Source organism: Thalassospira sp. MCCC 1A02898 (assembly GCF_001618185.1).
Classification (GTDB): Bacteria; Pseudomonadota; Alphaproteobacteria; order Rhodospirillales; family Thalassospiraceae; genus Thalassospira; species Thalassospira tepidiphila.
This window is the reverse complement of record NZ_LPXK01000001.1, coordinates 689,895-804,090: the sequence shown is the minus strand read 5'-3', so window position 1 is coordinate 804,090 and position 114,196 is coordinate 689,895. Positions and strand designations below refer to the sequence as shown.

Sequence of the window (114,196 nt, the reverse complement as noted above, 5' to 3'; positions counted from 1 at the left end):
AGCGGTAGCAACGCCGCAATTGGTGTATCAGGCGTGGCACGTGGTTCCGTGACAGACATGATTTCCATCGCCCGGACAGGCGCTTCACGCTTGCGATCAACCAGACGCGACATCGCCGATAACAACCCACGATCCAGACGCAATGCATCCTCTCGTGCGCGGCGGATCAGATGAATTTGAAAGATCACACCAATGAACTGGCCGTCCGCGCCAATCACTGGCAGGGAGGTAAAGCCATGCTTGCGAAAAAGGTCGGCCACCTCGCCAAGGGGTGTTTCCGCCTCAACAGTCACAAGATCGCGCGACATGATATCGCGTGCGGTCATTGGCCCGGCACGGTGGGATGCCGCCTGTAATTCGGCCGCGCCAATCAACCGCGCCAGGTCTTCAATACCAAGGTTAAGCGACTGGCTATATTGCTGAAGGATCGCGTTTAGCTCATCCTCATCAAGGCCAAGCCGTTCGATTGGTGCACGATCTGCTGTCCGATGCAAACCTTTGTCATCGAAATGGCGGAATGGATATGTGCGCCCGGTCAAGCGGGCATAGGCAATTGCAACCAGAACCAGAATGGCTGTCACAACAGCAACCGGCGTCACGGCGAAGCGAAAGCCGAGATCGGCGACCATATCCGGGTTCAGGGCGGCGACCATCGCAACCGCACCACCAGGCGGATGAACCGCCCGTGCGACAATCATCGCAGAAATACCCAGTCCAACCGCCAACGCAACGCGAAGCACAGGGTCATCAACCATCAGGCACACAGCCACCCCGGCAAGTGCGGCAACACTATTGCCAACAATCGCGGACCATGGTTGCGCAAGCGGACTGTTGGGTACTGCGAACAACAAGACGGATGTCGCACCGAATGGCGCAATCAGATAAAGACCTGCGCCTTGCAACTCGGGTAGTGACAGCAAAAAACCCGCCAGCCCCAGTCCAATCAGGGCCCCGCCGCCGGCGCGCGTGGCCTCAATCGGTGTGCCAAACGGCATCGCCGGATAAAGCCCTTTAAGACTTCTGTTTTTCATAAGAACGTTTCACTGCCCGGCTCGGGGTTACACACACTGAACCGATTTTAATTTTTATAAATTGCGAACAGTTCTCGTACTTACAATCCGACATTGCGTCAACTGCCGGACCACTCCAAGTGGTCGACCCAGACATGAAAAAAGGGAGGGCAAAGCACCCTCCCTTTCGAACCTCAAGCATGCCCTATCAGTCCCAGCGTTTCGCCGCACGCAGGATCGCATCCGTGCCGATCTGATAGTGATCATAAAGCGCGATGCTGTCCCCGCACTGGCCAAAGGCATTCACACCCAGCGGCGCAACCGCGTGACCGCGTACACCACCCAGCCATGCAAGGGCGGCCGGATGACCATCAACCACCGTGACAAGGCGGGCATCCGATGCCAGTGGTTTCAACAGGTTTTCGACATGGGCCATTTTACCATCCGCCTTGCCTTCAAGGCGGGCACGTTCAAGATCCTGCCATTCGTTATACAGGCGATCGGTCGACGTCACGGCAAGCAGGCCAAGCCCCGGATGATCTTCAGACAGCTTTTCCCACGCCGCAATTGCTTCGGGTGCCATGGCACCGCAATAGGCAATCGCCATCTTGCAATCGTCGCCCGGCTGACGCAACCAATAGCCACCCGAAATAATTTCGGTCTTTTCTGATTCTGACAGGTCACGTTCCGGCTGTGACAGCGGTTTGGTCGACAAACGCAGGTAAATCGACCCACCAGCCGGGTCCTGCATATGTTCAAACGACCAGCCCATGATCGCGGCCAGTTCATCGCCAAAGCTTGGCTCAAAACTGGTCAGGCCCGGCTGCCCCATACCGATCATTGGCGTGCTGATCGACTGGTGCGCCCCGCCTTCCGGGGCCAGCGTGATGCCGCTTGGTGTTGCCACCACCATGAAACGTGCATCCTGATAGCAGGCGTAATTCAACGCATCGAGACCGCGCGCAATGAACGGATCATAAAGCGTTCCAATCGGGAACAGGCGCTGCCCAAACAGGCTGTGCGACAGTCCAAGGGCAGCAAGGTTGAGGAACAGGTTGTTTTCGGCAATGCCAAGCTCGACATGCTGTCCGCTTGGTGATCTGATCCATTTCTGGGCCGAGGGGACCTTGCGTTCCTTGAACTCATCAGCCAGCTCTTCGCGGCCAAACAGACCGCGCTGGTTCACAAACCCGCCAAGGTTGGTCGAGACCGTCACATCGGGCGATGTGGTCACGATCCGGTCCGACAGGTCGCTGTCCTTCATCTTGGCCAGTTCATTCAAAATCTTGCCAAAAACTTCCTGCGTGCTGGACGTTTCGGCACGTGCATAGGGCATTTCGGGGATGGTGATGTGTTTTGCCGACTTGTTGCGCGGGGCATCATCGTTAAACGGTGCCCTGGCGATGTAGTCGCGAAGCGCATCGGCACTGATATCAAGGCCAGCCGCGACATCCCATTCCTGCCCGTCGGCGATCTTGTTTTGCAGCTTGAAGGCATCCATTTGCGGCACGTTCATCAGGCCCGCATGGTTGTCCTTGTGCCCCTGAAGCGGCGTGCCATAACCCTTGACGGTATAGGCAATAAACACGGTCGGCTTGTCATTGGGTACAGACTCAAAGGCGCTTAGAACCGCTTCCATGCAGTGGCCACCCAGATTGGTCATCAGGTCATGAAGCTGATCATCGTCATAGTCGCCCAGCAGGCTTGCCAGTGCATTGTCACCTTCCATGTCCGAGGTGATCTGTTTGCGCCATGCCGCCCCACCCTGGAAGGTAAGGGCCGAATAGATGTCGTTGGGAACGTCATTCAGCCACTTCTTAAGCGATTTCCCGCCCGGTTTGGCAAAGGCATCATGCAGCTTGCGACCATATTTGATGGTAATGACGTTCCAGCCGACCGCGCGGAAGAACCGGCCAATCACGCGGAACAGGTGGGCATCAATCATGCCATCAAGGCTTTGGCGGTTATAATCGATCACCCACCAGACATTGCGAATGTCATGCTTCCAGGTATCAAGCAGCGCCTCATAGATGTTGCCTTCATCAAGTTCGGCATCCCCGACAAGGGCGACCATGCGACCGGGCGTTTCATCCTTGGGCAGCATGTCCTTGTAGCGCAGGTAATCTTGCGTAAGGGCGGCAAAGTTCGTCACCGCCGCACCAAGGCCGACGGAGCCGGTCGAGAAATCGACCTGATCACCATCCTTGGTCCGTGACGGATAGGATTGCGCCCCACCGAACGAGCGGAATGCTTCGAGCTTTTCCTTGGTTTGACGACCAAACAGGTAATTGATCGCATGAAATACCGGGCTTGCGTGCGGTTTGACCGCAACCCGATCCTGCGGGCGCAGAACATTGAAATAAAGGGCTGTCATCAGGGTCGTCATCGACGCACAACTGGCCTGATGGCCGCCAACCTTGATGCCGTCGCGCTTCGGGCGCAGATGGTTGGCATTATGGATTGTCCAGCTTGACAGCCAGCGCACTTTCTTTTCAAGCAGACCAAGCATCTCAAGGTCCTTGGCATTGATATCGGCCGTGCTGCTTGCTTCGATGATTTCACCGATTTCCGGTGCGCTTTCCTGTACTGACATTTCCTGATTGCTTTCTTTTTTATCCGATATTGCGGGTTTCATGCGATGTCGTCGGGCGTCTCAATAATTCGGCACCACAATGCCGATTTTTAGGGGCACGTCGCGGAAATCAAGATGGCGGTCCGGCAATTCACACAAGATTCGGCAATTTCACTGAAATGTTGGAATCAGCTGCGACGATCACAGGGAAACTCTCGAATTTCCGTTCCAGCAAAAAATCCGAAAAATCACTGCCGCGCCCCTATTCCCGTGCGAGTCGATCAAACCCGGAAGACCGCCAAATTCGATCAGCGCCGGGTGGAAGACTGCGGCCTGGGTGCAACCCCGGCTCAAACTCTTTGCACAGAAATATCTTATACTGATATATAGATACCGCCTCTCCTAAAGTTCGCTTCCGGTGACGTCGAAATTGCCAAACTTTCTCTCGTTAAGATCTCTTTCCCTGACCAAAGTTATTCTATTCCGATGACAGTCCGGATCGGAGCAATTCGAGGCGTATTATCCTCTGTGGCCAACCGGTTCACAGCCATCAAAGATGTTGCCCGACAATTTCTTTGCCTGATGATCTTCACTGCGTGCCTGTTTAGTAACATCCCCGCCCATGCGCAGTCGGCATCCTCCAATGATCCACGCGTCGTGCGCATCCCGATGGATACGCCATCGGAATTTTGCCGCGGCGAGATCACCTGGGAAGCACACCGGGAATATCACATCGATCTGTTGCGATTGGCCCTGAGACTGAGCGGGCACAAAGCTACCCTTGTGCCGGTATGCATGGATTACCCGACAGAAGACCGGCGCATTCCCATGCTCGAAGCTGCCGACCAGTTCGACACGGTTTTCTTTGGCACCAATGCAGAGCGCGAAGAAAGGCTGCTTGCGGTCTATATCCCAATTTATCTTGGCACCACCGGCTTGCGGCTCTTCATGCTGCATAAAGACCTCAAAGAACCGTTCAGTCAGATTGAGACGATTGACGACCTCAGGAAACTTTCCATGGGTCAGGGACTTGGATGGCCAGACAATGAGATTTTGATCGATAACGGCTTTGACGTCGTTAGCGGACGTTACAGAACGCTTCATCGTATGCTCGACGCAAGGCGATTTGATCTTTATCCACGTGCCTATTGGCAGATTGCCGGCGAATGGAACTGGATGAAGTGGGAAGCACCCGGCATCGAAATTGCGGAAAAAACAGCGCTTTATTACCCGCAACCGATCTATTTCTTTGTCAGCCCCAAAAATCCGGAACTGCACGACATCATCGAAACCGGTCTTAAGCGCGCCTTTTCAAACGGCATGATGCTGGATCTTTTGAAAACCCATCGCGATACCGCACCGTCATTCTCACAGATTAATCTGCATAACCTGAAAGTCATGCGGATCGAGAATAAACACCTGTCAGACCGATCGCGCGAGGCAATGGCTCAATACAGTCTGTTTGACTAGTGACGGGTGAAAACAACAGACCGGGATAGCACTCGTCCATCCCGATCCGCAGTTGATTTGCCGTTACTCGGCGGCAATCGCCATCTGATCACCATCCAGCGCATTCGACAGATCGGCCAGAATGTCATCGATGCTTTCAAGCCCGGCCGACAGGCGGATCAGACCATCGGTGATCTGATACTCGGCACGTTCTTCGGCGGTGTAGGTCGAGTGGGTCATCGATGCCGGATGCTGGATCAGGGTTTCGGCATCGCCAAGGCTGACCGCACGCGTAATCATGTTAAGGCCGTTCATCAGTTTACGGCCTTCCTCGATCCCGCCCTTAAGCTCGAACGCGATCATGCCGCCAAACCGGTCCATCTGTTTTTTGGCCAGTTTATGATGCGGGTCGCTTTCAAGCCCCGGATAGAAGACCTTCTCGACCTTCGGGTGCTTGTCCAGGAAATCGGCGATTTTTTCGGCGTTGTCGCAATGGCGTTCCATGCGAAGCTCAAGCGTTTTAAGGCCACGCATCACAAGGTTGGCATCCTGCGCGGAAAGCACCGCACCGGTCATATCCTTAAGCCCCACCAAGCGCACCTGCGTCATGTCTTCAAGTGTTCCGATCACGGCACCGGCCATCAGATCGCCATGGCCACCCAGATATTTGGTCGCGGAATGCACAACGATATCAGCACCGAGTTCAATCGGGCGCTGCAGATACGGCGTGCAATAGGTGTTGTCGACAACGACCTTGGCACCATGCTTGTGCGCGATGTCGGAAATCGCTTCGATATCGACCAAACGCATGTTCGGGTTGGCCGGCGTTTCGAAATAGACAATCTTGGTCTTGTCCGAGATCGCCTTTTCCAGCTCTGCCGGATCGGTCAGATCGACGTGGGTGTGTTTGATGCCGAATTTTTCCAGACCGTGGCGGAAATAGGCAAACGTGCAGCCATATAACGTGCGATCAACAATGATCTCGTCGCCCGGCGCGATAAAGGTCCAGAAGACGGATGTAATCGCGCCCATACCCGATGCGGTCGCAACGGCGGCTTCACCGCCCTCAAGCACCGCAAGGCGCTTTTCGAGAAGATCCAGTGTCGGGTTGGCAATACGGGAATAGATAAAGCCCTGCTCGTCGCCAGCAAAGAACCGCCCGCCCTGCTCGGCTGTTTCGAACGCAAAGGTCGAAGACATGTAAACCGGCTGGTTCAGCGCGCCATTGTGGCTTTGCGGATCGTAACCGTGATGGATCGCACGGGTAGCAAAGCCGGTTTTGCCAGAATTGTGCTTGGATGCGTTGTGTTTGTTATGGGCAGACATCGGAAGGCTCCTCGAAATGCGTTTATTCTGCACCGTCAGCCGCAATCACCATGCCAGACTTAAAAATCGCTTGTTTTCAAAGGCTTACGGAAATCGGTTCTCTTTTGTGTGTAAATATTAGTTTACACACAGACGCTTATCATTACAGAAAAGCGCAAAGACGCTGGATTTCAGTCGCTTAAGACTGTACATTTATCGATACAATGTAAACTTATCGGTACGGATATGCGGTTCGAAATTCGCGGTGAAAACAGGCTCGGCATTACGCGCGACGTCATCAACGTCCTGACCGATCAGGGCCTGGACATCCGCACATTCGAAGTCACCACCCATCATATCTATGCCGATATCCCGGCCATTCGCCCGGAACGCTTCCCGGCACTGGCGAGCGCATTGAAGAAAATCCCCGGCATTTTCGACATTGCCGAAATCGACCGCCTGCCAACCGAACGCCGCCGCGCACAGTTGCATGCAACGCTTGCCGCCCTTGGTGATCCGGTGATCGCGGTTGATGCCAATGGTTTGATTGCACAGGCCAATCCGGCGGCACAGGCAATTTCAGCCACCCCTGAAAAACCTCTGCGTGATCAGGATATATCCAGCATACTTGGCGAACCATCTATTGAAGATTTGCGCCAAGGTGGTTTTCGCCTGCCGGAACGCGAAGTGGTTTTGGGTGGCCAGACCTATCTTTTGCAGGTCGAACCGATCGGTCATGTTGATGATGGATCGGACGCCAGCGATGATGCGCCCTGGGGCGGGGTGATGGTCTTTCACCGACCGGCACGGCTGGGCCGCGTCATCACCGCCCTTCAGGATCGCAGCCACACCGGATTTGACGACATTATCGGCACCAGCCGGGCCATGCTGCGAGTCAAATCACAGGCTGAACGGCTTGCGGCCATCGATGCCCCGATCCTGATCCTTGGCGAAACCGGCACCGGCAAGGAACTGTTTGCCCGCGCCTGCCACCGTGCAAGTGCGCGCGCTGATCAACCGTTTCTGGCTCTTAATTGCGCTGCCATGCCCGAGGGCCTCGCTGAAAGCGAACTGTTTGGGTATGCCGCCGGTGCCTTTACCAGTGCACGGCGCGGCGGCAAGCCGGGGCTTCTGGAACTGGCCGATGGCGGCACCTTGTTTCTCGATGAAATTGGCGAACTGACCCCCTATCTACAAGCCAAACTTTTGCGCGTGCTCCAGGATGGCCGGTTCCGGCGCGTCGGCGGGACGGACGAAATCACCGTCGATGTCCGGGTTATCAGCGCCACCAACCGCGACCTCGAGGCGATGTCCCATGACGGCACGTTTCGCGAAGATCTTTATTTCCGCCTCAATGTTCTGGGCATCACCCTGCCGCCCTTGCGCGACCGGGTCGAAGACATTGCCGATCTTGCCGCCGTTTTCATCGACCGTACCGCCCAGCAGACCGAACGAACACCACCGCGCCTTGCCCGCGATGGGCTTGAATGGCTTTGCCGTCACGACTGGCCGGGCAATGTGCGCGAACTTGAAAACACCCTGTTTCGCGCCGTCGCACTGCTTGATGGCAATGTCCTTGGCGCACGTGATCTGGCAGATGCCGCCACCGGCACGGCCACGACACCCGAACGAGAAACCCGACAGGCTCACGGCGCGCCGGACAGCGGCGAGGCTTCCCCGACGTCCAACACAGAGCAATCCGATCTGATCGCAAACGCCTTGGCACAAAGTGATTTCAATAGCGGCATGGAATTGCTTGAACGGGAAATGCTGTCCCGCCTCTATCCGGATTATCCAAGTTCGCGCAAGCTCGCCAAACGGCTTGGCGTTTCGCATACCTCGATCGCCAACAAGCTGCGCAAATACGGAATTGGCACCTAAAAAGCCATCTGCCCGACAACAGCATTTCTTGCCACTTACATTGCACTGCGGCATGATCTTCCTAAATCAAAGGGCAGAAAGCCCATTTCACAGGGAGAAGACAAAATGCTGACAGGTAAACGCGCACTCGTCACCGGTTCGACCAGCGGGATCGGCCTTGCCATGGCCAAGGCCCTTGCAGGCGCTGGCGCTGATGTGATGCTCAATGGCTTTGGCGACGCCGATGAAATCGAGGCGACCCGCAAAGCTCTTGAAACCGAACACGGCGTCACCGCGCACTATAACGGTGCCGACCTGTCCAAACCCGATCAGATCGAAGCGATGATGAAAGACGCGGAAGCCAAATTTGGCGGCGTGGACATCCTGATCAACAATGCCGGCATTCAATACACCGCCAATGTCGAAGATTTCCCGCCGGAAAAGTGGGATGCGGTGATTGCGATCAACCTGTCATCGGTCTTCCACACCACCCGCCTTGCAGTGCCCTATATGCGCAAGAAAAACTGGGGCCGCATCATCAATACGGCATCGGCCCATGGCCTTGTCGCCTCGGTCCAGAAGGCCGCCTATGTTGCCGCCAAACATGGCGTGATCGGATTGACCAAGGTGACAGCCCTTGAAACGGCTGAAACCGGCATCACGGCCAATGCGATCTGCCCGGGCTGGGTGCGCACCGAACTGGTCGAACGCCAGATCGAGGCACGTGCCAAGGAAAACAATATCTCGGTTGAAGAATCCGCAACCCGACTTGTCTCGGACAAACACCCGTCCAAACAGTTCGTAAGCCCCGAACAGATCGGCCAGACCGCCCTGTTCCTGTGCTCCGACGCGGCATCACAGATGACTGGCACGCACCTTTCGGTTGATGGCGGCTGGACCGCGCAGTAACATCAAGCGCATCCCAAAACACTAAAGCCCCGCTGGCACAGGCTGCGGGGCTTTTTGTTTGCGCCGGATGATCTCGACCTAGCTCAGGTCACAATCACACGCCGGACGTTTGGCATTGGCGATGCAATCAGACTTCTTCGAATAGCCCTGCGTCGACGCACCAACAATCTCGCCATTCTTGGCCGTACGCCGCCAACGCCAGCCATCCTTTGCTTCATAGACTTCCCAAAGATCGCCGTTCGACCCTGTGCATTGTGACATTTCTCACCTCATCAAATCCTGAAAACTTTTGCGGCCTTATATGACGCACTTGATCAGCATTTGTGATTGAGAAAGACCAGATATTTAGGCCTCGGTAGAAGCCCTTCTACTCATAGGCTTCTATGATCATTTTAATCAGCTTTTCGATTTCATTGATGTCTTTATCAAAGGGAACACTGCCACATGTGGTCCCGTTGACACTTACCGGCGATAAGCTTTGTTGACCGGTTGGCTTCTGCTCATAGACGGCAAACTGATTGATCAGGTTGGTCTTGGGTGTTTTAAGTGGGTAGTTTGGCGGTCCATATTTTCCGTAGTTGCGATTATCCACCCAGTTATGAAACGCAAGCCCAATATCGGGAATGTATTTCCGGTGATCTGCCACCAGCACATCATCGACAAAATACTGCACAGACTTGCTTGTCCATTCGATACTGTACTGATGCCAATCGTAGATGCTGTATTTTTCAGGGTTAAGTGGAGTCAGGCAAAAGTCCAAGCTCGAACCTCCACGCACAGTCATCATCCAAACGTTATTGTCAAATCCGGAGCTGGGTGGTTTTTTCTCTGTGGTGACCTCCATGAACCATGCGAATTGCATCACCAATGGATTCATCGTGGTATTCCAATAGCCCCAACCTCTGCTGCCACCATCCGTGCCATCTGCACGAACATTTGCAACAATCCGGCTTGAGACCACATCATTCGCCAGATAAATGTTGTTGAATCCGATGTCGCGATACCATTTCCAAAGAGCCTCTTTATCTGCGATCAACGCTAGATAGTTGTGCGCGATATTGGTTTTGGTTGTTGTGTTCCACGAGTCCTCGGCAAAAGGCCCCTGCTTCGCTACACCTTCAACCGGGCGGTAAGGATAGGGCAGATCACAATATTTCTTGATATTGGCATGCATTTCGGCCGGCTGAATAAACGTTATCGACTGCAAAAGCGGATTTACTGGATCAAGCAATCGATCATATGGCTGCTTATCTGGATGCCCTGGCCCTTGTCGCGCACATGAATTGTTATACATCTCCGCATTGATATAGGGCGGTTTTGTATTACCGGATTGCACGTACACGGGCGCGGTTAGCTTGACGCAAGGCGCATCAGCAAAACACCCTTTCTTGTCAGGACCTGCATTCCCGGGCGTGTCGATGTAATTGAAAACATGGGTTCCTGTCGCATCCTCACGCCAGAACCAAGTATTGAACTTCGCATTAAAAGGCTTTGCGGCGGGGTAACTGTAATCGTCTTCGTACACCGTTTGCCATGTCTGGCACCCCGTCATGGCAAAAAGAGAAAACAATATTCCCGAAACGACAACACAACGACGATTTATCATGGAAATTCCCCCTGACACAGCTTCCACAGAATACGAAATTCAACCGGTCTTGCGTCAAGGATTGCACCTTTTGAGATAAATACAATGCAAAACACTATCGTATTTGGTTTATTTTTATCGGTCGCACCCTACCCCAAATACCTTCCCAAATGCTCCACCAGCATGCGGATCTTGGGGCTCAGATGCCGGTTGGTTGGGTAGATTGCCCAGATGCCTTCATCGGATGGCTGGTATTTGGTAAGCACCGGAACGAGATCGCCACTGGCAATCCACGGATCGACGTAATAGTCGGGCAATTGCACGATGCCGATGCCTTTGCGCGCTGCATCCAGAAGCGCTTGCCCGCTATTGGCATGGATAGAGCCATGAATGCGCACGGTGCGTTCGCGACCGTCCTCTTCAAAACGCCAGTAATCGAGTGTTCCGACCAGACAATTATGGTGATGCAGTTCCGAAAGCGAATAGGGCTCACCACGTTTGGCGATGTAGCTGGGTGCGGCACAGGCATAAAGGCGGCGCGTTGAAAGCTGCTGGGTCATCAAGCTGCCGGTCGTTCCTTCCAACCGACCCAGACGGATGGCCATGTCGTAGCCTTCCAGTACCAGATCAAGCTTCTGGTTGGTAAAGCGGCATTGCACTTCAAGATCGGGATAGCGGGTGACGAAATCATTGACCAGCGGGGCGATCACGGTTTCGCCGTACGTCGTCGGCGCGGTGAGTTTCAGCTTGCCGCGCGGCACTTCTGTCAGGTTACCAATCGCGCGCTCTGCCTCATCCAGCCCGTCGAGCAATTGTCGGCAATGCTGATAGTAAATCTGCCCGGCCTCGGTCACACTGACCTTGCGCGTGGTACGGTAAAACAATTGCGTGCCGAGCTTTTCTTCAAGTGCTGTGACCTGTCGGCTGACCTGGGCGACGGAAATGCCAAGCTGCCTGGCGGCATGGGTGAAATTCTGCCGCTCGGCCACGGCGATAAATTCGCTGATCCCGTCCCAGGCATTCATGCCCCGACCCCGCCTCGATTGTTACACATACGTAAAAGTGAATTACCAAAATAGCGGATTATCACATCAAGGGAAATAAATAGACTGTTGGCATCCACATCAAACCACCGGAGTAGCGTCATGAGCGCCGAGACCATTACCTGTAAAGCCGCCATCGCCTGGGAAGCAGGCAAACCGCTGTCGATCGAAGAAGTTCAGGTCGCCCCGCCAAAAGCCGGCGAAGTGCGCGTCAAGATCGTTGCAAGCGGCGTTTGCCACACCGATGCCTTCACCCTGTCGGGCGACGATCCCGAGGGCATCTTCCCGGCGATCCTTGGCCATGAGGGCGGCGGCATCGTTGAGTCCATCGGCGAAGGTGTGACCAGCGTTTCGGTTGGCGATCACGTGATCCCGCTTTACACCCCGGAATGCGGCGAGTGCAAATTCTGCAAATCGGGCAAAACCAACCTGTGCCAGAAAATCCGCGAAACCCAGGGCAAGGGCCTGATGCCGGACGGCACCACACGTTTCTCGCAGAATGGCAAGCCGATCTATCACTATATGGGTTGCTCGACCTTCTCGGAATACACTGTATTGCCGGAAATCTCGCTGGCAAAAATCAACAAAACCGCCCCGCTTGAAGAAGTTTGCCTGCTGGGTTGCGGGGTCACCACCGGCATGGGGGCCACGGTTAACGCGGCCAAGGTGCAAAAGGGTGACTCTGTGGCCGTCTTTGGCCTTGGCGGCATCGGTCTTTCGGCCATCATCGGCGCGCAGATGGCCGGTGCCGGTCGCATCGTTGCCATCGATCTCAACGAAAAGAAATTCGATCTCGCCAAGAAGCTGGGCGCGACCGATTGCATCAACCCGAAAAAGTATGACAAGCCGATCCAGGAAGTCATTGTCGAGCTGACCGACGGTGGTGTTGACTGGTCGTTCGAGTGCATCGGCAATGTCAATGTCATGCGTTCCGCCCTTGAGTGCTGCCACAAGGGCTGGGGTGAGTCGGTCATCATCGGTGTTGCCGGTGCCGGTCAGGAAATCTCTACCCGTCCGTTCCAGCTGGTCACCGGTCGCGTCTGGCGCGGCACGGCGTTTGGAGGCGTTAAAGGCCGCTCGCAGCTGCCCGATTATGTTGAACGTTACCTTGCCGGTGAGTTCAAGCTTTCGGACTTCATCACCCACACCATGAAGCTCGAAGACATCAACGAAGCGTTCGATCTGATGCATGAAGGCGAAAGCATCCGTTCGGTTATCCATTACTGATCGAAATATAAACGTTTGAATAATTGCGCCACTGCCGGAAACCATCCGGCGGTGGCTGATCAGAAGGAGGCCCCGATATGGGTATCGAGAATTCTTCAAGCAACAAGGTCTTTGGTGGCTGGCAAAAGCAATATACCCACCCGTCAACCACCCTTGGCTGCGACATGCGTTTTGCTATCTTTCTGCCGCCACAGGCCAGCAATGGCACCAAGGTCCCGGTCATGTACTGGCTGTCGGGCCTGACTTGCACGGATGAAAACTTCATGCAGAAGGCCGGTGCATTTCGCATTGCCGCCGAGCTGGGCATCGCCATCGTCGCCCCGGACACCAGCCCGCGCGGCGATCATGTGCCCGATGACGAGAACGAGGCGTATGATTTCGGCAAGGGTGCGGGCTTTTACGTCAATGCCACGCAGGAACCGTGGGCGCGCAATTATCGCATGTATGATTACGTGACCAAGGAACTGCCAGCCCTCATCAAGGATCACTTCCCGGTCAATGATGATGCGGTGATTTCCGGTCATTCCATGGGCGGTCATGGGGCGCTGATGATTGCACTGCGCAATCCGGGCACGTTTAAATCCGTCACCGCCTTCGCACCGATTTCCAACCCGATCAATTGTCCGTGGGGCCAGAAGGCGCTTGGCAATTATCTCGGTGATGACAAATCAGCCTGGAAAGACTGGGACAGTTCGGAACTGATGAAGGCCGCAAGTGCGCCCGATGCTCAGACCCCGGCCCTTGTCGATCAGGGCGGTGCAGATGGCTTTTTGGCAGAGCAGCTTAAGCCCGAAGTGCTTGAAGCCGCGGCCAAGACATCAAACTACCCGGTCACCATCCGCATTCAGGATGGCTATGACCACAGCTACTATTTCATCTCGACCTTTATCGAAGATCATATCCGCTTCCACGCCAAGCATCTTGGACTGAGCTGATTGCACCAACGATCTTCGACTTCCCCGGCACGCCACCCACTGACTTCCCCCCCTCTGGCGTGTCGGGGCTTTTCTTTTCGGGGAAATCTGAAAACCCAGCGATGAAGCCTAGTCAAAGCTGCGCGCATCTATCGCGTCGGCGACATCATCGGCCATTTTGAGCGTGCGGATGATAAGTGGCACCACCATCGCAACGATGGATCGATCAAGGCCGCGTGCGCGCTGGGCATCGCGGATTTCAGATGCCACGGTGGAGATCACCGGGATAAAGCGCAGCACCATCGAAATCGCCAGACTGACCTTTTCCGGGTTTACGCCAATCGGGCGCAAGGGCTGCATGGCGCGTTCCAGCGATGCCAGAAGATCCGATGTTTTGGTGGTCAGGGTCACAAGCGATGCGAACATCACGATTGCCGCAATCCGGGTGACGACCAGCAACCCCGCCTGCCAGTCATTCAGCCAAAGCTGAACGGCAAAAAAGATCACCAGCAGCCAAAGAATCGACTTGATCTGCGCCCACATAATGCGCGGACCAAAGCCGGATGCGGGATACAACAACAAAACAGTCGCCAGAACAAACGCCACCACCGACCAATCGGGGATCAGGAACACGCCCGTACCAAGGGCGACCATGGCAAGGATCTTGGCCCCGGCCGCGGCCCGGTGCAGGGCAGATTGCCCATGGATATAAAGCCCCGCGATCACGCCATCATCTCCCGATATTTTGGAAGAACCTCAGAGGGCGGGCCATCAAGCACCACACGGCCATCCTCGAACGCCAGAACCCGGTCGTAATCGGCAATCAGGTCAAGATCATGCGAAACCGTAATCACCGTTTGATCCAGCTCGGCAATCGCGCGCTGCACCCGGTTGCGATTGCGCAGGTCCAAAAGCGTGGTTGGCTCATCAAACACGATATAGCGCGGTTCCATCACCAGCACGCCCGAGATGGCCAGCAATTGCTTTTGCCCGCCGCTTAGCAAATGACTGGGATGGGTTTTGAAATCCTGAAGGTCATAGCGCGAAAGCACGTCATCAATCCGGCGGTTGACCTCTTCCTTGGAAAGTTTCAAAGGCTTCAGGCCAAAGGCAATGTCTTCCTCGACCACCGGATAGACGATCTGATTGTCCGGGTTCTGAAACACAAACCCGACATGACGTCTAAGCTTTCGGCCATCCTTCGCCGCATCAAAATCATCGACCACAACCCGCCCCGATGTCGCGGTTTGCAGGCCATTCAGCAACCGGACAAAGGTGCTTTTGCCCGACCCGTTCGCGCCGACAATCCCGATCCGCTTTTCGCCAAGCGTCAGGTCAATATCAGCAAGCGCACGTCGCTGTTCAAACTGCACAGAGACATTTTCAATTCGGATCATGGAAGGACGTCCGGCGTTATCAGGGAAATTGGTACGGGCTTAAAAACAGGCTCAAAACGGGCGCAAGTACATCACTTGCGCCCATAAGACGTTAGCCCGCCTTGGAAATCAAGGGATAGGCGCGCCGGACTGCAAGGCACGCCGCGGTCGCAATCGCAACCTTGATGGCATCCCCGATCAGGAACGGAGCCGCCCCGACGGTTGCCTGCCAATAGCTGATCTCGGCCACGACGGCGACCCAGGCATTACCAATGGCATACAGGACGACAATCCCGCCAAAGGCGATGGACAGTGCGGCATTGAAAATATTCAGACGGTTCCAGAACTTCTCGATCAGAAGCCCGATGACAAAGGCCGAAATGGCCCAGCCAAACATGAACCCGCCGGTTACCCCGATCATCACGCCAAAGCCACCGCGCCCACCGGACAAAAGCGGCAAGCCAACAGCAACCAGAACAAGGAACAGAACAATCGAAAGCCCACCACGACGGGCACCCAAAATGGCCCCGGCCAACATCGGACCAAGTGACTGTGCTGTGACCGGCACACCGGTGACTGGAAGGGTGATTGGCGGAAACAGCCCAAGAACGGCGGTCAGGGCTGCAAACAGGGCGACATAGACAATATCTTTGGTCTTCATGTAACGGTTTCCCATTCCCGTTATAAGACAGCCCCACAATCAACCCCTTGCGCAGGACTGCCTTTCGTTAACCGGTCCGCCCGACCGGCTCAACGCGATATGGGATAACCGCAAATATCATCGACGCCAAGCAAAATGATATCGGCAATTCGGCTATATTGTAGAAGTACTATCTAAAGAACGCACAATATCAAACGCTTCAATCACTTCTTCTGCTCAAAGAGCAAAACTCAAACAAACAACCTTATCGCGACTTACTGACATCCATCAGCAATCCATGATAGACAAATAAGTATCAACTTAGATGTATGCCTTATGGGAGCGCGTGAAGTTGGATACAGTTCAAATTGGTAACGAACTTGAGAAGCCAATTTATGACTTTTTGCGAAATCAGCAAAAAGCTGGTGAATACCTAATTGGAACTATCCCACCCGACCGTTGCACCGTTCGATGGAAGCCCAAATACTATTCCAAAGAACGCGGGGGAGACATCGAATTCGATGTCTCAATTGAAGTCAGGCGAGAGGAAAACTTAGATCCGCAAAGTACGATAATTTTTGAGTGCAAGAACTACAGCGGCGGCGTTCCTGCAGATAAAATTAGAGAGTTTTCGGATAAATTGTCCGAGATTGGCAGACACGACACAAAAGGCTTCATTGTCATAACCTCTAGACTACAGAGCGGCGCGGAGAAGATAGCGCGCAACCGGAAACTCGGCATCATTAAATATGATCCGAATGGGCTCGAGTATCTTGCTGAACGTCGTTTTAAAGACAGCCTAAAATCCAAGCATGCAAAAGCTGCACTATTTGGCTCAACCAATCGTGTTCGATCACTCAAATTTGCAGCAACTTATTCCGGAAAGTACTTTGACAACTGCCGACACTTACTCACCGAAGCCGTGGGCGAAAAGCTCGACAAATCCGAAATTCAAATACTATCAAAAGCTCAATTTCCATTCTTGAGCACCGATGACATAGAGAGCTCAACGAACAAGCTTTTGTCGTTAGTTAATTACCATGACGGCCCGGTAGATTTAGCTCAAATATGCGCAGAACTCTCAATTGACCTGGTTCAGCTCACTGAAGCTAATGTCAATCAAGATGAAGACGAACTTCTCGGGAGAGCAGATTTCCCCAATAAGCAAATTGTAATTTATGCGCACGGAAACCGCCAACGTGAACGCTTCACTTTAGCTCACGAAATTGGCCATTTTTACTTAAACCACGACAAATTTCTCAGGTCCGAAACAACTGTCCACCAAGACCTAGTGGTAGATGAGCAGGAAACAACAGGAAGCTTGATTAACCGTATGGAGCATCAAGCAAACATGTTTGCCTCGCAATTACTCCTGCCTAAAATCAATTTAGCCAATAAAATACGCAAACTTAGAACCGAACTTGATATTCGAGATAGAGGACACGGTTACATCTTCGTCGATAACCAGCCCCAAAACTTGTCCAACTATTACCTGCTACTAGAAAGAACGTCACAGTTCTTCGACACCTCGAGCCAAGCCATAGAGATCAGACTGAAAAATCTAGGCTTCGTCACCGACAACCGAAAGCAGCCTGAGAACTTCACTGCAAAATTTAAACTGCCTTGGCCAAACTGAGCATCAAAGCTCACCATCTTCGACAAAGGTTTTAAGCCGCATCAGGGCAGATTCCCAGCGTCCCGCCACCTGATCAAGATAGGCGCGCGCCTCGGCCAGTTGTTCCGGGCAAAAGGCATACTGGCTTTCGCGCCCGACCCGATGGTTCTGCACAAGCCCTGCCGCCTCAAGCACGCGCAGATGCTTGGTCACGGCCTGCCGGGTCATATCGGCATCATCAGACAACACCGAGATCGAGCGCGGCTTGCCATCGGCCAGACGATCAAAGATGGCCAACCGTGTGGGATCACCCAAAGCGGCAAACATGACGGAAAAATCCTTGTCATGTTTGCCATTGTCCGAATTATTTTCAGCTTTCGACATGTTTCTTGATGTTTTCAAGCTGGAAGCCCCAGCCGTTTGTATTGGCCCGCAACGCATCAGCAATGCGATGGGGTGGTAGATTATCAAATCCGGTTTCGCGCACCTTTACCGATGTCGTGCCGGACGTTTCTTCAAGCCAGAATTCGACAAGGGTTTCCGGTTCCCCACTGTAATCGACTTCGGGGTCAACCGCATAGGGGTGCCATGTATACGCGAAGTAGGCTGGTTCCTCCATCGCCTTGATCGTTGAATTCCACGGCACATGGGTGAAACCATCAATGGTGAACATGCCCTTGGAAACTTCACCAACCGCAAACGGGCCTTCGATATTGATCCCGAACCAGATGCCGAATTCCTTTGAATCGGTCAGGGCCTTCCACACGCGGGAACGGGACGCTTTGATTTCAATCGACTTCTCAATGGTATTTGACATAACGCAACCTCCTGGTTGCATTTAATCTGCCAGAAGATCTTCAATTATGCAACTAAAAAGTTGCGTATTTGATTTTGAGCCTCAAAACACAAACGCCCGGCTGTTGCCAGCCGGGCGGTGCGTGCTCCCGTCATCCTTGGGTCAGTGCCGCTCTCAGTGTAGCGGGCAAAGCCCGTGCAGCTATCCTTATATCCCCATATCAGGATGCTGCGGATTGGCGGAGCCCCCCTGTCTCGATGATAAAGTTTTTCACGTCTTCAAGGCCATCCATCGCCTTGAGATTGGTGAACAGGAACGGACGATCTCCACGCATTTTCTTGGCATCGCGATCCATCACGCCCAGATCAGCCCCCACCAGCGGTGCCAGATCGGTCTTGTTGATCACCAGAAGGTCAGAACGGGTAATGCCCGGGCCACCCTTGCGCGGGATTTTATCGCCTGCCGAAACGTCGATGACGTAAATCGTTATGTCGGCCAGCTCTGGCGAGAAGGTGGCCGACAGGTTGTCGCCGCCCGATTCAATAAAGATCGCCTCAAGCCCGGCATGCTTGGCGGCCATATCTTCGACAGCCGCCAGATTGATCGAGGCATCTTCGCGAATGGCCGTATGCGGGCAGCCACCGGTTTCTACACCGGCAATGCGGTCAGCCGCCAGCGCGCCCGAACGGGTCATGAATTCGGCGTCTTCGCGGGTGTAGATATCGTTTGTGATGGCAGCGATGTTGAACTCGTCGCGCATCGCCTTGCACAGGCGTTCCAAAAGGGCGGTCTTGCCCGAACCAACCGGGCCACCAATTCCGATACGAAGGGGAGAGCTCATGATCTAAATAGCCTCGTATATTGGGTTTCGTGTTTCATCGACGTCCAGTCGACCATCGGTGCCGCGGCACCAAGATCGGAAAGTTCAGCCTGCATGGCGTGATCAACAGCAACCGATACTGCACCATCAAGCGACGACAGTGATCTGACACCATCGGTCTGCCCCAGCGGCACCAGACGCACCGCACTGGACACAAGATTTGCCGCCATCGCATGCAAATAAGCTGTCAGCGCATCACGCAGCGGCACATCGGATTGGGCTGCGGCAATGCCCACCGCCACCGGATAGGATGGCAAGCGATCATCTTCACGCATGGCATCGGCCCAACGAGTGATCATCCCATCACCCCAGACCTTTTGCATGGTCGAGACAAAGGCACGGCCCTGCGCTGTTGCCTCCAACGCCATCTCGGACGTGCCACGCCAACAATCGGCCTCGACCCCGATGTCAAACAGGGCCGCTTCATCACCGGCACGCGCCGCCCGCCATGCGGCACAAAACAACACCGCATCAATCCGCCCGGCCCCGAATTCCAGAACCCCTTCAACCCAGTTGATCAGGCTATCAGCCGACGTCACCCTGCCATCTTCGACGGCATATTCCACGCCATGCGAATAGGTATAGGCGCCAACCGGGAATGAGGGGCTTAGCCACGTCATCAACCGCATCAGGCCGGCCGGGTTAAGGGTCAGATCATCCGTGGTCATGGGAATGCCCGTGGTGACGGCTGTGCTTGTGATCATGTTCATGATCGTCATGGTCGAAATGATCGTTGCCATGGCTGTGACCATGCGCGCCGCCAAGCCCGTGATAGGCGCCATTCAGCGGATCAAACGGTGCGATTTCGTTTTCCACCACACCGCCAAGGCCCGTGATCATGTCGCGCATCACATGGTCATCAATGATGCGCAGACGCCCGTCATTCAAAACCTGAACCGGAGTGTGACGGTTGCCGATATGCCAAGCCAGCTTGGCGGTCGCAATCGGACCGGCCGCCGTGATCGTCAGAACCGGCTCCTCGGCCGCGCGGACGACAATCACCCCGCCATCGACAAGGCGTAACCGATCACCATCCGCCAGACGCACCGCATGCGGCAGGTCAAGCAGGAACGGCTCTCCCGCATCATCATGCAAACGAATGCGGCGGCGATGCCGGTCGGAAAAGGCCAGGGTCACCGTGCCGCGCACTTCGGACGTGTCGGCACGATCAACCGGAATATGTTCAATGGCGTGACGCATGGAGTTCGCTACCACCGATCAGAACAGGAAGTAACGCTGTGCCATTGGCACAACATCAACCGGCTGACAGGTCAGAAGTTCGCCATCTGCGGTCACCTGATAGGTTTCCGGATCAACTTCCATTGCCGGCAACGCATCGTTCAGCTTCATGTCCTTCTTGCCGATATTACGCGTGTTCGACACCGCCAGAAGTTCCTTCGACAGGCCGAATTCGGCGGCAATACCCGCATCAATGCCGGCCTGCGAGACAAACGAGAAGCTCGATTTCGCAAGCGCATTGCCATACGCACCAAACATCGGACGGTAATGGACCGGCTGCGGGGTCGGGATCGATGCGTTCGGATCGCCCATGGCAGCAGCGGCAATCATGCCGGCCTTGATCACCATGTCGGGCTTGGTGCCAAAGAACATCGGTTTCCAAACCACAAGGTCGGCAATCTTGCCAACTTCGATGGAACCGACATGCGCGCCAATCCCCTGCGCAATCGCCGGGTTGATGGTGTATTTCGCAACGTAGCGCTTGGCACGGAAGTTATCATTTCCCTTGCCTGAATCCTCGGGCAATGCACCGCGCTGCTTTTTCATCTTGTCGGCCGTCTGCCATGTGCGCGTGATGACTTCACCAACACGCCCCATCGCCTGACTGTCTGACGAGATGATCGAAAACGCGCCGAGATCATGCAGGATATCCTCGGCCGCGATGGTTTCACGGCGGATACGGCTTTCGGCAAAGGCGACATCTTCGGGGATCTTCGGATCAAGGTGATGGCAGACCATCAGCATGTCCAGATGCTCGTCAATCGTATTGACCGTAAACGGACGGGTCGGATTGGTCGAACTCGGCAATACGTTGGCTTCGCCGCACAGCTTGATGATGTCTGGCGCATGGCCACCACCGGCACCTTCGGTGTGGAAGGTGTGAATGGTTCGGCCCTTGAATGATGCACGGGTGTGCTCGACAAAGCCGCTTTCATTCAATGTATCGGTATGGATCATGACCTGCACATCAAGGTCGTCGGCAACGGACAGGCAGGTATCAATCGCAGCCGGGGTGGTGCCCCAGTCTTCATGAAGCTTCAGGCCGCACGCGCCTGCCTTGACCTGTTCGATCAGCGATCCGGGCAGGGTCGCGTTACCCTTGCCAAAGAAACCGATATTCATCGGAATGCCGTCGGCCGCCTGCAGCATCCGGGCAATATGCCACGGGCCTGGCGTACAGGTGGTGGCATTCGTGCCCGCCGCCGGGCCGGTACCGCCACCCAGCATGCTGGTCACACCGGAATAAAGCGCGTCTTCAACCTGCTGCGGGCAGATCCAGTGAATATGTGCATCAATACCGCCAGCGGTGATGATGTTGCCTTCACCGGCAATAATCTCGGTGCCCGGACCGATGATGATATCGACACCGGGCTGCACATCCGGGTTGCCGGCCTTGCCGATCCCGGCAATACGGCCATCACGAATGCCTATATCTGCCTTGATGATGCCGGTGTAATCAAGGATCAGCGCATTGGTGACCACGGTATCGACCGCACCATCAGCACGCGTTGCCTGTGACTGGCCCATGCCATCACGGATCACCTTGCCACCGCCGAATTTGACTTCCTCGCCAAGGGTGGTGAAGTCTTTTTCGACCTCGATGATCAGGTCGGTATCGGCCAGTCGCACCTTGTCACCGACGGTCGGGCCAAACATGGCCGCATAGGACGGACGATCAATTTCATAAGCCATTTATTCCATCCCCCCGCTTAAAGCTTGCCGTTGATTTTGGCGTTAAAGCCATAGACCGTGCCGGTTCCGGCATATTTCACCAGATTGACTTCACGCGACTGGCCCGGCTCGAAACGAACAGCGGTTCCGGCCGGGATATCAAGGCGGAAGCCACGGGCAGCTTCACGGTCAAAATCAAGGCCCGGATTGGTTTCATAGAAATGATAGTGCGACCCCACCTGCACCGGACGGTCCCCGGTATTCGCAACGGTGATGGTTTTGGTTTCGCGCCCCTCGTTCAGGATGAGGCTGCCTTCCTTGGTAATGATTTCACCTGGAATCATAACGCGCTCCTCTTTCCTTAACGGATTGGTTCGTGAACGGTCACAAGCTTCGTCCCGTCGGGGAAGGTCGCTTCGACCTGAATTTCGTGGATCATTTCGGCAATACCATCCATCACCTGATCGCGCGTGATCACGGTCGCCCCGTCGCGCATCAGATCGGCAACAGATTTGCCATCGCGCGCGCCTTCAACGACATAGTCGGTGATGATCGCGATCGCTTCGGGGTAATTAAGCTTCACCCCTCGTGCAAGGCGATTGCGCGCCACCATGGCGGCAACCGAAACCAGCAGTTTGTCCTTTTCGCGTGGCGTCAGATTCATGCCTGCCTACTCCTTGGCTTCATTTATTAAATCTCCCACAAACGCGGCAAGCGTGCGGGAAGCCCCCTTGTTTGATGGCGGAATGTTTTCCACCACGCGCCATACACCCGGCGCAATTTCATCGGATCGCGCGCCATGAAACGGGCAATCACAATTCCCTTCATCGCGGTCGCGGCACACAACACATCGCGCGGCTCAAGCCCCTCAGATGCCTGCGCCAGACAATCCCGCGCGGCTTCAAGCTGTTCTTCCGCGCCATGCCCGACCAGAATGGCCGTCGCATTGGCCCGCGCACCATCAAAGGCCGCTTCGTGATCAAGCATGCGCAACACATCGCCTTCGAGATGCAGCGCATCGCGCCAGATTGGCCGACCATCAATCGAAACATCCCACGCATCGCGCGCGAGCCCCGTGGTAAACACCTCGCCCCGGGCAAGACGGCCAAACACCATCATCTCGCCGGCCATGACCATGCCGCTTCCCGATGCACGCACGGTGGTTTTGCGTTTCAGCCGGGCCTGATCAAACAGGATGCTTTCATGGGGCAACCACTCAAGCCAGCCACCATCGGCGACATCCAGATCAACCGACATCTCGCAATCCGGTCCGACCGACCGGTAAATCTTTTCTGCCGCCTGCGCGGTAAACAGGGCGGATGCGCCCGCCTCCACCTTGCCGGCAAAGGCCAGCTTATCGCCGCCAACCATGCCGCCCGATGTGGTCACCAAAACAGCCGTCGACAAATCCCCCGCAACCGGGCGCGGGAACAGGATTTTCATCGGGTCACGGTAATAAAGATGATCAAGGGCTGCATGCCCGCCCTGATGTGCTGCACCTGTGCCCTGACGAAACGTCACCTCAGCCCGGCCATCGGTAATGATGCGCGCGGGCGTTACTGGCGTTTCCATCTCCGCATTCGGAATTGCGGATGTTGTCGGTTCAAGTTTGCGAAGCTGCACAAAGTCACCTGATTAATGCGGCCCACTGACGGGACCTTAATACCAAGGGTCCTCACAGCAAGATGCGGGCCAACCGCCAACACCCTGCCGATACAAGGAGTTTGGCGGCATTTGGCCCGATTGGCGGCACACCGTTTGCGCAAAATTTTGGCAAATGCCGATCAAACAGTCAGATAGGCACGGACTTTTTCACGGTCGAGCGTCTCTTTGGCACCTGACAAAACAACCTCGCCACGCTCAAGCACGACAATCTCGTCGGCCAGTTCATGCGCGAATTCAAAGTACTGCTCGACCAGCAGGATCGCCATATCACCGCGGTCGGCCAGCTGTTTGATGACACGCTGAATGTCCTTGATGATCGATGGCTGAATGCCCTCGGTCGGTTCATCAAGCACCAGCAACCGTGGTCGGGTGACAAGTGCGCGCCCGATGGCCAACTGCTGTTGCTGCCCACCAGAAAGATCCCCACCGCGACGGCCCAGCATGTCGCGCAGCACCGGGAACAATTCGAAAATCTCGTCAGGGATATGGCGCAGGGCACGTGGCAAGGCGGCAAAGCCGGTCTCAAGATTTTCCTTCACCGTCAAAAGCGGGAAGATCTCCCGCCCCTGCGGGACAATCGCGATCCCATTGGCCGAGCGACGATATGACGGATCGCGCGAGATATCCTTGCCTTCCCATTTGATGTTGCCTTCCGTTATCGGGTGCTGGCCAACCACGGCCCGCATCAACGACGTTTTGCCAACCCCGTTACGGCCCAAAACCGCGGTTACCTTGCCGGTTTCAGCACTCAGCGACACCTTGCGCAACGCATGGGACGCGCCATAGAACAGATCAATATTGCTGACATCAAGCATGACAGTTTCCCCCTAGCGCCCCAGATAGACTTCAATGACCCGCGGGTCTTTCTGCACGTGATCAAGGCGCCCTTCGGCCAGAACCGATCCTTCGTGCAGAACAGTCACCTTGCAATCAAGGTCGCGGACGAATTCCATGTCATGCTCAACCACCACGACCGAGTATTCCTTGGAAATCGACCGTAAAAGTTTCGCCGTTTCCTCGGTCTCGGAATCGGTCATCCCGGCAACTGGCTCATCGACCAGAAGAAGTTCGGGTTCCTGCATCAAAAGCATGCCGATTTCCAGCCACTGCTTTTGCCCGTGCGAAAGATTGGCGGCCATCTCATCACGCTTGTCTTCCAGCATGATGGTGACCAGCGTCTTTTCGATCTTGATCTTTTCCGCATCACTTAGTCGATGGAACAGCGCCTGAAACACGCCGCGCCCGCCCGAACACGCCAAAAGCAGGTTGTCGAACACCGTATGGCTTTCAAACACTGTCGGCTTCTGGAACTTGCGGCCGATGCCCAGATTGGCAATCTCGGCCTCGTCCAGCTTGGTCAGATCAATCTCGCTTTTAAACAGGACATCACCGGTATCAGGTCGGGTTTTGCCGGTGATGATATCCATCATGGTTGTCTTGCCCGCCCCGTTCGGGCCGATGATGGCGCGAAGTTCGCCCGGCTCGACATAGAAGGACAGGTTGTTGAGTGCGCGGAACCCGTCAAAGGTCACCGACACGCCGTCGACATAAAGGATGGTTTCCGACCGCGCGGATTTGACCTGTTCCTCGTCCGAGGCATTCTTTTGAATGGCGGCTGCTTCGCTCATGCCTTGCCTCCTTCATTTGCGCGTCGTTTACGCCAGGTCGTGAACAATGATTGCCGATCTGCCGATCCGAATGCTGGCACCGCCCCGATCACACCTTTCGGCAGGAACAGGGTCACCGCAATGAACAACCCACCCAGGAAGAACAGCCAGAAGTCCGGCATCGCCCCGGTAAAGAAGGTCTTGGCATAGTTGACGATAAACGCGCCCAACACCGCCCCATAAAGCGTGCCACGCCCGCCAACCGCGACCCAGATGACGATTTCAATCGAAAGGGCCGGGGCAAATTCGCCCGGATTGATGATACCGACCTGTGGCACATAAAGTGCGCCAGCGATGCCCGCCATGACGGCCGAAACGGTAAAGACGAACAGCTTGTAATATTCAACCCGGTAGCCGGTGAAACGCACGCGGCTTTCGGCATCGCGAATGGCAATCAACACCTTGCCCAGACGCGACTGGGTAATGCCGCGCGCCACCGTATAGCAAATGCCAAGAAACACACAGGACGCGACAAACAAGCCTGCCCTTGTGCCATCCGATTGCAACGAATAGCCTAGCAAATCCTTGAAATCGGTCAGGCCATTATTGCCGCCAAAGCCCATATCGTTGCGGAAGAAGGCCAGCAAAAGCGCATAGGTCATGGCCTGCGTGATGATCGAAAGATACACACCCGTCACACGTGAGCGGAAGGCAAGGAAGCCAAACACAAAGGCCAGAAGCCCCGGCACAAACATCGCCATGACAATGGCGAACCAGAACATGTCAAAGCCATACCAGTACCATGGCAATTCCTGCCAGTTCAGGAAGACCATGAAGTCCGGCAGGATCGGATCACCATAAACGCCACGATCACCGATCTGACGCATCAGATACATGCCCATGGCATACCCGCCGAGCGCAAAGAACGCCCCGTGACCCAGCGACAAAATCCCGCAGAAACCCCAGATCAGGTCGACACTGAGTGCCAGCAGCGCATAGCAAAGATATTTACCCAGCAGGCTGACCATCCAGGTCGGCACATGGAAGGCGGAACTTTCGGGCAGCAAAAGGTTACTTGCCGGCACCAGAATGGCGGCCGCGATCAGGATACCCCAAAGGATCATCCCGCCGCGGTCTTTCAACAGCCAGCCAATAACCGGTGTCATTTGATACTTTTGACGATAATCGGTCATGGATCAGGCCTCCACCGCGCGACCTTTAAGGGCAAACAGCCCCTTGGGTCGTTTCTGGATAAACAGGATCAGTGCAATCAGGACAAAGATCTTGGCCAGAACCGCACCTGCCATCGGCTCAAGGAACTTGTTCACAATGCCAAGGCTAAACGCCCCCAGCACCGTGCCCCAAAGGTTCCCGACCCCGCCAAACACGACGACCATGAAACTGTCGATAATGTAAGTCTGACCAAGGTTCGGGCTGACATTTGAAATCTGGCTAAGTGCCACACCGGCGATGCCTGCAATCCCCGACCCCAGGCCAAAGGTCAGCGCATCGACATAACCGGTGCGAATACCAACCGATCCGGCCATGCGCCGGTTCTGGGTAACGGCGCGCATCTGCAAACCAAACGCGGTGTAACGCAGCACGGCGGCAATACCAGCAACCACGATGATGCTAAACAAAATGATCCACAGCCGGTTATAGGTGAGCACCAGACCGGTCGAAAATTCAATTGCGCCACTCATAAAATCAGGTGCGGTGACCTGCTGGTTGGTCGCCCCGAAAATCGTTCGGATCGCCTGCTGCAAGACAAGGCTGACACCCCACGTCGCCAGCAGCGTTTCAAGCGGCCGACCATAGAGGAAGCGGATCACGGATCGTTCGATCACAACCCCGACGGCCCCCGCGACCAGGAAGGCGGCTGGCACTGAAATCACCAATGACCATGCCGACCCGGATGGCAGAATGGACCCAAGCGCCTGCTGCACCATAAAGGTGGTATAGGCGCCGATCATGATCATTTCACCATGCGCCATATTAATCACGCCCATCACGCCAAAGGTGATGGCAAGACCAACCGCCGCCAGCAACAAAACCGATCCCAGACTGATACCGCGATAAACATCCCCGATCGTCTGCCAGGTCGACAGGCGACCCTCGACGGATTCAAGCGCATCCTCGGCGGCAGCAACCACTTCGGGCTCGTAACCTTCTGCCTCGGCACTGGCGACAAATTGCGACAGCACCGCACGGATTTGCGGCGTGGTTTCGCTGGCCAGGACATCAATCGCACTTAGGCGTTCTTCGGTAGTTTCACCGGCTGCCAGCGCCATGGTGGCCTGCGCCAGTTCCATGCGTGCCAGAAGCGTTTCATCCTCTTCGCGATCAATCGCGCGCAGAAGCAATGGCAACATCGCCGGATCACGGGCATCCATGATCTGCTCGACCGCAGCGCTTCGGATATTGAGATCCGGGCTGAACAGGTTCAGCGTCGCCAACGCATCGCGCAGCGCACCCCGCAGGCGGTTGTTGATCTTGATCTTGGAGAGTTCCTTGGAAGAACTTTCACCGACTTCTTCGCCGCTGACGATGTCGATATGGGTAAAGACTTTGCCCTTTTTGGTGGCGATGACGACATGTTCGTCGCTGTCACGGACATAAAGGTCACCATCAAGCATGGCCTTAAGGATCGGGGCGACACGTGGATCACCGTCCGCTGCCATTTCCTCGATCACCGCGACCTTCTTGGTCGCACTTTTATCATTTAACTGTTCGGCGATGTTTCGCAGTTCTTCGTCGCTAAATGCCTGTGCACTATTCGGTGTTGCGATCACAAGCAGGGCCAGACACGCGATCAAGGCACCCAGTCGAAGGGCGACGTCACGCGTTTTGGCCAATGAGAACGGAGAACGGCGCAGCACTGAAAACATGTCATTGCGCATGATCACCAAACCTTTGAATTCAATATGGAAAATTGGATAAAGAAAACGCGGACAGCCGGCAGGTGCTGATTGCGTTGAAAATGAACAGGCCGGTCGCGTTGCCACGACCGGCCCATCCGAAACCAATTAGTACATCGGTTTTTCACAGTTGCCGCAGACCCACGGATAGGTCCAGTCGGCGGTCAGCTTTGCGCTTTCCGGCAGGAAGTCCGACCATGCATCGCCAACGACGGTGCCTTCGGTTTCCCAAACGATGTCAAACTGGCCATCATCCTGCACTTCGCCGATCAGAACCGGCTTGGACAGGTGGTGGTTGGTGTTCATCACAGCGGTACCGCCGGTCAGGTTTGCAACTTCCTGGCCATACATTGCCTGACGAACCGCATCGACATCGGTGGTGCCAGCCTGCTCGACAGCCTGTTTCCACATGTTAAAACCGATATAGGTTGCTTCCATCGGATCGTTGGTTACGCGCGACTCATCACCGATGAAGGCGTGCCATTTTTCGATGAAGGCCGTGTTGGCATCGGACTCAACGGACTGGAAGTAGTTCCAGGCAGCAAGGTGACCAACCAGCGGTGCTGTATCGATACCAGCCAGTTCTTCTTCACCAACCGAGAAAGCAACAACCGGGATGTCTTCGGCTTTGATGCCCTGGTTTGCGAGTTCCTTGTAGAACGGAACGTTCGCGTCACCGTTAATGGTCGAAACCACGGCGGTTTTCTTGCCAGCAGATGCGAATGCTTTCACGTCAGCAACGATCGACTGCCAGTCAGAATGACCGAACGGGGTGTAGTTCTCCATGATGTCTTCATCGGAGATACCCTTGCCGTTCAGGTAAGAACGCAGGATCTTGTTGGTGGTACGCGGATAAACATAGTCGGTACCCAGAAGAACGATACGCTCGGCAGAGCCGCCATCTTCGCTCATCAGGTAATCAACAGCCGGAATGGCCTGCTGGTTCGGAGCTGCACCGGTATAGAACACGTTGCGCGAGCTTTCCTCACCTTCGTACTGAACCGGATAGAACAGCATGCTGTTGAGTTCTTCAAAGACCGGCAGAACCGATTTACGCGAAACCGAGGTCCAGCAACCGAAGACAACAGCAACCTGTTCCTGTTCGATCAGTTCGCGCGCTTTTTCAGCAAACAGCGGCCAGTCAGAAGCCGGGTCAACAACAACGGCTTCGACTTGTTTGCCAAGCAGACCACCGTTCTTGTTCAGGTCATCAACCAGCATCAGAACAGTGTCCTTCAGCGTGGTTTCGGAAATCGCCATCGTCCCGGAAAGAGAGTGCAGCACACCAACTTTGATGGTTTCTGCTGCTTGTGCGGCTGACATTGCCATTGCAGACACTGCCATGGCCCCGGCGCCAATGAGCGCCTGAAGCTTCTTATTCATTTATAGCCTCCACTGAGTTTTTATTGCACCGCCGTTGCACTTGCTAAAACCGTGCCAGACTCAGAGGCCATATCGAATAAAATCGCGAATCGAGGGATTCTCACGCAATAAGAAACCATTTTACAGCTATTTCGGGGAAAATATTTGCGTAAGCCGTGTTTTGAATGACTATTTTTCAATCATTGATTACATTTTGATTAATTTTTGATCATGTTGACGTCGGGGTTTTCACAGCCTATCTCGAGCGCGGAAGTTTCGCCTGCGCTGAGCTTATTGCACCACAATCTGCCCTGTGTCGGCCCGCTTCCCGCCCCGTCGGGAGACCGGCGGGGCGTTTTGATTTCTGGCTGTATTTGTCCGGGATTACTCGGCCGCCTGTAATTCACGGTCCGGCGCGATCGCGTTAATTACTATGCGGATTTGATCACGCAGCCAGATCAGGCCGACATCCTTGTCTGTCCAAACAGCCCAGTTCATCGTCACCGGCGGGAACGCCACATCAATCGGCATCGGGCAATAAGACAACCCGAATAACGGCGCATACTGGTTGGCAATGCGACACGGCACAGTGGCAATCACGGCACTGTTTCGGGCCGCTGCCAGAAGCGGCATGAAATCAGGTGCCGCCAGGACAACATCAAGTTCGATGCCCATCCCCTGAAGCGCGACGCCAACACACCCGGCGACATTCTCGGTCTGGGACAGAACCGCATGCCGCGATGCCAGATATTGCGCACGCGACATCGGCAGCGGCAAATCGACAATATCGGGATTAAAACAACAGGCGACTTCCGAGTTGAACAGAACCTCGCCGAAATGGCCTGTGTTGAGTTGGCTTTTGCAGCCAATCGCAAGATCGATCTCGCCGCCATTGATCATTCCATCAACCGTTTCAGACGTGATGGTACGGCTCAAAATCTTGATACCCGGTGCCTGCTGCTGCAAATGCTGCATCAGAACCGGCAGCAAAATCATGTCCATTTCACCGGTCACGCCCAACCGGAAAACACGCTTGGCGGTCTGCGGATCAAAAGAATCCGTCGCATGAAGGGCGTTCTGTGCCTGCGAAAGGGCGGTGCGCACCGGCCCGGCCAGCGCACGGGCTTTTGCTGTCGGCTGCATTTTCTGACCGACACGTACAAACAGATCATCGGCCAGCAACATGCGCAAGGTATTGAGATTGTGGCTCATTGCCGACTGCCCGATGCGCAGTTTCTCGGCCGCCTTGGTCACGCTCATTTCCTGCATCATGGCGTCAAACGCAATCATCAGGTTGAGGTCAAATGACCGTAAATTGAAATGATCAATATTATCCATGACTGGTATCGATTTGATTACTGACTGATCGCACTATAGCCTTTCCCCATCAGCTTACAACCCGCCGGTTCACACCGGCATGATCTGAGGGAAAAGAAAATGCTATCACGTCGTGATTTGCTCAAAAGCACGCTTGCCGCCGGTGCCATTGGCGCGATTGGCAGCACCGTCTTTGTGCCACTTGCCGCAAAGGCAAAGGCACCAATGGTTGGCACACAGGCACCGGGCTATTACCGGGTCATGGTCGGCGATGTCGAAGTCACCGCCCTTTCGGATGGTGCAGCCCAGTTCCCCATCGCCGATCTTTATGTCAACACCACGCCCGAACAGGCACGCCTGGCCCTTGCCAATGCGTTTCAGGGAACCCCAACCTATCTTTCGGTCAATGCCTATTTGCTGAATTTCGGGGATCGTCTTGTATTGCTCGATGCGGGCACCAGCGATCTGATGGGTCCGGCACTTGGCAAACTTCCGGCCAATATGATTGCCTCGGGCTACCACCCTGATCAGGTCGATGATGTTGTGATTACCCACATTCATCCCGACCATACCGGTGGCCTGACACTGGCTGGCAACAAGGTCTTTGCCAATGCCACCGTGCATGTTCCAGAGGCAGACGCCGCGTTCTGGCTCAGTGCTGAAAACAAGGCGACCGCACCCGAAGACGCCAAGGCGTTCTTTGATCAGGCGGTTGTGGCCCTGACCCCCTATATCGATAGCGGCAAGCTTGCCAAATACGCACCCGATGCCCCTGCCATCGAAGGCATGGTCAACACCACTTTCCGCCCCGGACACACGCCGGGCCACAGCGCGCTTTGGATCGAAAGCAAGGGCGAGAAGTTCGTTTACTGGGGCGACATTACCCATGGCGATGTCGTGCAGTTTGACGATCCGAATATTGCCATCGCCTTTGACGGCGACACCGACATGGCAATCAAATCACGCGAAGCGGCCTTTGCCGAAGCGGTACAGGAAAAATACCTGGTCGCCGGCTGCCACGTCGCCTTCCCGGGATTTGGTCATGTGCGCGAAGATGCCACGATGTATGACTGGGTACCGATGAACTATCGCGCTGACGTTTAGGTTGGAAGTAATCCCCCATCCCCGCCGACCTTAAAGCAATCCGTCAACGCAAAAGAGCGGTTGTACATTACGACCGCTCTTTCCTTTTGATCTCGTTCCTGTCTGCCTATTCCGGCATGCCTGCCCGAATCCACTGGCCAAGCTGCGCGCGTTCCTCGTCGGTCATTTCCGTCATATTGCCAAGTGGCATGGCCCGGCCAATAACCGCCTGTGCCAGAACACGTTGCGCATTGGCTTCGATCTGGGCCAGATTATCAAACATCACGCCTGCCGGGGCTTCGTCAAAGCCCTCATCACTCGGGTTGGCCGAATGGCAGGTCGAACAACGGGTCTGAACGATGGCCAAGGCATGGTTGGCGGTAATCACGTCTTCATCGACACGCTTGACCGCATTCGGATCATAGGATGCAAACATCGCAAGGATCGCCATCCCCACCGCAGCCGACGGAAGCTGCCATGCAATCGCCTTGCCGGTGCCGCCAGCATTGCGCGTGTTAAAAAAGTGGCGCACCAACCCACCGATGATCAGGATCAGACCGACAATCAGCCAGGACTGGTCATGGGAAAACAGCATCGAATAGTGGTTGCTGATCATCATCAGCAAGACCGGAAGCGTCAGGTAGTTGTTATGCGTTGAACGCTGTTTGGCCTGAAGACCCAGTTTCGGATCGGGCTTTTCCCCGGCCATCAGGCTGGCCACGACCTTTTTCTGGTTGGGAATGATGATGCGAAACACGTTGGCGGCCATGATCGTACCAATCATCGCACCGACATGGATAAACGCACCGCGCCCGCTGAACACATGGGTAAACAGATAACTCGCCGCCATGATCAGGATGAACAGCGCGACCGCCAGCGTATCGGTGCGTTTGCCAATCGCACTTTTGCAGATGATGTCATAGATCACCCACCCGGCAAACAGGCTGCCAAGCCCAATCAGGATCGCATCCATCTTGGTCAGCGCCAAGACGCGCGGATCAATCAGATAGCTCTCGGCACTCCAGTAATACATGGTGACCAAAAGCGCAAAGCCGGTAATCCAGGTGAAATAGGCCTCGTATTTGAACCAGTGCAGTTCGGGCGGCATGGAACTGGGGGCTACCATCCATTTGTTCACATGATAGAACCCGCCACCATGAACCATCCAGGCTTCGCCATAGACACCTTCATCCATGTCCGGACGCTTGCGCAAACTCAGGTCAAGCCAGACGAAATAGAACGAAGACCCGATCCAGGCGATGCCCGTAATCAAATGCGCCCAGCGCAGGATCAGATTGATCCAGTCCTGAAACAGAATATCCACGGTGCTTGAAACCTCCGTCTCGCCTGTGCGCGGTTTCCGGCGCGCTGGCAGCCCTGCCTTGATGATGCCCCGGGACGCATGAATGGCTCTGATGGCAGCATTTTGCCCGGGTTTAATTCAGTCGATCTGTAACACAGTCCCCCGACCGCCTCTATTATTTAGGGGTTGAGCATAATCGAAATGACTTTCAAAATAATCTTTAAAATGGCAGAGTGTGGCCGCTAATCTGCACATATAATGATTTAAAGCGCCTACCAGAAATCAAGAAACAGCCCTCAGACATCAGGAGCTTCCCGCGCCATGTCCGACTTTGAGGACATCCAGATTTTTGTCCGTGTTGCCGAACTTGGCAACCTTTCTGCTGCCGGGCGTGAATTGCGCCATTCGGCGGCTGTGGTGTCAAACCGGATTGCCCGCCTTGAAGAACGGCTTGGGGTGCGTTTGCTGAACCGCACAACGCGCCGGGTCAACCTGACGACCGAGGGGGATGTCTATTACCGTCACTGCCTGCGCATTCTTTCAGAAATGCAGGAAGCCGAGAACGCCATCGCCAATCAGAAAAACACCACCCGCGGCCCGGTCACGCTGACCTGCCCGGTGGCATTCGGCAACAAGTTTGTCGCGCCGATCATTCCGAAATTCGTTGAACAGAACCCGGATGTGCAAATCCGCCTGCATCTGTCCGATCGGTTGCTGGATCTGTTGCAAGACAAGGTCGATCTTGCCATTCGCATTGCCGAGCTTAAGGAAAGCTCGCTGATTGTCCGCAAGCTGGCCACCAACAAACGCATGCTGGTCACAAGCCCGGATTATCTCAAAAAGAACGGCGCACCCAAGGTGCCCGCCGACCTTTTGAACCACAATTGCCTGCTGCTGCGCTTCCCCGGATCGCAGCAATATCAATGGACCCTGCAAGGGCCGAATGATGAACCACCGGTCACGCTCGCCGTCGCCGGTTCGATGGATTCCGATAACAGCGAAGTCCTGACCCGCTGGTGCCTTGATGGGCATGGCATTTCGCTGAAATCGAACTGGGAAGTCGACGAATATCTGCGTGACGGACGCCTTCAACGCGTCCTGCCTGATTACCAGCCACCGTCGCATGCGGTCTATACACTCTATCCGGAAAACCGTTATCTGCCGACGCGCGTCCGCGCCTTTGTCGATTTTCTGGTGGCGGAATTTGGCGGTACACCGCCCTGGGAACGTTAAAGAAATAGAACGCTAAACAAAAACGCCCCGAACAGATGCCGGGGCGTTTTTTTAGCATTCGATTTAGGCCGGTCTAGTTTTTGGCAAGCGCCAGATACCCGCTCAGAACCGCAGCAACGTTTTGCCCAATCACATCATGGGCATAACCGCCTTCCATGGTGAACATGGTTTTAAGCCCCATTCGCCCGATCATCTGCCCGATCCGGTTGAAATCATCGGTCTGGAGTTTGAAGTCGCAAATCGGTTCGGCTTCATGGGCATCAACACCAAGGGCCACCACCAGCGCATCGGCCTGCCAGGTCAGAAGTTTCTGCATCGCCTTGGCAAAGCCAGCCCCCCAGCCCGCGAAATCACTGCCACCCGGCAGCGGGATATTCAGGTTGGCACCCTGCCCGTCATTGCGCCCGGTTTCATTGGCATAGCCCATGAAGAACGGGAACTGATGGGTTGGATCGGCATGGATTGAAATCGTCAGAACGTCGCCACGTTCATAGAAAATATCCTGCGCACCGTTGCCGTGGTGGTAGTCGATATCAAGAATGGCGACCTTTTTCGCCCCCTTGGAAATCATGTGCTGGGCTGCGATGGCGGCATTATTCAAGAAACAATATCCACCATATCGGTTGGCATGGGCATGATGCCCCGGCGGGCGGGTCAGGGCAAAGGATGCTTCGCCTTCGCTCCAGGTTGCTTCGGCTGCCGATATGACGGTCTGCGCGCCCCAATAGGCTGCCTTCCAGGTCCCTTGGGTGATCGGTGTATCAGATGAGATGGCGTACTGACCAAGGCGCGCGCTGATATGTTCGGGCTTGCCACCGGAAAAACCGCCCGTCGGCCAGACATAGGGAAAGGCGTCACCACTTTTCCCCGCCTTGGTCCATTCACTCCAGGCGTTTTCCAGAAAATCAATATAGTCCGGCTCATGGATCGCGCGGATCGGGCCGATACCGTGATCGGTCGGATCGACCAGCTGCGCCTTGATCGCGTGCGCTACGGCATCACGAATGATCGGAATACGCCGGGCATTCTCGAAACATGGCACCATGCGTCCGTGATGCATTTCGCCTGCCCCGTCATGGGCATCGTGGCGCGAATTGAAGAAAACCCGCATGGCACCGCTCTCCTGACTGAAAATCCTGACCGGGTACCATCATGACGCCCGACGCATCCTGTTGCACGCAGAAAGCGGCTATTTCTTGGCGGTATAAAGCAGCTTTTCGATGGTATCGAGGAACACACCCAACTGATTGCGCAAGCTTTCCGACTGATCGGCAAGACGGCTGGCCATGTCACGCGTGGTGTCGGCCGCCTCCCCGGTACGCCCGGCCATATCGGAGACCACGGTGATATTGTCGGTGACTTCCTGTGCGCCACTTGATGCCTGTTCGACATTGCGCGTGATGTTGGTCGAAAGGTTCGCCTGCGTTTCGACATTGCCCGAAATCGTATCCGAACGTGCCGCCAGATCATCGATCACACCTGCGATCTCGCGGATCGAGCCAACCGACTGCTCAATCGCGGTCTGAATGTCCTGAACCTTTTCCTCGATGCTTTCGGTCGCCTTGCTGGTCTGGTTGGCAAGTCCCTTGACCTCGTTGGCAACCACGGCAAAGCCTTTGCCGGCTTCACCGGCGCGCGCAGCCTCGATCGTCGCATTCAGCGCAAGCAAGTTGGTCTGAGCCGCGATGTCGCGAATAAAGCTGACCACTTCAACGATCTCGCCCGCAGCCGCTTCCAGCTGTCCGATACGACCATCAGTTTCCTGGGCAAGGCCGTTGGCGCGATTGGCAATTTCCACCGATTCACGTGCCTGTTCGGACACATTGCGGATCGCCTCGTTCAGCTCTTCGGATGCGGCCGAGAGTTCGCTGACATTGGCCGCCGTCTGGCGGGCTGCCGCGGCAACGTTGGTTGAACGTGAACTGGTTTCATGGGCGATGGAATTGGCGTCGCCGGATGCCTCGGAAAGGGCGGATGCGGCATTGGCAATGTCATCAACCGCGGCAAAGGAACCGCTTTTGAATTCACCAAGAATTTCAGCAAAGCCGGAAAGTTTCTGTTCAATCGAGGCACTGGCCGCATTAATCCGCTGGGCCGAAGAAAGGTAATCCCCGACCAGCCCGGTTTCGACAATGCGTCGGTAATAACGGTTTTCGGAAACCGCCCCCATGGATGCCGCACTTTCGCGCAGAAACGCATCATTGCGGTCAATCAGCCGGTTGATCGCAATAAACAGTTCGCGCATGTCAGGATGACTGTCGACATTGGTAATACGGGCTTCGTAATCACCATCGGCTGCGGCCAGGACCACGTCCAGTGCCTTTTTGATACCTGATTTTGAACTACCAAACAGCGACATTAGAACCTCAAACCTTGTGTTTCCGGGAACCGCTTTGCGATCCTCTAGAGACTTTGAATAAACTCGTCGTACGACATGCCCATATCAGAAAGCTTCTGTGACAAGGCCTCGGATGCGGCTTTCATGCCATCCTTGCGGTTGGGCAGGCTTTCCTCGATTTTGCGAAGCTCCGCATAGAGAGGAATGATCGTTTCGCTCAAAACCTTTGGATCGGGCACCCGGCGATTGGAATGATATCCAATCACCTTGTGATTGGCGTCAAAGGACGGCGTCACGTGGGCATAGACCCAATAATGATCCCCGTTGCTGGCCATATTCACGACATAGGCAAAAATCTCGTGACCGGATGAAATCCGGTCCCACATAAGCTTGAAAACGCTGCGCGGCATATCCGGATGTCGGATCAGCGCATGCGGCTTCCCCAAAACCTCACCTTCCGAATAATCAGAAAGGCGCAAAAACACCTCATTGGCGTAGGTAATATGCCCTTTGAGATCCGTCTTGCTGACGATCAACTCGTCCGGTTTGAAATGACGTTCCCGCCCAGAAGGCTGAATGCCTGAAGGCTTTTCACTCACCTTTAAGACCCCGATACTTTATTTTTATTTCCAAACATGCCCGCAATTTCGGGCTGCGGGCAGGATGAATTACTCGATTATCATGTGAAAATGATCGTGCGAAGCTAAATATTATTTTTCCACACGTTTCATTCTCAATACCTAACACAGTAATCTGGAATTATTATTGGATAAAGTATTATCCGATTAGTAGATATTCAACCTGCGCTTACCATTTTTCTTTCTGCGCCAATCACGGATTTCCAGTATCGGCAATCCCCGTGACATGCGCGAAACGCGACAAAATCACATTCATGAATTAAGCAACTTTGTAACGATTTCATGTATCATCGCTGCAAACGGGAACCGTCAGGGGCACACCGATGTCGAAAGATCTTCGGAATTTTCCATATCGTGTCGTTATTCACGAGAAACATTCCGCCCAAGCTGTGCTGGACTGGCTCGACATCAATGTTATGAGCAAGAACTGGACGATGGGCATTCGGAATATCGAACTCCCGCGCGGCGACCAGAATGCCCCGATTGTCGATATGGTGATCTATTTCAATCGCCGCGAAGACATGGAACGCTTCCGCGACAAGTGGGCCGGTAAAACCCGCGAACACAAGGTCAAGCTGTATGGCTGGCGCGCAGCACTCTATGCCCTGCGACACCCAAAAACCGAAATGATCGCCTATGAGAAACAAGAAGACCCGAAAAAAAATAATAAATAAGCACAAAAATTTTCGCGAACGACAAACTTCGACGCCCAACCGTTCGTTCTGAGATCATGACCCAGTAAACATTGATTTTAAAAAATCGTATAGGGCTGCAACTAAAAGACCACTAAATATAGATGCAAATACTATTCGATGAATATAAGCTCCTCTTCTCTTCCTTTTGTAATATTCTATCGGAGGCACAAGCCAACGAAGGTATTGAAAAAATTGCCGACCAAACATTAAAGAAACAATAATCAACCAAACGCTAATCAATAGCTTTATTGGAAATGAAAAAGAATCCAATAATTTCAGGTATTCATCCATTCCAAAGTATAGTGATAAAACAACTAAAAGTGGAATATATATTACATATGTAAACTGATCATACTTTCCTGCATTATGAATGTTCGAAATCCAATTATGACTAATATCAAAAAATTCTTTTAACCGAACATTCGCTGAATTTACCCAGTCCTCATCACGACCATAGATATTAATAACGCTCTTGTTTGGTGTTGGGTTTGATGGGGGAGAAGTCAGATCGACCCAAAAACTTGGCGATGAGAAATCGATATAGATATCGACGCAATTCAGTGGTCGCTTCTGCACGATACCCAGAGCATGAGACGAGTTTGATACATAGAAGTTCTCAAGGAGCTCTGGAAATTGCTTTGCTGCCACATCAGGAATGCCGATCCCGACGACGTAATTTCCGTTGTCAGCAGTGTATGAATATTGAATTTTCATCAACTCATCGATCTGAGCATAAGCGGCCTCTCTTTGCTCGCCATCCTCTAGCACACTCTCCTTCTCTAGCTCGATAGCTCGGTCATTCAATGCAGAAACAAGCGCGCATAGCTCCTCTATATCTTCAGCAGAGAACACAAGGTTTCGCGGGAAAATATCCCTTCGATACTCTGGAAAAATACTAGATCTCTCGTTAGTGACACCTACTGGCTGTTGCTGATCAACTTTGGCCACGAACCTATCTCCGTGAAAATAGTAAAGGTAAACAACTTAGCTTTGACGAACATGAACTAAATGTCTAGGCAAACGAAAAAGCCCCGCGCAAGCTAATGCACGGGGCTTCGTCATTGAACCGATCCGGATGGATCGGAAATCCGACTTATTTCGGCAGTTCGGCATCGATGCCTTTGATGTACCAGTCCATGCCAAGCAGCATGCCGTCATCAGCAACTTCGCCTTCTGCAACGCGCAGTTCGCCAGCCTGATCATAGATCGGGCCGGTGAACGGGTGGAATTCACCCGAAGCAATCTTGGCAGCGGTTTCTTCTGCCAGTGCTTTCACGTCGTCAGGCATGTTGGTGTACGGTGCCATTTCGACCATACCGGTATCAATGCCACCCCAGGTGTCTTTGGATTCCCAGGTGCCATCGGCAACGGCCTTGGCGCGGGCAACATAGTAGCTGTCCCAGTTATCAACGATCGCGGTCAGCTGTGCCTTCGGTGCGAACTTGATCATGTCAGATGCCTGACCGAAACCAAGAACGCCACGGTTTTCAGCAACCTGAAGCGGTGCCGGGCTGTCGGTGTGCTGAACCATGATGTCTGCACCCTGGTCAATCAGGGCCTTGGCAGCATCGCCTTCCTTGCCCGGATCATACCAGGTGTTGGCCCAAACGATTTTGACCTGCACGTCCGGGTTAACCGACCATGCGCCCATCATGAAGGAGTTGATACCACGGACAACTTCCGGGATCGGGAAGGAACCAACATAACCAACGATGTTCGACTTGGTCATTTTACCGGCGATCACACCAGCAACATAACGGCCTTCATAGAAACGTGCGGCATAGGTCGACAGGTTGTCGGCACGCTTGTAACCGGTTGCATGTTCGAATTTGACATTCGGGAACTGCTTGGCAACTTTTTCGGTCGGGTTCATGAAACCGAACGAGGTGGTGAAGATCAGGTTGTGGCCGGTCTGGGCCATCTGACGGATCACGCGTTCAGCATCGGCACCTTCCGGCACGCTTTCGACATAGCTGGTCGATGCGGCATCGCCGAGTTCAGCTTCGATGGCCTGACGGCCAATGTCATGACGGTAAGACCAGCCGTGGTCACCAATCGGACCGACATAGATAAAACCGGCCTTAACGTCTTCGGCCTGGGCTGCACCCATGCCGGTTGCGAGGGCACCAACAGCCGCAACGGCGGCAAGTGTGCGCTTCACGAGGCTTGCATTCATAGTTTCAGTCTCCCTGTTAGACACTCAATCAGGATTTATACGTAATTCCTGATCGCAATCAATGACGCGTTCCTGCACAAACCAAATCTCAGACAAACCGGCCAAGCCCTGCCCGGTTTGTGTGAGGTTTGGCAAGCACAGTCTTCCTCCCGTCGTCGGGCCGAAACATCATTTAACGTGTTCCGGTCCCGCGGTTAAGGCCACCGAAACCCTATTGGGCGGCCCTGAACGCCTGACCGATACAGGCCGGCGCATTCAGTCTGATTTTCGCACGGTCGCTGGAAATAATCACCAGCACGATTACGGTCGCCAGATACGGCAACATCGACATGAACTGGCTGGGCACATGAATGCCCGCACCTTGCGCATGCAACTGCATCACCGAGATCAGGCCAAACATATAGGCCCCGGCAACCAGACGTCCCGGACGCCACGTGGCAAACACCACCAGCGCCAGCGCAATCCAGCCGCGACCGGCTGTCATGTTTTCCGCCCACATCGGCGTATATGACAGCGACAGATACGCGCCACCAAGGCCCGCCATCGCCCCGCCAAACATGGTGGCCAGATAGCGGATCTTGATCACGGAATAGCCAATCGCATGCGCTGAATGATGGGAATCCCCAACGGCCTTAAGAATGAGCCCCGCACGCGATTTGGACAGGAACCAAGCAATCCCGATTACAGCCGCAATTGACAGATACACCAGAAAATCCTGCCCGAACAGGATCGGGCCGATGATCGGAATGGCACTGATGCCCGGGATCGAAAGGGCTGGCAGCGGATCAATCGCAAAGCCGACAAAGCCCGATCCGACAAGGGCTGAGAAGCCAACCCCAAAGATCGTAAGCGCAAGCCCCGTCGCCACCTGATTGGCCATCAAGGTCAGGGTCAAAAATGCAAAAATCAGCGACATCAATGTGCCCGCCACAACAGCGGCCAGAATACCAAGAGAGGCCGATCCGCTCGATGCCGTCACTGCAAAACCGGCAATCGCCCCAACCAGCATCATGCCTTCAACACCAAGGTTAAGCACACCTGATTTCTCGGTAATCAGTTCACCCGATGCCGCCAGCAAAAGCGGGGTCGAGGCGGTGATCACGGTCAGGATAAAGGGAACAATCCATTCCATTATGCGGTTCTCCCTTTTGCCGCGATGGAGCCGAAACGAATGCGGTATTTGGTCAAAACATCACTGGCCAGCAGGAAGAACAGCAAGATCCCCTGGAAAAGCCCGGTCACAGCATTGGGCAGGCCGAGTGTAATCTGCGCCAGTTCGCCCCCAAGATAAGTCAGCGCCATGATCAAACCGCCAAATAAAATGCCCACCGGATGCAAACGCCCAAGGAAGGCCACGATAATCGCGGTAAAGCCATAACCGGGCGAGATGGATGGCTGGAGCTGCCCGATGGGGCCTGACACCTCAAACAAACCGGCCAGACCGGCCAGCGCACCGCCCAGAAGAAGGGTAAACCAGACCATGCGTTTTTGACGGAACCCGACATGGCGGGCAGCCTGCGGGGCCTTGCCGACAACACGTAGCTGGAACCCGATCACCGATTTCGACAACAACAACCAACCGGCAATTACGACAAACACGGCAACGGCCGTACCAAGATGTACACGCGATCCTTCAAAGATGATCGGAAGCAAACCCGCATCCGGGAACGGACGTGATTCCGGGAAGTTGAACCCTTCCGGGTTACGCCACGGACCATGCACCAGGAAGCTTAGAAACAGCGTTGCAACATAGGTCAGCATCAGGCTGGTCAGAATTTCATTGGCATTAAAGCGCGTGCGCAACAATGCCGGGATCGCCCCCCAAAACGCCCCGCCCAGCGCGCCCAGCACAAACATGGCCGGCAGCAAAAGCACGCTTTCGCTGTCATGGAAATAAAGCGCCAGACCACCGCCGAAAATCGCCCCCATGGTCAATTGGCCTTCCGCCCCGATGTTCCAGACATTGGCCCGGAACCCCATGGCAAGACCGACCGCAATGATGACAAGCGGGGTCGCCTTCACGAACAGCTCGGAAATGCCATAGCTGTTATTGATCGGCAGAATGAAAAACGTATAAAGCGCGTCAAACGGGTTCTTGCCCATAAAGGCAAAGATGATCCCGCCGACGACAAGCGTCATAAGGATTGCCAGAACCGGCGACAGATAAACCATCGCCTGTGAATGCTGGCGACGGGGTTCAAGCCTGACCAACGCGACCTCCCTCTACTTGCGTGTTGTTCGCCGGGGTCGCGTTGCCTTCAAGATCATGAAGCCCCCCCATCAACAGACCAATTTCCTCGATGCTGACATCGGCCATCGGACGCGGTTTGGACATTTTGCCCTCCGCCATCACGACCACCGAGTCACAGATGGCATAAATCTCGTCCAGGTCCTGCGAAATCACCAGAACCGCCGTGCCCTTGGCCGCCAGATCCAGCAATGCCTGATGAATGGCACTGGCCGCCCCTGCATCCACACCCCAGGTCGGCTGGGAAATCACCAGAACACCCGGGTCCTGCAAAATCTCGCGCCCGACGATAAATTTCTGAAGGTTACCACCCGAAAGCGATCCGGCCTCTGCCCCCGAACCGGTGGTACGCACATCAAAAGTCTTGATGATGTTATCGGCAAACGACTTGGTCGGGACTTCGCGGATCAGACCGCGTGCCGAAAGCGCCATGCGCCGGAATGCCGTCAAAAACCCGTTTTCCGAAAGGCTCATGTCCGGCACGGCACCATGACCGTTGCGTTCTTCGGGAACGAACGTCGCGCCCAGTCGACGACGGCGGCGCGGGCCGAAATGGGCGACCGACTTGCCATCGATCTTGATGCTATCCGGGGCCGCTTGTTGTTCGGTTTCCCCGGCAAGGGCGCGGAACAATTCGTTCTGACCGTTCCCGGCAACCCCGGCAACACCCATGATTTCGCCACCGCGCACCTCAAGATTAATCCCCTTAAGGTCGGTACCGAACTGTTCATCACTTTCAAGCGACAGATTGGAAACCGCAAGCCGCACATCGCCAAACTCACGGGATTTACCCCGGTCCGGCGCGGTCAATTTCTGGCCGATCATCATTTCGGCCATCGACTTTGCGGTTTCTTCACGCGGGTCACAGCCGCCGACAACCTTGCCACCGCGCAGAACGGTCGCCTTCTGGCACAGGGCCTTCACTTCATGCAGCTTGTGGCTGATATAAAGGATTGCACAGCCTTCATCGGCCAAACGACGCAGCGTCTCAAACAGCTTTTCGACTTCTTGCGGCGTCAGGACCGAGGTCGGCTCGTCCAGGATCAAAAGTTTCGGGTTCTGCAACAGACAACGCACGATCTCGATGCGCTGACGCTCCCCAACCGACAGCGTGTAAACATGACGATCCGGATCAAGCGGCAGGCCATAGGTTTTTTCAACCTCAAGCACCTGCTTGCGCAGCGCATCCATATCGCGCACGTCATTCATCGCCAGCGCAATGTTTTCAAGAACCGTCATGGTTTCAAACAGCGAGAAATGCTGGAACACCAGACCAATCCCCATTTCGCGCGCATCATGCGGGCTCGCGATCGTGACAGGCTTGCCTTCCCAGATCAGCTCCCCCTCATCGGCCTGCAACACGCCATAGATGATCTTTACAAGCGTACTTTTGCCAGCACCATTTTCCCCCAACAGCGCATGGATTTCACCAGGCTCGATACGGAAACTGATATCGTCATTGGCCAGACAGCCCGGAAAGGCCTTGGTTACGCCGCGCACTTCCAATTGCGCAGGCCCACCAGCCCCCTTCACGGTATTTGTCCCGGCTTCACCGGTCGTTGACGTCACTGTTGCCACCCCCATTTAGCGATATGTCTTGCATCCAGCACGCGGTTTTACCGCATAACGCATTGCAGTCAAACGGTCTCAATATTCGATCTTGTCGGCTTTGGCATCCCAGGCGGCAAACACTTCGCGCGCTTCGGGCAAATCGACATGCACAATTGGCAATGAACGATCTTCGATCGGCTTTGCCACCTCATCATACAAAAACTGATCATCAAATCCGATGGCAGCAGCATCTTCACGGCCATTGGCGTAATAGATCTTGTCAAGGCGGGCCCAATAGATCGCAGACAGGCACATCGGGCAAGGTTCGCAACTGGTATAGATTTCACACCCAGACAGATTGAACGTGCCAAGCTTGGCACAGGCCGCGCGAATGGCGCTGACTTCGGCATGGGCTGTCGGGTCGTTCTGGGACGTCACATTGTTCCATCCTTCTGCAATCACTTCGCCATTACGAACGATGATTGCCCCGAACGGACCACCGCATCCCTCATCCATCTTTTGCCGCGACAAATCCACGGCATGGCGCATATGGCCCTTGGCGTCACACACAGCCAATCTCTCCTCTACGAAACCTCTGGTCCGGTTGCCCGAACCACCTGACAGGCCGTCATTGCGCGGCCCTTTATCATTAATATTGCCCTCAAAGAAGGCTTTAGGGTCAGGACCTACTAATTTGGTTCGAATGGTCGCTCAGATTTGTGCGGATACGCGAAGCAAAACCGCAGGAAGATATTTATCTTTCAAGGTTCCGCGACAAAGTAGTCCGTGCAAATCTGAGTGATCCGAAGGACAGAGCTTATATTTGCAAACTCCTGCGTCAAATCCCTTGAACGGGATGCCGACCCGCTTGACGGTATCTTCCTTGTATTTCACAAATATAAGCTCTGCCATTCCAATCAAATTAGTAGGTCCTGACCCTAGCCGTCGCCCAACCCGTCTGATGCGGATTTTGGCATTTGCGTCTGCGCCATCTGTGCTTCACGCACCGATAACACCTGTGCGGCAACCGATGCCGCAATCACCACCGGCTGTTTGCCGGTAATGCCTTGAATTCCAATCGGAGTGGTCAGACGACCGATTTCAACCGGGCTCAACCCCCGATCAGAAAGACGTCGGATAAAGCGTGCACGCTTGGTTTGGCTGCCGATCATGCCGACAAAACCAAGATCATCGCGTACCAAAGCCGCCCGGCAGATCTCGAAGTCAAGCGCATGGTTGTGCGTTAAGATCAAAACATGCGCCCCGGCCGGGATATCGGCGACCTCGGCTTCGGGCTTATCACTTTGACAAACCTGAACGTTTTCGCCTTCCACACCTGCCAAAAATTCATCACGCGAATCGATCAGGTGAATATCAAACGGAAGCGGCGCCAAGGCCTGCACAACCGCCTTGCCAACATGCCCGGCACCAAAAATCCGCATCGGCGTGCGCGCGTCATCAAGCCGCAAACAAAGGGTTTCCACCCCGTTTAACGTCACGATCCCGCCGCGGGCCGCACCAAAGCTGCCCGACAACATCCTGGCATGCGCCCCACTCACCCGGGCGATGTCGCTGCAATCGGTCGGTACGGTCACCCAATGGCCAGCCGCACGGATCGGTGCGGTTTCGATTTCTTGCAAAACCGTGCGCAGCGTTTCTTTCGCCACACCGCGCAACATATGAAAGCCAACCTCGACGGATCCACCGCAACATTGCCCAAGACCGGGACCCAGCGGGAACCGGGCGATCTCGGCAACGGCCATCTTGTCAGCACCCGCGTCAAAACCTTCGCGCACCCGGCGTGTGACCTGATGTTCAAGGTTGCCACCACCAATCGTGCCCGAAATTGCATCCGGGGTAATCAGCATGAAGGCGCCGACTTCCCGTGGCGTCGATCCGCGAATGGCCGCGACACTGACCAGCATCACCGGACCGGGTTCGGACAACAGCCTGATATGATCGCGCCGCGACAGGGTCATGACCTATTCCCCCGCCATCGATTGAGCTGAATGAACCTTTTCGATCATGCGCTTGGCGCAATCGGCCACGGCATGCAAAACCGCCTCGGGCGTTGCCGGGGTATCAAGGGCCGGGACAACCTTGTGGCCGGCGACCGAGGCCACCGCATCGGCAATCGCACGATGCACAGAAATCGCCAGCATCAAGGGTGGCTCACCAACCGCCTTGGAGCGGTGAATGGTTTTTTCAACGTTTCGTCCGGACGACCAAAGCTCCATACGGAAATCTTCCGGTCGATCCGAACATGCCGGGATTTTATAGGTCGACGGCGCATGGGTGCGCAGGCTGCCTTTATCATCCCACCACAGTTCCTCGGACGTCAGCCAGCCCATCCCCTGAATGAAGCCACCTTCAATCTGGCCAAGGTCAATCGCCGGGTTCAAGGACCGGCCGACATCATGAATGATATCAACCCGCGTCACCTTGTATTCGCCGGTCAAGGTATCAATCAAAACTTCGGAACACGCCATGCCATAGGCAAAGTAATAGAACGGCCGGCCCGATGCGCTTTCGCGGTCATAATGGATTTTCGGCGTGGCGTAATAGCCCGTGGCCGACAGCGACACGCGCGCCAGATAGGCCTGCTTGATCAGATCGGCAAAAGCCAGCTCTTCCTTGTCGCCGACAATGACCTTGCCCGGCACAAAGCGCACGGTACTTTCCGCTACACCATATTTCTCGGCGGCAAAGGCAATCAGGCGGTTCTTGATCGTCATCGCCGCATCACGTGCCGCCATGCCGTTCATGTCCGCCCCGCTTGAGGCCGCGGTTGCCGATGTGTTGGGGACCTTGCCGGTATTGGTCGGGGTGATCTTGATCTGATCCAGATCGATCTGGAATTCCTCGGCCACGACCTGGGCGACCTTGATAAACAGGCCCTGCCCCATTTCCGTTCCGCCATGGTTCAGATGAACCGAACCATCCTGATAAACATGGATCAGCGCACCCGCCTGATTGAGGAACGTGGTAGTAAAGGAAATCCCGAACTTCACGGGCGTAAGTGAAAGCCCCTTTTTCAAAACCGGGCTTTCGGCATTGAACGCCGTAATCTCGTTGCGGCGCTTGCGATAGTCGCTGGCTTTCAGGATATCGTCAGTCAGTTCCGAAAGGACATTGTCTTCAACCACCATATGGTATGGCGTCGTATTGCGATCCTTGGTGTCGTAATAATTGGCAATGCGCACATCCAAAGGATCACGCCCGATGGTCATTGCGATTTCATCAATGATGCGTTCAATCGCGACCATGCCCTGCGGCCCGCCAAAACCACGAAACGCCGTGTTGGACACAAGATTGGTTTTGCAGCGGTACGACCGGATTTCGACATCGCCAAGGTAATAGGCATTGTCGGTATGAAACATCGCCCGGTCCGCAATCGCGGCTGACAAATCAGCGGAAAAACCGCAATTGGCCGCGTATTGAAGATCAAGGCCGCAAATGCGCCCGTCATCATCAAAGCCGACATCGTAATCGACAATGAAATCATGGCGCTTGCCGGTCATGACCATGTCGTCATCGCGATCCAGACGGAACTTGGCCGGACGCCCGGTTTTGGTCGCAACGATGGCCGCCAGTGCTGCCCATTGCATCGCCTGCGTTTCCTTGCCGCCAAAACCGCCGCCCATGCGGCGCACTTCGACCGTGACCGCATTGGCCGGGCGGCCCAGCACATTGGCAATATTGTGCTGCACTTCCGATGGATGCTGGGTGGAGCAATGCAGCAACACATCGCCATCCTCGCCCGGAATGGCAAAGCTGATATGGCCTTCAAGGTAGAAATGATCCTGCCCGCCAATCTCCATCCGCCCGGCATGGCGATGCTTGGCGCGGGCCAAGGCCGATTTGGCATCGCCCTGCTTCATCACATGCGGCGGTGCGACGAAAAGCTGCTTTTCCAGTGCCTCGGCAACATCCAGAACCGCGGGCAGTTCTTCATATTCAATTTCGGCCAGCTGAGCTGCCGCACGCGCCTGCGCCCGGGTTTCCGCCGCCACGCAAAAGACCGGCTGGCCATAAAACTGCACGATGCCATCGGGCAGGACCGGCTCGTCATGGGTGTGGGCTGGCGAAACGTCATTGACGCCGGGGATATCATCGGCGGTCAGCACGCAAACCACACCCGGGGCTGAGCGGACCTTGGACAGATCCATCTTGGTAATCTTGCCATGTGCAATGCTTGATGCACCCGGTGCCAGATGCAGTGTTCCGAACGGCTCATTGATGTCATCAATATAGACCGCCTCGCCCGCCACATGTTTCAGGCCGCTATCATGTTTGGAGCTTGATCGCACACCGCCACTCAGTCCCGCGGTCGGTGCAACAACCTCGTCCATATCGGCTTTCAAAACCTGATCAGACATGGGCCGCCTCCTTGCCGACAAGGCGGGTGGCAACGTCCGGCGCATTGGTTTCGATAAACAGCTTGGTCAAAAGGTTCTGCGCCACCAGCATACGGTATTCCTTCGATGCCCGCATATCGGTCATCGGTTCAAACTCGCTGGCCAGTGCCATTTGCGCCGCATTGAGATTGGCTTCATCCCAATCCTTGCCGATCAGGGCTGCTTCGCATTTCTTGGCCCGCATCGGCGTTCCGGCCATGCCACCAAAGGCCGCCCGGAATTCCGAAACCTTGCCGTCATCAATCTTGATGGCAAAGGCCCCGAGAACGGCCGTAATATCCTGATCAAACCGTTTGGAGATTTTATAAGCCTTGAACACCAATCCGCTGTGCGGTTTGGGCACAATCACGCTTTCAACAAACTCACCCGCAACCCGGTCTTGTTTGCCATAGCTGATAAAGAATTCTTCGAGCGGCACTTCACGACGCACATCGCCCATGCGCAGCACGATCTTGGCCCCCAGCGCAATAAGGGCCGGCGGCGTATCGCCAATCGGTGATCCGTTGGCGATATTACCGCCCACAGTCCCGGCATTGCGGATTTGTCTTGAGCCAATCCGGCGTACCAGTTCACCGACATCGGCGGCCACCCGGCCCAGCGCCTCATGCGCCCGGCTATAGGTCACACCGGCCCCGATAATCAGCGCATCTTTGGTTTCGTAAACCGATTGGATATCGGCGACATCGCCAATGTAAATGATCGGATCCAGACGCTTAAGCATCTTGGTCACCCAAAGCCCGACATCGGTGCCCCCAGCCAGAACCGTGGCATCGGGATGTGCAACCAAAAGGACGGCCAATTCATCAGATGTGCGCGGTGCGAAATAACGCCCGGCGGGATGTTCAAGCGCAAGCGTGCCTTCACCTTCGACCATCACAGTCAATTTGGCGGCAATATCAGCACGGCGTTTTTGCTCCACGCTGTCATTGGCGGCGACACCACCCGCCTTGCGTGCAGCCTCGATAATCGGGCCATAGCCGGTACAACGACACAGGTTGCCCGCCAGCGCATCATTGATCGCGCCCCGATCATCCTCTCCGCCATCCAGCCACAGCTGATAAAGGCTCATGACAAAGCCCGGCGTACAGAAACCGCATTGCGATCCGTGGGTATCGACCATCGCCTGCTGAACCGGATGCAGGGTACCGTCCGTGGATTTAAGATGCTCCACGGTCAAAAGCTGCTTGCCATCAAGGGTCGGCACGAACTGGATGCAGGCATTGACCGTGCGATACGCCATGCCGCCCTTGCCATCGGGTTCGCCCAGCACAACTGTGCAGGCCCCGCAATCGCCCTCGGCACAGCCTTCCTTGGTTCCGGACTTGCGCTCGGAAAGGCGCAGATATTCAAGCACGGTCATCTGCGGATCAATATCGCGCAGGCTGCGTTCCTCGTCGCCGAGCAAAAAACGGATATCAGAACGGAAGGATCCGGTCGCACTTGCCATGTCTGCCCTCAGCTACCGCGATAGGTGGAATAGCCAAACGGCGACAGCAACAGCGGCACATGGTAATGCGCCTGCCCATCAGAAATACCGAACCGGATCACGACCTGATCGAGGAATTTCGGATCGGGAAGCTCTGTCCCGCTGGCATCAAAGTAATCACCGGCATGGAAAACAAGCTGATACTGGCCGGGTTTGAAAGAGGCACCCTCAAGCATCGGGCCTTCGGTGCGGCCATCGGCATTGGTCACGGCTTCGGCAACCAAGTCATCATGGCCGTTGCCAAAGCGATGCAGCTCAATGCGGATTCCGGCAGCCGGGCAGCCTTTTGCCGTATCCAGTACATGGGTGGTCAGTCGTCCCATGCCGGGCCTCCTCTCTCGTTCTTTAATTTTATGAGCGGTCGCTTCTCCCCGGGAACAGCATTCTGTTTATGAAGTTTTGTGCCGAACCATTTTTAAGCGATCTAAAATCGTCGCATTACACCCCGTCCGGGGGAAAGAGGCGATAACGTGAAACTATATCAACAAATCTTTGAAAAACGAATAGAACCGTTTCAGGCATTATGAACGGAAACACAGGCAAAACGCTGTGAAAGACCGCGAAAAACGTGGCCCCGATCTGATCCCGTCCAGGAACATTATCAAAACAGCCTTGATAGTGCGGCACGTCGTTGGCCTAGCATCCGCAGGTTTCTTTCTTGCTGCGCTGCGGCCGATGGTTAATGCTACACCAAACAGGCCCGACAACAAAGCCGGGCGTACGGGATCAATCCCACAGAATTCAGGAGAAGGTTCGCATGAACGACCAGACATATGCGCGTGATTTGATTGGTTATGGTGAAAACCCGCCCAAGGCCAACTGGCCGAACAAGGCGCGCGTTGCTGTTCAGTTCGTGCTGAATTACGAAGAAGGCGGTGAAAACTGCATCCTGCATGGCGATCGCGCATCCGAAGCCTTCTTGTCTGAAATCATCGGTGCTGACATGCGCGAAGGCGTCCGCCATATGAGCATGGAGTCGATCTATGAATATGGCGCGCGCGTGGGTGTGTGGCGTATTCTGAACCTGTTTCGTGAACGCCAGATCCCGATCACCATCTTTGCCGTCGCCATGGCCATTGCCCGCCACCCCAAGGTCGGCGAAGTCGCCATGAAGGACGGTCACGAGATCTGCTCGCACGGCTATCGCTGGATTGATTACCAATACATGCCAGAAGATCAGGAACGCGAACATCTTCACAAGGCGATCGAGATCATCAAGAACGTGACCGGCGAACGTCCGCTGGGTTGGTATACCGGGCGCACCAGCCCCAATACCCGTCGTCTGGTGGCTGAAGAAGGCGGCTTTCTCTATGACGCCGACGATTACAGCGACGAACTCCCGTTCTGGAGCACCCAGACCGACACCCCGCACCTCATCGTGCCCTACACACTTGATGCCAACGACATGCGCTTTGCCGCCATGCAGGGCTTCAATTCCGGCGAACAGTATTTCCAGTATCTCAAGGACAGCTTCGACACCCTTTATGAAGAAGGGACCGAAACCCCGCGCATGATGTCAATCGGCCTGCATTGCCGTCTGGTCGGGCGTCCCGGCCGTTTCGCGGCACTTAAGCGCTTTGTTGATTATGTCCAGAGCCACGATAATGTCTGGTTTGCCCGCCGTATCGATATCGCCCGTCACTGGCGCGAACATCACCCGTTTGGCGGCGAATAAAGAAACACAAGGTCCCAATGACAGAAACCACCCAATCCCTGTTTGAAACCCGCCCACCCAGCACACTCGCCGAAAGCGCGTTCGTGTCGCTCTATGGCTGGGTTTACGAACATTCCCCGTGGGTTGCCCATCAGCTTTATGAACGCGGCATCGCCAAAAACCTCGATAACCCTGCGGCGCTTGCCGATGCCATGGCCGCCATCGTCAATGGCGCGGTTGATGATGACAAACTCTCGCTTCTGCGCGCCCACCCGGATCTGGCCGGCAAGCTTGCGCTGGCCGATTTGACCGAGTCATCACAAAGCGAACAAAAGGGTGCCGGGCTTGATCAATGCACGCCGGGTGAACTTGCCCGCTTTACCGAACTTAATGATCTCTATAAACAGAAGTTCGGCTTTCCGTTCATCTTTGCCGTCAAGGGTTTCCATCGCACCGATATTCTCGAAGCGTTCGAGCGGCGCGTGAAAAACGACCCGGAAACCGAATTCAATGAGGCGATTGCACAGGTTCACCGCATTGCCAAATTGCGGCTAGAAGCGCTTTAGGGTTAACCACAGCACCACGAGCAGCAAACACCTGTGACCGCCAGATAATAAACGACCATTTCAGGATAAAAAGACCATGAGCCATCAGGAAAACACCGACGCACCGGAATTTGCACGGCGCTTTGTCAATCTGGCCGACGAACGTCTGGGCGCAGAAGCAATCTTTGCGACCGATGATTTCTTCGCCGACAAGCAGCGCATGCTGCAAACCGCTGATGCGGTGTTTTATCCTGACCGCTATGACGATCACGGCAAATGGATGGATGGCTGGGAAAGCCGCCGCAAGCGTGTTGAAGGCCATGATTACTGTGTCGTCCGTCTGGCAACATCGGGCCGCATTTACGGTGTTGATATCGATACCAGCCACTTCACCGGCAACTTCCCGCCGGCCGCATCGCTTGAAGGCTGCTATTGCCCAAGTGGCGATCCGACCGACGACACCAAATGGCATGAAATCGTTGCCCCATTGGGCCTTGGTGCCAGCGCGCATCATTATGCCGATGTCACGTCCGAGTCGATCTATACCCATGTGCGCCTGCACATCTATCCCGATGGCGGTGTCGCACGCCTGCGCGTTTATGGTCGCCCGAACCGCGACTGGACGGAAATGGCCGCCAAGGGCGAACAGGTCGATCTCGCCGCGATGATCAATGGCGGTGTGGTTGTTGGCTGGTCGGATGCGCATTACGGTAATCCGAATGCCATTCTGGCCCCGGGTCGCGGGGTCAATATGGGCGATGGCTGGGAAACCCGTCGCCGTCGCGAACCGGGCAATGAATGGCTGATTGTTGAACTGGGCCACCCGGGCGAGATTGAAAAAATCATCGTCGACACCTGCCATTTCAAGGGCAACTATCCCGACCGCGTTTCCATTCAGGGTGCGTTTGTCGATGGCGAAAAGGACAAGTCGCTGCGCGCACGTTCGATGTTCTGGTCGACCATCCTGCCCGAAAGCAAAATGCAGGCAGACCATATCCACGAATTCGATGCATCCGCTCTTACCGTCAATGGTCCGGTCACCCATCTTCGGGTCAACTCGATCCCCGATGGCGGCATCAGCCGTTTGCGCATTCTTGGCAAACCGACCAAGTAACGGGGCAGGGTCATGCAGCTTCCCATCGAATATCTGACCCCGGATGCCTTCGCCCCATTTGGCGAGGTGATCTCGACCGCCACCGCACGCGATACCTACAAGATCAATCAGGGCACCACGACCCGCTTCCATGATATCTCGCGCGTCGATGTCGGGGATGAGGGCGGTGCCCCGATCATCAGCATCTTTCGCGGCACGCCCCGGCCAAAACCGATTGAAATCAAGATGATGGAACGCCATCCGCTGGGCTCACAAGCCTTCATCCCGCTTGCGGGGCAGAAGTTCCTGATTGTCGTCGCGTCAGGCACCGAAACGCCAAAACCCGAAGACCTGCGCGCGTTTCTTTCTGATGGCACACAAGGTGTTACCTACGCCAAAAACGTCTGGCACCACCCGTTACTCGTGCTTGAAGAAGACAGCGATTTTTTGATCGTGGACCGTGCAGGCCCGGGCAACAACCTCAATGAAGTCGACCTGCCGCTTGTCGATGGCGAGGTTATCACCCTTGATTGGGCGTAACGAAGCAAAGTGACGAAATAACAAAGGCCGGGAATTCCCGGCCTTTTTCTTTTCCTGTTGCTGATACTTGTCACTGCGCCGGGGCCGCCGCCCCACCGTTCAGGTCCAGAGCCAGCAAGCGCTTCTGAATGGTCTGGGACAATACCGGACCCGCACCCGCCTCCAATGCACGCTGATAGGCTGCCCGTGCCATTTCAGTCTTGCCCATCGCCAGCGCATTATCGGCGAAATGCGCGATATGCTCGGCCGTTGGCATCGCCTTGTTGGCACGGATAAAGACTTCTTCGGCTTCCTGATAGCGGCCTTGTCGATACAGGATCAATCCATAGGTATCGAGCGCACCGGCATCATCGGGGGCCACCTGCAAGGCTTGCTTTGACAGGCGCTCGGCCTCCTGCAGGTTTTCGCCGCGCACCGCATAATGATAGGCCAGCCAGTTGGCCGCCCCCATATTGCCCTGCCCTGCCGCCTGATAAGCCTCGGCCGTCATGGTATCGCGGTAAGATGTGATCACGCTTTCAATCGCACTTTGATCAAGCCCATCCACCCAGGTCAGCCCGACCCGCACCGCCTTGCATCCTTGCGCATCGGCCTGCTGGCACATGGCAACCGCTTCCTCGACCGCGCCAATCACCGTGGCATTCGGCCCGGCGGCATATTCCTTGCCCGCCGCATCGCGCGCCATGGCCTTGAAATCAATCATCGCCCGATAGCGATCATCAACCTTTTGCTCGGTGGGCGCAGCAAACATATCCTGCGCTTCCCACTTCGGGGCGGTTTCCCCACAGGCGGCAAGGCCAAGCATCATGCCGGCAACCATTACGAAACGCGTTGATCTGAAATGAAACGGGTGGCGGTCAATCAAGGTTGTCATTCCCATACTGGTGCAGAAAGCCAGACGCCATCATAGCGTATTTGGGTAATTGTGGGGTTAACATCATGCGACCAAAAGAAAAAGCCGCCGGGATCAAGGATCCTCGGCGGCTTTAACAAGCTGGCGTTAAACGCCAATATCAGAGTTACAAGCCTGCGGCTTTACGCGCGGCGTTCTGCGATCATCTTTTTGATTTCGGTGATCGCAAGCGCCGGGTTCAGGCCTTTCGGGCAGGTGTTGGTGCAGTTCATGATCGTGTGGCAACGATACAGGCGGAACGGATCTTCGAGTGCGTCGAGACGTTCACCGGTATATTCGTCACGCGAGTCTGCCAACCAGCGATATGCCTGCAGCAGAACAGCCGGGCCGAGGTAACGGTCGGAGTTCCACCAATAAGACGGGCACGCGGTCGAGCAGGAGAAGCACAGAATGCATTCCCAAAGACCATCAAGCTTGGCACGTTCTTCACGCGACTGCAGACGTTCGCCATCCGGCGGGGTCGGGCTGTCGGCCTTGAGCCACGGCTCGATCGATGCGAGCTGCGCATAAGGCTGGGACAGATCCGGCACCAGATCCTTGACGACTGGCATATGCGGCAGCGGATAGATCTTTACTTCGCCCTTGATGTCTTCGATCGGCTTGAGACACGCAAGCGTGTTACGGCCATCGATGTTCATCGCGCACGAACCGCAAATGCCTTCACGGCAGGAACGGCGGAAAGTAAGCGTCGCGTCGATCTCGTTCTTGATCTTGATCAGCGCGTCCAAAACCATCGGCCCACATTTGTCGAGGTCGATGTCATAGGTGTCGGTACGCGGGTTGTCGCCACTGTCCGGGTCAAAACGGTAAATCTTGAACGCACGGACATTCTTCGCGTCAGCCGGCGCAGAGAACGTTTTGCCCTCTTTGACGACCGAATTGGCGGGAAGATTGAATTCTACCATCTCTCAAATCCTCTCTTGCCGCGCCTTAATAGACGCGCTCTTTCGGCTCGATATACGACACTTCATCGGTGAGCGTGAAGTTGTTGACCGGACGATAGGTCAGATCAACGCCATAGCCCTTCTCGGTGTCGACCGTCGCAATCGTGTGCTTCATCCAGGTTTCGTCATCACGCTTCGGGAAATCTTCGTGGGCATGTGCACCACGCGATTCATGACGCGCTTCTGCCGAATTCATGGTTGCAGCGGCACAGGTCATCAGGTTCTCAAGCTCGAGAGTCTCGACCAGGTCCGAGTTCCAGATGAGGGAGCGATCCGAAACACCGACGTCGGGAAGCGTCTTGGCGGTTTCAGAAAGCTTGTCCTTGCCTTCTTTAAGGATTTCCGAGGTCCGGAACACGCCGCAGTTACCCTGCATGACGCGCTGCATTTCCAGACGGATATCAGCCGTCGGACGCGAACCTTTTGCCCAGCGCAGACGGTCAAAGCGTGCAATCGCCTCGTCGCCATCGGTGGTTTTAAGCTCCTTGAAGGATGCCTTGGAATCGACCACTTCGGCGGCATGCATACCGCACGCACGACCAAACACAACAAGGTCAAGCAGCGAGTTCGTACCCAGACGGTTCGCACCGTGGACCGAAACGCAGGCTGCTTCACCAGCCGCCATCAGGCCCGGAACAATCGCGTTCGGGTCTTTGGCGGTCGGGCGCAGAACCTCGCCCTTATAGTTGGTTGGAATACCGCCCATGTTGTAATGGACCGTCGGCAGGACCGGGATCGGTTCCTTGGTCGCATCAACACCGGCAAAGATTTTCGCGGTTTCGGTAATACCCGGCAGACGTTCCCACAGCACTTCCGAACCAAGATGTTCAAGGTGCAGGTGGATGTATTCGCCGTGTTCGCCAACACCACGACCATCACGGATTTCCTGTGCCATACCGCGCGAAACAACGTCACGCGATGCAAGGTCCTTAACGGTCGGGGCATAACGTTCCATGAAACGCTCGCCTTCGGAGTTGGTCAGATAACCACCTTCACCACGGGCACCCTCGGTAATCAGGCAGCCTGAACCGTAAATGCCGGTCGGGTGGAACTGAACGAATTCCATGTCCTGCAGGCCAAGACCCGCACGGGCCACCATGCCATGACCGTCACCGGTGCAGGTATGGGCCGAGGTGCAGCTAAAGAACGCACGGCCATAACCGCCAGATGCCAGAATGACCATCTTGGCGTTAAAGCGATGCAGCTCACCGGTATCGAGATCCCAGGCCACCAGACCTTTGCACGAACCGTCTTCGTCCATGATCAGATCAAGGGCGATATATTCGACAAAGAATTCCGCTTTGTGCTTCAGGCACTGCTGATACAGGGTGTGCAGCATGGCGTGACCGGTACGGTCAGCTGCGGCACAGGCACGTTCAACCGGCGCCTTGCCGTGGTCACGGGTGTGGCCACCGAACGGGCGCTGATAGATTTTGCCATCTTCGGTCCGCGAGAACGGCATGCCGTAATGTTCAAGTTCATGAACCGCCGGAACGGCGTTACGGCACATATATTCGATCGCGTCCTGGTCACCGAGCCAGTCCGAACCCTTGACGGTGTCATACATATGCCACTGCCAGTGATCCTCGGACATGTTGCCAAGCGATGCACCGATACCGCCCTGGGCAGCAACGGTGTGCGAACGGGTCGGGAAGACCTTGGTGATACATGCGGTTTTCAGGCCGGCTTCAACCGTACCCAGTGTCGCGCGCAAACCCGCGCCACCCGCACCCATAACAACGACGTCGTAGTTATGGTCGATAATTTTATAAGATTCACTCATTGGCTCAGGCTCCGGCAAAAACGATACGCAGGACTGATACGATGGCCGCCACAGACAAGAACGCTGCGACCGCCTTGATCAGCATCAGCGAGATCACTTCTGCTTTACGGTTATGCACATAATCTTCGATCACAACCTGCAGGCCGTGCGTGAAGTGCACGGCAACGCTGACGATCATCAGGATCATCATGGTTGAATGGAAATACGAGCTCAACCAAGCGTGAACGGCATCGTAATTCGCCGTGTGCCCGGCAAGTATAGAAACAATGAACCAGATGCCGAGCGGAAGGTTTGCAGCAGCCGTAACGCGCTGGGTCCACCAGTGCGAAGAGCCACTTTTGGCAGAACCGAGACCGCGGACACGGCCCAGATCGGATTGCATCTTCATGACAAGTTGTCCCCTCTTGCCCGGCCTTAGGCCAGACCGATGATCCAGGTGAGAATGGTCAGCACGACTGCCGCGCCAAGGACGATCGGGTTGCCTTTGGCAGCACCCTCATTCGTCAGGCCGCGACCGGTATCCCAGACAAGGTGACGGATCCCGTTGCAGGCGTGGTAATAAAACGCCGCCGTCCAACCGAACAGCAGCAGCAGACCAAACCACGAGGTGAAAAATCCGTGATAGCCGTTAAAGGCTTCACGACCAGCGCCGGCACCAATCAGCCAGGACGCCAAAAATACGAAACCAATGGCAAGGCCGACACCCATCACGCGGAAGGAGATGGACATCTTTGCCGTCATCGGAAGCCGGTACACCTGCAAGTGCGGAGACAGCGGCCGATTGGCTTTGCTCATAGCGGAATTGCCTCTTCTCAAAGTAGCTGGCGGGAAAGCAGGGTTTATTTACCCATGCAGCGGGTTTGAGTCAATCTGAACCCCTTTGTAAACCAAAGAAATCAGTGACAAAACGCCTCAACTGCCTCCGTTAAACTACGTAGGTTGACCTCTCAGACACCGTAAACACCCTGCGGGAAGGGCGCTGCGAAGGACACGGGTCATTCACTTACGGCGTAACGTGCTTTTAGCAATCGCACAATTAGACCTTCTTACGCAAGGAAACTGCCAGCGGATCGGGTCTTATTTATTGCAAACACATATGAATGCGCCCTCACCCGATCAAGACCGGGCCCAGGCGCGCGGCGAAATTACCCTGGCGCAGCCAAACGAAAAGTTAAGCCACCCCAGGATTTATGACGAGTCAGCGCGCGATCAGCACCGTGTAGTCGAAATCAAGCAACACATCAGACTGGTATTTGCCATCCGCGTCTTTCAGCGGGAAGTCACTGGCCTGACGATCGCGGACCGCGACAAGGCGCAGGCGAAGCGCCCCCAGATCACGACGACCGGGCACCTCAAACTTGCCCAAGACTTCCGACCAGGCAAAAATCGTATCCCCGGCAAAGGCCGGATTGGCATGCGCCCCGGCATTGATTGCGGCGATCCGGAACGCGTTGCCAAGCCCGTTGAATGACAGGGCACGGCACAGCGAAATGATATGCCCGCCATAAATCAAGCGCTTGCCAAACCGTCCGCCATTGGCCGCGACCTGATCGAAATGAACCTTGGCGGTGTTTTGATAAAGCCGGGTCGCGATCTGATGTTCGGCCTCTTCCAGGGTCATGCCATCGACATGATCGATCTTCTCGCCGACATAATAGTCATCCCAGCGATGCGGTGATCCGGAAAGCTCGGTCGAGTAGCCCGATACATCAAGCCCGACCGGGATCTGAAATGCCTCGGGCGCGACCACGCCGGGCAATTCCGGCAGAACCGTTTCCGGGGCCGGGGCACTTTCATCACGTTTGCGCACCATGACCCAACGATTGTAATCAAGCACCATCTCGCCGCGCTGATTGCGCCCGACGGAATTGACATACACCACACCGGTCTTGCCGTTGGAGTTTTCCTTGATCCCGGTCACGGTCGAAACCGAACTGACCGTATCGCCGGGATAGACCGGAACACCAAACACGCCCCCGGCATAGCCCAGATTGGCCACGGCATTCAGCGATACATCGGGCACCGTCTTGCCAAACACCATGTGAAACGCCAACAGGTCATCGACGGGTGCGGCCTTGTAACCGATGCTTTGGGCAAACTCGTCCGACGACTGCACAGCAAAGCGCGGACCATAAAGCCCGGTATACAGCGCAACATCCCCGCTTGTGATTGTGCGCGGGGTGGCATGGCGGATTTCCTGTCCGATCTGGAAATCCTCAAAATAATTGCCCGGGTTGGTCTTTGACATTCGATTGCCTCCCTGAAAGGCCGGATTTTCTGTAAAACACCGGTGCGCGCCAGTTTGGCTGTCTTGCTTGCAGCCATTTTCGTTACTCGGCGCGACCCGTCTTGTCTGATGGCGTTGCTGCCCTCAGGCAGCGTCCATTTCCGCAATCAAATCTGCCATCGCAACCAGTTTCTTGGCCGACACCACATGCAGATTTTCAATCAGTTTGCCATCGACCACGACAACACCCTTGCCCGCCGCACTGGCTTCTTCGTGCGCAGCTATGATTTTACGCGCCCATTCGATCTCGGCCTCTGCCGGGGCAAAGGCTTCGTTGGCCGCTGCAATGGTTTTGGGATGAATAAGCGTCTTGCCATCAAAGCCAAACTCGCGCCCCTGTTTGCAGGATGCGGCAAAGCCGGCATCGTCGGACAGATCAAGATGCACACCATCAAGGATCGCAAGCCCATAGGCGCGTGCCGCCAACAGACACAGACCAAGGCTTGTCACCATCGGCAGACGGTCCGGGGTATGCGCACAGTTCAGATCCTTGGCAAGATCGGACGTCCCCATGACAAACCCGCCCAAACGCGGGTGCGCCCCGGCAATTTCCTTGGCATTAAGCATCGCAAGCGGCGTTTCCATCATGCACCAGATGGTCATGCCTGCATGCGCGCCTTCGGCCTCCATGATATTGGCGACCTGTCGCACCGTATCGGCACTTTCGACCTTGGGCAGCAGAATGGCATCCGCCGATGTTTTGGACGCCGCAACGATATCGGCATAGCCCCACGGCGTGTTCAGGCCATTGGTTCTGATCTGGATTTCGCGTTTGCCATAGCCGCCCTCGGAAAGCGCGCTCACAATCTGACCCCGCGCGCTATCCTTGGCATCGGGTGCCACCGCATCCTCAAGATCCAGAATAAGCCCGTCGGCCGGAAGGCTTTTGCCCTTTTCAAGGGCACGCACATTGGAACCCGGCATATACAAAACAGAGCGGCGCGGACGTGGGGCTGCAGCCATCAGGAATCTCCCGTTTGATAATATTCGTACAATATTTGATATTTATTTTTACGAAAATTACCCAAACTCGCTTTTCACTGCAAGCCACTTTTTTGCGCCGCGGCATAGTGAGCCCGCCGCAAGCAGGCAATTGTTAGCATTGTGGGCGGGTAGCCCTATTCCGGCTTGCCGAACAAACCGGTCATCAGCATGCTGGTCACGGATGGCACTTCATTGAGCGCCCGGCCATTGGCCAGAAACACCACCACCGTGTCCTGTTCCGGGAACCAGGAAAACTCGGCGGAATAGCCGAAATAGATGCCGTCATGGCCCCAGACCGGGCCCCAGTCGCTTGAGCCGATCATAAGCCCATAGCCATAAGACCCGTCACCGGCAAAAACGGTGTCCGTTGTTGCCCGTTCAATGGCATTCGGGCCCAACAGCACACCATCAACAAAAAGCGCACGGGCAAATTTGACCAAATCTTCCGTCGTTGAAATCACCCCGCCATCGGCCAGTTGATCGCCGACATCGTAATCCGTGACGTCTTCAAGCTGCCCGTCGCCATTGGCATCATCAAAGCCCCGGGCAAGCGATGCGGGCCTTGGAAATCGACCAAAGGATGTGTTGATCATCTCCACCGGTTCGAAAATCCGCCGGTTAAACACTGCCTCGATATGGTCACCCTCGACCGCCTCGATCATCACGCCAAGGAGGATGAAATTGCTGTTGGACGGCGCATAGTTTGTTCCCGGCGCAAAATAGGCTTCCCGATCGGCAATCAACGGCAACAGCTCGACATTGCGCCAGCCATGCTGCGGGTCACGCCCGACCAGCTCGAAAAAGAACTCCCCATCCAGATAATCAGGAATGCCCGAACTGTTGCGCAGCAAATCACGAATGGTCGCACGATCGGCATTGGCAATGCGATCACGGAAGGCCTCGGGCAGGTATTTGCCAATCGGATCGGCCAGATCAATCCGCTTTTCCGATGCCAGTTGCAAGGTCACAACCGCCGTCATCATCTTGGTCAGCGATCCGATATAAAACTGCCGATCCCGCGTCATGCCGGTTTCGGGCCGGACACTGGCATAACCGGTCGCGGCATAGCGCACATTGCCTTCGCCATAGCCAATCGCCACCACCGCGCCGGGAAGTCCAGCATGCTCAACATATTGATGCAGGAATTTTTCCAGCGGATCAGATGGCGCGTCCTTGGTGCTTGCGCTTTGCGCCAATGCGGGATGGCTCGCGGACATGACAAATGCCACCGCCAATATCGCCATCGCACATGCGGGAATACGCCAGAATGCCGGGTTCAAATCGCTTTACTCATCCTGTCCAACCACGCCCAGCTTCGGGCAAATTGCTTTCCGCCCGGTTAATCCGGACTTTCCGAGAGCTTTGATATCCAGGCCCTCAGCGCCGCCTCAAGGTCATTGGTACGGACCGTTACCGGGCTTTCACCCGCTTCGTCATAAACCGGCGCGATCTCGGTTGTGTCCGGCCCGACCTTCAAGATGTAGGCATTCATCGCCATTTCCCAAGAGGCTTCAAGACCTTGGCGCACCTTGCCAACCCGCAAAAGCACCTCACCCGCCCATTGGTCCGCACGCCCGATATCCATCACAAGACAAGCTGCAATCCGGTCATGCCCCGGATCATCGTCAACCTTGCCCGGCCAATCGGGCAGCGGGAAATCACCGGTTGTCATTATAAAAGTCTTTCATCACCTGCCGTTTGCCACCCTTGCTCAATATAGCGGAAAGGCCGTGTTAATATTGCCCGCATTTGCCCCGTGACTGAGGGTGGCAAAGGCGATGTAAAAACGCACGTCTTCCGACGGGCCAACGCAATATCCGGCACCCGCCACCGATCCGCCTTCGGGTCGGTTGAACCCGCAGGATGCCCAATGCGGCGCACCGGTCGGGCAAGCCACCTGATGGTCATAGGCATAAATAATGGATTTCTCGACCTCCGCCTGACTGCATGTGTCGGGGTAAATGGTTGAAAACTTCGATGGGTTGGGTCCATCGGGGTTCACCAGTGTGATGGTCGCGCCATAAACGCCACTGGCATTGGGTTCTTGCGTGATCTTTACATCCGCAACGCTTGCCGGATTAATACCGTCCGGGCGGGAATGAAATCCCTTGGCCCGATTGCCATCGACCTCGCCGCAAAAGACATGCTCGATATTGATCGGCGGTGTGGTGTTACTCCAATGCGGATCGGCCGGGCAGGCAACCTGTGCCTGCGCAAACGCAATCCCCGGCAACACCATCCCGGCAAAAAAGCAGAGGCAAAACCGTAAAAACCCAGTCATCAAAGACCTCCCTCCCCGCGCGCCACACATCAAAGCTGCGAAAATTCAAGTCCGATACGAAGGGCCAGCACGCTGGCCGGCTCAAAACGCATCGGCACCCCGCCAAGCTTCCCGCCATGCCATTGCGCCTTGGTCAGGACAAACGCGCCCAGCGGCAAGGCATGACTGCCCCGGAAATTGACCAGGGCGCGGATTTCCTTGGGTTTGCGGATCGGCTCATCGCGCCACAGGCAATGATATGCAAAAAGCGGCGTGCCGGATCGGCGATCAAGGAAGACAAACGGCACCTCATATTGCCCCCAACGGGCGTAATACAGGCTTTCCATCCCGACACTTGATGTCAGGAACTGGGTCTGGATCGCGGTTTCTGCCAACCGTGTGATCGTCGCACTGTCAGATGCCCGAACGCCAATCAAACCGGTGCGCAAGCCCGGATGAATAAGGTGCACCTTGAACGCCACCGCGCGCTGAAACGGTTTGGCGTCCTGATCGACCCGTTCAAGACGGCGCACCAGCCAGGCACTTTCAAGATATTCAAGATACCGCCGAAGCGTGTTCTTGGCGATATCAAGCTCGCGCGCCAACCCCTCAATCGAAAATTCCGAACCGGTGTTATAGGCCAAAAGCGCAAACAACCGATGCAAATCCGACGGGCTTGAAATGCCATGCAGGCCCGGCAAATCCGAATGAAGCGACCGGTGAATGGCCCCGGCCTCGCCATTGGCGGCATGAAAACCGCCTTCGTTGATGTAATCCTCAAACAGATCGTTGAGTGCCACCAACCCGTCTGGCACATCGGCGGTATAGCGCCCGACATTTGGCGTTTCGGGCAAAACATCACTCGGCGCGATGCCCTTTTGCTCAAGATATTCGGCAAAGCTGAAGGGGGGCAAAAACAGGCTCTGGATATATTCCGCATTATCCCCAGCCGGCGCCAATGCACTGACCGCCACCACGCGTAACATCGGATCGGCCGCCAGCAACTTGATCAGGCTGGCCTCCCAGTCGCGCTGATAGGACACCTCGTCGATAAACAGCCAAAGCGGATGATCGGCCGAAATACCGCGCATGGAGCGCAGCAGCTTCGGCAAACGCGGCAGGTCGACCTCAAGAAACAGCGGATGTTCAAGCGAGATATAGCAAACATGGCGACGCGGCGTGTCGGCATTCAAAAGTTCTGCCACGGCCTGACGCATCATCACGGTCTTGCCGACCCCGCGCGGGCCGGTCAGAACAACCGCCTTCTGGCCGTCATTCTTTTCAATTGCCGCCCAGAACCGCTTGAAAAACGCCCGTTGCGGCAGGCCTTGCACCTGATCATCGGTAACGCCATCCCACCACGGGTTATCAAGCATCAAACGATGCAGAAAATCCTGTTCGCCAGGATGCTCGATCATGGTCGTCATATGGTGCTCCCCAAAAGCTGCCTGCCCTATAGCGCACTATATGGGCAATTTTTCCGACATTGCCGGAAAAACCTTTAAATTAGGTATAGTGATAAACGCTATTTGGGGGTTTTGCCGCAAGAACCTGCAAACAAAAGAAAAACCGGACCTCCTGAGAAGTCCGGTTTGATGTTTGACGACGGTTCTTCGGGTCAAGACCCGTGCTAACGCGAGGGGGGATTTGGGGTAGCTGATAAAACCGCCGTCAATCTCGTCAAAATGCTCTGCTCGTGCTTAGGCCTTTGGCCCATCCGTTTTGGTATCGTCCGGCTTGGTGTCTTTATCGGCCTTGCTGGCGTCGTCATCCTCTTTCATCTTTTTGAATTCGGATGCCATCCGGTAATCGCCAGATGCGACAAAGCCTTCCATCGAACCGGTGCGCCGTTCCAGATCGTCAAACTGCTCGCGCAGGTCTTCCATCCAGCTTTCTTCATAATCAACACCAACCGTCGGGCGCTCGTTTGCGGCATCGGCCGTGCTGTTGTTCTGGCGGGCGGCACGTCCGGCCGATGTGCTTTGACCGGCACCGCGCACTTTGCCGCGCAGAGCATCAAACCACTGCGGATGATGGACATAGGCCCACGCCAGACCAAACAGCATCAATCCGACCGGGAAGCTGAAGATCAGAACCAGAATGAAGGCAATCAGCACCCCTTTGCGCGGAATGCCAAAGGCTTCTGAAATGCCGCGCGTGGTACGGCCGATCACACCATGACGCCTGGAACCGTCCGGGTTGTGCCGTGAACCACATCCACAGCGCGAGCGTCTTTTGTGACTGCGCCCAAAACCGTCTCCGGCAGTAGCTTGCTGAGCAGTCATATCCTGTTCCTCCATTCGGCAACCTCGGCATCTAACAGGCGTTCAAGTGTTTCGACACGCGTTTCGAGTCGCTTTGCCCGCTGTTTCAGACCCGCCACCGCTTCCTTTTCGCGGGCTGTCTGTTCCGGGCTTTGCGGGCGTTGCTCGGCCTTCATGCGTTTCCAAACCGTGATGTAATGAAACACCACCCAAACCGGGCCAACAACGGTGATCAAAACGATAAGAGGTACGGCAATCGCCCACATATTCGACATCTCGTTCTTTCAAGCAGGTTCAAACGTCAAAACACGAAAACCCGTTACTTATTTGTCTTTTTTCGCGTCGCTTTTCACGCGTGCTTTCAGTTCCTTAAGATCATCCTCGATCCCGAGCTCGGCCTCAAGGTCTTCGAACTGTTCCTCAAGGCTCTGTCCGCGACCAAGGTCCCAAGAGTCCGCACTCGCTTCAAGCTCGTCAATCCGGCGTTCCATCTGCTCATAACGCAGAAGCGCTTCGTCGATCTGACCGGAATGCAGCTTTTCTTTCATTTTGACACGCTTTTCAGCCGTCTGCATGCGGATTTCAACCGTACGCTGTTTCGCCTTGGCTTCGTTCAGCTTGTTCTGAAGCTTGTTGAGGTCCTCGTCATACTTGCCAAGGGTTTCCTCGATCACTTCCAGTTCGCGCTCAAGCACAAGGCTCTGATCGGCCAGACGACGGCGCGCCATCAGTGCGCCCTTGGCCAGATCATCACGGCCCTTGGAAACAGCAAACTCTGCCTTGGTGTCCCATTCGACCTGACCGTCATGAAGTTTCTTGAGCTTGCGCTCTACTTCCTTCTTGTCGGCAATCGCCTTGACGGCGGCGGAACGCACCTCAACCAGGGTGTCTTCCATTTCCTGGATCATCAACCGCACCATTTTCTCCGGATCTTCGGCACGATCCAGAAGCGAGTTGATGTTGGCATTTACGATATCGGACAAACGCGAAAACACGCCCATTGTCTGATCTCCTTAATTAATCGGGGACGCACAAAATTCTGCACTCTGTATTTCAAATGCCGTGCCAGTTTTGAAATTCCCTAAAATCAATGACTTAATTAATCATCAGACTTTTTATTTAACTTTTATCGCGACAATAATTACGTTTTTCGATAACGTTTTTCGCGAAATGGATAGCTTGCAACCGATATTGGGCGAAGACCCCGTTTTTCTGGCCGCCCTTGAACATGTTTCACGCTTGGCGCCGATTGAACGCCCGTGTCTGGTGATTGGCGAACGCGGCTCGGGAAAGGAACTGATTGCCGCCCGCCTGCACTATCTGTCGCGCCGCTGGGGTGGACCGCTGGTCAAGGTCAACTGCGCCGCCCTGTCTGAAACCCTGCTCGACACCGAACTGTTCGGGCACGAGGCCGGGGCGTTTACCGGGGCGACCAAACGCCATATCGGGCGGTTCGAACGTGCGCATGGTGGCACCATCATCCTGGATGAAATCGCCACCGCAAGCCCCGTGGTGCAGGAAAAGCTTTTGCGTGTTGTTGAGTATGGCGAGATCGAGCGTGTCGGTGGCTCCGAAGTCATCGAAGTTGATACCCGCGTCATTGGTGTGACAAATGAAAACCTGCGCGAACTGGCCAAAACCAACAGGTTCCGCGCCGATCTGCTGGACCGCCTCGCCTTTGATGTCATCGCAGTCCCGCCGCTCCGCCAAAGGTCTGATGATATACTCTTGCTGGCCGAACAGTTCGCGCTTGAGATGACCAAACGCCTGGGCCGCAGCGTTTTTCCCGGTTTCTCGCGCAATGCCGCCGAACAGCTTCTCCGCCATCCCTGGCCCGGCAACATCCGCGAACTGCGCAATGCGGTTGAACGCAGCATTTACCTGTCCGAGGACGACGAAACCCCGCTGGCCCACATCACCATCGATCCGTTTGAGGACATCTGGTCTGAGACCGACCGTGACACACCGACACCTGCGGCAGAGGTCTATACGCCCGAACCAGACGCAAATATCGACTTCAAAACACAGGTCGCCAATTTCGAAATCAAGCTGCTTGAACAGGCCCTGCGCCAAAACGCCAACAACCAGACCGAGGCTGCCAAGGCGCTTGATCTGAACTATCATCAGTTCCGCAGATTGTTGGAAAAGCACGGGCTTTTAGCCCGCCGCTAGGTTTGCAACCTTTGATATCCTGACGATTTATGACGAGCGCCAATTTTCTTAGTGCTATGATCAACCCGAACGTTTACATTCAGCAAAACTGATCAATTCACTTAAGTCATTAGGATACATGTCAATGTTATCGCATTTGCTGACACTGAAACCCTACAGATTAAGACGCCGGCCCGCTGTGGTCGCCGCCCTGCTGGCACTTGGTCTTGTCGGAGTAAGCAACTCAGCAACCGCGGAGGAATGGCTACTCACCCCATACCTGCGTGCTGACCTTGGCTATTCCATGACCATTGATGATCAAGACGACTTTTTCGACAGTGCTGAGCGCGACACAGTCGAATTGACAAGTTATAAAGGCCAGCGTTACCAGATCGGTGCCGGACTGAATCTTACGGACTATCTACGGACCGACATCACGGTATCGTATGGTGCCCGACTATCCGCAGCAGATGACTATCGTGATGCGGACGGCACTCCAAACAAGCCCAGTAATAAGCTAAATAGCGGCGCTTTCGAGACGTCCAACTGGACGACGATGATGAATGTTTATGTCGATCCGTTGAGCATTGCCGGTGTTGATGCAGGTGCCTTTTCCCCCTACTTGCAAGGCGGCATTGGTTGGGCGCGGAACAAAACAGAAAAGCTTTTTTTCCCTGACAGCACTTTCATTCGTGGCGATACGCATAACGACCTTGCCTGGCAGATTGGCGCAGGCGTCGGATACGCGATATCCGATCAGTGGACGCTGGATCTGTCCTACCGCTACCTCGACATGGGAGAAGTGCGCGGCGGTGACGAGTTTGTCAATGGCGCGACCGCGACCAAACTTGAAGCAACCCGGTTCGACCTGCGGGCGCATGAAATCATGATCGGCCTGCAATACCAGTTCTGAGACCCCATACGGCAACATCCTGAAATCATCTAATCTACGCAAACACCCCGGACCACGATATTCTCGCGGTTCGGGGTGTTTTGTTTTGGCATGCCCGCAAGCGGACACGCAGCCTCGTCAATCCGCCAACGCCCGGGCAATCACCATCCGCTGGATATCAGACGTACCTTCATAGATCTGGCAAACCCGCACATCGCGATAGATGCGCTCGACAGGGAAGTCCTTGAGGTAGCCGTATCCGCCATGGATCTGAATGGCGCTCGAGCAGACTTCCTCGGCGATTTCAGACGCAAACATTTTCGCCATGCAGGCCTCGGTCAGGCATGGCTTGTGATCATCGCGCAAGGCAGCGGCGCGATGGACAAGCAACCGGGCGGCATCGATCTTGGTGGCCATATCGGCCAGACGAAACGCCACTGCCTGATGTTCAATGATTTTCTTGCCGAAGGTTTCGCGTTCGTTGGCGTAATCCTTCGCCGCCTCGAACGCCGCACGTGCCATACCGACCGACTGGGCGGCAATGCCGATACGCCCGCCTTCAAGGTTGGCAAGCGCAATCTTGTAGCCTTGGCCTTCCTCGCCCAGCATGTTCTCGGCTGGCACCCGGCATTCAACAAAGGTGATCTGGCAGGTATCCGAGGCATTCTGTCCAAGCTTTTCCTCAACCCGTGAAACAACATATCCCGGCGTATCGGTCGGCACGATAAAGGCGGAAATGCCGCGCTTGCCGGCATCCGGGTCGGTGACGGCAAAGACGATGGCGACATCACCCTCGGACCCCGATGTGATGAATTGCTTGGCGCCATTCAGAACCCAATGATCGCCATCGCGCACCGCCCGGGTGCGCAGCGCACTGGCATCTGATCCCGCCTGCGGTTCGGTCAGGCAGAACGCCCCGATCTTTTCGCCGCGCGCCATCGGGATAAGGAATTCCTGCTTTTGTACCTCTGTCCCGAATTTCAGGATCGGCATGCAGCCAACAGAGTTATGCACCGACATGATAGTCGAGGTCGCGCCGTCACCAGCAGCAATTTCTTCAAGTGCCAGCGCATAGGCGACATGATCCATGCCCGCCCCGCCATACTCGTCAGGCACCAGCATGCCCAAAAAGCCGAGCTCGCCCAGGCCGGCAATCGCCTCAGCCGGGAAGGTATGGTGGATGTCCCATTTTGCGGCATTGGGTTTGAGTTCGTTTTCGGCGAACTCGCGCGCGGTATCGCGCACCATGATCTGATGTTCTTCCAACCGCATGACGGCCACCCTCCCACTTTACGTTCAGCGGGCGATGTCCGGTCCTGCGATCAGAAGATCGTTTTCATCAGACCGGGCTTACTCTTCGCCCTGAACAAATTTGTCCTGCGCGGCATCAAAGCGCCACAGGATCCCTTCTTTCATGCCGTACCACCAGCCATGCAGCTTGAGGTCACCGGCCTCGACCCGTTCCTTGATGAACGGGAACGACATCAGGTTTTGCAGCGAGTTACGGATCGAATGACGCGATACCTTGTCGACATCCGGGCCATGTTCGAGACAACATTTCGAAATGCTGACCCACTCGCCGATAAAGTCGCGGTCCGGCACCTTGCCCGCTTCGCCGTGCTCGACCAGAGCCTCCATGCCACCGCACGCCGAATGGCCCAGAATGACGATGTCCCTGACCTTCAGATCACGCACCGCAAATTCGATCGCCGACGACGTCCCGTGGTAATTCTCATCGGGCTCATAGGGCGGGACAAGGTTTGCCACGTTACGGATGACAAACATTTCGCCCGGTTCGGCATTGGTCAGGATGGCGGGATCAACGCGGGAATCAGAACAGGCAATCAGAAGAACTTCCGGTCGCTGGCCCATATTGACCAGGTCCTCGACGCGTTCCGGGCGCTGATCATAATACATCGCCTTAAAGCTCTTGAACCCGGCAAGCATCCGATCAACGGTTGGCTTTGACATCTCGCGAAGTCCCCTATTCTGTCATAACGCTGTCGACAAAATAGGACCAAATTGCCCAAGTTGATAGCCCCCATTCCAACCTTTTGAACCGTTCTAAACGTGCGATCTCCTTTGTTTCGCAGACAACCAAACCCTGACGTTCCTAGAAACGATCCGCGCGCAGCACCTGACAGTCACTGATTGTGACAACGCCGATATGACGATCCACCACCTCGAACGCGGCCTCAAGCATCCGGTCAAGCTTCTCAGGACGGATGATGCAGATCACCTGAACCATGCCGCCGCCCCGCGACACGGTATCATCGCGGCTCCAGCTGCCTGACCGACCCGATCCGCCAAGTACTGGCAGCACGGAAAAGCCGGTAACCCCCGCCCCCTCAAGCGCCTGACGCAGGCGGCTTTCCATAATGGCTTCGATAATGATCGCCACGCGTTTGGCATCATGCTTTTCCATGGGATTAACCTCCGTGAACGGCGCTGGCCATCGCAAGATAAAGCGGAATGCCAAGCGTCAGGTTGAAGGGGAACGTCACGCCAAGCGACAGCGTAAGATAGACCGACGGATTGGCCTCTGGCAGGGCGACACGCATGGCCGCAGGCACCGCGATATAACTTGCCGAGGCGGCCAGAACCATCAACAACACTGCCCCACCAAGCGACAGGCCGATAATCAGCGCAAACGCCAGTCCAAGGCACGAACCAATCACCGGCATCAACATCCCGAAAACAAGCGGTCCCGGACGCAGCACCGCACGCCCCTGCTTAAGGCCACGCCCGGCAACCAGCCCCATATCCAGCAGGAACAGGCACAGGACCCCCTGGAAGGGCGAAACAATCAGGGCTTCGATCTTGGCCATGCCTTCGGCACCGGTGATCCAGCCGATAGAGAAACTGCCGACCAGCAGGACGATGGAACCATTGAGCAGGATTTCACGGATCAACGCGCCATCCATCCGGCCCTTGCCACCCGATGACACCAGCAGCAGGGCCGAGAAGATGGCAGGTGCCTCCATCGCGGCAGCCACCGCAACCATGTAACCCTCTGCAACGATGCCCGAACTTTGCAGGACCGAGGTTGCCGCGACAAAGGTCACGATCGAGATCGAGCCATAATGCCCTGCGACCGCAGCGGCATCTGTTCTGCTAAGTTGCGAGATCCAGCGCAAAAGCGCAAAGGCAATGAAGGGCAAGACAAAGGACAGGATCACGCCCGCCATCAGGGTCATGCCAAGTGTCAGGTCTATCCCGTTATTTGAGACCGCCACCCCTCCCTTGAAGCCAATGGCAAACAGAAGATAAAGCGAAATGCCTTTGGCGACGGCTTCCGGGATCGTCAGATCCGATCGCGCAAGGGCAGCCCCCACCCCCAGAACAAAGAAAAGAACGATGGGCGACAGAAGATTTTGCGCCGCCAGGCTCAACACATCTTGCATGGCTGTCCCTTGACTATGATACCCCGGTGTTGGTGTCGCGCAAGCAGCCGCGCCCCTGCGCCAAAACCGCAATTCCGATAGCAGGATCACGGTTTTCTGTCATCAGAAAGCCGAACGGTCTGATCACAGGGGCGTAACTTCGTTCACATAATTTACCAAAAACTTAAAGCAGCTCGATGGCAACCGCCGTGGCCTCACCGCCACCAATGCAAAGCGACGCCACACCCTTGGTCCCGCCATGAGTTTTAAGCGCATGGATCAGGGTTACGAGTAACCGCGCACCGGTCGCACCAATCGGATGGCCGAGCGCACAGGCCCCACCATGGACATTGACCTTGCCATGATCAAGTTCCAGATCACGGATGGCGGCCATTGCCACCACGGCAAAGGCTTCGTTGATTTCCCAAAGATCGACATCGTCCTTCGACCAGCCGGTTTTGCCCAGCACCTTTTTGATGGCATCAATCGGGGCCGTGGTGAACCAGCAGGGTTCTTGCGCGTGGGTCGACTGACCAACGATCTTGGCAAGCGGCTTAAGCCCGCGCTTTTCGGCTTCCGACGCGCGCATCATCACAAGGGCCGCGGCGCCGTCGGAAATCGATGCCGAATGGGCGGCTGTGACCGTACCATCCTTGGCAAAGGCCGGACGCAGGGTGGGGATTTTTTCAGGTTTGGCCTTGGGCGGCTGTTCGTCGGCGTCAATCGTGACTTCGCCCTTGCGGGTATTAAAGGTCACCGGGGTAATTTCATCGGCAAAATGGCCGGACGTGGCGGCGTTTTGCGCCCGCGTCAGGGAGGTGATGGCATAGTCATCCTGCTCTTTGCGGGTGAAGCCGTATTTTTCGGCTGTTGCCTCGGCAAAGGTGCCCATCGAACGGCCCTTGTCATAGGCATCTTCAAGCCCATCGAGCGCCATGTGGTCATAGACCATGTCATGACCGTATTTGTGGCCCGACCGCATTTTCGGAAGCAGGAACGGCGCATTGGTCATGCTTTCCATGCCGCCGACCACCATGACATTGGCGCCACCGGCGACCAGCGTATCATGGGCAAACATCACGGCCTTCATGCCCGATCCGCACATCTTATTGATCGTGGTCGCCCCCGCCGCACGCGGGATGCCAGCATGCCAGGCGGCCTGACGGGCTGGTGCCTGCCCCTGACCGGCGGGCAGAACATTGCCCATGATGACTTCATCAATATCATCGGCGGCAATACCACCACGTTCAAGCGCTGCCTTGATGGCAACACCGCCCAGCTCGGCGGCAGTCACGCTGGCAAAATCCCCCTGCAATCCGCCCATCGCGGTGCGGACACAGGAAACAAAGACGATAGGATCAGAAGTGCTCATGGTATGGGTCCGTTTGTTCGTGGGACGAATTTTCGGGTTTCAGCTCAGAACTCAGGCGGTTTCGCCAAACAGTTCGCGGCCAATCAGCATGCGGCGGATTTCACTGGTGCCGGCACCAATTTCATACAGCTTGGCATCGCGCAGCAAACGGCCGGTCGGATATTCATTGATATAGCCATTGCCGCCCAGCGTCTGAATGGCTTCAAGCGCCATCCAGGTTGCCTTTTCGGCAGCATAGAGAATCACACCTGCCGCATCCTTGCGCGATGTTTCCCCGCGATCGCACGCCTTGGCGACTTCATAGACATAGGCACGACACGCATTCATGGTGGTGTACATATCGGCGATCTTGCCCTGCATCAGCTGGAACTCGCCAATCGCCTTACCGAACTGTTTGCGTTCATGAATATAGGGCACGACGACATCCATGCAGGCGCGCATGATGCCCGTCGGGCCTGCGGCCAGAACCGCACGCTCGTAATCAAGGCCGCTCATCAAAACCCGCACACCGCCATTAAGCTGGCCCAGAATGTTTTCCTCGGGCACTTCGCAATCCTGGAATACAAGTTCGCAGGTGTTCGACCCGCGCATCCCCAGTTTGTCGAGTTTTTGCGCCGTCGAGAAACCCTTGAACGTCTTTTCAATGATAAAGGCGGTAATGCCCTTGGGCCCGGCATCGGGATCGGTTTTGGCATAGACCACCAGCGTATGGGCATCCGGGCCGTTGGTGATCCACATCTTGTTGCCATTGAGGATGTAACGATCCCCCTTTTTCTCGGCCTTGAGCTTCATCGACACAACGTCTGAGCCTGCGCCCGGCTCGCTCATCGCCAGCGCCCCGATATGTTCGCCGCTGATCAGTTTGGGCAGGTATTTAGCCTTTTGTTCGGGCGTGGCGTTGCGTTTGATCTGGTTGACGCACAGGTTGGAATGCGCGCCGTATGAAAGAGCAACCGAGGCCGAAGCACGGCTGATTTCTTCCATGGCGATCACGTGCTCAAGATACCCAAGGCCGGTGCCACCGTCTTCTTCGGACACGGTCATGCCCAGCAGGCCAAGATCGCCGAATTTACGCCAAAGGTCGTTTGGAAACTGGTTGCTGGCATCAATCTCGGCCGCACGCGGGGCGATTTCGGCCTCGGCAAAAGACGAGACGGTTTCGCGGATTGCCTCCGCGGTTTCGCCAAGATCGAATTTCAGTCCGGGGAAGTCGAAAAATGCCATGTTACTGTTCCTGCCCTGCGCAATTTGGTTATTTGATAAAAGTGAATAATCAGCCCGATTATGCGGCGCTGGTGAGTAATTCCGGCGGAAGCTTCATCACCTTGAGCGTCTGAAGCGAGGTCGCACAGAGGACCGTTTCGGTATTCCTCATACCAAAGACATCGATGCGGGTGACGATGATCGATCGACCGCGTGAAACCACCTCGCCGACGGCGCGCAACTGATCGCCCATACCGGGCGCGACGATGTTGAGTTTGTATTCAATCGTCAGCATGCCCTGATCAGCTTCAACCAAACTCCAGCCGGCGAAACCACCGGCGATATCGGCAAGCCCGGCGATCAGACCGCCATGGAAATAGCCGTTATGCTGCAACAAATCAGGCCGCGTTGGCACAATCACCTCGACTCGGCCCGGCTTGACATCAGAAACCTCGGCCCCGATCGACAGATTGTAGGGCTGCTGGGCGAAACGCCGGCGCACTTCGGCGACGTAATCGGGATTTTGCGGTTCAAACGAGGCCATGTCGCGATCCTGTGGTGAAACCGGCGCGATGAGGATCAAGCACACCGGGATATGACGCGACTCTGTTGTAGTTGACGTTAACGTTAACGTCAAATTAAATCCGCATAGCTATACCGGTTTTTTTGATGCGGCGGGCAGCCTCGAGACCAAATCGCTGTAGAGCTGCGAATATTCAACGGTTTCGGATTGCAGTTCGCGCGCTGGCCGCGGAAAATCCCCTTGATTTCAGAGGCATAAATAAAATGTGAGGAATCCTCATATTTTTGGTGCCGCAATTATCGGGAGAGTTCGTCCACGGGTGCGACAGAGGCATCCCGCGTGTGGCGCGGCGACAAGCCGCGGTTTGTCTGACCCTAGCTGGTTTGGCCGCAGTTAGTCTGGCCCCAGTTGGTTTGGCCGCAGTTGGTCTGGCCTCGGTTGGTCTGGGCTCAGTTGGTCTGGTCGCCCCATTCCTGGATGCTGGCTTCGAGCATTTCGGTCATCACATTGCGGGAGACGAGATCGAAGACGGCACGCGACAGTCGGCCGCGTAGTTCGCCGGTGTTGCATTCCGATTTGTGCGACATGGTCAGATAGAGGTTTTCGGTGCTGACCGGGGTGTCGTAGCTGCGGATATTGGTGATGTTTTCGTGGGCGGCGACGGCCTTGCCGGGGAATTCTTCGTAAATCAGGTATTCCGCCCGACCAAGCGAGAGCATCTGCAAACCCTGTTCGAGGCTTGGTACTTCGCTGATGGTCAGATTGTGACGGGCATAGGTGTCAAACGCCTGCCCGAAACTGTTATTGATCACGGTCAGCCCATCGATCCCGACAAGATCGGACCACTGGCTGTAGCGCAGATCAAGATTGTCATGCGTCCAGATCACGGTGCGCGTGCCCTGAAAGGCCGGATAGAAGTAATCCATATATTCGAGACGCGGCAGGGTCAGGAAGGCACCGGCGATCAGATCGATCGTTCCGTCGCGCATATGTTGCTGCACCCGGCCCCAGTTGCCCGAATAGACGACATCGACTTCAATACCGGCCAGTTCACCGGCCCGTTTGATAAAGTCGGCAGCAGCACCTTGCAGGGTCTGGCCATCCTTGGCCACCCAGAGATAGGGCGGGTAATCCGGATTGCCCGACGCAACCAGACGCGAACAATCGCGCTGCCCGTCGGCATCGGAAACAGATCCGCTTTTGCCCGACTGTGCACGCACAGATTCCGAGCCAACAACGGTCGCCAAAAGCACGGCCAGAAATGCAATTCTGATGCTCATCATTACCACTCTTCCTCTGCCTGCATTTCCGAGCCCGGAGGCACACAGGACAGATACCTTACGCTTAGGTTTAGTAAATTTAGACCAATTCCCCACTTCAGAATAGGTCTAAACAGATTAATGCTCCAAACCCGTGCGCGAAACACAGGCCAAAATAGCGAGGGACCAGCTGTTTCCAGCCGGTCCCCCTTTAACAATATTCCTGTGAAGTGCTGCGCACCGGCATGACGTAAACGTCTATGCCGTTCCCCGGCGCAGCCCCCATACAGTACCCGCAATACAGCGGGGCAGAATTATGCCGAACGGCGTTTCATGCCCTGGTTGCCGCCGCGACCTTCGCTGCGACCACCTTCGGCACGACGCGGACGGTCGTTGAAGTCACGACGTGCACCGTCGCGCGCACCGGCACCATCACGGCCACCATCGCGACCGCGGAAGTTGCCGCCGCGATCACCACGCGGCTTGTCGGCAAAGCGACGTTCGTCACGGTTGCCACCTTCGCCCCGACCTTCACCACGGGGACGGAAGTTGCCACCGCGGCCGCCACTGCGCTCTTCACGATCACCGCGCGGTGCACGGTCATCGTTGTCAAAGCGCGGTTTGCGGTCATTGCGGAAATCACCGCCATCACGACGCGGACGATCATTGAAGTCACGACGTGCGCCGTCACGGCCACCATCGCGTGCCTCATCACGACCACCGAAACCGCGGGCTGCGCGATCACCTTCGGCACGGGCACCATCACGGGCACCGTCACGCGGGCCGCCGAAACCACGACCGCGACCACCGTCACGATTGTCACCACGGGCACCATCGCGACCGCCATCACGACCACCGCCGAAGCCACCACGGCCCCGACCGCCATCACGGCCGCCGAAACCACCGCGACCGCCGCCGCCGAAGCCACGACCACCGCGACCACCACGACCGCCAGCACCAGCACCGAACGAACGGGGCGGCGGGGCAGCATGGAATTCGTGATCTTCGTCGATATTAACGTCCTGTTTGATCAGGCGTTCGATGTTGCGAAGCAGGCGAATGTCGCGCGGCTCGCAGAATGAAATCGCAATACCTTCGGCACTGCCACGACCGGTACGACCGATACGGTGGACATAGCTTTCGGCATCTTGCGGCAGATCATAGTTCACAACGTGGGTAATACCCGGAACGTCGATACCACGTGCAGCAACATCGGTCGCAATCAGGACCGGGAAACTGCCATTGCGGAAGTTACGCAGGATTTTCTGACGGATACGCTGCTGTTTGTCGCCATGGATGGCATCGCTGTCGATGCCTTCATCGCGCAGCTGGAACGACAGTTCGTCGGCATCTGCCTTGGTTTTGGTAAATACCAGAACGCGTTCGGATTCGTCACGTTTAAGCAGCTGAACCAGCAGCTTGGTCTTGTCGTGACGTTTCACGAACATGCCAACCTGGGTCACGCGCTCGGTCACGCTGGACTGCGGTGCGGTTTCAACCTTGACCGGGTCTTTAAGCAGACGGTCGGTCAGGTGTTTGACTTCCGGCGGCATGGTTGCCGAGAACATCACGGTCTGATGCGCATTCGGAAGCAGTTCAGCAACAGTCAGAACGTCTTCGGAGAAGCCCATGTCAAGCATACGGTCGGCTTCATCAAGGATGAAGACTTCGACATCGTCGAAACGAACCGTGTTGCGCGACATGTGGTCAAGCAGACGACCCGGGGTCGCAACCAGGATATCAACGCCACGGCGCAGTTCCTGAATCTGCGGGCCCATCGGGGAGCCACCAAAGACAACAGAGGAAAACAGGCGGATGCCTTTTTTGAAATCACGCAGGCACTGGCCGATCTGGGTCGCCAGTTCGCGGGTCGGTGCCAGAATAACCGCGCGCGGCTGACCCGGTTTCGGGCGCTGCGGGTTTTCGGCAAGACGCTGCAGCAACGGCAGGCAGAATGCAGCGGTTTTACCGCCACCCGTATGGGAAATACCCATCAGGTCCTTGCCTTCGAGAAGTGCAGGAATCGTCGCGGCCTGAATTTCGGTCGGCGCGGAGAAACCGGCAGCTTCAACATTGCGCAGCAGGGGCTCGATCAGGTTGAGCCCATTAAAATTCGTCATAAAGGAAAGTCCTTCGTTTATCCGGTCGGCGCCATGTTAACGCCTGTGGGTGCCTGCCCAAACGAAGTCATGACCGGTGCGCGGCAAAGAGCAGCCACTGCGTCGGACCCTGCATGAGAGGCAAATGATGTGAGGCATCGACGTCATCACGCCGAACCCGCCCTCGCCTTTTCATACAGTTCCTGACAGCTCATTCTGTCTTTGCAAGCGAAGGAATGAGCCGGGTGATACAGGGCATTTGACCATAAGTCAATCAATCCCCGCGCCGATCAGCCATGCAAAAACGCATTCCCCCGGTTATTGGGGTTTGTGACCGTCATAACCATGTAACAAATATCGCACGCAATATTAATCATTTGGTTCTCAAATCATGTGCATATAGTGCGATCACTACAATCGCTTGGAAGGGGATAATCATGCGATTTCGGGTCGTCACGGGGATATTTTCCATTCCCGCCATCTGCCTTTTGGTGCTGCTGGCAATTATCGCCACAGTCGCCCTGAACTATCAAACCAGTCTTCGAAATGCGAAATTTGAACAGATTTCGAATTTGACCGAGGGTGCGGTCACGATCGTCAATAATTATATCGCCAAAGCCAAAAGCGGCGAGATGACCGAAGACGAAGCCAAGGCTGCGGCCCTGGATGTGCTCAATGCATACCGGTTTGACGGGCAGAACTATATCTATGCCACCGATTATAATTACTGCATGCAGCTTGATCCGCTGAGCCCGGAAGATGTTGGCAAGTGCAATCCCGACAGCAAGGTGCGCAACATGATTGTTGCCGCAGCCAAAGCAGGCGGCGATGTGATCCTGTATGAAACCAAGAAGCCGGGTGAAGGTGACAAACTGATCGAGAAAGCCGCCTATGTGCGCCCGATCAAGGAATGGAACTGGGCCCTTGGCGCTGGCGTCTATATGGATGATGTTCAGGCAGAATTCATTTCTGTCATGCAACGCATTGCGATCATTTCCGTTATCGCGATCATCATTGCCGGTGTTTTGTCCTGGCTTGTCGGCACGCGGATCACGCGCAGCATCGTCGGCCTGAACAGCAGCATTCGCACGATTGCCGATGGCGATTACAAGGCACCGGTCGAAACCGAATCCCGGTTCGTTGAAATCGGCGACATGGCCGCCGGTGTTCTGGCACTGCGTGACAAGTCGGCACAGGCCCAGCAGCTTGAAGCCGATGCCGCGGTTCAGAAACAGAAAGCCGAAGAAGAACGCCGCAGCAATATCCGCGCCATCGCCGAGAAGCTTGAAAGCGAAGTCGGTGGTATCGCCAAGGCCGTTGATCGTTCGGTTCAACGCAGTGCCGATCTTGCGGTGAGCATGTCACAGAGTGCGGATGGCATTCTGGGCCAGAGCCAGCAGGTGGCATCCGCCGCCGGTGAAGTTTCCCAGAACGTCGATGCGGTTGCCGCCGCGACCGAGGAACTTTCATCGTCGATCACCGAGATCAACGTTCAGATTTCGCAGATGTCGAACACGGTGGAACGGGCAACCGATGAAAGCCAGAGCGCGTCAAATGACGTTGCCGGCCTGTCCGAGACCGTTGAGAAGATCAAGGAAATCATTGGCCTGATCAACGATATTGCCGGTCAGACCAACCTTCTGGCGCTGAACGCCACCATTGAGGCTGCCCGTGCGGGTGAAGCAGGCAAAGGCTTTGCGGTTGTGGCAAACGAGGTCAAAAACCTTGCCACCCAGACGGCCAAGGCGACCGATGAAATCGCCGCCCAGATCAATGACATTGTTGATGGCACCGAACGTGCGGTCACCGGCATTTCGCGGGTTTCGGAAACCATCGAACAGGTCCGAAGCGCATCAACCGCAATTGCGGCGGCCATTGAAGAACAGGGTGCAGCAACGCAGGAAATCTCGGGCAATGCCAACCGCAGTGCGGATGGCGTGAAACAGATTTCCCAAAGCGTTGATGAAACCATGAAGAACGCCCAGGGCACGACCAACGATGCCGATGAACTGAAATCAGCCTCCGCCGAGCTTTCTGATCGCTCGGCTGAACTGAGCCAGATCATTCATCGTTTCTCGACCGACCTGAAGAACCAAGCCGGGTCGTAAGAACCTGATATCAAAAAAAAGGGCCGGACATTGATTTGTCCGGCCCTTTTTGTTTTGCGAATTCTTTTTTCCGTTTATTCCGCCGGAAGGTTGTTTTCCTTGCGGAAGCTGTGCGCCGGATAAACACCCAGAATGCGGACTTCGTGCGAGAAGAATTGCAGTTCTTCAAGCGCGTGGCGCAGGCCGAGCTGTTCGGGGTGGGCTTCGACCTCGGCAAAGAACTGGGTCGCGGTGAAGTGGCCTTCGACCATATAGCTTTCAAGCTTGGTCATGTTGATGCCGTTGGTGGCAAAACCACCGAGCGCCTTATAAAGGGCTGCCGCGACGTTGCGCACGCGGAAGACAAAGCTTGTCACCACCGGGGTGCCGTCATTGGGAATGTCGAGCGGTTCACGCGCCAGAATGATGAAGCGCGTGGTGTTGTGTTCGGCGTCTTCGACCTCGGTCCGGAGCACATCAAGACCATAAATCTCGGCGGCCAAAACCGGTGCAATGGCGGCAATCGATTTATCGCCGCGATCCGCGACTTCCTTGGCACAGCCCGCAGTATCCGGGCCGACCACGGCATTCACACCGAGTTCCTTGCGCAATTTGCGGCATTGGCCAAGCGCATGAACGTGGCTGTGGATTTCCTTGATGTCTTCGATCTTCGTACCCGGTACGCCAACCAGCGCATGGTTAATGCGCAGGAAGGTTTCACCAATAATATGCACACCGGATTCTGGCAGGATGTGGTGAACGTCGGCGACACGCCCGGCCAGCGTATTATCAATCGGGATCACGGCCAGATCGACATCGCCGTCTTCGAGTGCGCTAAAGGCGCCTTCAAAGGTCCTGTACGGTACTGTCGTTGCACCCGGAAAGGCGCGACGGGCTGCCTGATCTGAATAGGCACCGTGCATTCCCTGAAAAGCGATCCTTTGTTGCGCAGTCATCTGGCTGTTTCCTGAATGGTCAAATTGTTGTCGTTAAGAACTTAAAGCACTTGATGCCAAGAACCGCAACTATGCACCCAGCACTTCGCGCGCGCGTTCAAGGTCTTCTTGTGTATCGACACCAAGCGGCACGCCATCGACAAGGGCAACTGCGATCACCATGCCGTTTTCAAGCGCGCGCAGCTGTTCAAGCTTTTCACGTTGTTCGAGTTCTGCCGGCGGCAGGGAGACGAACCGATCAAGGGCGGCACGACGATAGGTATAAAGACCGATGTGATGATAAAGCGGCCCGTCACCATAGGGTGCGGTTGCACGGGTGAAATACAGTGCGCGTGCGACACGCCCGGAACCAAAGGCCGCGACCGCCTTGACCACATTGGGGTTGGTGCGTTCTTCGTCGCGTTTGATCTCGGCCGCCAAAGTCGCGATATCGACATTCGGGTCATTCAGCGGCTCAAACACCGCACGGATGTCAGCGGCATCAATCGTCGGCAGATCGCCCTGCACATTGACCACCGCGTCAAACTTGCCTTCGGGGTCGAATGTCTGGAGCGCTTGATGCACGCGGTCCGATCCGCTGGGAAGGTCGGGATCGGTCAGAACGGCGATACCCCCGGCGGCAGTGACCGCATCGGCAATTTCCTGTTCGGCGCAAGCAACCAGAACCGGACCGATTCCGGCCTCCGTCGCGCGACGCCAGACCTGAACGATCATGGGTTCACCACAGATATCGGCAAGCGGCTTATTGGGCAAACGCGTGGACGCCATGCGGGCGGGAATTACAACAACAGGATTGCGCGGGGTCGACATTTCTTCACTCCGGCCGGGCATAAGTTATGGGGCACAAATCACCTGTTCTTTGATCTTGCGCAAAGCGTGGTGTGAACAAGCAGTGGCAGAACACAGGTTCTTAATCGGCGCGACATTAGCCGGTTTTGGTGCGGCAACGAAAGACGGAATCGCGTTTTGCAGATCACTAGACGAAAGTTCTAAGGCAAGCTTGTTCACCTTGGTGTTTAAGAAAGGTTGATGCAAATCGCTGAAACGTATAGTTTCCCACCGACCAGTTTTGCCTGCGGTTACACGTGTGTTTCTCTTGATCGAGGATTGCCGGGGACGCATGGGTAGAACATAAAGATAAAACCTGAGAGTGATTAGGCTGTAACGGGGTCCCGTCATGAACACGATGGAAATCAACAAGATCGTCGCCGGCGTTATTTGTGCTGTGCTTCTGGTAGTGGTTGTCGGCAAGGTCGGCAGCGCACTGGTCAGTCCTGAAGAACTGGAAGCACCGGTATATCCGTTCTCCGAAGATGTGATGGCGGGTGCAAATGCCCCTGCTGCTGCACCGGCAGAACCGGCAGGCCCGGAACCGATTCTTGCCATGCTGGCCTCGGCCGACATGGGTGAAGGCGAGAAAGTCTTCAAAAAATGCGCATCCTGCCATGACGTCGAAAAAGGCGGCCCGAACAAAACCGGCCCGAACCTTTATGGCATCGTTGGTGCCGCGTTCGCGCACAAGGATGACTTCTCCTACTCTGACGGGATGGCCAACCATGGTGGCACCTGGGGCTTTGAGGAGCTGAACGAGTTCCTGTACAAGCCGCGCGATTACATCGATGGCACCAAAATGAGCTTTGGCGGTCTGAAAAAGGCCGAAGATCGTGCCGCGGTTATTGCCTGGTTGAACACCAAGTCTGACAACCCGGTTGCGCTTCCGGATCCGGCAGCGGTTGAAGCCGCACAGGCTGCAGAAGAAGCCGTTGACGAAGCCGCCGAAGCGGTTGAAGAAACCGTTGATGATGCCGCAGCCGCCGTTGAAGGCGCAGTTGAGGAAGCTGGCGACGCTGTTGACGCGGCCACCGCGCAGTAAGCACCCAAGCCAAAGACATCGCCTGACCGAAATTTATGGTCAGCACCGAACACACAGGGGACAGGAAACTGTCCCCTGTTTGCGTTTGGGGGTTTGTCGTTTGGGACTTTATATATGGCGTCCTTGCCTTCTGGGCCCAAAGCGGAAATAGTACCGACCACAACCATACCCCGCCGCCAGACATCAACCGCCTGCAGGAATGCCTTTATGGAAAATCTCGATCCGTTTTTGGAAATCGCCCACAAACTGGCCGATGCCGCACGCCCGGTCGTGCGCAAATATTACCGCACCCCGGTCGCGGTTGATGTGAAGGCCGATGACAGCCCGGTGACGATTGCCGACCGTGAAGTCGAACGCACCATGCGCGATATCCTGAATGCCGAACTGCCCGATCACGGCATCCTGGGCGAGGAACATGGCCGGGAAAATGTCGATGCGGAATATGTCTGGGTGCTTGATCCGATTGACGGCACCAAATCGTTCATTTCCGGCAAGCCGAGCTTTGCGACCCTGATTGCGCTTTGCCACAAGGGCACCCCGGTTCTGGGCATTATTGATCAGGCGATTACCGATGAACGCTGGGTCGGCGTGATGGGACAGGCCAGCACCATGAATGGCGTTGAGATCAGCGCGCGCGAATGCGAAGACCTGAAAAGTGCGACCTTCTTTACCACCGCGCCCGAACTGTTCAAGGGCGATGCGGCCAAGGCCTATCAGGCGGTTTCGAAGAACTGCCGGGTGCCGATGTATGGCGTTGATGCCTATGCCTATGGCCTGACCGCCCTTGGGCTTGCCGATACGGTGGTTGAGATCGGGCTTCAGGCGTATGATTTTTGTGCGCTGGTGCCGGTGGTTGAGGGCGCGGGCGGTGTGATGACCGACTGGGCAGGCAAGCCGCTTCATATCGATAGTGCCGGTGATGTTGTTGCCAGTGGCGATGCGCGTTGCCATCAGGATGTTCTGGCGACGATCAAGGCCGCGATGGCCTGACAGCCTTCATTGCCGGGACGCCCCACCGCAAAATTGACCTTGCCGATACAGGATATCCGATGACCAACGACCACCCGTTTCTTGCCATGGCCCACAAGCTTGCCGATGCAGCGCGCCCTGTGCTGCAAAGCTATTACCGCAAGCCGCTTTCTATCGATGAAAAGGGTGATGCCAGCCTTGTGACCGATGCCGACCGGGCGATCGAGCGCACCATGCGCGATCTGATCAATGCGGAGCTGCCCGACCATGGCATTCTGGGCGAGGAATACGGGCCGGAAAACCTTGATGCCCAATATGTCTGGATCCTTGATCCGATTGACGGCACCAAATCATTCATCACCGGCAAGCCCAGCTTCAATACCCTGATCGCGCTGTGCCGCAATGGCAAGCCGGTACTGGGTGTGATTGATCAGGCGATTTTGGATGAACGCTGGATCGGGGTCGAAGGGCAACCGACGACGCTTAATGGCAAGGCAGTCACGGCACGTGAATGCCAACACCTGAAAGATGCCACCATTTTCACCACCGGGCCGGACCTTTTTGTGGAGCCAAAGGCAATTTCCGGATATGAGGCGGTCTTTGGTGCGGCGAAGCAGCCGATTTACGGTATTGATTCATATGGCTATGGCCTGATTGCCATGGGGTTTGGCGATGTGTTGGTGGAATCGAATTTGCAGCCCTATGATTTCTGTGCCGCCGTGCCGGTGATCGAGGGTGCGGGCGGGATCATTACCGATTGGGCGGGCCAAGCCCTTACGATGCACAGCGGCGATCTGGTGATTGCCAGTGGTGACAGCCGCGCCCATGCCGAGGGACTTGCGGTTTTGCAAAAGGCCATCGCGTAAGGCCGTGTGATGCCTTAAACATTTGGCGATCAAGCACCTTTCAGGCACACTTGCTGATCAGGGCAACAGGTTGGGCAGCGCCATGTTTGAATGGGTGATCATTCTTTTTCTCGGCTCCGGGCTGGTGTACGGCCTGCAATCGCGCCGCCTGCAACGCCGCAATATTTCATCACCGATGATGATGGTTCTGACCGGGATGCTGGTCGCCTTGCCGCTGGGCATCTGGCACAGCGCGCCGATGGATGCGCTTTCGGGCAGCATTCATTTTGCCACCGGCTTTGCCGAGATGACGCTGGCGATCATTTTGTTTCTCGATGCGGCGGTGCTCGATTACCGCAAGGAAAGTGCGGCGCGCAATATCGCGATCCGCTTGCTACTGATCGGGTTGCCGCTGACCATCGGGGTGACGTGGGCATTTATTGTCGGGCTTGATGCCTCTATCGGGTTGGTTCCGGCCCTGATCCTTGCGCTTATTGTCAGCCCGACCGATGCGGCCCTTGGCCGACCGGTGCTTGAAAACAAGGGCGTGCCCGAACCGGTGCGCCAGGGCATCAATATTGAAAGCGGACTAAATGACGGGTTGGTCCTGCCGGTCTTTACCACGGCGGTTTTGCTGGAAGCCAATCTTCTGAGCAACGGACATCAGGGCTGGGTCGCGGAGGCGCTGCTTGAGATTTCAATCGGGGCGGTGATCGGGGTGGTCAGTGGCTATGTCATTGGTCAGGTGGTCAATCACGCGGTCAAGAACAGGACCATCGTTGCGCGGTTTGAACGGTTGCTTGGCGTTCTGGCCGCCCTTTTCATTTTCCTGCTGGCGGAGGAATTGGGCGGCAATGGTTTTGTCGCGGCCTTTGCCGGCGGGCTTGCGCTGAATATCTCAAGCGACAAGGTCAAGGACGCAATTGAAAGCTTTGGCGAGGCCGAGTCAGAGCTTCTGACCATGCTGACATTCTTTGTCTTTGGCCTGATCGTTGTGCCAGCGCTTTATGAAAGCTGGACCTGGACGATGCTGGTGTTTTCGATTGCAAGCCTTGCTGTCCTACGCCCGATTTGTGTGTGGATTTGCATGATTGGCAGTCCCTATAGCCTGGGCGAGAAGCTTTATATCGGCTGGTTCGGGCCGCGCGGGATTGCCTCGGTGATTTACATGCTGATTATGGCGACGATGATTGACCCGGGCGCGTTCAAACCATTGTTTGCCGCCGGTACCATGATCGTCTGCATAAGCGTGGTTGCCCATGGCATTACCGCGGCCCCGGCATCGCGGGCATTGGTCACCTATCTGGCGCGGAAATCCTGAGGAAGGCTGATTTTTTCAGGCTATTGCTGGGAAATGGCAAGACGGATGCCAAGGGCGATGAACATGCCGCCAAGTGCGCGGTTCAACCAGGCGCCGAGCTTGCGACTGCCCTTGATCCGGCCAGCAGCCGAGGCCACCGCCAAAACCAGCATGCCCTCAACCACAAAGGCGATCAAAAGCACCATCAGGCCGAGTACCAGAAACTGCACCGCGCCATTGCCACGGGTTGGATCAATGAATTGCGGCAGGAAGGCCATGAAGAAAATCGCCACCTTGGGATTGAGCACATCGATCATCACGCCCTGACGCCAGGCGCCAAAGGCGGTCATCGGTTTGGTCGAAATCGGGGCGGCTGGTTCAGCCGATTGCGCGGCAGTTTCTGATTTGGCAAAACTGCTGCGCAGTGCGCCGATGCCAAGCCACACCAGATAGGCAACGCCAATCCACTTAACGATGGCAAAGGCCAGCGCCGAGGTCGCAAGAATGGCCGAAAGACCAAAAGTTGCCGCCAGAACATGGACAAAGGCACCGGAAATCACGCCAAGCGATGAAAACAGGCCGATCTTGCGACCATGTACCGCGGTTTGCCCGACAATATAGGCCATGTCCGGCCCCGGAGAGATGTTAAGCAACAGGGCGGCAATCAGAAACGGCGTATAGGCAACGAGAAGTTCGATCATCGCAACTGATCCCGGGCGAAAAAGACCAGATCAATCTCAAGCGGGCCCAATCCGGCCTCGATCAGCATGTTGGATAGCTGCCCACGATGGTGGGTCTGATGATTGAACATATGCGCCAAAACCAGATCGCGCGGCATGGTATAGGCATCGCCCGCGACCGAGTGATAGGTAAGATCGGCGGTTACTTCGGCATCGGTCAGGCCGTTGGTGAACTCAATGATCGCCTGATCTTCGGCCACGCGGGCGTGGTGGAGTTCATCGAAGTTTTCATAAAGCACCGTATTGAGCGGCATGGCCACGGGACTGCCGAGCAGGCGGCTCATCCAGATGCGGTCAGCAACCAGTATATGATTGAGCGTGCGCAGGATCGACGGGAAGAAGGCCGTGCGCGGGGCATCGAGTTCGGCCGCTGGCAATTTCGCGCAAAGCCCGTAGGCACGCGAATTGGCCCAGAGATTATATTGCGCCATGCGTTCGAAATAGGCCGCACCGTTCATCTTGTTACTCCGTCTTCAGGTCTGCGATCAGGGCTTCGCCGTCGGGTTTGTTGCGCAAGTTGGCGGTACCGGAGCAACCTGTTCGAGCACCTTGGTCGCCGGTTTGGGAACCCGTTTGGTCAGAATAACCACGTTGCCGACCAATGTCAGCGCCACACCCCAGATTATATTGCCCGTCCAGTGGAAATCCTCAAACCAGGTCGACAACAACAGGGCAACAATCGGGAACATCACCGAACTATAGGCCGCACGATCCGGCCCGATTTTGCCCAAAAGTGTCAGATAGAAGCCAAAGCCCAGAACCGATCCGAACAGGGCGAGATAGACCAAAGCTGCCAAGAATCTGGCACTGGTATCAAACGACACCGGGATCCCGGCAAGCGCGATATAGCCAAACAGCAAGACCGTGCCATAGAGCATGCCATAAGCATTGGCCTGCATGACCGGAACGCCGCGCGCATGGTTGCGTGCGGACGCCATATTGCCAAGTGATGCGATGTAACTGCCCGCAAGGGAGACCAGAAGCCCGATGCTGCCGCCCGTTGTCAGATCGAAGGCGGCCAGATCATTGGCAAAGACCATGGCGATCCCGGTAAGCCCGATCCCGGCCCCGATCAGGGTGCGGGTTTCGGGACGGCGGCGGAAAAAGATCACGCCATTAATCATATTCATGATGACGATGGTTGAAAACACCACCGCCAGAAGCCCGGACGTCAGATGGATACTGGCGACATAGATCAGCACATAGTTCAGCGAAAACAGACAGACGCCCAGAACCGCCATGAAGAAATGATCACGCAGCGTAAAGCGCATCGGCAAACGGCGTAGGCCACACCAAGCCATCAAGATCAGCGTTGCCAAAGCAAAGCGATAGGCCACGGCCACTTCGGGGGCGACCGAAAGCTGATACTGAATGGCAATCCAGGTCGATCCCCAGATCAAGACAACTGCTGCGTAAAGACCGAACATGGCCCAAGGACTCCAAAAGAATTGAAGCCACAATTTAGGGCAGTTCAGAACCGACGCCAAACCAGCTTTTTTGATCCTGCCATTAGGCAAACTAATCCAAAGACCGGAAATCTAATGCATAGCCAATCAGGATTTTTTCGACCGACCTGCTTTGCCGGGCTTTTTGCCGCTGTCTTCTGGTTCGGGGGCTTCAGCACCATCTTCGGGGGTGTCACCAGCCGTGTCGTTAACCGCGTCGTCAGCCACATCATCGATCATGTCATCGGATGTGTCCGGCGCGTCGGGGGCCTCAGTCACATCGGCCTCGTCTGTGCGATCATCAATCTGCTTGGCCGTCGATGATGTCTGATCGCTCAGCGCTGCGTTCTTTTCGGCGCGTTTGCGTTTTTGCCAGTCTTTCCAGATTGCCAGCAATTCGCTGCGCGACTGGAAGATCGGAATGCGGCGTTTGGGTTTGGCTTTTTGCTGTTCGACCGCCAAACCAACTTCAAGCACGTCGTGCTCATCATCGGTGCGGCGCACGATCAGCTCCACCGTGCCATAGGGCATGCGATCACCGAGTTCGAGATCACCAGGCAGATCACGTTCGAGGATTTCGGCCACGGTGAGTTCGGTGTCATCAGCGTCGACGGCAAAGCCATACAGACGACCAATATCGGCAATTCGGGTATCGGCCGGGAAGCTGAAATCGCCAAACAGTTCGACGTCATTGGCCCCCTCGGCCGGACCGGCAAACAGTTGATCGAGCAGGTCGACATGCTTGGGCGGGGTGATGATATAGACCTGATCACCGCCCTGAACCGGCCCGGCAGAATGCGGGCGCAGTGATGCGCCATCACGCAGGATCAGACTTGGCCGTGCCCAGCGCGGAATACGATGGCCGGTGGCAACCGCACTGGCTTCGTGAACGCGATAGACAACGATTTCCTGATTGGCATTGCCGGGCAGTTCAAGATCAATACGATCCACCGGGCCATGGCGGGCCGGCACAATGATGCCCAGCCAATGCGCCATCCGCCGGATCGTCCAGCCCTGCAACAAAAGCGATGTGATCACGACGATGAAGGCGGTGTTAAACAACAGCTGCCCTTCGGGCACGCCTTCGACCATCGGCACAATCGCAAGCAGGATCGACACCGCCCCGCGCAAGCCGACCCATGAAATAAAGGCGGTATCATTGCGTGAGAAGTTAAAGAACATAAGGCACAGCCAGACCGCGACCGGACGGGCGACAAACACCAGAACCAGCGCCAGAATGACTCCCGGAAGGACAACCGTGCCAAATTCGGACGGGGTGGCCAGCAGACCCAAGGTGACAAACATCGCGATCTGGGCAAGCCATGTGGTGACATGCTGAAAACGCCGGACGCCGACGCTCATCTTCATGTTGCTGTTCCCGGCATAAAGACCCGCAACATAGACCGCCAAAAAGCCACTGCCGCCGAGAATACTGGTCGCGCCAAACAGGCTGAGTGCCAACGCCATGGTAATGATCGGCACCAGTCCCGGTTCAAGTTTGACCCGGTTGATCATCCAGACCAGCGCATAACCACCCGCAAGGCCGAAAATCGCGCCAAGACCGATCTGAAGGATGAAGCGTTGCAGGAGTTCAAGCGCGATGTTTTCGCCACCGCCAAGGATAATGAGTTCGACCAGCGAGATGGTCAGAAACACCGCCATCGGATCGTTCGAACCCGATTCAACTTCAAGCGTGCTGCGCGTACGATCACGCAGATTGATCCCGCCCACGCGCAACAGGAAGAACACCGCCGCCGCATCGGTCGAACTGACAATCGCCCCGAACAAAAGGGCGACCAGCCATGGCACATCGAGCACCAGCCAGGTTACCCCGCCAATCACCCCGGTGGTAATCAACACCCCGAATGTGGCCAGCACAAGCGATGGACCAGCCGCGATTTTTAACGTTCGGAGCTGGGTTTCAAAGCCACTGTCAAACAGGATCAGGGCAAGCGCGATGGAGCCGATGAAATAGGCAAGCGGCGCATTGTCGAACATGATGCCGCCAATGCCGTCCTCGCCGGCCGCCAGACCGACAAACAGAAACACCAACAGCAAGGGCGCGCCGACCCGGAAGCTGACCAGACTGGTGAAAACAGCCACCACCACCAGAATCGATGCAATCAGGATCACCAGATTCATCGATTCAATCATTTCGGGGGCTCCTATGTCGGGACATCAGAATGGGTTTGGCGGGTTACGTGCGCAGTACTATCACATAGTGATACTTAGGAAATGATGACCGGCAATGCCATCTCCCCCCGATGACTGATCAAAATTTTCCTGAAACTGTAAAGTCAGGCACGGCCCCCTATTCGTGGTCGGCCTGCGCCGGAACAAATAGGGTTTCCTTGGCTGTCGACAAGGCAATTTCCGGCAGAACTTCGACCACGCCGGGCATTTCCTTGATCGTGTCGGAAATGAAGGATTCCAGATGGCCGGTATCACGCAGGCGCAATTTGACCAGAAAATCAAAGCGTCCTGTCATGTGATGGCATTCCAGCACTTCATCGGCCTTGATCAGGGATTTGACCAGTTTCTTGTTGCCCTTGGCCGGATCGGTGCGCAGCCAGACCATTGCGGTCAAGGCACGGCCAATGGCGTTTGGATCAACCGAAATGCGATAGGCCTGAATAATCCCCTGTTCGCGCAGCTTGCGCACGCGATCATTCACCGCAGAAACAGACAACCCGACCTTTGTTCCCAGAACCGAATAGGACAGTGATGCGTCTTCCTGCAGGATGTCGATCAGTTTGCGATCAATTGCATCCATTTATCTTCCCCCTGAATGGATTTTGCTGATTGCCTTGATCTTACACGAAAAACGAGTGTGCGCGAACTGTTCGCCAAATTTGCCGGGTCTGCCATGCGCCGCTGCCATGCGATACCCCGTTCGCGAGACTGGATTTTTTCCGGATAGCTGCGTAAACCTTTACTTGTAATGATTTTACATCGCCCCGCCTCTGACAATGCAGCCCTGATGGGCGCCCTTCTTATGATCAGTGCTGCAATGTGTTTTGCGGTAATGGCAGTTTTTATCCGCTATGTCACAGCAGACCTGCATCCGTTCGAGGCATCGTTTTTCCGTAACCTGTTCGGATTACTGCCAATGGTGCCGTGGATGGTGCGCCATGGCGCGAGCGGATTAAAGACCGAGCGGTTCAAGCTGCATTTTCTGCGCGGGGTGCTGGGTTTCGGGGCGATGTCGTGCATTTTTACCGCCCTTTCGCTGTCGCCCGCGGCACAGGTCATTGCGATCAACTTTACCCTGCCGATCCTGACCACGGTGCTGGCCGCCGTGGTGGTACGCGAAACCGTGCGCGCGCGCCGCTGGAGCGCGATTGCGATTGGCTTTGTCGGGGCGATGATCGTGATCCGTCCGTTTGGGCAAAGTTTTGAGACCGGTGCGATCCTGGCACTTGGCGCGACGGTTTTCATGGCGTGTGCGATGACCACGGTTAAAATGCTGTCACGGACCGAAAGTGCCAATGCCATCGTAACCTGGATGGGCCTGATCATGACGCCGCTGTCGCTGATCCCGGCCCTGATATACTGGCAGGGACCGACCGTCTGGCAATTGTTCATCCTGTTGATCATTGCCGTGACCGGAACGGCGGGGCAGCAATTGTTGGTGCGCGCCTATCGCACGGCCGATCAGTCCTATGTCATGATCTTTGATTTCCTGCGCCTGCCCTTTGTTGCGGCCTTGGCCTATGTGATGTTTGGCGAAGTGGTTGATTTCTGGACCTGGGCGGGGGCGGCCTTGATCATTGGATCAGCACTTTATATCGCGCGGCGTGAGGCGGTTCTGGCCAAAAAGGCCAAGAGGGAAGCCAGCCTGCCGACCACGGCCCCCGCCGATCCGCAAGCCATCCCGGTGACCCGCGTTGATCGGGATGCCCCCGCAAAGGACAAGCCCGATGCGTGAATGGTTTAACGGACTTCCGCCCTATTTGCAGGCAACCGCCTTTGGCCTGATGGCATCGATCAGTGCGGCGATCTTTTCGGTGTTTGTCCGCCTTGCGACCGAGCATATCGATCCGTTGCAGGCGGTGTTTTTGCGCAATTTCTTTGGGCTTTTATTCATCGCACCGATTGCGTTGCGGGCGGGATTAACGCCGCTTAAGACCAAGCGTTTCCCGATGTTCTGCCTGCGTGCGGTTCTGTCGATGGGGGCGATGAGTTTCTGGTTTTCGGCGATTGCCTATATGCCGCTGGCCGAGGCAACCGCGCTTAATTTCACCGTACCGCTATTTGGCACCATCCTTGCCGCGATCTTTTTGGGTGAGAAAGTTCGCAAATACCGGATTGCGGCCTTATTGGTTGGTTTTGGCGGGGTGCTGGTGATCATCCGGCCGGGCAGCGAAACCGTGCAACTGGCAAGCCTGTTTCCGATTGCGGCGGCGATCTGCATGGCCAGTGCGGGATTGACGATCAAGTCACTGTCGCGAACCGAAAACCCGACCGCCATCATCCTTTACATGATGATGCTGACCACGCCCCTGACCCTGATCCCGGCATTGTTTGTCTGGGAGACGCCGAGCCTTGAGGTGCTTGGCCTGATGGTGGCGGGCGCGTTCATGGCCAACATCACCCAGCTTTGTAATACCAACGCCTTTCGGGTTTATGATTACAGCTTTGTGATCGGGTTTAATTACCTGCGCCTGCCCTTTGTTGTCGGTATCGCACTGGTGATGTTTGGCGAGGTTCCGGAAATCTGGCTGGTGCCGGGTGCCGCCCTGATCATCGGGTCCGCACTTTATATCGCGCGGCGCGAGGCCAAGCTTAACCGCGAAGCCAACCGGATCAAGCGCGGTCTTTCGGCCACCGCAAGCGATCTTGACCCGCCGCCGTCCAACAGGAAGTCGTGACAGCATGCGGACATGGTTCAACACCCAATCCGATGTGATGCGGGCAAGCTTTTTTGCGCTGTTTGCAGCCATTCTGGCGGCGTGTTTTACGCTCACCATCCGCTATGCCACCGAGGAATTGCATCCCTATCAGGCGGTATTTTTGCGTTTTGCCTTTGGCCTGATTCTGATTTTGCCGATGGTGTTGAAGCGCGGGATTGGCAGCCTTGCCACCAAGCGCCTGCCTTTGTTTGGCTTGCGCGGGGTGTTGTCGGCAGCGGAAATGTGTTTGTGGTTTATGGCGGTGTTGTATTTGCCACTGGCAGAGGCGACGACGCTTAATTTCACGGTGCCCCTGTTTGGCACCATTCTGGCCGCGGTGATTTTGCGCGAACAGGTGCGCATTCACCGCTGGCTTGCGATTGTTATCGGGTTTGTCGGTGTGGCGCTGATCATTCAGCCCGGGACAGATACCATGCAAGCGGCCAGTATTTTGCCGATTGCGGCGGCGATCTGCATGGCCAGTGCCGGGTTGATCACAAAGCGGTTGGTGGCAACCGAGTCCACCACATCGCTTTTGTTTTATCTGATGATCATCACCACACCGGTTTCCCTGATCCCGGCATTATTCGTCTGGCAGACGCCAAGCTGGTCTGCACTTGGCCTGATGGCGGTTGCCGCGTTGATGATGAATGTGATGCAGGTTTGTAACGTCAAAGCCCTGCAACTGGCCGATTACAGTTTCTTTGTCGGATTTTCCTATTTGCGTTTGCCGATCATTGCCGTGCTGGCACTGATCCTGTTTGACGAAGTGCCCGATATCTGGATATTGCCCGGCGGGGCGATGATTATCGGGGCTGCGATCTATGTCGCACTTCGGGAACGCAAGCTTGCCAAGGCCAGATAGGGTTTTGGCGACGCGTCACCCATCACCCGTCATATCCCCGCAAACTGTTATAGCGCGCGATTTGATCGGGGCTCAGGATTTTCGGGGTCTTGAGGTGGGTCGACAGATGAACATAGCGCAACCGGCCGAGACTTTGGGTGATGGTGTTTATCAGCCCTTCGAGTTCATCCGCCGTCAGGCCGCCGGCCCTGAATGCTGCGTCCAAGGCGATTTCAGCCTCGATCAATCTGTTGCCGGCAATGATCGCGTTTTCTTTCATGTCGGCATAAAGGGCGGTGATGGCGGCATGCTGGTCTGTGGATAGCGGGATTTGATCAGAAAGTTCGAGCAAATGGGCCGGCCCCGGCACGCCATTCAGTTCGGCGGCCTTGGCCAATCCCCAGCCGCCGCCCTTTTGCAGTTCTGCCATATCGTCGGCCGACAGGCTTTTGACCGGGCGATGTTGTTGGCCGACATAGGGGGATGGCGTGCTTTCATCCCTAGCGATTTTACTGCCGTGCTGCGCATTGCCGGTGCGATGCATGTGGACATTTCCCTGTGCATGGGCGGTTAACGGGATGGTTAGTCCAAGCAGGATCAACGGGGCAAATGCGGTCAGGAACAGCGTTTTCGGCAGGCGGGAGAGCATAAGCATGGCAACACCTTTTGGGTTAAATGGTCGCCAAGCTTGAAACAGGTTAGCCAATTGCCACATGATAGATATCATGTCGGTATCAATCTTTGATCTTCTCAACCGTTTTCATGGCAGGCTGTATGATTACAGCCCGCCCAAGGTCCTGTTTCGCAAGGGCGACCCGGTCGAGCATCTCTTCCTTGTTCTCAGCGGGGAAGTGCGACTGGCGCGGTTTTTGGAAAACGGTGACGAGATTGTTTTGCAACGTGCCGGGCCAAACAGTGTTTTGGCAGAGGCATCGTTGTTTTCGCATTACTACCATTGCGATGCTGTCTGCCATCAGGATGCGCAGGTCAAAATGATCCGCAAACATGATGTCGAAGCCCATCTTGCCGATAATAATCAGATGGCACTATCGCTTGCCGCCCATCTGGCGCGCGAGGTGCAGGCAACGCGCCAGCGGGCGGAGATTTTGCGGCTTCGGACTGTGGCTGAACGGCTTGATGCCTGGATCGCCTGGCATGACGGGGTGCTGCCGGAAAAGGGTAATTGGCGGGTGATTGCCCTTGAAATCGGTGTCAGTCCCGAAGCGCTTTATCGCGAGATCGCCCAGCGCCGTTAACCCTGATCTTTGGTGTCAATTTCGCACATCCGACAAGGTTAAATCGACGCTTGCCCGTTAAAGATATAATTTGGTATACAAATACCAAATTAATCATAAGAGCGCGCGTCGGGAGGCTTCACGTCATGCAAATCAAGGGTTCGATTGCCATTGTTACCGGGGCTGCATCCGGTCTTGGCGCGGCAACCGCCGAGACACTGGCGAGTGCCGGGGCACGGATTGCGGCATTTGATCTGAATGAAGAGGGTGCCAAGGCAACAGCCGAGAAATTGGGTGGTGTTGGCTATGGCGTTGATGTTTCGAACGCCGAAAGTGTCGAGCAGGCGGTTGCAAAGGTGCAGGCGGATCTTGGCACGCCATCGATCCTTGTGAACTGTGCCGGGATCGTGCATGGCGAACGCATTGTCGGGCGCGACGGCCCGGCCGATCTGGCGGCCTTTTCCAAGGTGATCACGGTCAATCTGATCGGCACATTTAACATGATGCGGGTTGCCGCCAACGCGATGAGCCAGAATGACCCGAATGATGCCGGCGAACGCGGGGTGATTATCAACACCGCATCGATCGCGGCCTTCGAAGGGCAGATCGGACAGGCGGCCTATGCCGCGTCCAAGGGCGGGGTGGCGTCGCTTACCCTGCCGGCTGCACGTGAGTTGGCCCGCCACGGCATTCGGGTGGTGTCCATCGCACCGGGTCTGTTTGGCACGCCGATGTTAAAGGGCCTGCCTGACGAGGTTCAGGAAAGTCTGGCTGCCAATACGCCATTCCCGAAACGCCTTGGCGATCCGTATGAATATGGCCGTCTGGCAATGCATATCTGTGAAAATGAAATGATCAATGGCGAGACCATTCGCATAGATGGCGCGGTCCGGCTGGAACCGAAATAGTCCCACACGATTTCGTTTCTTTATCCCGCAGCCAATGCGCCCTGCCGTCCCCCAGCGGCAGGGCGCAATTCATTTGGCAGGGCTTATTGACCAGAAGCCGTTTGGCAGAAGGTTGCCAGATCAATGTCCTTTTGGGTGACACCCCCGGCATCGTGGGTGGTCAGCGTCATTTCGACCTTGTTATAGACATTGAACCATTCGGGATGGTGATCCATCTTGTCGGCCTTAAGCGCCACCCGCGTCATGAAGCCAAACGCGGCATTGAAATCGCCAAACTTATAGACGCGCTTGATCGAAAGCCCGTCATCGGCAAGCGTCCATCCCGAAAGACCTTTCAGCGCCTTTTCGATGGTGGATTTTTCAAGTTTGCTCATATCTTGTGCCTCCTTAATGTTGGCCACTTGTCTTATGGACGCAGTCTTCTGGCGCATTGGAACATAAAAACCAGCGCAACCCAAATCGGTCTATGTCAGCAAGCCGTGCACACGTGATTGCAGCACCGGCAAAAGATCGGCCTCAAACCACGGATTCTTTTTCATCCAGGCGGTATTGCGCCAGCTTGGATGGGGCATGGGCAGGATGCCGTCGGGCAGGAAATCGGCAAAGTGATGCACGGTTTCGGTCATGGTTTTGGCCCGGCGCGGACCAAGATAGCGTTCCTGCGCGTATTGCCCGATCAGAAGGGTCAGGCCGATATCGGGTAAATGGCGCATAAGGGCATCATGCCATGTCGGCGCGCATTCCGGTCGGGGCGGCAGATCCCCGCCACGATCAAAGCGACCGGGATAACAAAACCCCATCGGCATGATGGCGAGTTTCGCCGGATCATAAAAATCATCGACCGAAAGTCCCAACCAATCACGCAAGCGATCGCCGGATGCATCATTCCACGGCAGGCCGGTTTCATGCACGCGTGTGCCCGGTGCCTGCCCGATCACCAGAATACGCGCCGATTTTGCCATGCGCACCACCGGGCGCGGGCCCAGCGGCAACTGTTCGGCACAAATGCGGCACTCCCGGACCTCAGACAGCAACCGATCAAGGGCAGCGTCCCCGCCCATTGGATCAATTTCGGGCAGTTTTCCGGTTAGCCCCGGCATGGGTTATTTCACCTCAGCGTCGTCAATCACCCATTCCTCGGTCGCGGCATCGGCGTACCATTCCTTCATTTCCGGCAGGGCAAGGATGGTTTCCATATAGGCATTGCCAATCGGATCAAGGCTGACGCCATAGGTTTTGAACCGTGTTATCACCGGAGCAAACATGGCATCCGCAATCGAGAAATGGCCAAACAGGAAATCACCGCCCTGACCATATTGGGTGCGGCACATCTTGAAGATTTCAGTGATGCGGGTGATGTCCTTGTCCACGCCTTTATTGCGGCCAAGCCCGGGCAGGCTTTTGCGGCAATTCATTGGCATGGAGCTTCGCAAGGGCCCAAACCCGCCATGCATTTCAAGCGAGACGGCGCGCGCGATTGCCCGCACATCGATATCAAGCGGCCAGAGCATGGTGTCGGGCTGACTGTCGGCGATGTATTCGAGAATGCCAAGCGCCTCCCAGATGGTTTTGGTGCCATCAAAGTAGGCCGGGACCTTGGCCGTGGGCGAAAAGACCGGCGCCTTGGCGTGCCATTCTTCGGAGCGGAGCGGGACCAGTTTTTCCTCGAACGCCACGCCGGCAACGCGCAGGCCAAGCCAGGCGCGCAGCGACCAGGAGGAATAGTTTTTATTGCCGATATAAAGCACAGGAAGGTTTTGCATGCTGGGACCTTTGGCGGTTGGCGCGATTGGGACGTTTGATGACAGCGGCGAATACTATCTGGCCTTTGGGCGCCCGGTTCAAGCCAGTCGTTCAAGCCAGACGTTCAAGCGTGGCCTTAAGCACAAAGCAGTGTTCGATTATGTGAATGAGTTTTGACCGCGGGGGATGGCAGCCGTAAGATCGGGTCACATATCTTGTGAACACATATTGCCGGTTCGTTTTGTTTGGGCAGTTGGTCTTTGGCCACTGCCCTTTCAGTCGACCGTCACGTATCACCAATCACTCGTCACCCGTCACCCGTCACCCGTCACCAGCAGGGATGTCTTAAATTGTACGACCACATCATCGCCAACGATCCTTCTGCCAAGCCGACCCCGATCACCCCGATTGCCGAAAGCGGCTTTGAAAGCTGGCTTGCCCAGCAGCCGGACACGACCAAGTCGTGGATTGCCGCCAACAGCTTTGAGGGCAAGCGCGGCACGCAGCTTTTGCTTCCCGGCAAAGACGGCGCGGTTGGCAGCGTTCTGGTTGGCTATGTTGATGATGCCAAGGCGATCTGGGATTTTGCCGGTTTGCCAAATGCCCTTCCTGCCGGGACCTATGCGCTTTCTGATGATCTCACAGATAAGGACGATCTTTATGAAAAGGCCGCCCTTGGACTTTATCTGGGGGGCTATCGGTTTGACCGGTATCGCAAGGATGACGGCAAAAAGGACAAGCGCGCCAAAATCGCCCTGCATGACATTGAGGCCGCCAAGCGGGCCGAAAACATTGCACGCGGCATCGGCCTTGCGCGCGATCTGATCAATGTGCCGGCCAATGACATGGGCCCGGCCGAACTTGAGGAAGCCGCCAGAGGGCTTGGGGCCGAATTTGGTGCCAATGTCAGCGCGATTGTCGGCATGGATCTTTTGGCCCAGAACTATCCGGCGATTCACACGGTCGGCCATGGCAGTGATCGCGACCCGCGCCTGATCGACCTTACATGGGGCGATGAAAGTGCGCCGAAAATCACGCTGGTTGGCAAGGGTGTGTGTTTTGACACCGGCGGCTATGACCTGAAGCCATCGAGCAACATGCTTTTGATGAAAAAGGACATGGGCGGCTCGGCACAGGTTCTTGGCCTGGCACGGATGATCATGGCGGCCGACCTTCCGGTCCGGTTGCGCGTTCTGATCCCGGCGGTTGAAAACATGGTATCGGGTCGTGCCTATCGCCCGAGTGACATTTTGCAAACCCGCAAGGGGATTACGGTCGAGGTTGGCAATACCGATGCCGAAGGACGCATCGTTCTTTCCGATGCCCTGACCGAGGCGGCATCGGAAGACCCGGACATGCTGCTTGATTTCGCGACCCTGACCGGGGCGGCACGTGTTGCCCTTGGTCTTGGTCTGCCGGCCCTGTTTTCCAATGATGATGATCTGGCCAATGGTCTGATGGAAACGGGCATGGCGGAAAACGATCCGCTGTGGCGTTTGCCGCTTTGGGATGATTATCGCAGCCAGCTTGATAGCAAGGCAGCCGATATGAACAACATTTCGGGCAGCCCGTTTGGCGGGGCGATCATTGCCGCCCTGTTCCTCGATCGGTTTGCCGAGGGGGCCAAAAGCTGGGCGCATATCGATCTGATGGCCTGGAACCCGTCTGACCGTCCCGGTCGTCCGACTGGCGGCGAAGCTCAGGGCATCCGGGCCGCCTTCAAGCTGATCAAGGATCGTTACGGTAAGTAAACTAACCGTAAATTCAATTTTTTGGTAATTAGGCCTTTGACATCATGGCAGGGGTCAGGTAGAGATTACGTATTCGTAACAAATAAATTGTTGGGCACGAACATGTCGATCGAGATCAAAGCGTCTCAGGCGCTTGACCTTTGGCGTATCGCGATTGTTGAGAGTGTGCGTCGGGACTCCCCCGACCTGTCGGCCCGACAGATGGCCTTGTTGCTGAGCGTTTACCTGACCCCGGCGCCGCATACGGTGCGTGGTCTTTCCGAGGCGCTTAATATCTCCAAACCGGCCATTACCCGTGCACTTGATCGCCTGAGCTCGCTTGGCATGGTCAAACGCAAGGTCGATGAAGAAGATCGCCGCTCGGTTCTGGTTCAGCGGACGGTCAAGGGATCGGTCTTCCTGCGTGAATTTGGCGATATCATCGTCGGTGCTGGTCTCGAGAGCGAATAATCCGGCCCCAAAAACAACCAAGAACAAATAGACAAGCGTCTGAAGCCAGTCCGTAATTGACGCCCAAAGCCCGTTTCCACGGCCACGTTTCGCAAAATCGGCCAGTTAGGGCAGCAAAACTTCCCCATTTTAAATGCAGCAAATCTGATATGGCAAAAATCGCTATATACAGACCAGTTGGTTTGTATCCGCGCCAATTGGCGTGTTATGCGCGCTCCATTTTACCGCTTTATATCAATGCTTTATCAGAAATTCTAATACAAAAGACCGCGCAAAACGACGTTATGGTGCCGATGGCTGGTTTATCGACTGTGCCGGGACCTGGCGGGTGTCAGCCATGGTTTCGGGCACCTCAATCAGCGCCAAAAGCCCCGCAGCAACGATCAAAACGCCACCTGACAACCGTGCGATGACGTTATTGCCGCCGCGACGCACCAGCCACGGCATCAGTTTTGCAGCCCCCATCGCGTAAATCATTACGAAACTGTAATCAAGTGTCACGAAGGTGATGCCAAGGATCAGGAGCTGTGGTGTGAGGGGCTGGCCAGGATCAATGAATTGCGGAAACAGCGCCCCGAAAAAGGCAATCGCCTTGGGATTTCCAGCCGCGACCAGAAAGCCTTCACGGAACAGGCGCAGCCCGTTTGCCGGCTCAAACCCCACCTGATTATTCGTTTCGATACCGGTCTTGATATTGATTTCCCTGGGCTTGCGAAGGAATGACATCAACCCGATCACCAGAAGAAACCCAACGCCACACCATTTAACGATGGCAAAGGCGGTCGGCGATGTCGCCAGGACAGCGCCCAAACCAAGGGCCGCAATCAGCATCTGGATCATGTTGGCGGTGACATCACCCAAGGCCGTCATCAAGGTCGGCCGCGCGCCATAACGCAGCGCATGCGACATGCCGATCAGGATGCTGGGTCCGGGCGACATCACGACGAGGAAGACAAGCAGGGTGAAACTGAGCCAGATTTCAAACGACATGGTGGGGCAACTTTAGTGGCAACTCTGGTGACAAGTCTGGTGACGTTGCCCCCCGGGATATCACAGCAGCAAGGATCGACAAGTGCCCGTTTGACAATGGCCCATGCGCAGGCTGCGACACATAGGCATCGATACGCTTATCAGGTTAGGATTTTGGTTATTTGCGCGGCTTGGCGTCACCCGGCCAGAAATCATAGAACATGCGGATCTGAACCGAGCGCAGGGTATCAGGCGGGAGGACGCCCTGACCAGTGCGCAGAAGTTTGTTTTGCAGGGCGGCGAAATAGCGGTTTGAAACCGGCTGGAACGGGCTGAAGGGTGGTTCCTTGGCAATTTCCTCGCCATTTTCTTCGGCCAGCTTGGCGGCCTCGGCCTCGGCGGCGAGTTCTTCCTCGGTCTTGGCGGGCGGCGGCGGCAAAAGGCCGGGGGCTGTATATTTAAAGCCGCGCTTGCCCGGTTCGCGGTTTTCAAAGCGTTGCTCGGTATCGCGATACATCAGGCGTTGCAAATCAACCAGAAAGGCATTGATGACCTTGGGCAGGCGTTGCTCGATAACGTCCACTGCCTGCCTGTTGGTGGCTTCCAGCCAGATGTTGAACACGATCTGACGAATGGTGCCGCTGTTGCGCAAGACAATCGTCAGCGACACCGGATCAGGCACAACAACCGTATCGGGTATTTCAGGAACAGCAGGTTCTTTGGGTTCTTCGGTATTGGCTTTATCCGCAGAGGCCGTGCTGGCACGGGCCGCGGGGATCGCCATTGAAAATACAGCAAAGCACAGAGCCATGATCAGTACATGGCCGCAAAGACGATGTCCGGTTCGATTTTTGATCGCACGTGACAACATATTCAACCTTAAACCTGCCTTTATAGTCCTGTTATTATTGCCTTTTCATATGTTGTACCCGATCTTGACCCGGAATGCTGCCCCTAGTTTCTGACAAATTCCTTACCGGCTGCTTTGAGATCAAGGGCCGCGGCCAGCAGAGCCTTGGTATAGGGCTGTTGCGGGTTATCAAACACATCGGCAGCAGCCCCGCTTTCGACCAGCTTGCCGTTCTTCATGACCATGACACGGTGCGACAATGCACGCACAACGCGCAGGTCATGACTGATGAACAAGTATGCCATCTTATGGCGTGCCTGCAAATCGCGCAGCAGTTCGACGATCTGGGCCTGTACCGACATATCAAGGGCTGATGTCGGTTCATCCAGTACGATAAAGCGGGGTTTTAAGACCAATGCACGGGCAATCGAAATGCGTTGACGCTGCCCGCCGGAAAATTCGTGCGGATAACGATCCATGGCATTTTGCGGCAGGTCGACTTCGTCAAGCGCCTCGGCAATGCGGGCTTCGCGTTCGGCCTGGGTCAGGTCGGGCGCGTGGATTTCAAGGCCTTCGCCAACGATCTGGGCGATGGACATGCGCGGACTGAGCGAGCCAAACGGATCCTGAAACACCACCTGCATATCGCGGCGGAGCTTGCGCAAGTCAGCACCAGAAAAATCGCGAATGTCCTGGCCGGCAAAGCGGATGTCACCGGTTGATTTCAGAAGCCTGAGGATCGCCATGGCGAGCGTGGTTTTACCCGATCCGCTTTCGCCGACGATGCCAAGGGTTTCACCCTGCTTAAGGGTCAGCGAAATCTGATCAACCGCGTGCAAATAATGATCGGGCCGCCCAAGGATACCCTTGCGGCCAATCGGGAACTGCACATGGATGTTGCTGGTTTCAAGCAGCTCGGTGGCGTCTTCGGGCAATGCCGGGGCTTCGCCACTGGAAACGGCCGACAGCAGCTTTTTGGTGTAATCGTGTTTGGGATTGTCAAACAGCGCGCGCGCCTGCCCTGCCTCGACGATTTCGCCGTCTTTCATCACACAAACGGTCTGCGCCATTTTCTGAACGATTTGCAGATCATGGGTGATCAAGAGCAGCGCCATGCCAAGCTTGCTTTGCAGATCCTTGAGCAGTTCAAGAATTTGCGCCTGAATGGTCACATCAAGGGCCGTGGTCGGTTCATCGGCAATCAGCAGTTCCGGTTCGTTGGCAAGCGCCATGGCGATCATCACGCGCTGGCGCTGGCCGCCGGAAAGTTCATGCGGCAGGGCTTTTAGCCGTGACGCCGGATCGGGAATACCGACAAGGTCAAGCAATTCAAGGATGCGGGCACGCGCCTTGGCCCCGCGCAGGCCTTTATGGAGCAACAATACCTCGCCCACCTGCTTTTCGATATTGTGCAGCGGGTTAAGCGACGTCATCGGTTCCTGAAAGATCATGGAAATCCGGTTGCCGCGGATCGCACGCAGGGTGCGTTCCTTGGCCCCGACCATTTCCTGCCCGTCAAAGATGATCGATCCTGACGGGTGGCTGGCGCGCGGATAAGGCAGCAATTGCAAAATCGACAGGGCCGTGACCGATTTGCCAGAGCCACTTTCCCCGACAAGTGCCATGGTTTCACCGCGATCAAGGGTAAAGGACACATCCTTTACCGCCGTGACATCGGCGAATTTGACCGAGAGGTCGCGAATGACAAGGAGCGGCTGATGGGCGGATTGCGCTGTCATAGTCCTACTCCTTAAAACGTTTTACGCGGATCAAAGGCATCACGCACTGCTTCGCCGATAAAGATCAGAAGGCTGAGCATGGTTGCGATGGCAAAGAAGGCGGTAAAGCCAAGCCAGGGCGCCTGAAGGTTATTCTTGCCCTGAGACAGCAGCTCGCCCAAGGACGGCGAGCCGGGCGGCATGCCAAGCGACAGGAAATCGAGGGATGTGAGTGCCACAATCGAGCCATTCAACACGAACGGCAGGAAGGTGATGGTTGCCACCATCGCATTGGGCAGAACATGGCGATACATGATCCGGGTGTCGGTCATGCCAAGTGCACGTGCGGCACGGACATATTCGAAATTACGTGCGCGCAGGAATTCGGCACGAACAAGACCGGTCAAACTCATCCAGCTAAACAACACCAGAATGAACAACAACGTCCAGAAACCCGGCGCAAACAGGCTGGCCAGAATGATCAGGATGAAGAGTTGCGGCAGGCCGGACCAGATTTCGATCACGCGCTGGAAGCCAAGATCGACCCAGCCGCCGAAATAGCCCTGCACCGCACCAGCCGCAATGCCGATCACGGAACTGACCGCGGTGAGCGCCAGACCAAACAGGATGGAAATCCTAAAGCCATAGATCAGACGTGCGAGAACATCGCGGCCCAATTCATCCGTGCCCAGCAAATGGCGCATTGAGGGCGGGGCCGGTTGCGGTTCACGCATTTCAAAATCGATGGTGTCATAGGAAAACGGGATCAAAGGCCAGATGGCAAAGCCGTTTTCGGCGATCTTGCCCTGAATATAAGGATCATAGAAATCGGTCTCGACATCGAAATCGCCGCCATAGGCCGTTTCGGGATGGTCGGAGATGATCGGCACATACCAGTCATCGCCATACTTAACAAAGATCGGTCTGTCATTGGCGACCAGTTCGGCCATCAGGCAAATGACAAACAGGATGGTAAAGATCACAAGCGACCAATAGCCGCGCTTGTTGGATTTGAAGTTTGACAGGCGACGACGGTTGAGCGGTGAGAGAACAGCATTGAACATGATCAATTCCCCCGCCCTTCGAAGTCGATCCGTGGATCGACCAGATGATAGCTGAGGTCACTGATCAGGTTCATGATCAGGCCAAACAGCGTGAAGAAATAAAGGGTTGCAAACATCACCGGATAGTCACGCGGCATCACCGCGTTAAAACCAAGCAGGCCCAGACCATCAAGCGAGAAGATCACCTCGATCAGGACCGAACCGGTAAACAGCATGCCAACCAGTGCACTGGGGAACCCGGCAATGATCAAAAGCATGGCGTTACGGAAAACGTGACCATAAAGCACACGCTTTTCCGTCAGGCCCTTGGCACGGGCAGTCACGACATATTGCTTGTTAATCTCATCAAGGAACGAGTTCTTGGTCAGCATGGTCAGCGTGGCAAAACCCGAAATCGTCAGCGCAATGATCGGCAAGGTCAGATGCCAGAAATAATCAACGATCTTGCCCCACAAGGACAGCTGTTCCCAATTTGACGATGTCAGCCCGCGTAACGGGAACCAGTCAAGATAGGCCCCACCGGCAAACACCACGATCAGCATGACGGCAAACAGGAAGCCGGGAATGGCAAAGCCGACAATGATCGCGGCTGATGACCAGATATCGAAGTTCGAGCCATCGCGCACCGCCTTGGTAATGCCAAGCGGGATCGAGATGATGTAAATGATCAGCGTTGACCAGATCCCCAGCGAGATCGAAACCGGCATCTTGTCGATCACGAGATCGACCACATCGCGATCCTGAAAATAGCTTTGGCCGAAATCGAAGGTCAGATAGTTCTTCATCATCATCCAGAAGCGTTCATGGGCCGGTTTGTCAAAACCGAACTGTACTTCGAGCTGTCTGATGACTTCGGGATCAAGCCCCTGCGCGCCGCGATAGTTGGATGTCGAGGAGAAGTTGTTACCCGATGCAGAGGATGAAGCAGTACTTCCACCGCCGCTATCGCCGCCCTGATTGGTGATGCGGGCGGTTGATGAAACAGCCGTTCCCTGAAGTTGGGCAATCACCTGTTCGACCGGGCCGCCGGGGGCGAACTGAATGATCGCGAAGTTCAACAACATGATGCCAAACAATGTGACCGGGATCAGAAGCAAACGCCGAATGATATAGTTCAGCATGGCCTAGAATCCCCCCATCTGCAGTTTGGTGGCCTTTTCCGGGTCAATCCACCAACGCATTATCGACATTCCCTTAAGCGGCACCGTGTCCGGGCGACCAAAGATGTTCCACCAGACCATGCGGTCCCCACCCAGATACCATTGCGGAATGACGTAATTCCCCCACAGAAGTACGCGATCCAGTGCGCGGGTCGCAGCCACCAGTTCTTCCCAGCTGTCGGCAGATGCAACATTTTCGATCATCGCATCGACCACCGGATCCTTGATGCCAGCAAAGTTGCGAGAACCGGGTTGATCGGCGGCATCCGAGCTCCAGAACACGCGCTGTTCGTTGCCCGGCGTCAGGGATTGCGTCCACCAGTGGGTGGTAACTTCGAAATCAAAGGCCTGAATACGATTGACCCACTGGCCGGTATCAATCAGGCGAATATCCATTTCTACACCAAGCTGTTTGAGGCGCGATTTGACCACCAGCGCGATCTTTTCAAGCCCCGGCTGGCGAATGATCAGTTCGAACCGGAACGGCTGCCCGGTTTCCTTGTTGACCAAAACCTTGTCGCGCACTTCCCAGCCCGCTTCGTTCAGAAGCGTCATGGATTCACGCAGGGCCTCGCGGCGGCCGTTCGGGGCATCAAAGTTTGGCAGCTTATAGGGTTCGGTGAACAACCTTTCGGGCAATTGATCGCGATAGGGTTCAAGCAGTGCCAGTTCAGCACCGGTCGGAATACCGGTCGCCGCCAGTTCGGAGTTGGCAAAGAAACTGTCGGTGCGGTGATAGGCCCCATAGAACATTGCACGATTAAGCCACTGGAAATCGAGCCCGTATTGCAGTGCGCGGCGCACGCGCTTATCGGCAAATAACGGATTGCGCGCATTCAGAACATAGGCCTGCATGCCTGTTGGCAAATGATCAGGCATGAATTCCTTCTGGATGTCACCACGCTGAACCGCAGGCGTGTCATAGGCTGTGTTCCAGTCACGTGATGAATGCTCGGACCGGATCATGTATTCGCCAGCCAGAAATGCCTGACGCTGCACTTCCATATCAAGATAGGTGTCATAGCGGATGGTATTGAAATTGTTCTGGCCGCGATTGACCGGAAGGTCGGCCGCCCAGTAATCCTTGACCCGCTCATAGGTGATGCGTCGGCCAGCTTCGATGCTGGCAACCTTATAGGCCCCACTGCCAACCGGAATTTCAAAGGTGGTTTTGGCGAAGTCCTTACCTTCCCAGAACTTTTTCGGCATGATCGAAATGCCCGCCACGGTCATCGGTGTTTCGCGATTGTTGCCCGGCTTGAAAGTGAATTTGACGGTCAGTTCGTCAATCACCTCGGCCCCTTCGATCTGGGAAAAATACTGGCGGTAAACGGGACTTCCCTTTTCGACCAGCACTTCATAGGAAAACACCACGTCTTCGGCGGTGATGTCGCTGCCGTCCTGGAAACGCGCACGCGGATCAAGATGGAAGATGGCATAGGACCGGTCGTCCGGCACCTCGATCGAATGGGCAATCAGGCCATACATGGCGTAGGGCTCGTCCGCGCTTGAAACCATCAGGCTGTCATAGATCAGACCAAGGCCCGCCGCCGGATTGCCCTTGAGCGTAAAGGGATTAAGCGTATCAAAGGCAACGATGGAGGATTGCACCAACGTGCCGCCCTTCGGCGCATCGGGATTCACATAATCAAAATGGTGGAAATCCGGTCCGTATTTCAGATCGCCATACAGCGAAATACCGTGTGAGCGGGTGGTCAGCGGTGCCAGATCGGTCTCGTCAACAGCCACCGTAGGAGCCGGGTTCATCACCGGCTTGTCACCATCTTGGGCATTTGCCTTATGTGAAGGCAGTGCGACCGAAAGCAGGGTCAGTGCACTGGCAAAAAGGATGGATGTCATGGCGCCCCCGCGCCGCTTCCTGCCCGGCATTGTCATGCTGGCTGCATACGAAATCATGTGATTGTCGTCTTTCCCTGATGCAAGCTGATCACTGTTCTATTATGTGGACTTAATCCATGCGGCGCAATCAACGGTCACTTCGCGATGCCCCCTGCCCGCGTTGTCTGTGAATGATGCCACACTAGAACCACCTGATAGTCACCGTTAAATCGTTCAATTTCAAGGCACCATCACGTGAGTTTGGTTTATCGGGCATCTTTTTGCGTCAGTTTTCGCCGCGCAGTTTCAAGCTTGATCTCTGACATCAACCAGTCACGGAACGCCTTGACCTTGCGCCGTTCCAGACGCCCGCGCGGATAACACAGCGAATAGGCATAAGGACTGTCGACCGGCAGATCAAACGGCACGGTCAGGCGATTGGTCACAACATATTCCCCGATCATGGCCGGATCGGACACCACAACACCAAAGCCACTTGCCGCGGCCTCCATCGCCATATCAAGGGTGGCAAAAACCGGCCCCTTGGTGCCATCCACCCCCTTGATACCGGTTCCTTCAAGCCAGATGCGCCAGTCTTCGCGCTGGGCCGAACAGTGTAGAAGCGTCACACCCGCCAAGTCTTCGGGGGTTTTGAGTTGCTTGGCCAGATCGGGGTGACAAACCGGCAACAGCCGTTCACCGGTCAGAAATTCGTGCACCAGCTGTTCGTTGCCATGATCGGCAAAGCGGATGGCGATATCGACCTCGTTGAAGTCAACCGACGCCAGATCATCGTTATAGGTGCCCAACTGGACCTGAAAATCGGGATATTCCATCTGAAACCGCCCGAGCCGCGGCACGATCCAGCGCATGGAAAATGTCAGTGGAGCCGAAACAGACAGATGGGTGTCATCGGCACGGTCTTCGACCTTGGAAACCGCGTCTTCGATGGCGTCAAAGGCCGGGGTGAGTGCTTCAAGAAGGTTGCGACCGGCGCGGGTCAACCGCAGGCTTCTGTGGTGGCGTTCAAAAAGCTGGCGACCCAGAACTTCTTCAAGATGCTGCACCTGTCGACTGACCGCGCCTTGGGTCACGTTAAGCTCATGTGACGCTTTGGTGAAACTTTCGAGACGTCCGGCCACTTCGAAGGCACGGAGCGCATTTAGCGGCAATGGACGGCGTTTCATGATAGTGACTTTGCATGATGAAAACTCATGCAATGATGACAAAAGGTGGTTTGAGCGCAAGTGTTTTTTCGGGTAACTCTGGGTTTAACGAGATTAGTACAGACGCATCGTGGATGCGCGGGCCGCTGAATCGCTGAGAGCAGGCCTGATTTAAAGAGGATTAGAATCATGGTTGCTATCACCAAAGAAGCTGGCGCATTTGTCGCCACCCGCCGTACCCACACTGCTACCAGCCTTCTGGACTTGGCGCGCACCTGGCTTAAACGCCACGACCTGCGTCAGAAGCTGGCCGACATGGACGCACACATGCTGCGCGATATCGGCTGGACCGTCTATGACGCAAAACGCGAAGCCGCCAAGCCGTTCTGGAAAGCTTAACCCGCGCGAAAGCGCACCAACTGAGTATTCTGTCATGCAGAACAACGTATCGCCGCTTCACAGCGCAATTACCTTCCCGCTTCAGGTTCTGATTGAAGCCCTGATGGACGCGTGGAAAGGCATCAGCCTTAAATAAGGCGTTGCACCCAAGATCCCTGAGCGCAATTCCAGCTCCCCCCGCTGGAAAGTGCGTATTTAAATGTCGGTCGCACCCCCTGTGACCGACATTTTTTTTTGCTTTGGGCTATGTCTTTTCGGGGTGGCGCAGATACATCAGGTTTGCGGCATTGAGTACCGAATACATCACGGCAAACTGGGCATTGAATTCGAACTTTTCCGGCTTGGGATCAAACAGTTCGTAGATTTCACCGATCGATCGTTTGCCATCAATCCGCGACAGGATCGCAGGCGATGCCGAGGGCATGGTGCGGGTCACCGAAAGGCCGGTAAAGGTGATCTTGATATTGCCGGTCTTGGCGACGGATCGGGCGAGTGCCGCACCATCGACACGGGTAAAGGTCGGGATCAGTTCCGGCGACGGGACTGGTGGTTTGACCTTGTTCTTGGCCTTGACGACATAAAAGGTGTGCTTGGTGATGTTGCCCGCCATCAGTTCGGCCAGGGCCGCGCGTTCGCGAAACGGTACGTGCATCGCCTTATCAAGCACATCATGGCGTGAACAATAGGTGGTCGGGTCGTAACGCATTGGTTCGATAAAGTTTTGCAGCCGCAGACCGGCCGCCTCGACAAAATCAAACACCTCGTCGACGCGATAGGCGCGGTCCTGTTGATGCAACAACAGGTCATAGAACCCGGCATCGCCGCCATGGATGTGATCCCCGACAAACGGGTTGCGTTTGAGCCAGTTGGTGCCGGGCAGTGAATTAAACAGGGCCTTGCCGAAATTCAGGCGCTTGGCCCCGCCGGCCTCGGCATTGAGGCGTTCCATCATTTCCTGCATGTGATAGACGCCCTGGCGGCCCAACTCGCCATAGACCATCAGGCCCATGCCACCATTGGGTTTCAGCGCATCGGCAAGTGCCTTGAGCCCGGCATCGGGATCAGGCAGGTGATGAAGCACCCCGCAGCAATCGATATAGTCAAACGGGCCGTACTCAGATGCCAGATCGACAAAGGATCCGGTCACAAACGTGACGTTCTTTTCCAAACTGCGGCGCTTGATGCGTGCCGCGGCAATGGCGCGCGAGCTTTCGGACAGATCGATATAGACGATCTCGGCCTTGGCCTTGCGGTCACGGGCCTGCTGGGCCAGCATGACCAACGCATCGCCAGTGCCACCGCCGGCAACGAGTATTTTGATTTTGCCACTTTTGGTCTGTGCCGATGGATCGCGCCCGCCAAAGACAAAATGCACGACCTCGTCCCAGTTGCCCGGTGATCCGGTGATCAGGCGTTTGTCCTCATCCTCGGGATTGCGGGCCGGATAGGGATAGGTTTCATACTGATCACGGGTCTTTGCAGAAGACTGGACGTGATCGGGCCTGTTTTTGTCGTCGGGCATTCGGCGATTTCCGGCAGAGAAGTGGTTGGGACGGGCTCATCCTATACCAGCAATGTGCGTATTGAAATCCGCCTATTTACCTGTTTGGACGGCAATCAATCACGAGCTTGCCGGTCGCCGTGCGTTCACGAATGGCCGTCAGGGCATCCATCGCATCTTCAAGACGATAAACCGCCGAGATCATCGTCCTGATCGCCCCGGATTTCAGGCGTTCCAGCAGCTCTGCCATGCCGGCTTGCGCGATATCGGGATTTTGTTCGAGATAGGCGCCGAAATAAAAACCGATTGCGGTGACATTCTTGACCAGCAGGATATTGGCCGGGATTTGCGGCACGATGCCGCTGGCAAAACCAATCAAAAGCATCCGCGCACCGGGCGCAACGCAGCGCAGGCTTTGATCAAAGACATCACCGCCAACCGGATCATAAACAACATCGACGCCTTTGGGCTGGCCAAGGCTTGCGGTGATTTCGCGCACCCGGTCGCGGATGTTTTCCGATTTATAATCAATGACATGATCCGCACCATGGTCGCGCGCGATCTGGCATTTGTCCGCGCCACCGGCCGTGGCAATCACGGTTGCGCCCAGAAGCTTGGCGCATTCGACAGCGGTCAGACCGACGCCACCAGCCGCCCCATGCACCAGAACGACCTCACCCGGTTTGACATCGGCGCGATACTTCAACGCAAACCAGCTTGTGCCATAGGCGATCTGAAAGGCTGCTGCGTTGTTGAAATCGACGCCATTCGGAAGGGGCATTACAAGGCGCCCGTCGGCCACGACCTGTTCGGCGTAACCGCCCCAATCGGGCATGGCCATGACGGCATCGCCGGGCTTGACATGACTGACACCATCGCCAACGGCACGCACCGTGCCGCTAACTTCAAAGCCGGGGGAAAAGGGGCCTTCGGGACGCTTTTGATATTTGCCCTGCAGGATCAGGGTATCAGCGAAATTGACCCCGCAGGCAGCTACATCGATCAGGACCTGACCGGGTTGGACGACCGGGTCCTGAGCATCCACCCATTGCGGTACTTCGCCAAATGCGTTGCACACCCATGCCTTCATCCCGGTATTCCTGCCTATTGTTGTCCTGACTATCGGCAGTGTGCCGACAGCTGTGAGCGCAGACAAGGCGACAAAGGGCTAAACCGGGCAACACCCGGTTAAGTGAAGAGCTCTGGCGAATGGAAGATCAGAAAATGCGCTGACGCTTGCGCTTGCGGGTCAGCAGAAGAAGGATGGCGGATGGCACAAACAAGACAACCAGGGCCGGTGCCAGCAGGATCGGCACAAAGATGGTGTCCCATACCCAAACGGAAATGTAGCGCTGGATCACGGATTGCAACAGGTTCAGGCTGCCGGTATCAAGGCGATACCAGAGCTCGCCGGCGGCGACCAGACGAAAACTTCCTGTTTGAAGCGCGGTAATGGAATCATCGACCAGCACAGCAATGCTGGCAAAAAGCAGTAACCATCCCAACGCCCGGAAAAACCACATTATCCGCTCCAAGCGACCTGTCAGGGTCGGTATATTAGAAAACTAAAATCACCCTAGGCGTTTGTTCGAACAGGGTAAATATCTTCGTATGTATAGCAATACATTACCCAAGAGTTGCAAACACCTGACGTCAAACCTTACGGATCAGACATCAACAAGAAGTAAAGATGATCATAAGTTGCAGTTTACCAAGGGTTTGCGGCGATTAAATGTCAGAAACACAGGCCATTTTACAGGCCAATCAGTGGGATTTGCGCAAAGTGAAAAAAGAGGCTGATTGGGCCTTGTCAAGCGCGGGCGTCTCGGCTAATGTCCGCCCGCTTTCGCGATATATCAAAGATCGCATGTGGAGAGGTGGCCGAGTGGTTTAAGGCGCACGCCTGGAAAGCGTGTTGGGGTGTAAGCCCCTCAGGGGTTCGAATCCCCTCCTCTCTGCCACTGACACAAAAAGCATTATTCCAAGACATACAGGCAAGATCAACCGGCATATATCCACGTGTCAGGTTCTGATTTGTCGCGTGTTTTGCACGGCTCCTGACAACAGGCTGTCAGGGCGTCTTGATCATAATGTGCTTTTGCAAGGAAGCATGATGATCAAATACCTTTATCCAGACGGCAGCCACTGTTACCGCGCCGTGCATACAGCACACGCGGTCTTTCGTAATGCGGATGGCAAGCTGATCGCCCGCGCCGAAAAAGCGGACAGATCGGGCATGTATGAGTTTGAAATCGCAGGCTTTGAGCTTTTAAGCCCGGGGATCGTTTATGACTGACCTAGCTGTCTTCTGAATTTTCGGCAGAATTCATTGCCGCCAGCCATTTGCGCAAAAGACCATCAAGCTGTTCGAGTTCCTTTGCACTTAGTGCTTCGAGCATCTGATGCTGGTTGGCGACATGCTCGGTAACGGCAGCATCAATCAGCTCAAACCCCTTGTCCGTCAGGGCGATGACAAAGCCGCGCCCGTCTTCCGGGTTGCGTTGGCGGGTGATCAGCCCGGCCTTTTCCAACCGATCAAGACGGTTGGTCATGGTGCCCGATGTCACCATGGTCCAGTCAATGAGCTCCGACGGGCTCAGCGCATAGGGCGGGCCGGACCGGCGCAGTGTTGCCAGAACGTCAAAACTTGCCAGCGACAGATCGTATTTTTTGAAAACACGTTCATGTGCAGCACTCAGATGGCTGCGCAGTCGTCCTATCCGGCCAATGACGCCCATTTGGGTGACATCAAGGTCGGGTCTTTCACGGCGCCACTGCGCAAGAATGCGGTCAACTTTATCCATGGTTCGGATTCTTTTCAGAATTTTATCTTGACGTCAAGATTTCTGAATATATCTTGATGTCAAGATAAATGGAGATGCCACCATGAACCGAACAACCGATTTATGCCTGACTGCTCTTGCCCCGATCATTTGGGGCAGCAGCTATATCGTCACCACGGAAATGCTGCCCGATGGCTACCCGCTGACCGTCGCCCTTCTGCGCGCCCTGCCGGCCGGATTGATCCTGTTGCTTGTTGTGCGGCGATTGCCGCCTGCTGGCTGGCGCGGACGGGTGTTTATTCTGGGCGCGCTGAACTTTGCTGTTTTCTGGTCAATGCTGTTTGTCGCGGCCTATCGCCTGCCCGGCGGGGTGGCGGCAACACTTGGCGCGATCCAGCCGTTGCTGGTGCTGTTTTTGGCGCGCTTTGCGC

At 55.7% G+C, this 114,196-nt stretch carries 114 protein-coding genes and 1 tRNA gene (2 of these 115 only partly in view); 32 read left to right on the top strand and 83 right to left on the bottom strand.

The genetic code is table 11. The features are described from left to right. Nucleotides 1-1,031 carry the 5' portion of an HPP family protein gene (locus AUQ41_RS03700; protein ID WP_063086784.1) on the bottom strand. The gene continues 118 nt to the left of window position 1, outside the view, so 1,031 of the gene's 1,149 nt are visible here — the first part of the coding sequence; it begins with the start codon at nt 1,029-1,031; its stop codon lies off the left edge, out of view. 187 nt (nt 1,032-1,218) lie between these two features. Further along, entirely contained in the window at nt 1,219-3,603 is a 2,385-nt protein-coding gene (locus AUQ41_RS03695) for a transketolase (protein WP_063086857.1), read from the bottom strand. A 561-nt stretch (nt 3,604-4,164) separates the two neighbouring features. Between AUQ41_RS03695 and AUQ41_RS03690 the strand changes: the two genes are divergently transcribed. Next, the gene (locus tag AUQ41_RS03690) at nt 4,165-5,052 is read left to right on the top strand and encodes an ABC transporter substrate-binding protein (RefSeq protein WP_143588676.1); all 888 of its coding nucleotides are present in this window, start codon (nt 4,165-4,167) and stop codon (nt 5,050-5,052) included. A 63-nt stretch (nt 5,053-5,115) separates the two neighbouring features. Here the strand turns inward: AUQ41_RS03690 and AUQ41_RS03685 are convergent, their stop codons facing one another. Then, on the bottom strand, nt 5,116-6,357 hold the full coding sequence (locus AUQ41_RS03685; RefSeq protein ID WP_063086782.1) for a methionine gamma-lyase: 1,242 nt from the start codon (nt 6,355-6,357) through the stop codon (nt 5,116-5,118). Nucleotides 6,358-6,582: 225 nt separating this feature from the next. Here AUQ41_RS03685 and AUQ41_RS03680 point away from each other — a divergent pair, with 225 nt between their 5' ends. Then, nucleotides 6,583-8,217 (top strand): sigma 54-interacting transcriptional regulator, encoded by a 1,635-nt coding sequence (locus tag AUQ41_RS03680; protein WP_063086781.1) that lies wholly within the window; start codon nt 6,583-6,585, stop codon nt 8,215-8,217. Nucleotides 8,218-8,322: 105 nt separating this feature from the next. Next, nucleotides 8,323-9,105: a 3-hydroxybutyrate dehydrogenase gene (locus AUQ41_RS03675; protein WP_008888403.1), complete on the top strand. Its 783-nt coding sequence runs from the start codon at nt 8,323-8,325 to the stop codon at nt 9,103-9,105. 78 nt (nt 9,106-9,183) lie between these two features. On the opposite strand, the gene AUQ41_RS03670 is transcribed toward AUQ41_RS03675, so the two are convergent. From AUQ41_RS03670 to AUQ41_RS03660, 3 genes are all read right to left on the bottom strand, one after another. Next, nucleotides 9,184-9,366 (bottom strand): DUF1508 domain-containing protein, encoded by a 183-nt coding sequence (locus AUQ41_RS03670; RefSeq protein WP_008888404.1) that lies wholly within the window; start codon nt 9,364-9,366, stop codon nt 9,184-9,186. A gap of 106 nt (nt 9,367-9,472) precedes the next feature. Further along, nucleotides 9,473-10,711, bottom strand: coding sequence for a family 16 glycosylhydrolase (locus AUQ41_RS03665; protein ID WP_143588677.1), 1,239 nt, complete (start codon nt 10,709-10,711; stop codon nt 9,473-9,475). 128 nt (nt 10,712-10,839) lie between these two features. Next, entirely contained in the window at nt 10,840-11,715 is an 876-nt protein-coding gene (locus AUQ41_RS03660; RefSeq protein WP_063086779.1) for a LysR substrate-binding domain-containing protein, read from the bottom strand. Between the two features lie 120 nt (nt 11,716-11,835). On the opposite strand from AUQ41_RS03660, the gene AUQ41_RS03655 reads away from it, so the two are divergent. Further along, a complete protein-coding gene (locus AUQ41_RS03655) occupies nt 11,836-12,960 on the top strand; it encodes an S-(hydroxymethyl)glutathione dehydrogenase/class III alcohol dehydrogenase (RefSeq protein ID WP_063086778.1) in 1,125 nt (374 codons plus the stop codon). Nucleotides 12,961-13,037: 77 nt separating this feature from the next. After that, nucleotides 13,038-13,895: an S-formylglutathione hydrolase gene (gene fghA / locus AUQ41_RS03650; protein WP_063086777.1), complete on the top strand. Its 858-nt coding sequence runs from the start codon at nt 13,038-13,040 to the stop codon at nt 13,893-13,895. Between the two features lie 108 nt (nt 13,896-14,003). Here fghA and AUQ41_RS03645 read toward each other — a convergent pair whose 3' ends face one another. The 3 genes from AUQ41_RS03645 to AUQ41_RS03635 form a co-directional block, all read right to left on the bottom strand. After that, on the bottom strand, nt 14,004-14,600 hold the full coding sequence (locus AUQ41_RS03645) for an energy-coupling factor transporter transmembrane protein EcfT (RefSeq protein WP_063086776.1): 597 nt from the start codon (nt 14,598-14,600) through the stop codon (nt 14,004-14,006). Beyond that, nucleotides 14,597-15,271 (bottom strand): energy-coupling factor ABC transporter ATP-binding protein, encoded by a 675-nt coding sequence (locus AUQ41_RS03640; protein ID WP_063086775.1) that lies wholly within the window; start codon nt 15,269-15,271, stop codon nt 14,597-14,599. The genes AUQ41_RS03645 and AUQ41_RS03640 overlap by 4 nt, the downstream gene beginning before the upstream one ends. 91 nt (nt 15,272-15,362) lie before the next feature. Next, nucleotides 15,363-15,911 carry a biotin transporter BioY gene (locus AUQ41_RS03635; protein ID WP_063086774.1) on the bottom strand — a complete coding sequence of 183 codons (549 nt, stop codon included), beginning with the start codon at nt 15,909-15,911 and terminating at the stop codon, nt 15,363-15,365. A 331-nt stretch (nt 15,912-16,242) separates the two neighbouring features. Here AUQ41_RS03635 and AUQ41_RS03630 point away from each other — a divergent pair, with 331 nt between their 5' ends. Beyond that, nucleotides 16,243-17,526 (top strand): ImmA/IrrE family metallo-endopeptidase, encoded by a 1,284-nt coding sequence (locus AUQ41_RS03630; protein WP_168173386.1) that lies wholly within the window; start codon nt 16,243-16,245, stop codon nt 17,524-17,526. Nucleotides 17,527-17,529: 3 nt separating this feature from the next. On the opposite strand, the gene AUQ41_RS03625 is transcribed toward AUQ41_RS03630, so the two are convergent. The 15 genes from AUQ41_RS03625 to AUQ41_RS03555 all read right to left on the bottom strand — a co-directional run bounded on the left by AUQ41_RS03625 (nt 17,530) and on the right by AUQ41_RS03555 (nt 30,981). Next, nucleotides 17,530-17,889, bottom strand: a complete 360-nt coding sequence (locus AUQ41_RS03625) for a helix-turn-helix transcriptional regulator (protein ID WP_063086772.1) — start codon at nt 17,887-17,889, stop codon at nt 17,530-17,532. Further along, on the bottom strand, nt 17,876-18,322 hold the full coding sequence (locus AUQ41_RS03620; protein WP_063086771.1) for an SRPBCC family protein: 447 nt from the start codon (nt 18,320-18,322) through the stop codon (nt 17,876-17,878). The genes AUQ41_RS03625 and AUQ41_RS03620 overlap by 14 nt, the downstream gene beginning before the upstream one ends. A 199-nt stretch (nt 18,323-18,521) precedes the next feature. Beyond that, nucleotides 18,522-19,142, bottom strand: a complete 621-nt coding sequence (gene ureG, locus AUQ41_RS03615) for an urease accessory protein UreG (protein WP_008888415.1) — start codon at nt 19,140-19,142, stop codon at nt 18,522-18,524. Then, nucleotides 19,139-19,921: an urease accessory protein UreF gene (locus AUQ41_RS03610; protein ID WP_369813531.1), complete on the bottom strand. Its 783-nt coding sequence runs from the start codon at nt 19,919-19,921 to the stop codon at nt 19,139-19,141. The genes ureG and AUQ41_RS03610 overlap by 4 nt, the downstream gene beginning before the upstream one ends. Then, the gene (locus AUQ41_RS03605) at nt 19,836-20,381 is read right to left on the bottom strand and encodes an urease accessory protein UreE (protein ID WP_063086769.1); all 546 of its coding nucleotides are present in this window, start codon (nt 20,379-20,381) and stop codon (nt 19,836-19,838) included. The genes AUQ41_RS03610 and AUQ41_RS03605 overlap by 86 nt, the downstream gene beginning before the upstream one ends. 18 nt (nt 20,382-20,399) lie before the next feature. Continuing rightward, nucleotides 20,400-22,112 carry an urease subunit alpha gene (gene ureC / locus AUQ41_RS03600; RefSeq protein ID WP_063086768.1) on the bottom strand — a complete coding sequence of 571 codons (1,713 nt, stop codon included), beginning with the start codon at nt 22,110-22,112 and terminating at the stop codon, nt 20,400-20,402. Nucleotides 22,113-22,129: 17 nt separating this feature from the next. Further along, nucleotides 22,130-22,435: an urease subunit beta gene (locus AUQ41_RS03595; protein WP_008888419.1), complete on the bottom strand. Its 306-nt coding sequence runs from the start codon at nt 22,433-22,435 to the stop codon at nt 22,130-22,132. A 17-nt stretch (nt 22,436-22,452) separates the two neighbouring features. Then, nucleotides 22,453-22,755: an urease subunit gamma gene (locus AUQ41_RS03590; RefSeq protein WP_044829632.1), complete on the bottom strand. Its 303-nt coding sequence runs from the start codon at nt 22,753-22,755 to the stop codon at nt 22,453-22,455. Between the two features lie 26 nt (nt 22,756-22,781). Further along, nucleotides 22,782-23,714 carry an urease accessory protein UreD gene (locus tag AUQ41_RS03585; protein ID WP_063086767.1) on the bottom strand — a complete coding sequence of 311 codons (933 nt, stop codon included), beginning with the start codon at nt 23,712-23,714 and terminating at the stop codon, nt 22,782-22,784. A 161-nt stretch (nt 23,715-23,875) separates the two neighbouring features. Then, a complete protein-coding gene (gene urtE, locus AUQ41_RS03580; RefSeq protein WP_008888422.1) occupies nt 23,876-24,571 on the bottom strand; it encodes an urea ABC transporter ATP-binding subunit UrtE in 696 nt (231 codons plus the stop codon). 12 nt (nt 24,572-24,583) lie between these two features. Next, nucleotides 24,584-25,384: an urea ABC transporter ATP-binding protein UrtD gene (gene urtD, locus AUQ41_RS03575; RefSeq protein WP_063086766.1), complete on the bottom strand. Its 801-nt coding sequence runs from the start codon at nt 25,382-25,384 to the stop codon at nt 24,584-24,586. Then, nucleotides 25,381-26,556, bottom strand: coding sequence for an urea ABC transporter permease subunit UrtC (urtC, locus tag AUQ41_RS03570; RefSeq protein WP_063086765.1), 1,176 nt, complete (start codon nt 26,554-26,556; stop codon nt 25,381-25,383). Before urtC ends, urtD begins: the two co-directional genes overlap by 4 nt. Before the next feature lie 3 nt (nt 26,557-26,559). After that, nucleotides 26,560-28,263, bottom strand: coding sequence for an urea ABC transporter permease subunit UrtB (urtB, locus tag AUQ41_RS03565; protein WP_232308300.1), 1,704 nt, complete (start codon nt 28,261-28,263; stop codon nt 26,560-26,562). A 126-nt stretch (nt 28,264-28,389) separates the two neighbouring features. Further along, a complete protein-coding gene (gene urtA, locus AUQ41_RS03560) occupies nt 28,390-29,664 on the bottom strand; it encodes an urea ABC transporter substrate-binding protein (protein WP_008888426.1) in 1,275 nt (424 codons plus the stop codon). 363 nt (nt 29,665-30,027) lie between these two features. Beyond that, nucleotides 30,028-30,981: a LysR family transcriptional regulator gene (locus AUQ41_RS03555; RefSeq protein ID WP_063086764.1), complete on the bottom strand. Its 954-nt coding sequence runs from the start codon at nt 30,979-30,981 to the stop codon at nt 30,028-30,030. A gap of 99 nt (nt 30,982-31,080) precedes the next feature. Here AUQ41_RS03555 and AUQ41_RS03550 point away from each other — a divergent pair, with 99 nt between their 5' ends. Further along, nucleotides 31,081-32,064, top strand: a complete 984-nt coding sequence (locus AUQ41_RS03550) for an MBL fold metallo-hydrolase (protein WP_063086763.1) — start codon at nt 31,081-31,083, stop codon at nt 32,062-32,064. Between the two features lie 106 nt (nt 32,065-32,170). Here AUQ41_RS03550 and AUQ41_RS03545 read toward each other — a convergent pair whose 3' ends face one another. Next, nucleotides 32,171-33,367, bottom strand: a complete 1,197-nt coding sequence (locus AUQ41_RS03545; protein WP_063086762.1) for a urate hydroxylase PuuD — start codon at nt 33,365-33,367, stop codon at nt 32,171-32,173. Between the two features lie 300 nt (nt 33,368-33,667). Between AUQ41_RS03545 and AUQ41_RS03540 the strand changes: the two genes are divergently transcribed. Next, nucleotides 33,668-34,579: a LysR family transcriptional regulator gene (locus tag AUQ41_RS03540; RefSeq protein WP_063086761.1), complete on the top strand. Its 912-nt coding sequence runs from the start codon at nt 33,668-33,670 to the stop codon at nt 34,577-34,579. 73 nt (nt 34,580-34,652) lie between these two features. On the opposite strand, the gene AUQ41_RS03535 is transcribed toward AUQ41_RS03540, so the two are convergent. The 3 genes from AUQ41_RS03535 to AUQ41_RS03525 all read right to left on the bottom strand — a co-directional run bounded on the left by AUQ41_RS03535 (nt 34,653) and on the right by AUQ41_RS03525 (nt 37,516). Continuing rightward, the gene (locus AUQ41_RS03535) at nt 34,653-35,690 is read right to left on the bottom strand and encodes a histone deacetylase family protein (protein WP_063086760.1); all 1,038 of its coding nucleotides are present in this window, start codon (nt 35,688-35,690) and stop codon (nt 34,653-34,655) included. 78 nt (nt 35,691-35,768) lie between these two features. After that, a complete protein-coding gene (locus AUQ41_RS03530; protein WP_063086759.1) occupies nt 35,769-36,938 on the bottom strand; it encodes a methyl-accepting chemotaxis protein in 1,170 nt (389 codons plus the stop codon). A gap of 44 nt (nt 36,939-36,982) precedes the next feature. Next, the gene (locus AUQ41_RS03525; protein ID WP_063086758.1) at nt 36,983-37,516 is read right to left on the bottom strand and encodes a PAS domain-containing protein; all 534 of its coding nucleotides are present in this window, start codon (nt 37,514-37,516) and stop codon (nt 36,983-36,985) included. Between the two features lie 362 nt (nt 37,517-37,878). Here AUQ41_RS03525 and AUQ41_RS03520 point away from each other — a divergent pair, with 362 nt between their 5' ends. Next, complete coding sequence (locus AUQ41_RS03520; RefSeq protein WP_063086757.1) at nt 37,879-38,229, top strand: hypothetical protein; 351 nt, start codon at nt 37,879-37,881, stop codon at nt 38,227-38,229. 54 nt (nt 38,230-38,283) lie between these two features. On the opposite strand, the gene AUQ41_RS03515 is transcribed toward AUQ41_RS03520, so the two are convergent. The 10 genes from AUQ41_RS03515 to uraH all read right to left on the bottom strand — a co-directional run bounded on the left by AUQ41_RS03515 (nt 38,284) and on the right by uraH (nt 50,452). Continuing rightward, nucleotides 38,284-39,198, bottom strand: a complete 915-nt coding sequence (locus AUQ41_RS03515) for a hypothetical protein (RefSeq protein ID WP_063086756.1) — start codon at nt 39,196-39,198, stop codon at nt 38,284-38,286. 145 nt (nt 39,199-39,343) lie between these two features. Continuing rightward, nucleotides 39,344-40,426, bottom strand: coding sequence for a BMP family ABC transporter substrate-binding protein (locus AUQ41_RS03510; protein ID WP_063086755.1), 1,083 nt, complete (start codon nt 40,424-40,426; stop codon nt 39,344-39,346). Between the two features lie 211 nt (nt 40,427-40,637). Then, nucleotides 40,638-41,558 (bottom strand): ABC transporter permease, encoded by a 921-nt coding sequence (locus tag AUQ41_RS03505; RefSeq protein WP_063086754.1) that lies wholly within the window; start codon nt 41,556-41,558, stop codon nt 40,638-40,640. Then, nucleotides 41,558-42,637: an ABC transporter permease gene (locus AUQ41_RS03500; protein WP_120224104.1), complete on the bottom strand. Its 1,080-nt coding sequence runs from the start codon at nt 42,635-42,637 to the stop codon at nt 41,558-41,560. The genes AUQ41_RS03505 and AUQ41_RS03500 overlap by 1 nt, the downstream gene beginning before the upstream one ends. Beyond that, a complete protein-coding gene (locus AUQ41_RS03495) occupies nt 42,624-44,258 on the bottom strand; it encodes an ABC transporter ATP-binding protein (protein WP_063086753.1) in 1,635 nt (544 codons plus the stop codon). The genes AUQ41_RS03500 and AUQ41_RS03495 overlap by 14 nt, the downstream gene beginning before the upstream one ends. A 63-nt stretch (nt 44,259-44,321) precedes the next feature. Further along, entirely contained in the window at nt 44,322-44,795 is a 474-nt protein-coding gene (locus AUQ41_RS03490; protein WP_008888438.1) for a nucleoside deaminase, read from the bottom strand. 368 nt (nt 44,796-45,163) lie between these two features. Next, the gene (gene xdhC, locus AUQ41_RS03480) at nt 45,164-46,204 is read right to left on the bottom strand and encodes a xanthine dehydrogenase accessory protein XdhC (RefSeq protein ID WP_063086750.1); all 1,041 of its coding nucleotides are present in this window, start codon (nt 46,202-46,204) and stop codon (nt 45,164-45,166) included. Nucleotides 46,205-46,207: 3 nt separating this feature from the next. Next, nucleotides 46,208-48,604, bottom strand: a complete 2,397-nt coding sequence (gene xdhB / locus AUQ41_RS03475) for a xanthine dehydrogenase molybdopterin binding subunit (RefSeq protein WP_063086747.1) — start codon at nt 48,602-48,604, stop codon at nt 46,208-46,210. Further along, nucleotides 48,597-50,090, bottom strand: a complete 1,494-nt coding sequence (gene xdhA / locus AUQ41_RS03470) for a xanthine dehydrogenase small subunit (protein WP_063086745.1) — start codon at nt 50,088-50,090, stop codon at nt 48,597-48,599. Before xdhA ends, xdhB begins: the two co-directional genes overlap by 8 nt. 8 nt (nt 50,091-50,098) lie before the next feature. Continuing rightward, nucleotides 50,099-50,452, bottom strand: a complete 354-nt coding sequence (gene uraH, locus AUQ41_RS03465; protein WP_063086743.1) for a hydroxyisourate hydrolase — start codon at nt 50,450-50,452, stop codon at nt 50,099-50,101. Between the two features lie 434 nt (nt 50,453-50,886). On the opposite strand from uraH, the gene puuE reads away from it, so the two are divergent. From puuE to AUQ41_RS03445, 4 genes are all read left to right on the top strand, one after another. After that, nucleotides 50,887-51,804, top strand: coding sequence for an allantoinase PuuE (gene puuE, locus AUQ41_RS03460; protein ID WP_063086741.1), 918 nt, complete (start codon nt 50,887-50,889; stop codon nt 51,802-51,804). Between the two features lie 17 nt (nt 51,805-51,821). Next, entirely contained in the window at nt 51,822-52,349 is a 528-nt protein-coding gene (gene uraD / locus AUQ41_RS03455) for a 2-oxo-4-hydroxy-4-carboxy-5-ureidoimidazoline decarboxylase (RefSeq protein ID WP_063086739.1), read from the top strand. Between the two features lie 76 nt (nt 52,350-52,425). Then, nucleotides 52,426-53,442 (top strand): allantoicase, encoded by a 1,017-nt coding sequence (gene alc, locus AUQ41_RS03450; RefSeq protein WP_063086737.1) that lies wholly within the window; start codon nt 52,426-52,428, stop codon nt 53,440-53,442. A 12-nt stretch (nt 53,443-53,454) separates the two neighbouring features. Then, nucleotides 53,455-53,961 (top strand): ureidoglycolate lyase, encoded by a 507-nt coding sequence (locus AUQ41_RS03445; RefSeq protein ID WP_063086736.1) that lies wholly within the window; start codon nt 53,455-53,457, stop codon nt 53,959-53,961. Between the two features lie 70 nt (nt 53,962-54,031). On the opposite strand, the gene AUQ41_RS03440 is transcribed toward AUQ41_RS03445, so the two are convergent. From AUQ41_RS03440 to pspA, 14 genes are all read right to left on the bottom strand, one after another. After that, entirely contained in the window at nt 54,032-54,835 is an 804-nt protein-coding gene (locus AUQ41_RS03440) for a tetratricopeptide repeat protein (RefSeq protein WP_232308299.1), read from the bottom strand. 161 nt (nt 54,836-54,996) lie between these two features. After that, entirely contained in the window at nt 54,997-55,779 is a 783-nt protein-coding gene (locus AUQ41_RS03435) for a succinate dehydrogenase iron-sulfur subunit (RefSeq protein WP_008888450.1), read from the bottom strand. Nucleotides 55,780-55,804: 25 nt separating this feature from the next. After that, complete coding sequence (gene sdhA / locus AUQ41_RS03430; RefSeq protein ID WP_063086733.1) at nt 55,805-57,601, bottom strand: succinate dehydrogenase flavoprotein subunit; 1,797 nt, start codon at nt 57,599-57,601, stop codon at nt 55,805-55,807. A gap of 4 nt (nt 57,602-57,605) precedes the next feature. Continuing rightward, nucleotides 57,606-57,989 (bottom strand): succinate dehydrogenase, hydrophobic membrane anchor protein, encoded by a 384-nt coding sequence (sdhD, locus tag AUQ41_RS03425; RefSeq protein ID WP_008888452.1) that lies wholly within the window; start codon nt 57,987-57,989, stop codon nt 57,606-57,608. A gap of 26 nt (nt 57,990-58,015) precedes the next feature. After that, complete coding sequence (sdhC, locus tag AUQ41_RS03420) at nt 58,016-58,396, bottom strand: succinate dehydrogenase, cytochrome b556 subunit (RefSeq protein WP_008888453.1); 381 nt, start codon at nt 58,394-58,396, stop codon at nt 58,016-58,018. Nucleotides 58,397-58,799: 403 nt separating this feature from the next. Further along, nucleotides 58,800-59,849, bottom strand: coding sequence for a MaoC family dehydratase (locus AUQ41_RS03415; protein WP_063086731.1), 1,050 nt, complete (start codon nt 59,847-59,849; stop codon nt 58,800-58,802). A gap of 123 nt (nt 59,850-59,972) precedes the next feature. After that, the gene (locus AUQ41_RS03410) at nt 59,973-60,851 is read right to left on the bottom strand and encodes a CoA ester lyase (RefSeq protein WP_063086729.1); all 879 of its coding nucleotides are present in this window, start codon (nt 60,849-60,851) and stop codon (nt 59,973-59,975) included. A gap of 155 nt (nt 60,852-61,006) precedes the next feature. Beyond that, the gene (locus tag AUQ41_RS03405; protein WP_232308298.1) at nt 61,007-62,089 is read right to left on the bottom strand and encodes a serine hydrolase; all 1,083 of its coding nucleotides are present in this window, start codon (nt 62,087-62,089) and stop codon (nt 61,007-61,009) included. A 122-nt stretch (nt 62,090-62,211) separates the two neighbouring features. Beyond that, nucleotides 62,212-62,544 carry a hypothetical protein gene (locus AUQ41_RS03400; RefSeq protein WP_063086727.1) on the bottom strand — a complete coding sequence of 111 codons (333 nt, stop codon included), beginning with the start codon at nt 62,542-62,544 and terminating at the stop codon, nt 62,212-62,214. 39 nt (nt 62,545-62,583) lie between these two features. After that, nucleotides 62,584-63,153 carry an EndoU domain-containing protein gene (locus tag AUQ41_RS03395; protein ID WP_168173387.1) on the bottom strand — a complete coding sequence of 190 codons (570 nt, stop codon included), beginning with the start codon at nt 63,151-63,153 and terminating at the stop codon, nt 62,584-62,586. A 29-nt stretch (nt 63,154-63,182) separates the two neighbouring features. Next, a complete protein-coding gene (locus AUQ41_RS03390) occupies nt 63,183-64,559 on the bottom strand; it encodes an ATP-binding protein (RefSeq protein WP_063086722.1) in 1,377 nt (458 codons plus the stop codon). Between the two features lie 273 nt (nt 64,560-64,832). Beyond that, nucleotides 64,833-65,306, bottom strand: coding sequence for a hypothetical protein (locus tag AUQ41_RS03385; RefSeq protein ID WP_063086720.1), 474 nt, complete (start codon nt 65,304-65,306; stop codon nt 64,833-64,835). A gap of 107 nt (nt 65,307-65,413) precedes the next feature. Continuing rightward, nucleotides 65,414-65,671, bottom strand: a complete 258-nt coding sequence (gene pspB, locus AUQ41_RS03380) for an envelope stress response membrane protein PspB (protein ID WP_232308297.1) — start codon at nt 65,669-65,671, stop codon at nt 65,414-65,416. 48 nt (nt 65,672-65,719) lie between these two features. Beyond that, nucleotides 65,720-66,397: a phage shock protein PspA gene (gene pspA / locus AUQ41_RS03375; protein ID WP_008888471.1), complete on the bottom strand. Its 678-nt coding sequence runs from the start codon at nt 66,395-66,397 to the stop codon at nt 65,720-65,722. Nucleotides 66,398-66,566: 169 nt separating this feature from the next. Between pspA and pspF the strand changes: the two genes are divergently transcribed. Continuing rightward, entirely contained in the window at nt 66,567-67,568 is a 1,002-nt protein-coding gene (gene pspF, locus AUQ41_RS03370; protein WP_063086718.1) for a phage shock protein operon transcriptional activator, read from the top strand. Between the two features lie 124 nt (nt 67,569-67,692). Next, entirely contained in the window at nt 67,693-68,460 is a 768-nt protein-coding gene (locus AUQ41_RS03365; RefSeq protein WP_168173388.1) for an outer membrane protein, read from the top strand. Nucleotides 68,461-68,577: 117 nt separating this feature from the next. Here AUQ41_RS03365 and AUQ41_RS03360 read toward each other — a convergent pair whose 3' ends face one another. The 9 genes from AUQ41_RS03360 to AUQ41_RS03320 all read right to left on the bottom strand — a co-directional run bounded on the left by AUQ41_RS03360 (nt 68,578) and on the right by AUQ41_RS03320 (nt 78,299). Continuing rightward, a complete protein-coding gene (locus tag AUQ41_RS03360; protein WP_063086852.1) occupies nt 68,578-69,711 on the bottom strand; it encodes an acyl-CoA dehydrogenase in 1,134 nt (377 codons plus the stop codon). 78 nt (nt 69,712-69,789) lie between these two features. Next, nucleotides 69,790-70,410, bottom strand: a complete 621-nt coding sequence (locus AUQ41_RS03355) for a carbonic anhydrase (RefSeq protein ID WP_008888479.1) — start codon at nt 70,408-70,410, stop codon at nt 69,790-69,792. Nucleotides 70,411-70,552: 142 nt separating this feature from the next. Then, nucleotides 70,553-70,864, bottom strand: coding sequence for a hypothetical protein (locus AUQ41_RS03350; RefSeq protein ID WP_007088811.1), 312 nt, complete (start codon nt 70,862-70,864; stop codon nt 70,553-70,555). A 4-nt stretch (nt 70,865-70,868) separates the two neighbouring features. Next, nucleotides 70,869-71,843, bottom strand: coding sequence for a sodium-dependent bicarbonate transport family permease (locus AUQ41_RS03345; protein ID WP_063086714.1), 975 nt, complete (start codon nt 71,841-71,843; stop codon nt 70,869-70,871). 163 nt (nt 71,844-72,006) lie between these two features. Beyond that, nucleotides 72,007-73,194 carry an acetyl-CoA C-acyltransferase gene (locus AUQ41_RS03340; RefSeq protein WP_063086712.1) on the bottom strand — a complete coding sequence of 396 codons (1,188 nt, stop codon included), beginning with the start codon at nt 73,192-73,194 and terminating at the stop codon, nt 72,007-72,009. 51 nt (nt 73,195-73,245) lie between these two features. Further along, entirely contained in the window at nt 73,246-74,418 is a 1,173-nt protein-coding gene (locus tag AUQ41_RS03335; RefSeq protein ID WP_063086710.1) for an isovaleryl-CoA dehydrogenase, read from the bottom strand. Nucleotides 74,419-74,476: 58 nt separating this feature from the next. Next, complete coding sequence (locus AUQ41_RS03330; RefSeq protein WP_008888483.1) at nt 74,477-74,941, bottom strand: PaaI family thioesterase; 465 nt, start codon at nt 74,939-74,941, stop codon at nt 74,477-74,479. 428 nt (nt 74,942-75,369) lie between these two features. Then, a complete protein-coding gene (locus AUQ41_RS03325; protein WP_063086708.1) occupies nt 75,370-76,203 on the bottom strand; it encodes an ABC transporter substrate-binding protein in 834 nt (277 codons plus the stop codon). A 290-nt stretch (nt 76,204-76,493) separates the two neighbouring features. Then, nucleotides 76,494-78,299 (bottom strand): DEAD/DEAH box helicase, encoded by a 1,806-nt coding sequence (locus AUQ41_RS03320; protein WP_063086706.1) that lies wholly within the window; start codon nt 78,297-78,299, stop codon nt 76,494-76,496. 416 nt (nt 78,300-78,715) lie between these two features. On the opposite strand from AUQ41_RS03320, the gene AUQ41_RS03315 reads away from it, so the two are divergent. Next, nucleotides 78,716-80,386, top strand: coding sequence for a methyl-accepting chemotaxis protein (locus AUQ41_RS03315; protein WP_063086704.1), 1,671 nt, complete (start codon nt 78,716-78,718; stop codon nt 80,384-80,386). Between the two features lie 74 nt (nt 80,387-80,460). Here AUQ41_RS03315 and AUQ41_RS03310 read toward each other — a convergent pair whose 3' ends face one another. Then, nucleotides 80,461-81,321 carry a prephenate dehydratase gene (locus AUQ41_RS03310; protein WP_040822211.1) on the bottom strand — a complete coding sequence of 287 codons (861 nt, stop codon included), beginning with the start codon at nt 81,319-81,321 and terminating at the stop codon, nt 80,461-80,463. A gap of 69 nt (nt 81,322-81,390) precedes the next feature. Then, nucleotides 81,391-82,131 (bottom strand): 3-deoxy-manno-octulosonate cytidylyltransferase, encoded by a 741-nt coding sequence (locus AUQ41_RS03305; RefSeq protein ID WP_063086702.1) that lies wholly within the window; start codon nt 82,129-82,131, stop codon nt 81,391-81,393. A 367-nt stretch (nt 82,132-82,498) separates the two neighbouring features. Here AUQ41_RS03305 and AUQ41_RS03300 point away from each other — a divergent pair, with 367 nt between their 5' ends. From AUQ41_RS03300 to AUQ41_RS03285, 4 genes are all read left to right on the top strand, one after another. Further along, nucleotides 82,499-83,194: a cytochrome c family protein gene (locus AUQ41_RS03300; RefSeq protein WP_008888491.1), complete on the top strand. Its 696-nt coding sequence runs from the start codon at nt 82,499-82,501 to the stop codon at nt 83,192-83,194. A 207-nt stretch (nt 83,195-83,401) separates the two neighbouring features. After that, the gene (hisN, locus tag AUQ41_RS03295) at nt 83,402-84,184 is read left to right on the top strand and encodes a histidinol-phosphatase (RefSeq protein WP_063086700.1); all 783 of its coding nucleotides are present in this window, start codon (nt 83,402-83,404) and stop codon (nt 84,182-84,184) included. Nucleotides 84,185-84,243: 59 nt separating this feature from the next. Then, nucleotides 84,244-85,029 (top strand): inositol monophosphatase family protein, encoded by a 786-nt coding sequence (locus AUQ41_RS03290; protein ID WP_063086698.1) that lies wholly within the window; start codon nt 84,244-84,246, stop codon nt 85,027-85,029. A gap of 82 nt (nt 85,030-85,111) precedes the next feature. Continuing rightward, on the top strand, nt 85,112-86,329 hold the full coding sequence (locus AUQ41_RS03285; RefSeq protein WP_063086851.1) for a sodium:proton antiporter: 1,218 nt from the start codon (nt 85,112-85,114) through the stop codon (nt 86,327-86,329). A 20-nt stretch (nt 86,330-86,349) separates the two neighbouring features. Here the strand turns inward: AUQ41_RS03285 and AUQ41_RS03280 are convergent, their stop codons facing one another. From AUQ41_RS03280 to AUQ41_RS03260, 5 genes are all read right to left on the bottom strand, one after another. Then, nucleotides 86,350-87,009, bottom strand: coding sequence for a LysE family translocator (locus AUQ41_RS03280; protein ID WP_063086696.1), 660 nt, complete (start codon nt 87,007-87,009; stop codon nt 86,350-86,352). Further along, the gene (locus AUQ41_RS03275; protein ID WP_063086694.1) at nt 87,006-87,506 is read right to left on the bottom strand and encodes a DinB family protein; all 501 of its coding nucleotides are present in this window, start codon (nt 87,504-87,506) and stop codon (nt 87,006-87,008) included. Before AUQ41_RS03275 ends, AUQ41_RS03280 begins: the two co-directional genes overlap by 4 nt. 27 nt (nt 87,507-87,533) lie before the next feature. Next, on the bottom strand, nt 87,534-88,475 hold the full coding sequence (locus AUQ41_RS03270; RefSeq protein WP_063086692.1) for a DMT family transporter: 942 nt from the start codon (nt 88,473-88,475) through the stop codon (nt 87,534-87,536). Nucleotides 88,476-88,601: 126 nt separating this feature from the next. Next, complete coding sequence (locus tag AUQ41_RS03265) at nt 88,602-90,647, bottom strand: potassium/proton antiporter (protein ID WP_063086690.1); 2,046 nt, start codon at nt 90,645-90,647, stop codon at nt 88,602-88,604. A gap of 157 nt (nt 90,648-90,804) precedes the next feature. Next, nucleotides 90,805-91,266, bottom strand: a complete 462-nt coding sequence (locus tag AUQ41_RS03260; protein ID WP_063086688.1) for an Lrp/AsnC family transcriptional regulator — start codon at nt 91,264-91,266, stop codon at nt 90,805-90,807. Nucleotides 91,267-91,434: 168 nt separating this feature from the next. On the opposite strand from AUQ41_RS03260, the gene AUQ41_RS03255 reads away from it, so the two are divergent. The 3 genes from AUQ41_RS03255 to AUQ41_RS03245 are packed head-to-tail and all read left to right on the top strand — an operon-like array spanning nt 91,435 to nt 94,250. Continuing rightward, nucleotides 91,435-92,421, top strand: coding sequence for a DMT family transporter (locus tag AUQ41_RS03255; protein ID WP_063086686.1), 987 nt, complete (start codon nt 91,435-91,437; stop codon nt 92,419-92,421). Then, entirely contained in the window at nt 92,414-93,364 is a 951-nt protein-coding gene (locus tag AUQ41_RS03250; protein ID WP_063086684.1) for a DMT family transporter, read from the top strand. Before AUQ41_RS03255 ends, AUQ41_RS03250 begins: the two co-directional genes overlap by 8 nt. Before the next feature lie 4 nt (nt 93,365-93,368). Beyond that, nucleotides 93,369-94,250 carry a DMT family transporter gene (locus tag AUQ41_RS03245; RefSeq protein ID WP_063086682.1) on the top strand — a complete coding sequence of 294 codons (882 nt, stop codon included), beginning with the start codon at nt 93,369-93,371 and terminating at the stop codon, nt 94,248-94,250. 22 nt (nt 94,251-94,272) lie between these two features. On the opposite strand, the gene AUQ41_RS21095 is transcribed toward AUQ41_RS03245, so the two are convergent. Beyond that, nucleotides 94,273-94,884, bottom strand: a complete 612-nt coding sequence (locus AUQ41_RS21095; protein WP_063086680.1) for a hypothetical protein — start codon at nt 94,882-94,884, stop codon at nt 94,273-94,275. Between the two features lie 70 nt (nt 94,885-94,954). On the opposite strand from AUQ41_RS21095, the gene AUQ41_RS03235 reads away from it, so the two are divergent. After that, on the top strand, nt 94,955-95,485 hold the full coding sequence (locus AUQ41_RS03235; protein WP_063086678.1) for a Crp/Fnr family transcriptional regulator: 531 nt from the start codon (nt 94,955-94,957) through the stop codon (nt 95,483-95,485). 125 nt (nt 95,486-95,610) lie between these two features. Further along, on the top strand, nt 95,611-96,372 hold the full coding sequence (locus AUQ41_RS03230) for an SDR family NAD(P)-dependent oxidoreductase (RefSeq protein WP_063086676.1): 762 nt from the start codon (nt 95,611-95,613) through the stop codon (nt 96,370-96,372). An 83-nt stretch (nt 96,373-96,455) separates the two neighbouring features. On the opposite strand, the gene AUQ41_RS03225 is transcribed toward AUQ41_RS03230, so the two are convergent. The 3 genes from AUQ41_RS03225 to AUQ41_RS03215 form a co-directional block, all read right to left on the bottom strand. Then, entirely contained in the window at nt 96,456-96,746 is a 291-nt protein-coding gene (locus tag AUQ41_RS03225) for a 4a-hydroxytetrahydrobiopterin dehydratase (protein WP_063086674.1), read from the bottom strand. 90 nt (nt 96,747-96,836) lie between these two features. Further along, on the bottom strand, nt 96,837-97,472 hold the full coding sequence (locus AUQ41_RS03220) for a uracil-DNA glycosylase family protein (RefSeq protein ID WP_198155603.1): 636 nt from the start codon (nt 97,470-97,472) through the stop codon (nt 96,837-96,839). A gap of 3 nt (nt 97,473-97,475) precedes the next feature. Then, a complete protein-coding gene (locus tag AUQ41_RS03215; RefSeq protein WP_063086670.1) occupies nt 97,476-98,135 on the bottom strand; it encodes a glutathione S-transferase family protein in 660 nt (219 codons plus the stop codon). Between AUQ41_RS03215 and AUQ41_RS20640 the strand changes: the two genes are divergently transcribed. The 3 genes from AUQ41_RS20640 (at nt 98,134) to AUQ41_RS03205 (ending at nt 100,316) form a co-directional block, all read left to right on the top strand. Then, nucleotides 98,134-98,292 (top strand): hypothetical protein, encoded by a 159-nt coding sequence (locus tag AUQ41_RS20640; protein WP_157092635.1) that lies wholly within the window; start codon nt 98,134-98,136, stop codon nt 98,290-98,292. The two genes, AUQ41_RS03215 and AUQ41_RS20640, sit on opposite strands and share 2 nt — an antisense overlap. Before the next feature lie 173 nt (nt 98,293-98,465). Beyond that, complete coding sequence (locus AUQ41_RS03210) at nt 98,466-99,866, top strand: M17 family metallopeptidase (protein ID WP_063086668.1); 1,401 nt, start codon at nt 98,466-98,468, stop codon at nt 99,864-99,866. 102 nt (nt 99,867-99,968) lie between these two features. Further along, nucleotides 99,969-100,316 carry a MarR family transcriptional regulator gene (locus AUQ41_RS03205; RefSeq protein WP_008888509.1) on the top strand — a complete coding sequence of 116 codons (348 nt, stop codon included), beginning with the start codon at nt 99,969-99,971 and terminating at the stop codon, nt 100,314-100,316. A 282-nt stretch (nt 100,317-100,598) separates the two neighbouring features. Here AUQ41_RS03205 and AUQ41_RS03200 read toward each other — a convergent pair whose 3' ends face one another. The 7 genes from AUQ41_RS03200 to AUQ41_RS03170 form a co-directional block, all read right to left on the bottom strand. Continuing rightward, nucleotides 100,599-101,306 (bottom strand): LysE family translocator, encoded by a 708-nt coding sequence (locus tag AUQ41_RS03200; RefSeq protein WP_063086666.1) that lies wholly within the window; start codon nt 101,304-101,306, stop codon nt 100,599-100,601. Between the two features lie 157 nt (nt 101,307-101,463). Next, a complete protein-coding gene (locus tag AUQ41_RS03195; protein ID WP_232308295.1) occupies nt 101,464-102,069 on the bottom strand; it encodes a hypothetical protein in 606 nt (201 codons plus the stop codon). Between the two features lie 170 nt (nt 102,070-102,239). After that, nucleotides 102,240-103,874, bottom strand: a complete 1,635-nt coding sequence (locus AUQ41_RS03190; protein WP_063086663.1) for an ABC transporter ATP-binding protein — start codon at nt 103,872-103,874, stop codon at nt 102,240-102,242. 11 nt (nt 103,875-103,885) lie between these two features. Next, nucleotides 103,886-104,917, bottom strand: coding sequence for an ABC transporter permease (locus tag AUQ41_RS03185; protein WP_063086661.1), 1,032 nt, complete (start codon nt 104,915-104,917; stop codon nt 103,886-103,888). A 2-nt stretch (nt 104,918-104,919) separates the two neighbouring features. Continuing rightward, on the bottom strand, nt 104,920-106,038 hold the full coding sequence (locus AUQ41_RS03180) for a microcin C ABC transporter permease YejB (RefSeq protein WP_063086659.1): 1,119 nt from the start codon (nt 106,036-106,038) through the stop codon (nt 104,920-104,922). A 3-nt stretch (nt 106,039-106,041) separates the two neighbouring features. After that, nucleotides 106,042-107,937, bottom strand: coding sequence for an extracellular solute-binding protein (locus AUQ41_RS03175; RefSeq protein WP_063086850.1), 1,896 nt, complete (start codon nt 107,935-107,937; stop codon nt 106,042-106,044). Nucleotides 107,938-108,182: 245 nt separating this feature from the next. Continuing rightward, complete coding sequence (locus AUQ41_RS03170; RefSeq protein ID WP_063086657.1) at nt 108,183-109,103, bottom strand: LysR substrate-binding domain-containing protein; 921 nt, start codon at nt 109,101-109,103, stop codon at nt 108,183-108,185. Between the two features lie 168 nt (nt 109,104-109,271). Between AUQ41_RS03170 and AUQ41_RS03165 the strand changes: the two genes are divergently transcribed. Continuing rightward, entirely contained in the window at nt 109,272-109,481 is a 210-nt protein-coding gene (locus AUQ41_RS03165; protein WP_063086655.1) for a DUF1127 domain-containing protein, read from the top strand. Between the two features lie 244 nt (nt 109,482-109,725). Here AUQ41_RS03165 and AUQ41_RS03160 read toward each other — a convergent pair whose 3' ends face one another. The 3 genes from AUQ41_RS03160 to AUQ41_RS03150 all read right to left on the bottom strand — a co-directional run bounded on the left by AUQ41_RS03160 (nt 109,726) and on the right by AUQ41_RS03150 (nt 112,505). Then, nucleotides 109,726-111,003, bottom strand: a complete 1,278-nt coding sequence (locus tag AUQ41_RS03160) for a bifunctional 2-polyprenyl-6-hydroxyphenol methylase/3-demethylubiquinol 3-O-methyltransferase UbiG (protein WP_063086652.1) — start codon at nt 111,001-111,003, stop codon at nt 109,726-109,728. A 76-nt stretch (nt 111,004-111,079) separates the two neighbouring features. Continuing rightward, the gene (locus AUQ41_RS03155) at nt 111,080-112,072 is read right to left on the bottom strand and encodes an NADPH:quinone oxidoreductase family protein (protein ID WP_063086650.1); all 993 of its coding nucleotides are present in this window, start codon (nt 112,070-112,072) and stop codon (nt 111,080-111,082) included. 127 nt (nt 112,073-112,199) lie between these two features. After that, the gene (locus AUQ41_RS03150) at nt 112,200-112,505 is read right to left on the bottom strand and encodes a hypothetical protein (RefSeq protein ID WP_063086648.1); all 306 of its coding nucleotides are present in this window, start codon (nt 112,503-112,505) and stop codon (nt 112,200-112,202) included. 348 nt (nt 112,506-112,853) lie between these two features. Here AUQ41_RS03150 and AUQ41_RS03145 point away from each other — a divergent pair. Continuing rightward, nucleotides 112,854-112,943: transfer RNA gene (locus AUQ41_RS03145), tRNA-Ser, on the top strand. A 149-nt stretch (nt 112,944-113,092) separates the two neighbouring features. Then, nucleotides 113,093-113,278, top strand: coding sequence for a hypothetical protein (locus AUQ41_RS03140; protein ID WP_232308294.1), 186 nt, complete (start codon nt 113,093-113,095; stop codon nt 113,276-113,278). Nucleotide 113,279: 1 nt separating this feature from the next. Here AUQ41_RS03140 and AUQ41_RS03135 read toward each other — a convergent pair whose 3' ends face one another. Further along, a complete protein-coding gene (locus AUQ41_RS03135; RefSeq protein WP_063086646.1) occupies nt 113,280-113,786 on the bottom strand; it encodes a MarR family winged helix-turn-helix transcriptional regulator in 507 nt (168 codons plus the stop codon). Between the two features lie 82 nt (nt 113,787-113,868). On the opposite strand from AUQ41_RS03135, the gene AUQ41_RS03130 reads away from it, so the two are divergent. Further along, nucleotides 113,869-114,196 carry the beginning of an EamA family transporter gene (locus tag AUQ41_RS03130; protein ID WP_063086644.1) on the top strand. It continues 584 nt past the right edge of the window, so only the first 328 of its 912 coding nucleotides appear in the window; it begins with the start codon at nt 113,869-113,871; the stop codon falls past the right edge of the window.

Bases quoted from the DNA above. Each gene is read 5' to 3' on its own strand.
- AUQ41_RS03695 (WP_063086857.1), bottom strand. From the start codon at position 3,603: ATGTCAGTACAGGAAAGCGCACCGGAAATCGGTGAAATCATCGAAGCA.
- AUQ41_RS03690 (WP_143588676.1), top strand. From the start codon at position 4,165: ATGATCTTCACTGCGTGCCTGTTTAGTAACATCCCCGCCCATGCGCAG.
- AUQ41_RS03685 (WP_063086782.1), bottom strand. From the start codon at position 6,357: ATGTCTGCCCATAACAAACACAACGCATCCAAGCACAATTCTGGCAAA.
- AUQ41_RS03680 (WP_063086781.1), top strand. From the start codon at position 6,583: ATGCGGTTCGAAATTCGCGGTGAAAACAGGCTCGGCATTACGCGCGAC.
- AUQ41_RS03675 (WP_008888403.1), top strand. From the start codon at position 8,323: ATGCTGACAGGTAAACGCGCACTCGTCACCGGTTCGACCAGCGGGATC.
- AUQ41_RS03670 (WP_008888404.1), bottom strand. From the start codon at position 9,366: ATGTCACAATGCACAGGGTCGAACGGCGATCTTTGGGAAGTCTATGAA.
- AUQ41_RS03665 (WP_143588677.1), bottom strand. From the start codon at position 10,711: ATGATAAATCGTCGTTGTGTTGTCGTTTCGGGAATATTGTTTTCTCTT.
- AUQ41_RS03660 (WP_063086779.1), bottom strand. From the start codon at position 11,715: ATGAATGCCTGGGACGGGATCAGCGAATTTATCGCCGTGGCCGAGCGG.
- AUQ41_RS03655 (WP_063086778.1), top strand. From the start codon at position 11,836: ATGAGCGCCGAGACCATTACCTGTAAAGCCGCCATCGCCTGGGAAGCA.
- fghA (WP_063086777.1), top strand. From the start codon at position 13,038: ATGGGTATCGAGAATTCTTCAAGCAACAAGGTCTTTGGTGGCTGGCAA.
- AUQ41_RS03640 (WP_063086775.1), bottom strand. From the start codon at position 15,271: ATGATCCGAATTGAAAATGTCTCTGTGCAGTTTGAACAGCGACGTGCG.
- AUQ41_RS03635 (WP_063086774.1), bottom strand. From the start codon at position 15,911: ATGAAGACCAAAGATATTGTCTATGTCGCCCTGTTTGCAGCCCTGACC.
- AUQ41_RS03625 (WP_063086772.1), bottom strand. From the start codon at position 17,889: ATGTCGAAAGCTGAAAATAATTCGGACAATGGCAAACATGACAAGGAT.
- AUQ41_RS03620 (WP_063086771.1), bottom strand. From the start codon at position 18,322: ATGTCAAATACCATTGAGAAGTCGATTGAAATCAAAGCGTCCCGTTCC.
- ureG (WP_008888415.1), bottom strand. From the start codon at position 19,142: ATGAGCTCTCCCCTTCGTATCGGAATTGGTGGCCCGGTTGGTTCGGGC.
- AUQ41_RS03610 (WP_369813531.1), bottom strand. From the start codon at position 19,921: ATGGCAACGATCATTTCGACCATGACGATCATGAACATGATCACAAGC.
- AUQ41_RS03605 (WP_063086769.1), bottom strand. From the start codon at position 20,381: ATGCGTCACGCCATTGAACATATTCCGGTTGATCGTGCCGACACGTCC.
- ureC (WP_063086768.1), bottom strand. From the start codon at position 22,112: ATGGCTTATGAAATTGATCGTCCGTCCTATGCGGCCATGTTTGGCCCG.
- AUQ41_RS03595 (WP_008888419.1), bottom strand. From the start codon at position 22,435: ATGATTCCAGGTGAAATCATTACCAAGGAAGGCAGCCTCATCCTGAAC.
- AUQ41_RS03590 (WP_044829632.1), bottom strand. From the start codon at position 22,755: ATGAATCTGACGCCACGCGAAAAGGACAAACTGCTGGTTTCGGTTGCC.
- urtE (WP_008888422.1), bottom strand. From the start codon at position 24,571: ATGCTTGATGTCAGCAATATTGATCTGTTCTATGGCGCGTCCCATGCG.
- urtD (WP_063086766.1), bottom strand. From the start codon at position 25,384: ATGAGCGAAGCAGCCGCCATTCAAAAGAATGCCTCGGACGAGGAACAG.
- urtC (WP_063086765.1), bottom strand. From the start codon at position 26,556: ATGACCGATTATCGTCAAAAGTATCAAATGACACCGGTTATTGGCTGG.
- urtB (WP_232308300.1), bottom strand. From the start codon at position 28,263: ATGCGCAATGACATGTTTTCAGTGCTGCGCCGTTCTCCGTTCTCATTG.
- urtA (WP_008888426.1), bottom strand. From the start codon at position 29,664: ATGAATAAGAAGCTTCAGGCGCTCATTGGCGCCGGGGCCATGGCAGTG.
- AUQ41_RS03555 (WP_063086764.1), bottom strand. From the start codon at position 30,981: ATGGATAATATTGATCATTTCAATTTACGGTCATTTGACCTCAACCTG.
- AUQ41_RS03550 (WP_063086763.1), top strand. From the start codon at position 31,081: ATGCTATCACGTCGTGATTTGCTCAAAAGCACGCTTGCCGCCGGTGCC.
- AUQ41_RS03540 (WP_063086761.1), top strand. From the start codon at position 33,668: ATGTCCGACTTTGAGGACATCCAGATTTTTGTCCGTGTTGCCGAACTT.
- AUQ41_RS03535 (WP_063086760.1), bottom strand. From the start codon at position 35,690: ATGCGGGTTTTCTTCAATTCGCGCCACGATGCCCATGACGGGGCAGGC.
- AUQ41_RS03530 (WP_063086759.1), bottom strand. From the start codon at position 36,938: ATGTCGCTGTTTGGTAGTTCAAAATCAGGTATCAAAAAGGCACTGGAC.
- AUQ41_RS03520 (WP_063086757.1), top strand. From the start codon at position 37,879: ATGTCGAAAGATCTTCGGAATTTTCCATATCGTGTCGTTATTCACGAG.
- AUQ41_RS03510 (WP_063086755.1), bottom strand. From the start codon at position 40,426: ATGAATGCAAGCCTCGTGAAGCGCACACTTGCCGCCGTTGCGGCTGTT.
- AUQ41_RS03505 (WP_063086754.1), bottom strand. From the start codon at position 41,558: ATGGAATGGATTGTTCCCTTTATCCTGACCGTGATCACCGCCTCGACC.
- AUQ41_RS03495 (WP_063086753.1), bottom strand. From the start codon at position 44,258: ATGGGGGTGGCAACAGTGACGTCAACGACCGGTGAAGCCGGGACAAAT.
- xdhC (WP_063086750.1), bottom strand. From the start codon at position 46,204: ATGACCCTGTCGCGGCGCGATCATATCAGGCTGTTGTCCGAACCCGGT.
- xdhB (WP_063086747.1), bottom strand. From the start codon at position 48,604: ATGTCTGATCAGGTTTTGAAAGCCGATATGGACGAGGTTGTTGCACCG.
- xdhA (WP_063086745.1), bottom strand. From the start codon at position 50,090: ATGGCAAGTGCGACCGGATCCTTCCGTTCTGATATCCGTTTTTTGCTC.
- uraH (WP_063086743.1), bottom strand. From the start codon at position 50,452: ATGGGACGACTGACCACCCATGTACTGGATACGGCAAAAGGCTGCCCG.
- puuE (WP_063086741.1), top strand. From the start codon at position 50,887: ATGAACGACCAGACATATGCGCGTGATTTGATTGGTTATGGTGAAAAC.
- uraD (WP_063086739.1), top strand. From the start codon at position 51,822: ATGACAGAAACCACCCAATCCCTGTTTGAAACCCGCCCACCCAGCACA.
- alc (WP_063086737.1), top strand. From the start codon at position 52,426: ATGAGCCATCAGGAAAACACCGACGCACCGGAATTTGCACGGCGCTTT.
- AUQ41_RS03445 (WP_063086736.1), top strand. From the start codon at position 53,455: ATGCAGCTTCCCATCGAATATCTGACCCCGGATGCCTTCGCCCCATTT.
- AUQ41_RS03440 (WP_232308299.1), bottom strand. From the start codon at position 54,835: ATGACAACCTTGATTGACCGCCACCCGTTTCATTTCAGATCAACGCGT.
- AUQ41_RS03435 (WP_008888450.1), bottom strand. From the start codon at position 55,779: ATGGTAGAATTCAATCTTCCCGCCAATTCGGTCGTCAAAGAGGGCAAA.
- sdhA (WP_063086733.1), bottom strand. From the start codon at position 57,601: ATGAGTGAATCTTATAAAATTATCGACCATAACTACGACGTCGTTGTT.
- sdhD (WP_008888452.1), bottom strand. From the start codon at position 57,989: ATGAAGATGCAATCCGATCTGGGCCGTGTCCGCGGTCTCGGTTCTGCC.
- sdhC (WP_008888453.1), bottom strand. From the start codon at position 58,396: ATGAGCAAAGCCAATCGGCCGCTGTCTCCGCACTTGCAGGTGTACCGG.
- AUQ41_RS03415 (WP_063086731.1), bottom strand. From the start codon at position 59,849: ATGTCAAAGACCAACCCGGGCAATTATTTTGAGGATTTCCAGATCGGA.
- AUQ41_RS03410 (WP_063086729.1), bottom strand. From the start codon at position 60,851: ATGGCTGCAGCCCCACGTCCGCGCCGCTCTGTTTTGTATATGCCGGGT.
- AUQ41_RS03405 (WP_232308298.1), bottom strand. From the start codon at position 62,089: ATGTCCGCGAGCCATCCCGCATTGGCGCAAAGCGCAAGCACCAAGGAC.
- AUQ41_RS03400 (WP_063086727.1), bottom strand. From the start codon at position 62,544: ATGACAACCGGTGATTTCCCGCTGCCCGATTGGCCGGGCAAGGTTGAC.
- AUQ41_RS03395 (WP_168173387.1), bottom strand. From the start codon at position 63,153: ATGACTGGGTTTTTACGGTTTTGCCTCTGCTTTTTTGCCGGGATGGTG.
- AUQ41_RS03390 (WP_063086722.1), bottom strand. From the start codon at position 64,559: ATGACGACCATGATCGAGCATCCTGGCGAACAGGATTTTCTGCATCGT.
- pspB (WP_232308297.1), bottom strand. From the start codon at position 65,671: ATGTCGAATATGTGGGCGATTGCCGTACCTCTTATCGTTTTGATCACC.
- pspA (WP_008888471.1), bottom strand. From the start codon at position 66,397: ATGGGCGTGTTTTCGCGTTTGTCCGATATCGTAAATGCCAACATCAAC.
- pspF (WP_063086718.1), top strand. From the start codon at position 66,567: ATGGATAGCTTGCAACCGATATTGGGCGAAGACCCCGTTTTTCTGGCC.
- AUQ41_RS03365 (WP_168173388.1), top strand. From the start codon at position 67,693: ATGTTATCGCATTTGCTGACACTGAAACCCTACAGATTAAGACGCCGG.
- AUQ41_RS03360 (WP_063086852.1), bottom strand. From the start codon at position 69,711: ATGCGGTTGGAAGAACATCAGATCATGGTGCGCGATACCGCGCGCGAG.
- AUQ41_RS03355 (WP_008888479.1), bottom strand. From the start codon at position 70,410: ATGTCAAAGCCAACCGTTGATCGGATGCTTGCCGGGTTCAAGAGCTTT.
- AUQ41_RS03350 (WP_007088811.1), bottom strand. From the start codon at position 70,864: ATGGAAAAGCATGATGCCAAACGCGTGGCGATCATTATCGAAGCCATT.
- AUQ41_RS03345 (WP_063086714.1), bottom strand. From the start codon at position 71,843: ATGCAAGATGTGTTGAGCCTGGCGGCGCAAAATCTTCTGTCGCCCATC.
- AUQ41_RS03340 (WP_063086712.1), bottom strand. From the start codon at position 73,194: ATGAGCACTTCTGATCCTATCGTCTTTGTTTCCTGTGTCCGCACCGCG.
- AUQ41_RS03335 (WP_063086710.1), bottom strand. From the start codon at position 74,418: ATGGCATTTTTCGACTTCCCCGGACTGAAATTCGATCTTGGCGAAACC.
- AUQ41_RS03330 (WP_008888483.1), bottom strand. From the start codon at position 74,941: ATGGCCTCGTTTGAACCGCAAAATCCCGATTACGTCGCCGAAGTGCGC.
- AUQ41_RS03325 (WP_063086708.1), bottom strand. From the start codon at position 76,203: ATGATGAGCATCAGAATTGCATTTCTGGCCGTGCTTTTGGCGACCGTT.
- AUQ41_RS03320 (WP_063086706.1), bottom strand. From the start codon at position 78,299: ATGACGAATTTTAATGGGCTCAACCTGATCGAGCCCCTGCTGCGCAAT.
- AUQ41_RS03315 (WP_063086704.1), top strand. From the start codon at position 78,716: ATGCGATTTCGGGTCGTCACGGGGATATTTTCCATTCCCGCCATCTGC.
- AUQ41_RS03310 (WP_040822211.1), bottom strand. From the start codon at position 81,321: ATGACTGCGCAACAAAGGATCGCTTTTCAGGGAATGCACGGTGCCTAT.
- AUQ41_RS03305 (WP_063086702.1), bottom strand. From the start codon at position 82,131: ATGTCGACCCCGCGCAATCCTGTTGTTGTAATTCCCGCCCGCATGGCG.
- AUQ41_RS03300 (WP_008888491.1), top strand. From the start codon at position 82,499: ATGAACACGATGGAAATCAACAAGATCGTCGCCGGCGTTATTTGTGCT.
- hisN (WP_063086700.1), top strand. From the start codon at position 83,402: ATGGAAAATCTCGATCCGTTTTTGGAAATCGCCCACAAACTGGCCGAT.
- AUQ41_RS03290 (WP_063086698.1), top strand. From the start codon at position 84,244: ATGACCAACGACCACCCGTTTCTTGCCATGGCCCACAAGCTTGCCGAT.
- AUQ41_RS03285 (WP_063086851.1), top strand. From the start codon at position 85,112: ATGTTTGAATGGGTGATCATTCTTTTTCTCGGCTCCGGGCTGGTGTAC.
- AUQ41_RS03280 (WP_063086696.1), bottom strand. From the start codon at position 87,009: ATGATCGAACTTCTCGTTGCCTATACGCCGTTTCTGATTGCCGCCCTG.
- AUQ41_RS03275 (WP_063086694.1), bottom strand. From the start codon at position 87,506: ATGAACGGTGCGGCCTATTTCGAACGCATGGCGCAATATAATCTCTGG.
- AUQ41_RS03270 (WP_063086692.1), bottom strand. From the start codon at position 88,475: ATGTTCGGTCTTTACGCAGCAGTTGTCTTGATCTGGGGATCGACCTGG.
- AUQ41_RS03265 (WP_063086690.1), bottom strand. From the start codon at position 90,647: ATGATTGAATCGATGAATCTGGTGATCCTGATTGCATCGATTCTGGTG.
- AUQ41_RS03260 (WP_063086688.1), bottom strand. From the start codon at position 91,266: ATGGATGCAATTGATCGCAAACTGATCGACATCCTGCAGGAAGACGCA.
- AUQ41_RS03255 (WP_063086686.1), top strand. From the start codon at position 91,435: ATGATTTTACATCGCCCCGCCTCTGACAATGCAGCCCTGATGGGCGCC.
- AUQ41_RS03250 (WP_063086684.1), top strand. From the start codon at position 92,414: ATGCGTGAATGGTTTAACGGACTTCCGCCCTATTTGCAGGCAACCGCC.
- AUQ41_RS03245 (WP_063086682.1), top strand. From the start codon at position 93,369: ATGCGGACATGGTTCAACACCCAATCCGATGTGATGCGGGCAAGCTTT.
- AUQ41_RS21095 (WP_063086680.1), bottom strand. From the start codon at position 94,884: ATGCTTATGCTCTCCCGCCTGCCGAAAACGCTGTTCCTGACCGCATTT.
- AUQ41_RS03235 (WP_063086678.1), top strand. From the start codon at position 94,955: ATGTCGGTATCAATCTTTGATCTTCTCAACCGTTTTCATGGCAGGCTG.
- AUQ41_RS03230 (WP_063086676.1), top strand. From the start codon at position 95,611: ATGCAAATCAAGGGTTCGATTGCCATTGTTACCGGGGCTGCATCCGGT.
- AUQ41_RS03225 (WP_063086674.1), bottom strand. From the start codon at position 96,746: ATGAGCAAACTTGAAAAATCCACCATCGAAAAGGCGCTGAAAGGTCTT.
- AUQ41_RS03220 (WP_198155603.1), bottom strand. From the start codon at position 97,472: ATGCCGGGGCTAACCGGAAAACTGCCCGAAATTGATCCAATGGGCGGG.
- AUQ41_RS20640 (WP_157092635.1), top strand. From the start codon at position 98,134: ATGCTGGGACCTTTGGCGGTTGGCGCGATTGGGACGTTTGATGACAGC.
- AUQ41_RS03215 (WP_063086670.1), bottom strand. From the start codon at position 98,135: ATGCAAAACCTTCCTGTGCTTTATATCGGCAATAAAAACTATTCCTCC.
- AUQ41_RS03205 (WP_008888509.1), top strand. From the start codon at position 99,969: ATGTCGATCGAGATCAAAGCGTCTCAGGCGCTTGACCTTTGGCGTATC.
- AUQ41_RS03200 (WP_063086666.1), bottom strand. From the start codon at position 101,306: ATGTCGTTTGAAATCTGGCTCAGTTTCACCCTGCTTGTCTTCCTCGTC.
- AUQ41_RS03195 (WP_232308295.1), bottom strand. From the start codon at position 102,069: ATGGCGATCCCCGCGGCCCGTGCCAGCACGGCCTCTGCGGATAAAGCC.
- AUQ41_RS03190 (WP_063086663.1), bottom strand. From the start codon at position 103,874: ATGACAGCGCAATCCGCCCATCAGCCGCTCCTTGTCATTCGCGACCTC.
- AUQ41_RS03185 (WP_063086661.1), bottom strand. From the start codon at position 104,917: ATGTTCAATGCTGTTCTCTCACCGCTCAACCGTCGTCGCCTGTCAAAC.
- AUQ41_RS03180 (WP_063086659.1), bottom strand. From the start codon at position 106,038: ATGCTGAACTATATCATTCGGCGTTTGCTTCTGATCCCGGTCACATTG.
- AUQ41_RS03175 (WP_063086850.1), bottom strand. From the start codon at position 107,937: ATGACATCCATCCTTTTTGCCAGTGCACTGACCCTGCTTTCGGTCGCA.
- AUQ41_RS03170 (WP_063086657.1), bottom strand. From the start codon at position 109,103: ATGAAACGCCGTCCATTGCCGCTAAATGCGCTCCGTGCCTTCGAAGTG.
- AUQ41_RS03165 (WP_063086655.1), top strand. From the start codon at position 109,272: ATGGTTGCTATCACCAAAGAAGCTGGCGCATTTGTCGCCACCCGCCGT.
- AUQ41_RS03160 (WP_063086652.1), bottom strand. From the start codon at position 111,003: ATGCCCGACGACAAAAACAGGCCCGATCACGTCCAGTCTTCTGCAAAG.
- AUQ41_RS03155 (WP_063086650.1), bottom strand. From the start codon at position 112,072: ATGAAGGCATGGGTGTGCAACGCATTTGGCGAAGTACCGCAATGGGTG.
- AUQ41_RS03150 (WP_063086648.1), bottom strand. From the start codon at position 112,505: ATGTGGTTTTTCCGGGCGTTGGGATGGTTACTGCTTTTTGCCAGCATT.
- AUQ41_RS03140 (WP_232308294.1), top strand. From the start codon at position 113,093: ATGATGATCAAATACCTTTATCCAGACGGCAGCCACTGTTACCGCGCC.
- AUQ41_RS03135 (WP_063086646.1), bottom strand. From the start codon at position 113,786: ATGGATAAAGTTGACCGCATTCTTGCGCAGTGGCGCCGTGAAAGACCC.